Source organism: Rhodobacter capsulatus (assembly GCF_005144475.1).
Lineage (GTDB): Bacteria > Pseudomonadota > Alphaproteobacteria > Rhodobacterales > Rhodobacteraceae > Rhodobacter > Rhodobacter capsulatus_C.
In genome coordinates this window covers 1-87,498 of sequence record NZ_SWJZ01000041.1, presented here as the reverse complement: position 1 = coordinate 87,498, position 87,498 = coordinate 1, and the positions used below count along the sequence as shown (strand labels likewise).

Here is an 87,498-nt window from a genome sequence, read left to right as displayed (position 1 = left end):
CCAGAAGCGGGCCAAAGGCGCGCACGCTGAGCCGGTCCAGCAGATCGGAAAGCGCGATCCGCTCGCGGCCCTGATCCTCGGCCAGTTCCGTCAGCAGATCCGACAGCCGCTCGGGCCGCGGCTGACGCGCCAGACGCGCGCGCAGCTTCGCGGCGACGGCCCGGGCGCGGGCCCGGGCGGCGGGGCCGGACATCCGGCTCATGCGCGGCGCCCCGAGGGACCGCCGGACAGGAAAGCGGGGCACATGGCAAATCGGCACGTCATGAGCGGGAATCACAAGGGTCAGAGGAGTGTATCTCGCAGATAGGCCGCCCCTCCCCGGCGCGCAAGTCCGCGGCCGTCGAATGTTGCGCCCGGGCCGTTCAGGGGCTGACGGCGTAAAGGATGAAACCCGAGGCCGGGGCGTAGCTGTCGTAAAGCGCCCGCGCCGGGGTGTTCGTCTCCGCCGTCAGCCAGCGCACCGAGCTGTAGCCGCGCGCGCGTGCAAAATCCCGGACATGGTCGATCAGCGCCCGGCCGACGCCCTTGCCCCGCGCCTGCGGCAGGGTGAACAGGTCGCTGAGGTAAACCACCATCCCGCCCGAAAGCGAGCGGTGCATCAGCGAATACTGCACGAGACCCAGTGCGGCGCCGTCTGCGTCGCGGGCGATATCGGCCCAATAGGGCTCGGCTTCGGACTGGATCCAGTCCCAGACCTGCGCCTCGGCCGCGATGGCGTCGGTGCGGTAAAACGCGGCATAGGCCCGGAACAGCGCCTGCCAGTCGGCACGGTCGGCGGGGGTGACGGGGGCAATGGTCAGGGGCATCGGCGGTCTCCTTTGGCACAGGAAAGCGCAGGCAGGTGGCGGCGGCAAGCGGGCAAAACGGGCGATCACGGCCCGGATTGCACGAAACCCGGCCGCGTGCGATGCTGCGGCATGGCCGAGATCGTCAATCTGAACCGTTTCCGCAAGCAAGCCGCCCGCGCCGAGGCCAAGGCCGCGGCCGAGGCCAATGCGGCCAAATTCGGCCGCACCAAGGCGCAGAAAAAGCTGGAAGAGGCCGAGGCCGCCAAGGCCCGGGCCGCCCTTGAGGCGCATCGGCGCGATCCGGGGCCGGAAACGTGAGCGAGGCGCCGCGCAAGCATTCGCTGACGCTTGGCAGGCACCGCACCTCGGTTTCGCTCGAGGACGAGTTCTGGGCGGGCTTCAAGGAGCTGGCGGCGCAGCGCGGTCTGGGCATCAACGAAACCGCGCGCGAGATCGACGCCGCCCGCGATCCGGGCACCGGGCTGGCCACGGCGATCCGGCTCGCCGTGTTGCGCCACTACCGCGACCGCTGCACCAGCCCCGAGCGCACCGCGGCTTCGCAGGCCGCCGCCAGATCCTTGCGCGAGGGATAATCCGACACATCGAGCGGCGGATGAAACACCACCTCCGCGGCGCCCTGCCGGGCGACCGAGAGCACCTTGGCCAGATGCGCGGCAAAGGGCATGTCCCGCCACCAGCCGTAAAACCGCGGATCCTCGCCCTCGGGGGCGGTGTAATTCACCGTGACCGGCTGGATCTGCATCACCTTGTCCAGCCCATGGGTGTAAAAGGCGGCAAACAGCGTCGTCTTGAACGGCAGCACCTGCAGCCCGTCGGTCGAGGTGCCCTCGGGGAAGAACAGCAGATGGTGGCCGTCGCGGATGCGGTCCTCGAACAGCGCCTGCTGCGCCTTCGCCTCGCGCGGGTCGCGGCGGATGAAGACGGTGCCGGTGGCGCGGGCGAGCCAGCCGATGAAGGGCCAGCCCGCGACCTCGGCCTTGGAGACGAAATAAAGCCGCTGGCAAGCGTTCAGGGTGAAGATGTCGAGCCAGCCGGTGTGGTTGGCGACGACGGCGCCGATATGCTGCATGGGGCGGCCACGGACGGAATAGCGCAGCCCGAGGATCGCGACGCAGATCCGGCAGACGACGGTGGTGATCGCGGGGGTCCAGGGCCGGTGCCCGCCATGCAGCGGCCGCTCGATCAGCCGCACCGTCAGATGCAGGGCCAGCCCGAGCAGCAGCAAAGCCGCCATCGGCCCGCCGCGCAGGATCAGCCGCGCCCGCCCCGCCAGCGTCGGGGGCTTCTCGGGCGGCGGTTCGTCGCCCATCCAGATCGGTCGCGTCATCCTCGCCCCTCCACCCGTCGCGTGTAGAATTCCCGGTGCTTTTCCGACATCGCCCGGGTATCCATCAAAAGCATGACATCGGTGGTGTTGAAGGGCCGGTCGACAAAGGCGCCCTCGCCGACGAAACCGCCCAGCCGCAGATAGGCCTTGATCAGATTGGGCATCGCCTCCAGCGCCGCACGCCGGTCCAGCGCCTCTTTCGCCACCAGATCCATGCTTTGAAACTGCGTCGCGCGCGGGCGCAGCCCCTCGGGGGCAAGATGGTGGTGATGCAACCAGGAGAGCGGCTGTCGCAGCGCCTCGACATCGGTGCCGTGAAACGAGGCGACGCCGAACAGGATCTCGATCTCATGCGCCAGAACGTAATCGGCCAGCGCGTTCCACAGCATCAGCATCGCCGCGCCGCCGCGGTGATCGGGATGCACGCAGGACCGCCCCAGCTCCAGCAGCCGCCGCCCCGAGGCGCGCAGCGGCGTCAGATCATATTCCGCATCGCAGTAAAAGCGCCCGATCTCGGCCGCCCGGTCCGAGCGCAACAGCCGATACGCCGCCACCACCCGATCCAGATCGTCTTCGGGCCGCGCCGTGTCGATCAGCACGAGATGGTCGTAAAGCGGATCGAATTCATCGGCTTCGAGCCGGTTTTCGTGATCGATCAGCGGCCCGGCGCCGCCCAGTTCCTCGACGAAAACGGCATAGCGCAACCGTTGCGAGGCCCTGATCTCCTGTGCATCCCGCGCCAATCTGATTTCATAAGAAAGCGGTGCTGCCGCCATGCTCAAAGCCTTCCGTCTTCGTTCACGTGTAGGCGCCCGCGCGCAAGGCTGCAATGACGCGGACACATGCCCCGCACGGCGAAAGGGGTCAGGGCCGTGACGCGGGGCTGTTAACCATTCTTAAAGCTGTTAACCTTTTATCAACCTTGGTCGGGAATAACGAGGGCAAGCTGCACCCGTCGCCCGTCGATCACCTGTTTGCCGGCATGTTCGAAATTGACCGTCACCCTGTCGCCGACGCGCGACTGTACCTGTCCCAGCCCCCAATCGGGGGCCTGGGGGTTTTTCACCAGCATCCCCGGTTCCAGAAACGCGTTCATCCTGCCCTCGCTTCGGCGACCCCCGAAAGGGAAATCCACCATGACCCATGACGTTTTCGTCCCTGCCCCGCCGCCCGAGACCGCGCCTTCCGAGGCCGATCTTGTCGCTCTTGTCGGGTCGCGACTCTGCCACGACCTTATCAGCCCTTTGGGGGCGATCGGCAACGGGGTGGAATTGCTGGCCATGTCCGGGCTGGCCGACAGCCCCGAAGTGCAGCTGATTTCCGAAAGCGTCGCGGCGGCCAATGCGCGGATCAAGTTCTTCCGCATCGCCTTTGGCCAGGCCTCGGTCGATCAGCGCATCGGCACCCCGGAAATCCTTGGCGTTCTTGAGGAAATCTCGCGCGGGGGGCGGCTGAAATACCACTGGCTTGGCGCGGGCGACCAGTCGCGCCGGGTGGTGAAGCTGATCTTCCTCGGGCTTTTGTGCCTGGAGCCCGCGCTGCCCTGGGGTGGCGAAGTCGTGATCTCCGAGGAAGACGGCGAATGGCGTCTTGTCGCACAGGCCAGGCGCACGAAGCCCGATCCCGAGCTGTGGGCGCGGCTTTCGGGCAGCCTTGCCACGGTCAGCCCGGCGCAGGTGCAGTTCCTGCTTTTGCCGCGCGAAGCCGGGCATCAGGGGCGGCGCGTCGTCTGGGAGGTGACCGAGACGGGCGCCGAGATCCGGTTCTGAACCTCGGGCCCGGCTTTACGCTCGGCCCGGCTTTACGCCCTGATCGTCCCGTCGCCGCGCACGATATATTTGAACGAGGTCAGCTGCTCGGCCCCCACCGGGCCGCGCGCATGCAGCTTGCCGGTGGCGATGCCGATTTCCGCCCCCATGCCGAATTCGCCGCCATCGGCAAACTGCGTCGAGGCGTTGCGCATCAGAATGGCGCTGTCGAGCCGCTCGAAGAACCGCGCCGCGGTGGCGTCGTTTTCCGTCAGGATCGATTCGGTGTGGCTGGAGCCATAGCGGCGGATATGCGCGATGGCGCCGTCCACCCCGTCGACCAGCGTCGCCGCGCAGATCATGTCGAGGAATTCACGGCCGAAATCCTCCTCGGCCGCGGGTTTGGTGCCGGGGATATGCGCCAGATCGGCCGAGACCCGCATCTCGACCCCCGCCTTGAGCAGGTCTTCGATCAGCACCGCGCCGTGTCTGGCGTAAAACGCCCGGTCGATCAGCAGGCATTCCATCGCGCCGCAAATGCCCGTCCGCCGGGTCTTCGCGTTCACCACCACACGGCGGGCTTTCTCCAGATCGGCCTCGGCATCGGCGTAGATGTGGCAGATGCCTTCCAGATGCGCGAAGACCGGCACCCGCGCCTCGGCCTGCACAAGGCCGACCAGCCCCTTGCCGCCGCGCGGCACGATCACGTCGATATGGGCCACCGCCCGCAGCATCTCGGCCACCGCCGCCCGGTCGCGGGTCGGCACCAGCTGGATCGCCGCTTCGGGCAGGTTGGCGGCCTTCAGCCCCGCGACCATGCAGGCGTGGATCGCCCGGCTCGAATGGAAGCTTTCCGAGCCGCCGCGCAGGATCACCGCATTGCCCGCCTTGAGGCACAGCGCCCCGGCATCGGCCGTCACATTGGGCCGCGATTCGTAGATCACGCCGATGACGCCCAGCGGCGTGCGGACGCGCTGGATGTGCAGCCCCGTCGGCTGGTCCCATTCGGCGATGATTTCGCCCACCGGATCGCGCTGCTCGGCCACCGCGCGCAGCCCCGCGACGATGCCGCGGATACGGCCCTCGTCCAGCATCAGCCGGTCCATCATCGCGGGCGACAGGCCTTTTTCACGGCCAAAGACCATGTCTTCGGCATTGGCGGCCAGGATTTCGTCCTTGCGGGCGGCGACCGCCTCGGCGGCGGCGCGCAACGCGGCCCGCTTGCGTTCGGCCGGGGCAAAGGCCAGCTCGGCCGCCGCGGCACGGGCGGCCCGGCCCATGGTGTCGATCAGGGTTTTCGCTTCCAGCTCGTCGCGCATCAGACATCCTCCGTTGGGCGCGTGATACGCCACGAACGGGGAAGCGTCCAGAGGGAGGGGGAAAGTGGCGCGGTTGACGGGGCTCGAACCCGCGACCCCCGGCGTGACAGGCCGGTACTCTAACCAACTGAGCTACAACCGCGCGATGGGGGTTCACTACCGGCTGCGGCAGGGGGCGTCAAGCGGGAAAGCGCAGGTCTCTGACGAAGGGCGCAGGGGACAGATGTCCCCGCGGCCCCGGCAATGGCCTCGCCCTCGGGGGTGGGGGCGCGGGAAAGCGCGCGGCGGCGATCGAGGCCCAAACCAGACGACCAAAAGCAAAAGCCCCCGCAGAAGCGAGGGCTTTTTGAAAGTGGCGCGGTTGACGGGGCTCGAACCCGCGACCCCCGGCGTGACAGGCCGGTACTCTAACCAACTGAGCTACAACCGCGCATTTCTCCCGGGCCGTAACCGCGGGCGTGGGAGGCTTCTACGCATCCCCGCCCCCCCCGTCAAGCGGTCAAACGCGAAAATTTCATCACAGCAGCGCCGCGAACTCCGCCTGCTCCTCTTCGTCGAGCAAAGCCACCGCCGTGCGGCTGTCGGTCACCAGATCCTGCAGCAGACGGCCCGTCAGCGCCGCATGCAGCGCCACGACCTTGTCCGTCCCGCCCGCCAGACCGATCACCCGGCGGCGCAGGAAATCGGATGCCGCGGGCGCCAGCGTGCGGGCGGCCAGCGCACCGGGCAGCTCGCGGCCCTCCTCGTCGAAGAATCGGCCCAGAATCTCGCAGGCCGCGCCCTGACCGACGATTTCGGCCAGATCCTCGGCGCAGATCATGCCGAACTGATGCAGCTGGTTTTCCGGCGCGGCACGGCCGATGCCCACCACCCAGACCTCGGCCTGCAGCGCCATCTCGATGACCCGGCGCAGCATCGGCTGGCGCAGCAGATCGGCCGCCTCCTCGGGCGTGGCCGCATAAAGCGCCGTCGGAAACGGAAAGGCCTGCGCCCCCAGCCGCTGCGCGATCTGGCTCATCACCACATGCGGATAGGCGGCATGGGCAAAGGTCAGCTCGCCCAGAAGCGAGACGAAGCGCAGGTTGCCCCCCCGCAGCTCGGGCAGCTGCGCCACCATGGCGGCGATGGTGCGGCCATGCGACAACCCGACAAGGGCCGGGGCCGAACGCGCCTGCAAGACCCGCACCAGATGGCGGGCGGCGGCGGCGGCGATCATCGGCACCGGGTCGGTCTGATCGCGCGGCATCAGCGCAAGGCAGACGGTGCCCAGCCCGAACCGGTCGCGCAGACGGCGGGCGAGACGGCGGACCAGTCGCATCCCCTCGGCCGCGCCCGGCGGCGGCACCGCCTCGCTCGGGCGCTGATCCAGCAGCGCCCGCACCCGTTCGGGCGGCAGGCCAAGCCTCCAGCCGATCTCCTCGACCGACAGACCGCCGATGTCGTGCAACCAGCGCGCCCGCGATTCGGGCGTGTCGGGATGGGGGACCCTGTGCGGCGGTGCGGTCATGCGCCAGATCCTCCGAGACCGGCCAGGGCGATGGCGCGCGGCCGCGGCTCTTCGGCCAGATAACGCGCCTCGAAACTGCGCAAACACAGCGGCCGGCCCAACAGGAAGCCCTGCATCGCCGGACAGCCCTCTTCCTTCAGGATGCTGAACTGCGCCTCGGTTTCCACCCCCTCGGCGATCGCCCGCAGGCCCAGCGCCCCCGCCATCGCCAGGATCGCCCGCACCAGCGCCCGGGCGCGACCGGGTTCGGGCCCTTCAAGACCGCGCACGAAGGACCGGTCGATCTTGATTTCCGCCACCGGCAGGCTTTGCAGCACCCCCAGCGCCGATTGCCCGGTGCCGAAATCGTCGATCGCGATCTTGTAGCCCGCATCGCGCAGCCGTTCGAGATTGCGTCGCTGCCGCAGCCCCGGCGCGGCAAGGCCGGTCTCGGTCAGCTCCACCGTCACCTGTTCGGGGTCCAGCCCGACACGCAACAGCCGCTCGGCCAGATCGGCATGGCCCGGCGCGTCCAGCGTGGTCGCATTGATGTTCACCGCCAGCGGCAGCCGGATCCCCCGCGCCGCCCAGTCGGCCATCATCGTCCCGGCCAGCCGCATCACCTCCAGATCGATCGCCGAGACCAGACCGTCGATTTCCGCCACCGGAATGAATTCCGCAGGCGAAATCGGCCCGAGTTCGGCATCGGTCAGCCGCAAGAGCGCCTCGGCGCCGATCAGCCGGATCCCTTCGCGCACGTCGAATTTCGGCTGCAGATGCAGCTCGAAACTGCCCTCCTCCAGCGCCCGGTGCAGCGCCTGCGCCACCGCGGTGCGGCGTTCGAACTGCGCCCCGATCTCGGGCGAGAACAGCGTCACCGTGTTGCGGCCGCGCGCTTTCGACTGGTGCATCGCCATGTCGGCGGCGCGCAACAGCGCCTCGGCACAGCCGCCGGGTCCGGCCTGCAGCGCCACCCCGATCGAGACGGTCAGGAAACACTGCCGCCGCTGCAGCCGCATCGGCCGGGCAAAGGCGCGCACGATGTCCCAGCTGCGCGATTCGGCGGCCAGCGCATCCGCCCCGGGCAGCAGCACGACGAATTCATCCTCGTTGGTGCGCGCCAGCAGCGCCCCTTCGGGCAGGCCCTGCTCCAGCCGCTTCGCCGCCGATTTGATCAGCTGATCCGCGGTCTCGTGGCCCAGCGTGTCATTGATCAGCCGGTGATTGTCGAAATCGATGCACAGGACAGCGATCCCGCCGCCCTCGGCATCCAGACAGGTCAGCCTTTCGCCCAGACGCCGCATCATCAGATAGCGGTCGGGCAGGCCGGTCATCAGGTCATGGGTGGCGATGAAGCGGGCATTGTCGATCGATTGTTCCAGCTGCTGGCCAAGCTCGTGCAACGTGGTGATGTCCGACAGCGACAGCAGCAGCCGCCCGCCCCCGGGATCGCCCGGCAACACCACCAGATCGACCTGCAACAGCCGCAGCCGCCCGGCGCGACGCAGCCGGATCAGCACCGCCCCGCCGTGCTCGGGATCCTCCATCGCCGCGGAAAGATCCGCCCGCCCCTCCTCGATCGGCAGCAGGTCGGCCAAAGGACGCCCGCAGACCGCCCCCGCGCCGCAGCCCATCAGCGCACAGGCCTCGGGATTGGCGAAGACGACCCGGTCCTGCGCATCCAGCACGATCTTGCCGCTGGGCAGCGCATCAAGGATCGTGGTCAGCCGGTCGCGTTCGCGGGCCAGCTCGCCCTCCAGCGTCGAGACCGCGGTCATGTCGAGATCGCAGCCCATCAGAAAGCTCATCTCGCCCGAGGGTTTCCAGCGCACGGCGCGGCAAAAGGACAGGAAGGTGACCCAATGCCCCAGCCGATGCCGCGAGCGCGACAGATATTGCATCAGATCGCCCCGGATCAGGCGGGCGCGCATCTCGGGGGAATCGAAGCTCGCGACATCCTCGGGATGGCTCATCCGCGCCCAGTCGTCATGGCTGAAGGGCTCCAGATCGTCCGGGCCGTAGCCCAGCCGGTCCTTCCACGAGGGCGAAACATGCAGCGCCCCGCTGCGCAGATCGACATTCCAGGACGAAGTGGGGGTGATTCCGGCGCTTTCCAGCGTGTTGCGCGCCAGCTGCAGCGCGGCATCCAGGCGAAACAGCCGGCCCGAGGCCGCAACCTGCGGCGACGCCGCGGCCGCGGTCTCGGCCGGTTCAAGACAGGTCAGGATGAAATCCGCGCCGCCGGGGCCCCAGCGCAGGCGCAACAAGATCCCCCGCGCCGAGGAGGTCTCGGGCCGCTCCAGTCCAAGCCGCGCCGGATCGGGGACAAAGCTCAGGAACCGGTCCAGGTCGGCCCGGTCGTCGGGGTGGAAAAGCTGCGAGAATTCGGCCAGATCCAGGGCAAGAGCCCCCGCGCCGCGCCCCAGAACGATCCGCGGTCCGGCGGCGCCGGTCCGCAGGCGCCAGGACAACTCTCCGACACAAGCGGGCGCCAGAGCGCCGGATGCCGGATCGAAACGGGGGTTGCGAGCGGCCAATCTTGTCTCCGGGTTCTCCCTTTTGTGCAAGACCGTAGCATGGTTTCGTGCAACGGGCGAGTGCAATCACTCAACCCAGACATGTCCGCGGCGGGTCAGCAGGCCCGGGGCAGCGGGGCGCTGCGGTCGGCCTCGGTCAGGCAGATCAGCTCGGCGCCCAACCGCGCCGCCAGCGCCTTGCCCCGGCTCGCCCCCAGCACCATGCAGGCACTGGCCAGCGCATCGGCGCGGATGCAGCTGTCGGCCAGCACCGTGGCCGAGACCGGACCGCCGAGCAACGGCGCACCCCGCGCCGGGTCCATCGTATGCGCCAGATGGCGGTCGCCGACGCGGACCCAATGCCGGTAATCGCCCGAGGTGGCGATGGCGATGTCGGTCAGTTCGAACATCGCATGGATGGCGCGATGGCCGAAGTCGGGCCGTTCCAGCGCCACGGCCCAGCCGCGATCCCCCGGAGGTTTTCCGATCGCGCGCAGCTCGCCGTCGATCGCGGCCAGCGCGCAGTCGATCCCCGCCGCGCGGGCCGCCGCGATCAGCCGGTCAACGCCGTAACCCTTGGCGATGCCGCACAGATCAAGGCTCATCTCGGCGTGTTTGCGGGCGCGGCCCTGCGCCGGATCCAGTTCCAGCACCTCGAAGCTGGGGCGGCGTTCCCGGGCCATCGCGGCGCGGATCGCGGCCTCGTCGGCGGGCACCGGGCCGAAGCCCCAGGCGCGGACGGCATCGCCCATCGCGATCTCGAAGGCGCCGCCGCTTGCGCGACCGATGACCAGCGCTTCTTCCAGCACCGCCATCAGGTCGGGCGGCAGGTCGTGCCAGACCCCGAGCGGCGCCGCATTGAACCGCATCAGGTCGCTTTGCGGCTTCCAGGTCGACATCTGCGCGTCGATCCGGTCCACCTCGGCCTGACAGGCGGCGCGCAGGGGGGCGGTGTCGAGCCCCTCGGCCGCGTGCAGCGTCAGCGCCCAGCGCGTCCCCATCGTCGCCCCGTTCAGCGCGCGGCGCGTGGTCTCAGTAGACATCTTCGGCATAGCGTCCCTCGGCTTTCAAGGTGGCGGGCGTCTGCCCGATGGTGGAAAGGATCTCGGTCAGCGCCGCGCGCACCGCCCCGGCCATGTCGCGCCCGCCGCAGACCATGATCTGCGCCCCCGCGCCGATCAGCCGCGCCAGCTCGGGCGCGTCGGCGCGCAGCGCATCCTGCACATAGGTCTTCGGCCCGTGGCGGGAAAAGGCGGTCGTCAGGCGCGTCAGCTGCCCCGCAGCCTGCCAGTCGCGCAGTTCGGCATCATAAAGCAGGTCGCTTTGCGGCGCGCGGGCGCCGAAATAAAGATGCATCGGCCGGTGCCGCCGGTTGGCGCGCAGGAAGCCCGCCAGCGGCCCGACGCCGGTGCCCGCGCCGATCAGAATGACCGGCTTGCGGCCCTTTTGCGGCCGGAAGGCGGGGTTGCGGCGCACGAAACTCGCGATCGTCTGGCCGGGGGCCAGATCAGTCAGCTGGCCCGAACAGAGCCCGCCCGGATGCCGACGCACGCAGATTTCCAAAAACCCGTCCCGCGCCGCCGAAGCGAGCGAATAGAACCGCGGCAGGTCCGAGCCCCGGGGCAGGATGCCGATCAGATCGCCCGCTTCGAAGGTCGCAAGCCCCTGCCCGGTCAGCCGTTGCCAAAGCGTCGCTTGCGGCAGGGCAAAGCGCAGGATCGCGGTCGGAGCCTGCACCTCGGCGCCATAGTCGCGCCGCGAGATCAGGGTGAGGGGGCTGGTCTTCGGCCGCTCGGGCAGATGCGTCAGATCAAGCGGCAGCGCCAGGACGGCGCCCAGATCGCGGCTCCAGCGGGCGAAATCCTGCGCCGATTGCCGGTCGACGGTGGCCATCGGCAGCAGTTCCGCCCAGCCGATCCGCGCCGCCACGTCGCGCAGGCTTTCGGCAAAGGCGCAGAACTGCGGGAAGGAGCGGTCGCCAAAGCCAAGGATTGCCAGCGGCGCGGTCGGGGCGGATGTCAGCGCCGCGATGCGGTCCAGCACGCCCTTGGCGGCGGTCGGCGCCTCGCCCTCGCCATAGGTGGCGGCCAGGATCAGGAAGCGGCGGGCCTGGGGGTAGCGGGCGGGGTCGAAACCGGCGAGCGGCGCGGTGTGAACGCGCTGCCCCTCGGCCACCAGCCCCTGATGCAGGCTGCGGGCAAAGCCCCAGGTCGTGCCGCCCTCCGAGGCCACAAGCACCACGGTTTGCGCGGCATCGGCACGGGCATTGCGGTGGATGCGACGGCTCGAACGCAGACCGGCCAGCCAGTGTTGCGCCCCGGTCAGGGCCAGCGCGGGCACCGAAAGCGACATCAGCCCCAGAAGCAGACCCAGCACCGAGGCCCCCTGCCCCGTATGCAGCAGGATCATGATTTCCGTGGCTTTTTCGAAAAACCCGGGGGTGGCCGAGGACAGCATGACCCCGGTCCCCGGATCGATCAGCGCCACGCCGCCCTCGGTCGTCAGCTTGAACGTGTCGGTCGGATCGTCGGGTGAGGGCAGCGACAGTTCCTTGAGCGCCTCGGCAGGGGTATTCGCCAGCGCCGGGATCTGGTCATAGGCCAGCCGCGGCAGGTTCGCCGTCGCCAGAGCAGGCGCCGGTTCCGCCGCGGTATCGGGCAAAAGCGAGAACATCGAGGCGGTCATCCAGAGCGCGGTGACCGAGGACAGGATCAGCACGCCGACGGCGAAACGCGCCAGTTCCACATGCAGCCGCCCGGCAAAGGGGCCGCGGGTGCGGCCAAACCAGCGGCTCCAGCCGCCCATCCGCCGCGCCACGAGCCAGAGGCCAGAGATCGCCAGCACCAGCATCAGCGCCGCCCCCGCCGCCGCGACCAGCCGCCCGGTGTCATCGGCGAACAATTCACGGTGCAGGTCGGTCAGGAAGCGCGAACCCGGCAGCGGATCGGGGCTGCCAAGATCGGCGCCGGTCGCGGGGTCGATCACCGCCGCGCCGGGCCTGCCGCCCTCGAACCACCAGGCCACCACGCGCCCCGAAGGCGCGCGGCGGATCTGTTCCAGACCGGGATGGGCCGCGGCCACCCGTGCCGCCAGATCGGCGACCGTCAGCGTGCTTTCGGCCTGCGGAACCGCCAGCCGTTCCAACGCCGGGTAAAGCGAAAGCGCCGCGCCGGAAAGCGCCAGCACAAGAACGAGAAGCGCCGCCAGAAGGCCGGGCCAACGGTGCAGATGTCGCAGCACGGGAATGCCTCCTTTTCAGGGGTTTACTTGGAAACGGTCAGGCTCTGGACGAAGTATTTCCCCGCCACCGGCTTGCCCAGATTGTCCGAGGTCAGCGGGATGGTGACATCGTCGCGCATGTCCGACATCTTCTCGACCGAGCTGTCCACATGCAGGACATAGCCCTGATCAAACAGCGTGTCGGCCAGATCGAGGGTGATCGTCAGTTCGCGACCCGCCCCCACCGAGGCCCCGGTGATGCCATCGACCTGCGCGGTGTTGCCGCCGGTCGCGGCATACCAGCCGCCGAGGTGGCTGTAATATTTCGCCTTGCCGCCCGCCATCCAGAGCGAACCGACATAGCCGCCGGTCGCATCGGTGACGTAATAGGCGAGATAGGCGCCATCGCCGCCGTAACTGCTCATCTGCGTGGTGAAGGTGACCGGGGTGGCCAGGGCCATCCCCGGAACGAGCGCGGTCGAGAAGGCCAGCGCGGTGTGAAGCGGTTTCATCTCTGGCTCCTCAGTTCGTTTGCACTTGCGGTTTCGAGCCCGGCGCGAAAAGGCCGTTCGCGGGCGGGGCGACGGTGCCCGCCGCTGCCGGGGCGGCGCCGCAGCCGGTCGCGCCGGGCGGGCAGTTGCGGCCGCCATGATCGTCGTCGTCATCGTCATCGTCGTGATGACCGTGGTGGCCGTGACCGCCGAACCAGCCGAAGAAGCCGTCGTCGTCGTCATCGTGGTCATTGTCGGCCAGCTGCACCGGCTGCGCGGGGGCCTTCTGCGCCGCATCGGCCGGGACGGTGCCCGCGAAAAGCGGCGCGTCGATCGGCGCGGCCGAAAGCGCGCCGACCACGGTCGAAGACAGAAGCACCGCAAGGGCGATCAGGGGAAGAGAGGATTTCATCTGCGATTTCCTTTGGTTGCATCAGACATGAGGGCACCCGGCCCGGAGTTTGGGTCCGGGGAGGAGGCGCTTTCGGGAAGGGTGGGCGGCGGCTCCGACCAAGGAAAAACCGCCGCCCTGCCGGGCGAACCCGGATCAGTCGTCGTGATGGGAAGAACGATCCTCATCGTCGTGGTCGTCGCCGCGGCGGTGGTGATCGTCGCCGCCGCCGCGGCGCAGGATCACCAGCGACCCCGGATCCAGCCGCATCCGCACCCGGGCCCCGGCCGCGTCCAGCGCATCGACTTCGTAACAGCCGTCGTCGATCTTGATGCGCCGCACCGTCAGGCCCTGCTGTTCCACCAGCGCCTGCACGGCTTCGCGCGGTTGCCAGTCGGCCATCGGCACGGTGCAGTCATTGTCATGCGCGGCGGCGGCGGGGGCCTGCGCCAGCACCGCCAGAGCGGCAAGGACGGGCAGGAAGCTGGAAGCGGTCATGGGGTCCTCCAATCAGGATGAGGCCCTTCTGACCTCCGAAACTGACGACAAGCTGAAGCGTTCGAAAAACCTGCTTCAGGTTCCCGTCAGCTTCGCACAGGATAGAGCAAGGGTGAACAAGGAGCCCCCGCATGCGTATCCTGATCGTGGAAGACGACGCCGTTCTGGGGGCCGCGGTGCGCGATCAGGTGGCGGCCGACGGCCATTCGGTCGATTGGGTGATGCGGCTCGATCAGGCCGCGGACGCGCTGGCGGTGGCGGCTTTCGATCTGATCTTGCTTGATCTGATGCTGCCCGACGGCCGCGGCATCCCGTTTCTGAAAACCCTGCGCGCGCAGGGGGGTACGACGCCGGTGATCATTCTGACCGCGCTGGATCAGGTCTCGGACCGGATCGACGGGCTGAATGCCGGGGCCGATGATTATCTGGTCAAGCCCTTCGATCTGGCAGAGCTGACGGCGCGGATCGGATCGGTGGCGCGGCGCTATGCGGGCAATCCGAACCCGGTCCTCTGCCTTGGCGAGCTGACGATCGACCTTGCCGCGCGCGAGCTGCGCCGGGCGGGCAAGGCGGTCGCGCTGACGGCGCGGGAATGGGCGCTGTTCGAGCTGCTTCTGTCCCGCCCCGGGCAGATCTTTCCCAAACGCGATCTGGAAGACCGGCTGTATTCTTTCGATGACGAGATCGGCTCGAACACGCTTGAGGTGCATGTCTCGCGGCTGCGCAAGAAGCTGGGCGCCAGCGTGATCGAGACCGAACGCGGCCTTGGCTACCGGCTGGTGCGCGCATGAGGCGGGCCTCGCTGCAATCGCGTCTGGCCATCGCGGTGGGGCTGCTTGTGACCGTCCTTTGGATCGCGGCGGCCAGTGTCACCGCCTGGCGGCAGCGGCTGCAGATGGATGCGATGTTCGATGCCTCGCTCCAGGAAACCGCGCATCGGGTGTTGCCGCTGGTCGTCTCGGACATCCTGAGCCGCGGCGATCTGGTCACGGGCACGCAGACCGTGCCCGCGGTGCGGCCGCATGACGACAGCTTCAGCTACATCGTGCGCGACGACAAGGGCTCGATCCTGATGATCTCGCATGGGGCCGATCCGGGGCAGTTTCCGGCCTGGGACGGGATCGGCTTTCGCACCACGCAGGCGCTGCGGCTTTACAATGACGCGGCGTTGCAGGGCACGGTGCGGATCTCGGTGGCAGAGCCGATGGTGCACAGGAAACGCATGGCCTTCGAGGTGCGGATGGGGCTACTGGCGCCGATCGCGCTGGTGCTGCCCTTGACGCTGGCCGGGATTGCCGGGCTGATCCGCTACGGCTTTGCGCCGCTGCGGCAGTTCCGGCTGCGGCTGGCGCGGCGCGGGGCGGCCGATCTGACGCCGGTGGACGCGACCGACCTGCCCGCCGAGGTGCAGCCGCTGGCCCAGACGCTGAACGCGCTGCTGACCCGGCTTGACGCGGCCTTTCAGGCCGAGCGCAGTTTCGCCGCCAATGCCGCGCATGAGTTGCGCACGCCTCTGGCCGGGGCGATCGCGCAGGCGCAACGGCTGCGCGCCGAAACCACCGATCCGGCGGTGATCGCGCGCGCCACCGACATTGAAACCGTGCTGAAGCGGCTGACCCGGCTGTCCGAGGGGCTGATGAGCCTCGCCCGCGCCGAGGGCGGACGGCTGCGGCGCGAGGCGGTGCAGGATCTGCGCCCGGTGGTGCGGATCGTGGTCGAGGATGCGATGCGGCTGGCGGGCGGGGCCAAGGTCACGTTCGATCTGCCCGAAGCGCCGGTTCTGTCCGATCTCGACCCCGATCTGTTCGGCATTCTGGTGCGCAATCTGGTGTCGAACGCACTGCGGCACGGCGCCGAGGTGCGGCTTTGGCTGGAACCCGGTCGACTGCGGGTCGAGAACGACTGTGACCCGCTGGCGCCCGAGATTCTGGCGCGGATCGGGGCGCGGTTCGAACGGGCGCCGGGGGCGGTGCGCGGCGGCGCCGGGCTGGGGCTGGCGATCGTGCAGACGATCCTGGCCCGCGCCGGGGGCGAGCTGCGCCTGACCTCGCCCCTGCCCGGTCAGAGCCGCGGTTTCGCCGCCGAGGCCCGCTTTGAGCCCCGCCAGCAGGTGTGAAAAAGCCCCGGTGCTGCGCCCGGGGCTTTCGGGAATTTCCGTGCGGGATCAGCCCTTGAGATCCAGGAAGAACTGATAGGCTTCCTTGGCGGTGAAGTTCTCGTGCACGACCTTCGCCACCGCCTGAATCATCGCCACCGGCGCTTCCGACTGGAAGATGTTGCGGCCCATGTCGACGCCTGCCGCGCCCTGATCGATGGCCTTCCAAGCCATGTCGAGCGCTTCGAGTTCGGGCAGTTTCTTTCCGCCCGCGATCACCAGCGGCACCGGGCAGCCCGCCGCGACCTTCTCGAAGCCCTCTTCGACGAAGTAGGTCTTGACGTAATGCGCGCCCAGTTCCGCGGCGATCCGCGTCGCCAGACCGAAGTAGCGGGCGTCGCGCGCCATGTCCTTGCCGACCCCGGTCACGGCCAGCGTCGGGATGCCGTAGCGGGTGCCGGTGTCGATCAGCTTCAAGACGTTGGTGATCGATTTGTGCTCGTATTCCGAGCCGATATAGACCTGCGCCGCCATCGCGCAGACGCCCAGACGGATCGCATCCTCGATCTCGACCGCGACGGTTTCGTTCGACAGTTCCGTCAGGATCGAATTGCCACCCGAGCAACGCAGCGCAACGGGCTTGGTATTGGTCGGCGGCACGGTCGAGCGCAGCGCGCCGCGGGTGCACATCAGCACATCGGCATGATCGGCAAGCGGCAGGATGTTCAGATCCATCCGCTCAAGCCCCGTCGCCGGACCCTGGAAATAGCCGTGGTCGAAGGCCAGCATCACCGTGCGGCCGGTCTTCGGGTTGAAGATCCGCGACAGCCGGTTCTTCATCCCCCAGTCGTAATGGGCCGCGCCCTTGAGGAAGAAGCCCTGCAGATCGGCCGGTCGGTCGAGCCCGAAATCCTTGCCTTCCTTGATGTCGTCGAGATCGGCCATGGTCGTTCCTTTCATTTCAGGCCGGAGCCGGACCCCGGCCCCGGAGGGGGCAGACCGGGGCCGCCCCCCGCCTGCGATCGGCGGCAAGATACCGTCCCAAGGCCCGACTTCCCAGCGAAGCCGCTGTCGCAGGGCCGACATATTGCCGCACGCCCAAGAGCTTGGGCCCGATTTCGGAGCGACGTTTACGGTATGTTTCCGCTTCTGCCCTAGGGTCACGGCAAGTTGGAAGGGAACTGGAACCGATGAAACACCCGTTGAAATCCGTCTCGGGCAAGCTTGGCCTGGCGGCGGGCCTGGCGATTTCTCTGATCGTTATGGGCTATACGGCCTACAGCGGCTGGAAAACCTCGGCCCGGGTCGAGGCGCAGGTGATGGAGACGGCAACCGGCAAGGCCAGATTCGCCGCCGGCGAAGTGGCCCGGCAGATGACCGAGGCGGTCGCCACCGCCGAAGCCCTCAACGGCATGATCACCGGCTACATGCGCCATGGCAAAGCCGAGACGCCCGAGATCATCGCGATGCTGAAACAGGTCCCGATGCGCTACGACAACCTGTTTTCCTCCTGGATGTCGGCGATCCCCGGCGGGCCGACCGACCGCTTCCTGACCGGCACCGAGGGGCGCAACGCCGCTGGCGACTTCTCGCCCTACTGGACCAAGGACGGCAAGGGCGGGCTGACCTTCCAGACCTTCCCGATCGACCCGAAGGAAATGTGGTTCGACGTGCCGACGAAAACCGGCAAGAGCCTGACGACAGAGCCTTATCTGACCCAGCAGGGCTATGTTGTCACCTCGATCTCGGTGCCGATGCAGATCGACGGCCAGATGGTCGGGCTGATCGGCGTCGACATCACCCTGGCAGAAATGTCGAAGATGATGGGGGAGATGGAGACCTTCGAGGGCGGGCGCATGATGCTGGTCGATGCGGCGGGCAAATGGATCGCCAACCCCGACCCGGCGCTGTTCACCAAACCCTATGCGGGGATCGGGGCCGATCTGGTCAAGGCCGCGCTGGCCGATGGCAAGCCGCGGGTGATCGAGGGCTTTGCCGATGGCGCGCGGCGGCTGGTTTATCCTTTCACCGCCAAGGGGATGAACGTCACCTGGGCGACGATTCTGGACGTTCCGGGGGCGGTCTTCACCACCCCGGTTCACCACGAGGTGCTCTCCACCACGCTGGGCGGGCTGGCGATTTTGGTGATGACGCTGGGGGTGATCTATCTGGCGGCCTCGGCGCTGGTGCAGCGGCCGCTGGCGCGCATGCTGGCGGCGGTGAACGGGCTGGCGGCAGGGGTCTATGACACCCCGGTCGCGGGGGCCGAACGGCGCGACGAGATCGGCGCGATGGCTGCCTCGGTGGAAACGCTGCGCCATGTCCTGGCCGACCGCAAGCAACTCGAGGCCGAGCAGGACCGGCTGCGCACCGAAGCCGAGACGCAGCGCCTGCAGCGCGAGGCCGAAGCGGCGCGGATGCGCGACGAACGCGAGGCGAGCCGTCTGGCCGAGATCGAGCGCGACCGCCGCGAGGCCGCCGCGCTCGAAGAGGCCCGCCGCGCCGAGGAAGCGCAGCGCGAAGCCCATGCCCGCGAACAATCCCAGGTGGTGGACAGCCTGGCCTCGGGCCTGCGCGAACTGGCGCGGGGCGATCTGTCGGTGGCGATCTCGACCCGTTTCCCGCCCGCCTACGAACAGCTGCGCATCGATTTCAACGAGACCGTGGCGCGGCTGTCGGACGTGATGGGATCGATCGATGCCGCGACGCGCTCGATCACCGGCGGCGTCGCCGAGATCACCGGCGCGACCACCGATCTGTCGCGGCAGGCCGAGACCGCGGCGGCGACGCTGGAAGAAACCGCGGCGGCGCTGAACGAGCTGACCGCCTCGGTGCAATCGGCGGCGCAAAGCGCGCGGCAAGTCGACACCATCGTGCGCGGCGCCACGGAAAAGGCGCGGACCACGACCGAGGTGGTCGAGGAAACCGTGACCGCCATGGGCGCGATCCAGACCTCGTCGGAACAGATCTCGCGGATCATCACCGTGATCGACGACATCGCCTTCCAGACCAACCTCTTGGCGCTGAATGCCGGTGTCGAGGCCGCCCGGGCGGGCGAGGCGGGCCGCGGCTTCGCCGTCGTCGCCTCGGAGGTGCGGGCACTGGCGCAACGCGCCTCGGAAGCGGCGCGGGAAATCGGCGCGCTGATCTCCAGCTCGGGCGATCAGGTGACGACCGGGGTCGCCCTTGTCGGACGCGCCGGCGAGGCGTTGCGGGTCATCGTCGAGGCGATCGAGACGATTTCCAGCCATGTCGGCGAGATCGCGGCTTCGGCGCATGAACAGGCCTCGGGCATCGGCGAGATCAACTCCGCGATGAACCAGCTGGACCGGACGCAGCAACACAATGCCGCCGCCTACGAGGAAACTGCCGCCGCCTGCATGACGCTGAGCGGTCAGACCCGCGGCCTTGAAGAACTGGTCAGCCAGTTCCGCATCGGCAGCGCGCCGCCCGACGCGCAAGACAGCGCCGCCGCCTGATCCCGCGCCCGGCTGCACCCGCGCCCGGCTGAATCCGCGCCCGCCTGCGCCCGCAAAGCCGCGCCCTGACCGGACGGCCCCTCGCCCGCAGCGGCTGTGTCCGGTCGGACGCTCTGCCGCAGGTTTCACGTCGCCTCTGGCGTCCGCGGCGCGGGCGTGGTTGAACATCCCATGTCCATTGCATCCGAAATCGGCCTCTACCGCGAGGCGCTCGTGTTTCTCGGCACGGCCGGGGTCATCATTCCGCTGATGACCCGGTTCCGCGTCAGCCCGGTGGTCGGCTTTCTGGTCGCCGGCCTGTTGCTGGGTCCGAACGCCATCGGCCGGTTTGCCGAAGCCTTCCCGCCGCTGGGCTGGATCACCATCCGCTCGCAGGAGGCGGTCGATCAGCTGGCCGAACTGGGCGTGGCCTTCCTTTTGTTCACCATCGGGCTTGAACTCTCGCTCGACCGGCTCTGGACGATGCGCCGCTCGGTCTTCGGGCTGGGCATGGCGCAGGTGGCGCTGACCACGGCGGCGATCGCCGTGACGGCCTTTTCCTTCGGCAACCCGATCGACGCCAGCCTGGTGATCGGCGCCTGTCTGGCACTGTCCTCGACCGCGATCGTGGTGCAGCTCTTGGCCGAACAGCACCGGCTGACCTCGGTCGCGGGGCGCAACATCTTTGGCGTGCTGCTGGCGCAGGATCTGGCGGTGGTGCCGATCCTGTTCCTGATCGTCGTCTTCGGCGAGGCCGGAAAGGGCGGGACCGAGACGATCACCCTGCAGACGGTGCTTTCGGGCCTGGGCATCGCGGTTTTGCAGGCGATCGCGGCGGTCAGCCTGATCGTCGGCATCGGCCGGGTGATCCTGCGGCGGCTGTTCCGTTCGGTCGCACGCACGCACAACCGCGAATTGTTCATGGCGGCGATCCTTTTCGTCGTCGTCGGCACCTCGCTCTTCACCCGGTTCGCGGGCCTCTCGATGGCGCTGGGCGCCTTCCTTGCCGGGCTTTTGCTGGCCGAGACCGAATTCCGCCGTCAGGTCGAGGTCGATATCGAACCGTTCAAGGGCCTGCTGCTTGGCCTCTTCTTCATCTCGGTGGGGATGCGGATCGACCCTGCGGCGGTGGCGCAGCATCCGATCATGCTGGCGATGTCGGTGATCGGCATGACCGGGCTCAAGGCGGCGGTGATCGCGCTGCTGGCGCGGCTGTTCGGTCTGGCCTGGCCGGTCGCGCTCGAGGCCAGCCTGCTGCTGGCGGGGGGGGGCGAATTCGCCTTTCTCGTGCTCAGCCTGGCCAGTTCCTCGGGGCTGACGACGCCCGAGGTGGAACAGTTCATGTTGCTCGTGGCGTCGGGCACGATGCTGGCCACCCCGATCCTGGCGCGGATGGGCCGCAGCCTTGGCCAGCGCAGCACCCGGGCGACCGCGCTGACCGACCTGCCCGCCGAGACGGCCGAAACCGTCGCCAGCCGTCCGCTGGTGATCGGCGGCGGCCGGGTCGGCAAGCTTGTCTGCGACGTGCTGGCGGGCGAGGGCTACAACTGTCTGGTGATCGACCGCGATGCCGAGCTGGTGGCGCGCGGCCGGGCCGAGGGGCGCGACATCATCTTCGGCGATGCCCAGCGCCCCGGCATCCTGCGCAAATGCGGCATCGAGACCGCGCCGATCGTCGTTGTCACGCTGCATGACGCGGCGATCACCGAACAGGTGGTGACGATGCTGCACCGGCTGCGTCCCGATCTGCCGGTGATCGCCCGCGCCCGCGATGCGGAACATGCGGTGCGGCTGTTTTCGATGGGCGCGGTGCAGGTGATCCCCGAAGCCTTCGAGACCGGGCTGGATCTGGCGGGCGTCACGCTGCGCCGCCTTGGCGCCCCGGCCGAGCAGACCCATGCGCTGCTCGAATCCCGGCGCGAGGCGATGTTGCGGCTGTTGCGCAGCGAGCCGGGCCCGCTCTGAGCCGGGCAGGAAACGGGCCAGCCCGCGCCTGCGCGCAAACGCACCCTTCCCAGACCCGGGGCGAGGCCGCATCATCCCGGGATGGATGACACCCTTGCGCAGAACGGACACGGCAGCAGCCATTCGACCAATCTTGTCGGGCGGCCCTCGGCTTTCATGGCCAGCCCCGCCTTCAACGCGGCGCCGATCCCGCTGCACATCTGGGGGGTGCGGGAAATGAACCCGGCGCTCTTCGCCATGCTGGATCAGGCCGAGACCCTGGCCGAGGCGGGCGAGGCCTTTCTGGCCTATATGGTCGCGATGTTCGGCATCGACCCCGAGCAGCGCGAGGCCGCGCCGGGCAGCCGCAAGCGCTATCGCTCGTCCTTTCTGCGGCTGGTGCAGGGCTGGGGCTTCGACAGCAACGGCCCCGAGGGCGCGGTGCTGAAAGGCTGGGTCGAAAGCCGCTTCGGCATCCTGCCCAGTTTCCACAAGGAGATCATCGCCGACATCGACGGCCCGGTCTGGCAGACCTATGTCGCGGAACGGATGCAAAGCCGCTTTCATGACAATGCGATCCTGGTGCAGCTCGATCTGCTGTTCGAATTCTGCCAATGGGCGATTGCCCGCTTCGCCTATCCGGGGCAAAGCCATGTCACGCTTTACCGCGGCATCAATGCGGTGGACCGGCACGGCATCCTGGAACAGCCCGACAAGCGCGCGGCGGTGATCCGGCTCAACAACCTTGTCTCGTTTTCGTCCGACCGCGAGGTGGCGGATTGTTTTGGCGACCGGATCATCACGACGCGGGTGCCGCTGGCCAAGGTGCTGTTCTTTCCCGGCCTGCTGCCCTCGCATCTGTTGCGGGGCGAGCGTGAATTTCTGGTGCTTGGCGGCGCGTTTCGGGTCAGTATCGAGGATATCTAGGGGGATGCGCGATGGGCGATGTGCAGGATCGGGCGATGGCGGCCTTTCTCGGCTTTGCCTTGGGCGATGCGCTGGGGGCGACGGTCGAATTCCTGACCCCGCGCGAGATCGCCGCGCGGCACGGCCAGCACCGGGAAATCATCGGCGGCGGCTGGCTGAAGCTGAAGCCCGGCGCGGTGACCGATGACACGCAGATGGCGCTGGTGCTGGGGCGCTCGCTGATCGCGCGGCAGGGCTTTGACGCCCGGGATCTGTGCTGCGGCTTTGCGGCCTGGCTGAAATCGGGTCCGGCCGATGTCGGCAACACCTGTCGCCGCGGCATCCGGCGGTTTCTGGAGCAAGGCACGGTCGAGGGCCCCTATGCCGAGGATGACGCGGGCAATGGCGCGGCGATGCGGGTGCTGCCGGTGGCGCTGGCGACGCTGGGCCATCCCGAACGCGCCGCCGCCTGGACCGTGGCGCAGGCGCATGCGACGCACAATCACCCGCTGTCCGATGCCGCCTGTGTCGCGCTGGTGCGGATGGTGCAGGGGCTGATCCTGGGCGGGGGCGGCGCCGTCCTCGCGCAGGAGGCCGAGGCGCTGATCGGGGCGCATCGCGATTTCCGCTTCGTGCCCTATCGCGGCCGGTCCTCGGCCTTCGTGGTCGAGACGCTGCAGACGGTGCTGCATTACACGCTCTCATCGGAGAGTTTCGAGGAGGTGCTGACCGGCACCGTCAATCAGGGCGGCGATGCCGATACGACGGGGGCGCTGGCGGGGATGCTGGCGGGGGCGCGCGGCGGGATGGCGGCGCTGCCGCCGCGCTGGCTGGCGGCGCTTGACCCCGCGGTGACGGCCGAGATCCGCCTTCAGGTACCGCAGCTGCTGGCGCTTGCGGGGATCAGCAACAGCTGACGCGCCAGATCGGCCTTGCGGGCGACAAGCGTGTCGGCCAGCGCATCGCGGCCGTGGTGGCGGGCCACGACCTTGCGGATCGCCGCCTCGGGCAGATCGATCACCACGGTCAATGCGGCGCGCAGGGCCGCGGGCTGCATCGGCCCGAAAAGCTGCAGGGCAAAGGGGTTGTCCGGGTCTTCGCGCAGGCGCGTGACCTCGGGGACTTCGGGGCCGAAGGCGCGGCCCTTGGGGTCGCCCTGCGCCCGGAATTCGAGCGCGCCGCCGACATCGAGCGTCGTCACCACGCCGCCGATCACGCCCTGATTGTCGCCCTGAAACCCGGCGGCATCCCAGTTCGCCAGCCAGCAATGCACGCCGAACCAGTGCCAGGCCTGCGCCCGCTCGGCCTCGTTCAGCTGCGACAGGCGGGATTTTTCCAGATCGACGAAGACCGTCGCCACCTGATCGGGGGCCGCGCAAGGCAGGTAGGACAGCACCGGCGCCCCGGCCAGACGATAAAGCGCCGCCGCCAGATATTCGTTCTGCGCCTGCGCCGGGCTTTCCAGCTCCTTGACGTAGATGCGCCCGCCCGCCGCATCGGCCCAGATCCCGCCGGGGGTCGAGCCGAGCCGCCCGCCGATGCGCGTTATCTGCGCCGGATCGACCCGTGCCGGTTCCTGGATCGGGACCGTCGCGCGCACAAGCGCCAGTTGCGCGGGCGTCTCGATCGCGCCGGGCCGGGCGCTGCGCACGGCTTTCACCGCCGTTTTCGGATCGGCACCCAGTTCCACCAGCAGCCGCGCCGCGATCATCCCCGCCCGGCCCAGACCGCCCTTGCAATGCACGACGACATCGGCGCCATGGCGCAGGGCGGAGCGGATCACCCGCCCCTCGGCCTGCCAGCGCGCCTCGAAGGCCGGGGTGGGCACGGAATAATCGGCAATCGGCAGGGGATGCCAGTCCATCCCCCGCGCCCGGACCTGCCTGCCCAGATCGGGGACCTTGAGCATGCCCAGTTCCTGCGGCTCGACCAGCGTCAGCACATGGGCCGCGCCCCAATCCGCGATGGCATCAAGATCAAGACCCAGATCGCGCGCCCAGGCGCCCGACATCGCGGCGCGGTCGTGCTTGCCGGGGCAAAAGGTGATGCCGATCCGGCCCAGGCCGGGCCCGGCCGGAACTTCGGCGATCTGCAACGGATGGGTAAGGCTGGTGCGGGCGGTGACCATGATCCCCTCTCGGACGGACAGGGATCAGGATAGGGGCGGCGCGCGGGGCGCCCAAGGCCCGGAACGTCGCAGGGCCGGGAAATCCCCGGCCCTGCGCGAAACTTACATGCCAAGCAGATTTGGCAAGGCGAGACTTATCGCCGGGACATAGGTCACCAGCACCAGGAAGGCGAGCATCGTCAGAAGCCAGGGCCAAACCGCCACCGTCAGCTCGGTGATGCCCATCTTGGTGATGCCCGAGGCGACGTAAAGGTTCAGCCCCACCGGCGGGTGACACATGCCGACTTCCATGTTGACGACGATCATGATGCCGAAATGCACCGGGTCGATGCCCAGCCGCACCGCGACCGGAAACAGGATCGGCGCCATGATCAGCACGATCGACGAGGGTTCCATGAAGTTGCCCGCCATCAGCAGCAGCACGTTGACGATGATCAGGAACATCCACCACGAGAGGCCCGCGTCGACCATCCATTCGCCCAGCGCCTGCGGGATGCCTTCGTGTGCCATCAGGAAGCTGAACAGCACCGCGTTGGTGATGATGTAAAGCAGCATCGCCGACATGTTGGCGGACGACAAAAGCACGCGCGGCACGTCGCGCAGCGTCAGGTCTTTATAGACGAAGACCGAGATGACAAAGGCATAGACGGCGCTCATCGCGGCGGCTTCGGTCGGCGTGAAGACGCCCGCATAGATCCCGCCGATCACGACGACGATCAGCATCAGCCCCCAGGCGGCCTCGCGGAAGGCGGTCCAGCGTTCGCGCAAGCTGGCCTTGGCCAGACGCGGATAGCCGAATTTGCGCGCCCGGTTCCAGGTGGTGAAGGCAAGGAACCCGGCCAGCATCAGACCGGGCACGACGCCCGCCATGAACAGCTCGCCCACCGAGGCCGAGGAGACGGCTTCGCCATTCGGCCCCGTCACCACCATCCCAGAGGTGGCGACGGCATACATCACCATCACGATCGAGGGCGGAATGAGAATGCCCAAGGCGCCCGAGGTGGTGATGACGCCCGCGCCGAATTGTTTCGGAAAGCCCTGATTGACCATCGCGGGCAGGATCACCGAGCCGATGGCGACGACGGTGGCGGGCGACGAGCCCGAGACGGCAGCAAACAGCGCGCAGGCGATCACGCCCGCAAGGCCAAGGCCGCCGTGCCAGTGCCCGACCATCGCGGTGGCGAAGTTGATCATCCGCTTCGCCACCCCGCCATGGGTCAGGAAGTTCCCCGCCAGGATGAAGAACGGGATCGCCATGATCTCGAATTTCTCGATGCCGGTGAACAGCTTGAGCGCCACCGTGTCGATCGGCACCTCGGTCATGGTGAACAGGAACGTCAGCACCGTCAGGCCAAGCGAGATCGAGATCGGCATGCCGGTCAGCATCAGCGCGATGAGCAGACCAAAGATGATAAGGGCGCTCATGTCAGTTGTCCTTCGGTTTTTCGACAAGGTCGCGCGGCGTCAGCGGCGAATGCAGCAGGCCATCGCCCTCGGCATCGATGCCCTCGTTCTCGGTGTCGACGCCATCGACATGGCCGTGGTCGTGATGCGGCAGCTCGCCGGTGCGGGCGAAGGAAAAGGCCACCTGCAGGAAGCGGAAGCACATCAGCGACGACCCCGCCGGGATCGCCAGATAAACCAGCCACATCGGCAGTTCGAGATCGGGCGAGGTCGAGGAGGCGCTGTACATGTGATGCACGAAATTCGCGCCCAGCGTCGCGATGATGCCGGTGAACAAGGCCCCGGCGCCCAGCCCCAGCAGGATGAAGAAGCGGCGTTTCGGCGCGTCGAGCCGGTTGATCAGCACGTCGATGCCGACGTGAATCCCGGTACGCACGCCGTAAGCCGCGCCGAATTTCGCCATCCAGACGAACAGGATGATGCACAGCTCCTGCGCCCAGACGAGGTTGATCGAGCGCAGCGTCATATAAAGACTTTTCGTCGCCGCGGCGGCCCCGGCCATGCCGTGACTGCGAAAGAAGCCGACGCCATCGGCCACGAAGCCAAGGGTGAAACGATGGGTGACCGACACGAAGATCAACACCGTCGCCGTCGCGATGAGCGCGGCAATCAGCACCTCTTCGGCCCGGTCGAGGATGCGCAGCATGGCGGCCCCCGCTTAGGTCTTGAAAGGAAAGGGAAAGGGCGGCCCCGTTTGGAGCCGCCCGAAGGTCTTATTGCGCCGTCGCGGCCTTCACGGCGGCGATGGTCTCGGCGCCGATCCGCTCGGCCATTTCGTCATGCACCGGGGTCAGAACCTCTTCCCAGGCGGCGCGTTCTTCCGCGGTCAGCTCGTGGAACTCGGTCGTGCCGGCGTCTTTCATCGCCTGCAGGGCCTTTTCGTTCTCTTCCTTGGCGATGCCGTTCGCGTATTCGGTCGATTCCGCCATCGCCTTTTCCAGACCGGTGCGGACATCGGCGGGCAGGCCGTCCCAGAACTGCTTGTTCACGATCACCGCATAACCCAGATAGCCGTGGTTCGAGACGGTGGCGTGCTTTTGCACCTCGTTCATCTTTTGCGTGAACATGTTCGAGGGCGGGTTTTCGGTGCCATCGACAACGCCCGTCTGCAGCGCCTGATAGACTTCGCTGAAGGCCATCACCTGCGGCACGGCGCCCAGCGCGTTCATTTCGGCCTCAAGCACCTTCGAGGACTGGATCCGCATCTTCAGACCGAGGAAATCATCGGGCGAGACCATCGGCGTGTTCGCCGACATGATCTTGAAGCCGTTGTCCCAGAAGGCCAGCCCGGTGATGCCCTTGGCTTCGAGCTTGCCCAGAAGCATCTTGCCCACGTCGCCTTGCGTGACGGTGTGCAGCGCCTCGTAGTCCTTGAAGATGTAGGGCAGGTCGAAGACCTCGAAATCCTGCACGCCAAGCGGGCCGAATTTGGCGAACGAGGGCGCCAGCATCTGCACGGCGCCCAGTTGCAGCGCCTCGAGTTCTTCCTTGTCCTTGTAAAGCTGGCTGTTCGGATAGACTTCCACGTCCACCGCGCCGTTGGTGTATGTCTCGGCCAGTTCCTCGAACTTCGCGGCGCCCTTGCCCTTGGGCGTGTCGGGGGCGACGACGTGGCTGAACTTGATCACGATCGGTTCGGCGAAAGCCGGGACCGACAGCGCAAGGCTGAGGGCGGTGGCGCCGACAAGGGCGCCCAGAATGCGACGGGTCAACATGTGATTCTCCTCCGGTTCCCGCTCTCCACGGCGGGACGCGGCTTTCATGCGCAAGAATCTTGCGCAACGCTATTGCGGCTTTCCGCAATCGGAAGACATGTTATGACCAAACCAAAGGGAGGGATGTGCCATTTCAAAGCCGCGCGACACCATGGGCGGCCCCGCGGGGGCCGAGGTCTGGACCGTTCCGGGCCTTCTTGGGGCGCGCAAGCTGGACCTTCTGGCGCTGATCCCGCTGGTGGCGATCGTCGCGCTGATGACGCTGGTCGGCGCGCTGCTGTTCGCCGTCGGACAGGCCGATGCCACCCGCGCCCGGGCGAAACTGGCCACCGATGCGCTTTGGGTCGAACAGACGCTGCGGTTTCAGATGGCGGTGGACGAGGATGTGCTGGTGCGTCTGGCGCTGGATGCCAGCGCCGGGGCGACGCAACAGGCCTTGTCGGCCCGGGCCCGGCTGCATCTGGCGGCGAACCCGGAAACGCTGGGCCTGCGCTGGTATGATGCGACCGGCCGTCTGGTCGCCGCCGTGCCCGAGGGCCCGGGGGCGGCCGAGGCGGCGCTGGCGCAACAGCTGCTCGCCTCGGGGGCGCTGCCGCCGCGGCCGGTCTATGGGCCGGTGCGCGATGGCCGGGTGGTGCTGGCGGAACGGGTCTCGGCCTCGGGGGGCGTGGTGGTGGCGACGGTGTCGCTGCCGATGATGCTCGAACGCCATCTGCCCTGGTGGATCGCGGAACAATACGGGGTGCGGATTTCCGACACCTCGGGGGTGCTGGCCGAACGCGCCCGCCGCCCGATCGCCGCCGAGGCGCCGCGGCACGGCATCAGCTTCGATCCGCCGCTGGCCGGCACGACGCTGGAGATCATGGCCTATGACGCCCCCGATGCCTTTGGCAATGCCGCGCTTCTGGCGGCGATCGGGGCGCTTTCGGTCTTTGCGGTGCTGGCGATGGTGGTGCTGCACAGAAACGCCCTGCGCCGCCGCATGGCCGAGGACCGGCTGCGCGCCGAAATGGCCTTTCGCCGCGCGATGGAGGAAAGCCTGACCGTGGGGATGCGCGCCAAGGATCTGTCCGGCCGCATCCTTTACGTGAACGGCGCCTTTTGCAAGCTGGTGGGCCTGAGCGCCGAGGATCTGGTCGGCCGTGCCCAGCCGATGCCCTATTGGGCGCCCGACATCCTGGAAGAAACCCTTGCCCGGCAACGGCAATTGATCGAGGGCCAGCCGGTGCCGCAGGCCTTTGAAACCCGGTTCCGCCGCTCGGACGGCTCGGAAATCGAGGTGCAGGTCTTTGAAGCGCCGCTGATCGACGCGGGCGGCAAGCATCGCGGCTGGATGGGCTCGGTGATCGACATCACCCAGGCGAAACAGGCGGCACGGCTGGCCCGCGCGCAGGATGAAAGCCTCGCCCGCACCGGGCGGCTGGTGACCTTGGGCGAGATGGCCTCGACCCTTGCGCATGAGCTGAACCAGCCGCTGGCCGCCATCGCCTCTTATGCCGCCGGGGGGCTCAATCTGTTCGACCAGCCCGAGCCGAACCTGACGATGCTGCGGCAGGCCTTTGAAAAGATGGGGGCGCAGGCGCGGCGTGCCGGGCTGATCATCCGCCGGGTGCAGGATTTCGTGAAAAAGCGCACGCCGCAGCTGGCGCCGCTTGACCTGTCCGAAGTGCTGGCCGAGGCGCTTGGCATCACCGCCCCCGTCGCGCGCGAGCATCGGGTGAAACTCGCCTCGCTGATCGAGGGGCGCATCCCCGAGGTGCAGGCCGACCGCATCCTGATCGAGCAGGTTCTGGTCAATCTGATCCGCAACGGCGTCGAGGCGATGGCCGAGGGCCCCCGCACCGGCGATGACCTGACCGTGCGCCTGGCCCGCGCGGGCGCCGTGGTCACGCTTGAGGTGATGGACCGCGGCCCCGGCATTTCGCGAACCGTCGCCGCCAGCTTGTTCGACCCCTTCACCTCGACCAAATCCGAAGGCATGGGGATGGGGCTGAACATCTGCCGCTCGATCATCGAGATGCATCACGGCAGCCTGTCGCATGCGCCCCGCGCGGGCGGCGGCACGGTCTTCACCGTCACCCTGCCCGTCCCGCAGGAGGGGGCCCCGGCATGAATTTCACCGTCCATATCGTCGATGACGAGGAAAGCCTGCGCGACAGTCTGGGGTTTCTGTTCGCCTCGCGCGCGATCGCGACCCGGACCTGGGCCTCGGGCGAGGATCTGCTGGCCGCCTGGCCGCTCTCTGATTGCGGCTGTCTGATCCTGGACGTGCGGATGGAAGGGATGTCGGGGCCGCAGCTTCTGGATGCGCTGCAGGCGCGGCCCGAGGGGCTGATGCCGCCGGTGATCTTTCTGACCGGTCATGCCGATGTGCCGCTGGCGGTGCAGTCGCTGAAGGCGGGGGCCTTTGACTTCGTCGAAAAACCCTTCAACGACAACCACATCGTCGATATCGCGCTGGCCGCGATCGCGGCCCACGCGGGCCGTCTGGCCGAGGTGCAGGCGCGCGAGGCGGTGGCGGCGCGGCAGGCCAGCCTGTCCGCGCGCGAGGCCGAGGTGATGGGGCTGATGCTCGAAGGGCTGATGAACAAGCAGATTGCCGAACGGCTGGGCATCGCGATGCGGACGGTCGAGGTGCATCGCTCGCGCGTGCTGGCGAAGATGGGGGCGCGCAACATCGCAGACCTTGCGCGGATGACTTGATTTCGGCAAGGCGTGAACATAATGTGAACATATGGTTCAACGCACCCTGCCCGAGAAACTGTCGATTCTGGCCGACGCCGCGAAATATGACGCCTCCTGCGCGTCTTCGGGCGGCGAGCGGCGCGGCTCGCGCGATGGCAAGGGGATCGGCTCCACCACTGGCGCGGGGATCTGCCACGCCTGGGCGCCCGATGGCCGCTGCATCTCGCTGCTGAAAGTGCTGCTGACGAATTTCTGCATCTACGACTGCGCTTATTGCATCAACCGGGTGTCCAGCCGGGTCGAACGGGCGCGGTTCAGCGTCGAAGAGGTCGTCAGCCTGACGCTCGAATTCTATCGTCGCAATTATATCGAGGGGCTGTTCCTGTCCTCGGGCATCATCCGCTCGCCCGACGAGACGATGTCGGACATGGTCCGCGTCGCCCGCACCCTGCGCGAACGCGAGCATTTCCGCGGCTACATCCATCTGAAAACCATCCCCGATGCCGCGCCCGAGCTGATCGCCGAGGCGGGGAAATGGGCCGACCGGCTGTCGATCAATGTCGAACTGCCGACGGAAACCGCGCTGACGCAGCTGGCCCCCGAGAAATCGGTGCAGACGATCCACGGCGCGATGGCCGAGGTGAAGGCCCGCGGCGAGGCCGCCAAGGATCGCACAGCACGCGGCACAAGGGCGCCGCGCTTTGCCCCGGCCGGGCAGTCGACGCAGATGATCGTCGGCGCCGATCCCGCGACCGATGGCGAGATCTTGCGAAAATCCTCAAGCCTTTACAATACTTTCGCGCTGCGCCGTGTCTATTACTCGGCGTTCTCGCCGATCCCCGATGCGTCAAGGATGCTGCCCCTGATCAGCCCGCCGCTGGTGCGCGAACACCGGCTGTATCAGGCCGATTGGCTGATGCGGAATTACGGCTTCGACGCCACCGAGATCGCCCCGCCGACCGGCATGCTCGATCTGCAGATCGACCCGAAACTGGCCTGGGCGCTGGCGCATCGGGCGCTGTTTCCGGTCGATGTGAACCGCGCGCCCCGAGAGATGCTGTTGCGCATCCCGGGCATCGGGCCGCGCAGCGTCGAGCGGATCCTGAAAGCCCGCCGCCACCGCAGCCTGCGCTACGAAGACCTGCTCGCCATCGGCTGCGTGCTGAAACATGCCGAGCCCTTCATCACCCTGCCCGGCTGGTCCCCCCGCGCCCTGCCCGACGACGCCAATCTGCGCGCCCGCTTCGCCCCCGCCCCGGAACAGCTGAGCCTGTTCTGATGCAGATCACCCTGCCCCGCATCGGCACCGTGGCCGCCTGGCGACAGGAGGTGCGCCGTCTGGCCGCCGCGGGCACCGATCCGGCGGCGGTGATCTGGTCGGTGGGCGAAACGGCGCCCGATCTTTTTGCCGCCGCGGCCCCTGCCGCGGGGCCCCCTTCCGCGGGGCCGTCAACGCGGCTCATGCTCTCGCGCGAAGCGGTCGAGGGGATCGAGATGGCCTTGGTGCATTCCGACCCCGAGCGGTTCGCCCGCGCCCATGCGCTGGTGCTGCGGCTCTCGCGCCGGGAACTGCGCTGGGGGGATCGATCCGACCCGGCCTTGCGGCGGCTTCTGGATCAGCAAAAGGCGGTCGGGCGGGACATCCACAAGATGCATGGTTTCGTGCGCTTTCGCGAGGTGACGCCGCCCGGGGCGAACCGCCGCGCCTTTGCCGCCTGGTTCGAGCCCGACCATCACATTCTGGAAGCCGCCGCGCCGTTCTTTGCCCGCCGCTTTGGCGACATGGACTGGCTGATTGCCACGCCGACGCTGACCGCGCGCTGCGAGGCGGGCGCGCTGCAGATCGCGGAAACCACGGCCCGCCAGCCGCCGCCCAAGGACGCGACCGAAGAGCTGTGGCGGGTCTATTTCGCCGCGATCTTCAACCCGGCGCGGCTGATGGTGCGCGCGATGAAATCGCACATGCCGCAGAAATACTGGAAGAATCTGCCCGAGGCCGATCTGATCCCCGGGCTGATCCGCGCCGCCGAAACCCGGGTCCGGGCGATGCATGATCCGGGCGCCGCCGTGCCCGAAGGCCCGCCCGGCGGTCGGCTGCGCCGGAAAGCGCCTGCGACCAGGGGCTAACGCCCCCGGATCAGGTCGGAAAAGGGTGTCGTGGCATCGTCACGTTGCCCGAGCGGGGTGATCAGCGCCGCCGCATCGCGCACCGCGGCCGGGGCGGCGGCGATCACCCCCAGATCGGTCAGGTAATCGGGCAGGCGGCCGGACAGGACCAGACGCCGGTCGAGCGGCAGATCGGGTTTCAGCCTGCGCGCCAGCTGCCAGACCGCGGTGGTGCAATTCGAGGTCAACGTGTTGTAAAATCTGGGTTCCTTCTCCAGTTCCTGCGCCAGCTCAAGATAGGACAGGAACATTCCCCGGATCTGCGCGGGCGTCAGATCGACCGGGTAAAGCCGCACCTGTTCCTTGCGGTAATTGGTGCGCAGCTTGACGATGTCCGCTTCGGTCGCGGCGATCAGCACCTGTTCGAACTGCCGGAAGAAGCCGCCGATCTCGTTGAATTTTTCGCCCTTCTCGCGGCGGATCTCGACCGAGAACACGACATGCTGGCCGCTTGAGAACCCGAAGCTGACCAGCAGATGCGCGATATCCGGGCGCGACCAGACCGAGGTGATCATGTCAAGGCTGTCAAGCTGGCGCAGGTCATAGTCCTGCGCGATCCAGCGCGGTGTCGCCTCGGTCTCCGAGGTCCAGTCGAAATCGCGGATGTCGTTCAGCGTGACCCGGTCGCCGTCGATCCGCGCGGTCACCCCGCGGGCGACGTCGATTTCCCAGTCGCGGTCCTGGCGCGGCGTGATCGTCTGATACCAGCCGCCGACCGTGACCGCCGCCAGCGCCACCAAAGCCAGCGCCAGCCCGCGATGATCGCCGAACCAGAGCCCCAGCGCGGCCAGCGCCGTCAGAGCCAGCAGCGCCAGCGCGATCAGGCGCACAGGGCCGGACAGCTGCAGCCAGACCGCGGTGACGGCCCAGGCCGCGCCCGCGAAGATCAGCGCCACAACAAGGACATGGCCCAGAACATGCAGCAGACGGATCATCACGTTTCTCCCAGGCGGCGGCGGTGACAAGCCTCCACGCAGACATCGCATGATCGCCCGCGGCGGAAAAGCCCGGTTTCAGCGATGGCATGCCCCCGGCCGTCATCCCCGCGGCGATGGCGGCCTGACAAGGGCGAAGATCTTCCAGAGGTTCGAAACATTCGGCGCATCGGCGGGCATGATGTCGGAACCCGGTTGAGATTCGGTGTCTCGGAGCCGGGGAAAAGGGTTTTTCCCGCCGCCCTGACAGGTTCGCGCCTAGGCGCGGACGGGACGGATCTTCGGCGCGGCCGCGATCACCAGCGGATCAAGCCCGGGGCTGTTTTCCGCGACATGCGCCAGCAGCGCCGCCCGCATCGGCGCCGACCAGTTTTCCGAAATATGCGCGGCGACGGGTCCGGCCCCGTCCCCCGGCTGCACCGCGAAAAAGGCGGCGATCTGGTTCGCCATCCGGATGATCTTGTCGTCGCTCATTCTGCCTCCGTGTCCGTGTAGACGGTCAGCCCCCCGGGGCCGCGTGCAATCACCGCGATGCCCGCCGCCTGCGCTTCGGCCACCGCCAGCGCGGTCGGCGCCGAAGGCGCGATCAGCACCCGCGCGCCGATCATCGCCGCCTTCTGCACCAGATCGACCGACAGCCGCGAGGTCAGCACGATGGCCCCCGCCCCCGCATCGGTCCCGGCGCGCGCCAAGGCCCCCGCCAGCTTGTCCAACGCATTGTGCCGCCCGACATCCTCGCGCAGCGCCAGCATTTTCGCGCCGTCCCAGAACCCCGCCGCATGCACGGACCGGACCGCATCCTGCAAGACCTGCCCCGCCCCGGGGCGCCCGCGGCAGCGGGCGCAACACAGCCGCAAGGCTGTCGAGGCCACAAAGCCCACAGCCGACCGGACCGGCCATCGCCCGCCGCCGCGCGGCAAAGCGTTGCCCGGCCGGGGCCGCCAGCCAGCCCCGCACCTCGATCCCCTGAGGTTGCCGCACCACCTCATGGCGCAGAAGGTCCGAGCGTTCGGCGATCATCCCCTCGGTCAGCGCGAAACCCAAAAGAAAATCCTCAAGATCGGTGGGCGTGGCCATCATCACCGCCTGCGTCACGCCCTCAAAGACCAGCGCCACCGGCACTTCCTCGGCCAGAACCGCCCGGCCCCCGCCGGGCAGGCGGACCGTGACCGCGCCGGCGGGCAGGCTCATTCGGCGGCCTCGATCCGCCGCGCGGCCGCCGCCTGCGCCGCATAATCGCGCTGCCAGTCCGAGGGCCCGTTCGACGCCGCCACCTGCACCGCCGTCACCTTGTATTCCGGGCAGTTCGTCGCCCAGTCGGAATTGTCGGTGGTCACCACATTCGCCTGCGTGTCGGGGTGGTGGAAGGTGGTGTAGACGACCCCGGGGCTGACCCGATCCGTCACCGTCGCCCGCAAGGTCGTTTCCCCCGCGCGGGACGCCAGCCGCACCCAGTCGCCGTCATGGATGCCGCGGGTTTCGGCGTCGGTCGGGTGGATCTCCAGCCGGTCCTCGCCATGCCAGACCACATTCTCGGTCCGACGCGTCTGCGCACCGACGTTGTATTGGCTCAAAATCCGCCCCGTCGTCAGCAACAGCGGATAGCGCGGCCCGGTCTTTTCATCGGTCGGCAGATAGGCGGTGCGGATGAACCGCCCCTTGCCGCGCACGAACCCATCGACATGCATGATCGGCGAGCCCTCGGGCGCGCTGTCGTTGCAGGGCCATTGCACCGAGCCGCGGGCCTCGAGCATCTCATAGGTGACGGAGGCAAAGCCCGGCGTCGTCGCGGCGATTTCCGCCATGATTTCCGCGGGATGGGTGTAATGCCAGCCCGCCCCCAGCGCATTCGCCAGCATCTGCGTCACCTCCCAATCGGCAAAGCCCGCCTTCGGCGCCATCACCCGGCGCACCCGGTTGATGCGGCGTTCCGCATTGGTGAAGGTGCCGTCCTTTTCCAGAAAGGTCGAGCCGGGCAGGAAGACATGGGCGTAATTCGCGGTCTCGTTCAGGAAAAGATCATGCACGATCACCAGATCCATCGCCGCAAGCCCCGCCGAGACATGCCGCGTATCGGGGTCCGATTGCAGGATGTCCTCGCCCTGAACGTAAAGCGCCTTGAACCGCCCCGCGACCGCGGCATCAAGCATGTTCGGGATCCGCAATCCGGGTTCGGACGACAGCGTGACGCCCCAGGTGCGCTCGAAAAGCCCCCGCGTGGCGTCGTCGGACACATGCCGATATCCCGGGAATTCATGCGGGAAGCTGCCCATGTCGCAGCTGCCCTGCACGTTGTTCTGCCCCCGCAGCGGGTTCACGCCGACACCGGGCCGCCCGATATTGCCGGTCATCATCGCGAGGTTCGCGATCGCGATCACGGTGGTCGAGCCCTGGGAATGTTCGGTCACGCCCAGCCCGTAATAGATCGCGGCGTTGGGCGCCGCCGCATAGGCCCGGGCGGCCGCGCGCAGCAGTCCCGCCGGAACGCCGGTCAGGCTTTCCACCGCCTCGGGCGCATAGTCGGGGTTGGCGACGAAGTCCGCGTAATCGGCCCATTCGTCCCAGTCGCACCGATCCTTGATGAAGCGGCTGTCGAAAAGCTGCTCGGTCACGATCACATGCGCCATCGCGGTCATGACGGCAACGTTCGTCCCGGGCTTGAGCTGCAGATGCCAGGCCTCGCCCCGGTGCGGCGTCTCCAGAAGATCGATCCGGCGCGGATCGACGACGATCAGCTTCGCCCCCGCCCGCAGCCGCTTGCGCAGGCGCGAGGCGAAGACCGGGTGGCCATCGGTCGGATTCGCCCCGATCACCAGCGCCAGATCGGTCTGTTCCACAGAGTCGAAATCCTGCGTGCCCGCAGAGGTGCCGAAGGTCTGTTTCAGCCCGTAGCCGGTGGGCGAATGGCAGACCCGCGCGCAGGTGTCGGTGTTGTTGGTGCCAAAGACCGCGCGCGCAAGCTTTTGCACCAGATAGGTTTCCTCGTTCGTGCAGCGCGAGGAGGTGATGACGCCCAGGGCATCGGCGCCATGGCTTTCGCGGATCGCCCGCAGCCGGGTGGCGGTGAAGTCGAGCGCCTCGGTCCAGTTCACCTCGCGCCAGGGGTCGGTGATCTTGTCGCGGATCATCGGCTTCAGAATCCGGTCCTTGTGCGTCGCATAGCCGTAAGCGAACCGCCCCTTGACGCAGCTGTGGCCCCGGTTCGCCGCGCCGCCCTTCCAGGGCACCATGCGGACAAGCTGATCGCCCAGCATATGCGCCTCGAAGCTGCAGCCGACACCGCAATAGGCGCAGGTGGTGACGACCTTGCGTTCCGGCGTGCCGATCTGTTCGACCGATTTTTCCACCAAGGTCGCGGTCGGGCAGGCCTGCACGCAGGCCCCACAAGAGACGCACTCCGAGGACAGGAAATCGGGCGCCGCGGGCGAGATCCGGGCGTCAAAGCCGCGCCCCATCACCGTCAGCGCGAAAGTGCCCTGCACTTCCTCGCAGGCGCGCACGCAGCGCATGCAGACGATGCATTTCGCCGGATCATAGCTGAAATAGGGGTTCGAAACGTCTTTCGGAATGTAGCGCGGGTTCGGCCCCGTCGCGTCGCGGCGGGCAAAATGGGTGTCCTTCGCCTGATAGCGGACCTCGCGCAGGCCCACCGCCCCGGCCATGTCCTGCAATTCGCAATCGCCATTCGCCGCGCAGGTCAGGCAGTCGAGCGGATGGTCCGAGATGTAAAGCTCCATCACGCCGCGGCGCAGTTTCTGCAGCTGCGGCGTCTGCGTATGCACCCGCATCCCGGGCGCAACCGGGGTGGTGCACGACGTCGGCGTGCCCCGCATCCCCTCGATCTCGACCATGCAGAGCCTGCAGGAGCCCACCGGCTCCACACTGTCGGTGGCGCAAAGTTTCGGGATCGAGATCCCGGCTTCCGCCGCCGCGCGCAGCACCGAGGTGCCCGCGGGCACGGTGATCTCGACGCCGTCGATGGTCAGATGCACCGGCGCGCCCTCGCGTTTCGGCGTGCCCATGTCCTGCGTCCAGTCCAGCGGGGGAATGATCAGGTCCTTCATTCGGCGGCCTCGCGTGAGCAGGGGAAGTCGGCGGGGAAATGGCGGATCGCGCTTTGCACCGGATAGGGGGTGAAGCCCCCCAGCGCGCAGAGCGAGCCCAGTTTCATCGTCTGGCACAGGTCATCGAGCAGCGGCATCGCCGCGGCATCGCCCGCCGCGATGCGGTCGATCACCTCGACCCCGCGCACGGCGCCGATGCGGCAAGGCGTGCAGGTGCCGCAGCTTTCGATGGCGCAGAACGCCATCGCGAAGCGCGCCAGTTTCAGCATGTCGGCGGTGTCGTCATGCACGACAAGCCCGGCGTGACCGACCAACCCGCCCTGCCCCGCGAATTGTTCGTAGCAGAACGGCAGATGGTAATCAGAAACGGGGTGATAGGCGCCCAAGGGCCCGCCGACCTGCACCGCCTTGACCGGGCGGCCGGTGGCGGTGCCGCCGCAGATGTCCTCGACGAGGTCCCCCAGCGTGATGCCAAAGGCGGTCTCGAAGAGCCCGCCGCGCTTGACATTGCCGCCGATCTGCAAGGGGATCGTGCCGCGGGAACGGTCCATGCCGAAGCTTTCGTAAGCCTTCGCGCCATGGGCCAAAATCCACGGCACGGCGGCCAAGGACAGCAGGTTGTTCACCACGGTCGGCTTGCCGAACAGCCCCTTCAGCGCGGGCAGCGGCGGTTTTGTCCGCACCGTGCCGCGCTTGCCCTCCAGCGAATTCAGAAGCGAGGTTTCCTCGCCGCAAACATAGGCGCCCGCGCCGACGCGGACCTCCATCTCGAAGCCGGCTTCCGCAAGGAAGGGTTTCGCCATCGCGATCGCTTCGCGCATCACCGCGATCGCGTCCGGATATTCCGAGCGGATATAGACATAGCCGCGCGTGGCGCCGACCGCGTGACCGGCAATCGCCATGCCCTCGACCAGGCAAAAGGGGTCGCCCTCGATCAGCATCCGGTCGGCAAACGACCCGCTGTCGCCCTCGTCGACATTGCAGACGATGTATTTCTGATCGGCCTGCGCCGCGGCGACGGTGCGCCATTTGATGCCCGTGGGAAAGCCCGCGCCGCCGCGGCCGCGCAGGCCCGAGGCGAAGACCTCCTCGACCACCTCGGCGGGGGTCATCTTCAGCGCCTTGCGCAGACCGGCCCAGCCTTCGGAGGCGGCGAATTGCGCCAGCGACAAAGGTTCGATCCGGCCGCAACGGGCGAAGGTCAGCCTTGTCTGGCGCTTGAAGAAGGGGATGTCTTCCACCAGCCCCAGGGCTTTCGGATGGCGCTCGGGCGCCTCGAACAGCGCGGGCACATCGGCGGGCGTCATCGGGCCGAAGCCGATCCGGCCTGCGGGGGTTTCAAGTTCCAGCAAAGGTTCGAGCCAGATCATCCCGCGCGAGCCGTTGCGGGCCAGATCCAGCGCAACCCCGCGCTTGTCCGCCTCAAGCCGCAGCGCGGCCAGAACCGCCTCGGCGCCACAGGCTTTCGCGGCGGCATCACAGGGCAGCCAGATCTTCATGCGCCCAGCTCCGCCACGATGCCCGCGACCGCCGCCGCATCGAGCCGCCCGACCAGCCGGTCATTCACCATCGCCGCCGGGGCACAGGCACACAGGCCCAGACAATAAACCGCCTCCAGCGTCACCTCGCCCGTGCTTTGCCCAAGCCGCAGCCCCAGCGCCGATTCGAGCCGCGCCTGCACCGCATCAGAGCCCATCGCCTGACAGGCCTCGGCCCGGCAGAGCTTGATCACATGCCGCCCCGCGGGCGCCTTGCGGAAATCGTGGTAGAAGCCGACCACCCCCGCCACCTCGGCCCGCGTCAGCCCCAGATCGGCGGCGATGGGCGCATGGGTGTCGTCAGGGATGAAGCCAAAGGCCGCCTGCACATCATGCAGGATCGGCAAAAGCGCCCCCTCCCGGCCACGATGGGCCGCAAGGATGGCGCGCAGGCGCGCGGTATCGGTCATGTCGTCCTCCCGCCTTCAGCCTGCGACGAAGGGGCGCACAAGGCAATGCGGTTTCCGACAGGTGATGGCGGTTTTGCGAAGGATCAGCCCTGCCAGCGGCTCAGCGCGTCTTCGTCGGCGTCCTTGGCGGCGACCCAGGCGGTGCCGTCGCGGCTGATTTCCTTCTTCCAGAACGGCGCGCGGGATTTCAGATAATCCATCAGGAATTCCGCCGCCTCGAAGGCCGCCACCCGGTGCCGCGCGGCGGTGGCCACCATCATGATCTGCGCCCCGACCGCCAGCCGCCCGTGTCGGTGGATCACCAGCGCATCGGCCAGATCCCAGCGCGCCCGCGCCTGATCGACCATCGCCGCAATCGCGCTTTCGCACATGCCGGGGTAATGCTCGATCTCCAGCGCCTCAAGATTGCCGGTATCGTCGCGCACAAGGCCAAGGAAGCCCACGACCGCCCCGACGTTTTCGCGGTTTTCGGAAAAGGCCGACATCTCGGCGCCAAAGTCGAAACCGGCGTCCTGCACCCGAACCTGCATCTCAGCCCCCTGTCATCGGCGGAAAAAAGGCAACCTCGCGCACGCCTGCCAAAGGCGCGTCGAACCCGGCCAGTTGCTGATCGAGCGCCACCCGCAGCGCCGAGGTATCGGCAAAGGCGGCCTCATAGCGCGGTTCGCGGGCGCGCAGTTCGGCCACAAGGTCAAGGACGGTGGCGGCCGAGGTCTCGACCCGCTCGCGCGGCAGGCCGATGCGCTCGCGCACCCAGGCGAAATAGACGATGTCGAGCATGTGCCCCCCGGTGGTGGTTCGGGGCTAGGGTAGCGAGGCCGGGAGGCAGAGGCAACCGGGGGGACGGCGGGTCAGAGGGAGTACGGCTCAGAGGGAGTAAAGGTTTCCCGCGATGTAATGCTATCGTGCGGAACAGAGCACACTCAGCCAATCACGGATAGTTGCGCCGAATCGGCGGAATTAGGACCTCATATCCACCATCACCAAAAGTCGCCCACCTTGACGCAACGCGTTCAAACCCAGCGATCATCAAACTCTCTGAGAGCTTAGCGTCAATCATCTCATCTGGCCAACGAGAGAAGTTATCCGGCGGCCAGCATCTCTTGTATTGGCGTGGCATAGCCCCGATACTTCCGACCAGATTGGAATTCGAAAAATAGACAATTGAAAGCCCATTCACGACATAGTTTGCGCAATAGCACTCAAAAGTCCCGATAGCATCGCGCATAAATCCGGTTACCAAATTGGCAGAAACATGCATACTAGTTGTATCCCACAGGCGAGCGCAATACATTGCAGATTCTACGGGTAGATTTTTCTCACGAAAGTATCTCTCATTCTCCCTCGCACGTTGCATGTGCATGCGTCTCGAAAGCCAACCACCTTCGTCACTTGATGAGCCAACCAAAGGATGCTGATAAGTATTTAAATGCAACAAGAACCGCGTATAAATCCATCGCGCCAAGGCAATAAAATTTAAGCCATCGCCCCCACCACGATCGCCTTTTGAATAATTTAGAATACACTTGATAGCAGGGGACTGGAGATCATTCAACCAACCGCTATTGCAACCAACACAGACCGAATCTTGTATTGTCAGGAAAAGACGATGTCCTTTTTGAACAAAAGCAGGGTTAGCCTTCAGGTCAAGACGACCATTGCTTGAGACATGATTTTCGTAATGTTTCTTGATCCCCTTCACGTTCGGAGGTGCCTTTAGCGCCCTCGCAAGTTCTTTACTCCAAAAATGCTCGGCCGAACTTTTACTGCGGGCACCATTCGAGCCGAATTCAACTCCGCAAAAGATGCAGTTTCCAGCCATCCGTAACACCTATTTCAAACTGGCGTCCGTCCTCGCTTGCGCTCGGCCGTTCGGCGCTGGAAACGCTCCACGGGAGCGTTTCCACCCCGGACATGCGTCCGGGGCCGCGCCTCATCCCCACTCCTCCACAAATTCCCGCCACTCGCCCTTGCTCATGCCAGAGGTCTCGGCCGTCACCACCTCGCCCGCAAGGCGGCGTTTCAACACCTCTTTCGACTTCGCGGACACACTCACCGCGCCCAGACGGTAATCCTCGAAGGCCTCGTAGGCCTGCGGCACCCAGTCCTTCACGATGTCGCACATGATCTGCGCATAGACCCGAATTTCATATTGCGCATGCACATCCGCCCGCAGCCGCAAGAAGTGGAACAGATTGTGCAGGTCGATCTTCCAGTACCACTGCGTATAGACATTCGCGGGCAGGTTCATCCGCGCCAGTTCCCGCGCCAGACCCAGCTTGCCCGCCTCGGCATCGGGGGTCAGCATGTCCTCGTAATGGTCATAGGCGCGCATCGCATCTTCGCGCAGAAGATCCAGCACCCGGGCCGCCTCGGCGCCTTGCAGAACCTGACCGCGGCCCTGATTGTTCACCACCGATTGCGCCGCCAGCTGCTCGGGCGCGGGGATGTAGAATTCGCGGTCCATCACCGAATAGCGCGCGGAATATTCGTTCACATTCGCGGTGCGGTGGCGGATCCACTGCCGGGCGACGAAGATCGGCAGCTTGACGTGGAATTTCACCTCGCACATCTCGAACGGGGTCGAGTGCCAGTGCCGCATCAGATAGCGGATCAGGCCGCGGTCATCCGAGACCGCCTTGGTGCCGCGGCCATAGCTGACACGCGCGGCCTGACAGATCGCGGCATCGTCGCCCATGTAGTCGATGACCCGGATCAGCCCGTGGTCCAGCACCGGATGGGGCTGGTAAAGCCGCGCCTCCATCCCCGCCGAGGTGGCGCGCAGCGTGGTCTGGTGCGTGGAACGCTGGGCGTCGATCTCGGCGAGCTGGTCAGGGGTAAGCGACATGGGGGCCTCCGGGCATAGAATCGCCGCGACTATATCTGGCAAAGACAGCCGCCGAAACCGCGAGATACGGTGGCGCGGCGGACAGCACTGTCGCAGCCGGGGCACGCTTGCCCGGGGCACCGGCTGCGGGGCCGTTGCAAATTGACTTTTTTGCGATTTTTCGTCAACTTTGGGCCAACGAGCAGTCAACGAAAGACGAACATAATGATCAGACGGGTTTGGCCGCTTGCGGCACTCCTTGCGGTTGCCGCGTGCAGTGGCGCTGCGATCGTCACCCCCAAGGATGACGATGATGATGGCGGCGGGGGCGGCGAGACGACGGCGATCCCGGCGGCGCTGAGCAACAACCTGAAGGCGGTCCGCTATGACGGCACGACGATGAAGGTGACCATCGACCTGCTCGATTCCACCCCGGCCGAGGTGACCTATGACCGCGATGCCCGGCTCGATGTGCCGGGCTATACCGCCTACCGCATGCAGGAGGATTCGCTGGACCGGCTCTTTGTCGCGCTGGGGGCGATTTCGGACGACGGATCGGTGCAGGCGGTGACGGTGGGCGACGGCGGGCAGTTCAACCGCTATTTCGCCGGCGGCAGCTATGACCGCGCGGGCGGTTTCGACCGGCCCGAGATCGGCACCGGCCCGGGGCGGGGGCAGGTCTCCTATGCGGGCACCTATGCCGCGGTGACGAACGTCGATGCGCCGCGCGACGGCGGGCCGGATGATGTGGCGCTGCCGATCAGCGGCACGGTCGATCCGGTCAACGTTCCGGCGCAACCGGGCCGGATCACCGGGGATATCTTCCTCAACGCGAACTTCAGCGACAACACGGTGAACGGCGCGATCTCGAACCGGGTGCTGGTCGATACGAATTATGCGCTGGCCGATGTGATCCTTGTTCCGGGCACGATCGCCGCCGACGGCACCTTTACCGGCAGCGCCGAATACCCGGACCTGAGCACGATCGGCAGCTATGGCGGCATCTTCGGCGGCACCGATGCGAATTCGGTGGCGGGGCTCGTGCATCTGACCGAGTTCAACAAGGATTGGGACGGCGAACAGGAACACGGCGTCTTCGTGCTGACGCAATGCGGTCCGAACAACACGCTGCCGATCTGTGACAATGTGGCCCCCTGAAACGGGACGCCGCGCCGCCGCGGGGCTGGTGCTGGCGCTTGGCCTTGCGCTTCCGGCCGCGGCCGAACCGCCGCACCGCCTGCCGCTTTCCGCGGCAAGCGCGGCGCAGATCGGCGCGGCGGCGGTGCAGGCGCTGGCCACGCGGCAAGGCCCCGAGGCGGCGGCGCTGGCCAGCGAGCTTTTGCGCCGCGATCCGAAGGATCCGCTTGGCCACTATATCTTCGCCCGGCTCTCGCTGGCCGAAGGCAATATCGCCACCGCCCGCAAGGCGGCGCGGCGCAGCTTTTTCGCCGCGCAATCGCCGCGCCAGCATTACGAGGCCGCCCGGGTCGCCGGTCAGGCCGCCATCGCCGAACAGCGCTTCGGCGCAGCCGCCTTCTGGGCGCGGCAGACGGTGCAATATGCCCCCGACGCGCGGGCCCGCGCGGTCGGCGTGCAGGATCACCGCCGCCTTGCCGCGCTCAACCCGCTGGCCTTCAGCCTGAAACTGGGTCTGCGGCCCTCGAACAACGTCAACGGCGGCGCCGACGACCGCACCAACGTGATCGACGGCTTCGACGCGGTGGGGGTGCTCAGCGACGAGGCGATGGCGCTGGGCGGGGTGGTCGGCACCGCCGATGCCTCGGCCAGCCTGCGGATCGCCGAAGGGGCGCGATCGCACACCCGGATCGGGCTGAAGGGCTACGCCCGGCTGGTCGATTTCTACGGCCGCCCGAGCACGACGCCGCCTTACTGGTGGGGCACCACCCGCCCTGCCCCGGTCGAGATCCGCAATTCCGACTATTCGACCGCCTCGCTGGCGACCCATCTGCAGCACAGCCGCAGCTTCGGCGCGGGGCTTTTCGGCGCGGCGCAGATCGAGGCCGGGCGGCTGTGGCAGGGCGGTCAGCCCGCCTATGACTGGCAGGGGCTCGACCTGTCGGGCAGCAAGGCGCTGAACGACCGGCTGCAACTGACCTTCGGCGCCGCCTATGAGCGGCGCGACTGGGTCGCGCGCGCCCGGATCGACCGGCGGCAAGAGCTGGAATTCGGCCTGCGCGGGGCGGTGGCCAAGGGGACATGGGGCCTTGGCCTCTCGGCCAGCACCCTGCTCAGCCCGGCGTCGCAGGCGCGGCTCTGGTCGCTGGCGGGCAGTGCCAGCTTTCAGCCCAAGGCGCAGCTGGGCCCGGTGGCGCTCAGCCTGGCCGCGGGCGCCTCGACCACGGTCTACCCCGATTACATGGTGGCAACGATGCATCCCGAGGGCGGGCGGCAGGATGACGCGATCTTCGCCGAGCTGGGCATGACGGTGCCGAAGCTGGGCATCGCCGCCTTTGCGCCGGAACTGAAGCTGCAGGCGGTGAAGGTGGAGAGCAATGTCTCGCGCTTCAGCCGGACCGAGCTGTCGGTGGCGGTGGGCTGGCGCTCGACCTTCTGAGGCGCTTGCCCCCGCCGGTGGTTGCGCTATCGTGGCGCCGGAAACGGAGACCTCCCATGCAGATACGCTACCTTCACACCATGCTGCGCGTGCTTGATTTGCAGCGCACGATGGATTTCTTTGCGCTTCTGGGCCTGCGCGAAACCCACCGGATCGAGAATGAACAGGGCCGCTTCACCCTGGTGTTCATGGCCGCGCCGGGGCAGGACGACACCCCGGTCGAGCTGACGTATAACTGGGATGGCGACCCGGCCCTGCCGTCGGACAGCCGCCATTTCGGCCATCTCGCCTATGGGGTCGAGAATATCTACGACATCTGCGCCCATCTGCAGGCGAACGGCGTGACGATCAACCGCCCGCCGCGCGATGGCCGCATGGCCTTCATCCGCAGCCCCGACAATGCCTCGGTGGAGCTGTTGCAGATCGGCGCGGCCCTGCCCCCCGCCGAGCCCTGGGCCTCGATGCCCAACATCGGGCATTGGTAAGCCTGCGCGATTATCACCCAGCCGCGGGGCGTTTCGCTCTGCGGCAACTTCGGCTAGATCGGGGCGGCGGGGCCAAGCCCGCCCAAGACCGAGGATGCCATGCCTGCCGAAGACCCTGCCACCGCCGATCTGATCCGCCGTCTGGACGCGCCCGATGCGCCGCTGCCGCTTGTGCAGGCGCTGGCGCAGGATTTCGCCACCGGGCGGTTTCCCGACCCGGAACTGGCGTTGAACGGGCTGCGCGCGGCCTTGGCGGCGGCGGCGGAAACCGCCGCTCTGGCGAGGGAAAACGAGACCCTGCGCGCGGTGGCGGCGCGGAATGCCGCCGGCGATCGCGCCGAGGCCGCCGCGCTGCTGGAGGGCGCTTCCGAGGAGCCCCTGCTGTCGGCCGCGCTTCGGCAGGACCGGATCTGCGCCGCCCCCGAACAGGCCGCCGCGCGGCACATTGCGCGGCTCAAGGCCGCCGCCCCCGCGGGCGGGGTGTTCCGGGCCACGGTCGATCTGCTTTATGAAAAGCTGGAAGCCGGGGAAAAGGCGGGCGATCCCTTTGACATGCTTTTGGCGCTGGAACTGGCCAAGGCGCTTTACAAGCGTGCCAAGGGCGGCGAGCTGGGGCAGGCACAGACGAGCCTTGGCAATTGCCATCAGATCATCGGCCAGTTCCGCCCCGGTCGCAAGCATCTGGACCTTGCGGCCGAGCTGTTCACCGCCGCCGCCAAGGCCGTCGCGCGGACGAAACAGCCGGAAAACTGGGCCTTTTCGCAGCACAATCTGGGCGGCATCCATGAGCTGATCGGCCTGCGCCACCGCGACGGCGCGATGCTGAAAAAGGCGATCAAGGCCTATGCGGCGGTGCTCGAAGTGTTCAATTCGCAAGCCGCGCCGGTGGAATGGGCGAACAGCACGGCGGCGCGGGCGAATGTGCGCGCGGCTTTGGGTCGGATGACCGGGGACAGCACGCTGATCGACACCGCGCTGGCCGATCTTGATGCGGTGCTCGAGGTGCTGAAACAGGCGGATCACCCGGCCGAATGGGCCTCGGCGCTGGCGACGCGGGCACTGGCGCGGCGGCATCTGGCCGAGGTGACGGGCGATGCCGCCCCCCTGCCCGCCGCGATCGCGGAATTCGAGGCGGCGGATGCGGTTCTGGCCGGGCTGGATGCGCCCGCCGAACGGGCGCGGCTGCAGCACAATCTGGGCCTGACGGCGCTGGCCCTGCCCGAGGGCGCGGGGCTTGACCGGGCAGAGCAGGCCTTCGCGGCGGCGCTGGCGCTGGGCCGTCGCGATCACGCCGATTACCGCTGGGCGGAAAGCCTGACCGGGCTGGGCGAAGTGGCGCTTTTGCGCGGCGATACGGCCACGGCAAAGGCGCATCTAACCGAGGCGCAGGCGGTTTTGGCGCTTGATCCGGCCAGCGCCGCGCTGCAACATTGCGCGGCGCTGCTGAAACAGATCGGGGCCTGAAGGGTCAGGCGTTGAACAGGAAGTGCAGCACGTCGCCGTCCTGCACTTCGTAAGTCTTGCCCTCGACGCGGAACTTGCCCGCCTCTTTCGCGCCGCTCTCGCCGCGGTATTGCACGTAATCGTCATAGGCGACGGTTTCGGCGCGGATGAAGCCACGCTCAAAGTCGCCGTGGATGACGCCCGCGGCGGCAGGGGCCAGCGTGCCCTTGCGGATCGTCCAGGCGCGCGCCTCTTTCGGGCCGACGGTGAAATAGGTCTGCAGGCCCAGAAGGTCGTGACCGGCGCGGATCAGCCGATCCAGCCCCGCTTCATGCAGGCCCAGTTCCTCAAGGAACATCGTCGCTTCGTCGGCGGCGAGCTGGCTGATCTCTTCCTCGATCTTCGCCGAAATCACCACCGTCGCCGCGCCGCTTTCCCGCGCCATCTCGGCCACGCGCGCGGATTGCGCATTGCCCGAGGCCGCGTTTTCTTCCTCGACGTTGCAGACGTAAAGCACCGGTTTCGCGGTCAGAAGCTGCAGCATCCCCCAGGCCTTGCGGTCATCTTCGACGATCTTGACCGTGCGCGCCGGGCGGCCCGCTTCCAGCGCCTCTTTCGCGGCGAGCATCAGCCGCGCGTCTTCCTTGGCCTGCTTGTCGCCCGCATTGATCTTGCGCGCGATGTTGTTCAGCCGCTTTTCCAGGCTTTCCAGATCGGCAATCATCAGCTCGGTCTCGATCGTCTCGGCATCGGCCAAGGGATCGACGCGGCCTTCGACATGGGTGACGTCGCCGTCTTCGAAACAGCGCAGCACATGGGCGATGGCGTCGGTCTCGCGGATGTTGGCGAGGAACTGGTTCCCCAGCCCTTCGCCCTTCGAGGCGCCCTTCACGAGGCCCGCGATATCGACAAAGGTCATCCGCGTCGGGATGATCTGCTTTGAGCCTGCAATCTCGGCCAGGGTGTCCAGGCGCGGATCGGGCACGGCCACCTCGCCGACATTCGGCTCGATGGTGCAAAAGGGGAAGTTCGCCGCCTGCGCCGCGGCGGTTTTCGTCAGCGCGTTGAACAGCGTCGATTTGCCGACGTTGGGAAGACCCACGATCCCCATGCGAAAGCCCATGGCACACTCCTGAATTGTTTCGCGCCTCATACGCGGCCCGCGCTGTGCGCGCAAGCTTGCAGGCCGCCAAAGCAGGCCGCGGCCCTTTCGCCATTGATTTTCCGCGCCGCTTCCCGCAAACCCGCACGGACATCCGAAGGGGACCGCCATGACTCGCATCGACGCCAAATTCGCCGCCCTGAAGGCCGAGGGCAAGAAAGCCTTCGTCGCCTATATCATGGCGGGCGACCCGGATCAGGCGACCTCGGCCGAGATCCTGAAAGGCCTGCCCGCGGCGGGGGTGGATGTGATCGAACTGGGCCTGCCCTTCACCGATCCGATGGCCGATGGCACGACGATCCAGCTGGCGGGGCAACGCGCGCTGGAGGGCGGGCAGACGCTGCAGCGGACGCTCGAGATGGTGGCGGCGTTTCGCAAGACCGATGACACGACGCCGATCGTGCTGATGGGCTATTACAACCCGATCTACAATCGCGGCGTTCAGACGTTTCTGAAAGACGCGAAAGAGGCGGGGATCGACGGGCTGATCGTCGTCGATCTGCCGCCCGAAGAGGATGGCGAGCTGTGCATCCCGGCGGCCGAGGCCGGGATCAACTTCATCCGGCTGGCGACGCCGACGACCGATGACAAGCGCCTGCCGAAGGTGCTGCAGAACACCTCGGGATTTGTCTATTACGTGTCGGTCACCGGCATCACCGGCTCGCAAGCCGCGCAGGTGAATGATGTCGCGCCGGAAGTGGCGCGGATCAAGGCGGCGACCGATCTGCCGCTGATCGTCGGTTTCGGCATCGCGACCCCCGAGGCGGCGCGGACGATTGCCGCGGTGGCCGATGGCTGCGTCGTCGGCTCGGCCATCGTCAAGGAGATCGGCGCGGGGAAAAGCCCGGCCGAAGTGCTGACCACCGTCGCGGCGCTGGCCGCGGGCGCGCATTCGGCCTGAGCGCCCCTTCTGCCAAGGCGCGGGGGGCGCTGCCCCCCGTCCTGCGGACTCCCCCCGGGATATTTGCCCCAAGGTGAAAGCAGGCCGCTTTTCGCCCGGCTTTCGCTTGACCAGTTGCTTGCAATCTTCCTGAAAATTGGTAAGTTCACTTGACCACTTGGAGGAGGGACCCCGTGACCGTCATCACCTGCATTGACGATCTGAAGGCATTGCACCGCAAGCGCACGCCGAAGATGTTCTATGATTACTGCGAAAGCGGCTCTTATACCGAGCAGACTTTCCGCGAGAACACGACGGATTTCGCGCAGATCCGGTTGCGGCAGAAGGTGGCGGTGGACATGTCCGGCCGCTCGGTCGCGACCACGATGGCGGGGCAGAAGGTGGCGATGCCGGTCGCCTTGGCGCCGGTCGGACTTCTGGGGATGCAGCGCGCCGATGGCGAGATCAAGGCGGCGCGGGCGGCGGCGAAATTCGGCGTGCCGTTCACGCTTTCGACCATGTCGATCTGTTCGATCGAGGATGTGGCGGCGCAATCCCCCGATCCGTTCTGGTTCCAGCTTTACGTGATGCGCGACGAGGATTTCGTCGATGCGATCCTCGAGCGGGCGAAGACGGCGCGCTGTTCGGCGCTGGTGCTGACGCTGGATCTGCAGATTCTGGGCCAGCGCCACAAGGATCTGAAGAATGGCCTGACCGCGCCGCCGAAGCTGACGCCGGCGAACCTGCTCGACATGGCGACGAAGCTGACCTGGGGCCGCGAGATGCTGGCCACGCCGCGCCGGTTCTTTGGCAATATCGTCGGCCATGCCAAGGGGGTGGGCGATGCGGCCTCGCTGATGAGCTGGACCTCGGAGCAGTTCGACCCCTGTCTGGATTGGAAAAAGATCGCGCGCATCCGCGACCAATGGGGCGGCAAGTTCATCCTGAAAGGCATTCTGGATGCCGAGGACGCCCGCGCCGCCGCCGATTTCGGCGCCGATGCGATCATCGTCTCGAACCATGGCGGGCGGCAGCTCGATGGCGCGCTATCCTCCATCCGCATGCTGCCCGAGATCGTCGCGGCGGTGGGCGACAAGACGGAAGTCTGGCTCGACAGCGGCATCCGCTCGGGTCAGGACATCCTGAAGGCCTTGGCGCTGGGCGCCACGGGCACGATGATCGGCCGCGCCTATGTGCACGGGCTGGGCGCGATGGGCGAGGCGGGGGTGACCCGGGCGCTTGAGGTGATGCGCAAGGAGCTCGACATCTCGATGGCGCTGTGCGGCGAGAAGCGGGTGCAGGATCTGCGCCGCGACAATCTTCTGGTGCCCGAGGGGTTCTTTACCACCTATCGCTGACAGACTGCGGCCCGGGGTGCGCCCGGGCCCTCAGGACCGCCGGATCCGCCTCAGCGCCCAAAGCCCGGGCAGGATCGCCGCAAGGATCAGCGCCACCGCGACAAAGGCCGCGCGCAGACCGAAGCCCTGCGCGAGCGCCCCCATCACCACCGGACCGATGAAGAAGCCGGTGAAGCCGATCATCCAGGCGCGCGAAATCGCCAAGGCGCGCTCTGAAGGCGCAACCCGTTGCCCCAGAAGCGAATTGGCCGAGGGCACGACGACCGCGACGCCCATGCCGATCATGCCGATGCCCAGAACGGCAAGCGCCTGCACCGGGGCCGCAGCGGTGACGAGCGCGCCAAGGCAGCCCAGCACCGCGGACAGCGCCACCAGACGCGCCTCGCCCAGCCGCGCGGCCAGCAGTTGCCCGCCAAAGCGCCCCGCCGCCATCGTCAGGCCGAGCATCGCCGGGCCAAAGGCGCCCTCGCCCGGGGCACCGCCCAGATTGCGCTCGATATGCAGCGCCGACCAGGTCTCGGTGGCGTTCTCGGCGACGAAAGCCGCGAACAGGATCGCCGCCGCCGCCAGCGCCGCGGCCCAGGGCGTGCGGGCGGCGGCCTTGGCCTCGGCGTCCTCGGCACTGGCGGGCGCCCGCCGCGCCTCGAGCATCGCCGCGGCCATCGCGACAAGGACAAGCGCCAGCACCGGCTGCACCGCCTCGGGCGCAAGGCCCGCCCGCCGCGCCATCCCGGCCAGAAGCGCCGAGACCGCAAAGCCCGCCGAAAACAGCGCATGGTTCCAGTTCATCAGCGGCAGGCCGGTGTCGTGCTCCAGCTCGGAAATCCGCACATTCGCCGCCAGATCAAGGCTCGACATCGCCACGCCCATGACGACCAGCGCCAGCGCAAGCGTCGGACCCGACTGGATGAGAAGCGGCATCAGCGCCGCGAGCGCCAGAAACGCCCCGGCCAGCGGCAGGATGCGCAGGCCAAGCCAGCGGCCGATCTGCGGCGCCAGCGCCATCGCCGCCATGCCCCCCACCGCCGAGCCCAGCAAGAGCACGCCGAAAAGCCCGTCCTCGACCCCCGCGCGCATCTTGAATTCGGGCATCTGCGCCGCGAAAGCGCCCCAGAACACCCCCAGCGCACAAAGCCCGATCCCCGTCGCCCGGCTGACCCGGGCCACCTGCCGCAATGCCATTCCCGTCCCCTCAAACCGCTTTGAAACCGGGTAACACAGCCTGCGGCCCGCGCCCACTCCCCGGGGGGCAGGCATCGGCACGGTTTCGCCGGGGCTGTTACCAAAGCGTGATGAAACCCCTGCAAAACAAGGCGCGAATCTTCTGGACAAGCGCGGGCTTCCGCTTTACTTCCACGCGCTCATGGGCCCCACCCTTGGAGGGGGCCCCATTTTGCATTGGAGATACGCAAATGGCGAAAGAGATCGAAACTCTCGTAGCCGAGGTGCGCACGGGGACGGGCAAGGGGGCCGCTCGCGCAGCACGTCGTGAGGGCAAGGTTCCCGGGATCGTTTATGGCGACGGCAAGGAGCCGCTGGCCATCAACCTCGACTACAACAAGCTGCTGACCCGCCTGCGCAAGGGTCGGTTCCTGTCGACGCTGTTCAACCTGCACATCGACGGGCAGGACGACGTCCGCGTGATCTGCCGCGGCGTGCAGAAAGACGTGGTGAAGGATCTTCCGACCCACATCGACTTCATGCGCACCCACCGCGCCTCGCGCATCAACCTGTTCATCCACGTGAACTTCGACAACGCCGAAGCCTCGCCGGGGCTGAAGCGTGGCGGCACCCTGACCATCGTGCGTCCGGAAGTCGAACTCGAAGTGCTCGCCGGGGACATTCCGGATCACATCACCGTCGACCTGACCGGCCGCAACATCGGCGACGTGATCCACATCCAGGACATCCCGCTGCCGGAAGGCTGCAAGCCCACGATCGACCGCAACTTCGTCGTTGCCAATATCGCTGCGCCCTCGGGCCTCGTTTCGGCCGATCACGCCGAAGAGTGATCCTTTCCGCAAGGAAACGGGAAACGCCGGGCCTTTGCCCGGCGTTTCACTTTGAGCCTCCGGCGGGGATATTTATGGCAAGATAAATCGGCCCCCCTTTATCTTGCCATAAATATCCCGGGGGTGCGGGGGCTGGCCCCCGCCCGCTCGGGCCGGGACGCGCGACAGGAGCGATGCGATGCAACTTTGGGTCGGCCTTGGCAATCCGGGGGCGAAATATGCCGCGAACCGGCACAACATCGGCTTCATGGCGGTCGACCGCATCGCCGCCGATCACGGCTTCGCGCCTTGGAAAAAGGCGTTTCAAGGCCATGTGAGCGAGGGCCGCTTCGGCGCGACCCGGGTGATCCTCCTCAAGCCCGAGACCTTCATGAACCTCTCGGGCCAGTCGGTGCGGGCGGCGGCGGATTTCTACAAGATCCCGGTCGAGGCGATCACCGTCTTTCACGACGAGCTTGACCTTGCCCCCGGAAAGCTGCGGCTGAAGCAGGGCGGCGGCCATGCGGGCCACAACGGGCTGCGCTCGATCCATCAGCACATGGGCGAGGCCTATGCGCGGGTCCGGCTTGGCATCGGCCATCCCGGCGACAAGGACCGGGTGGCGGGCTATGTGCTGAGCGATTTTGCCAAGGCCGAGGCGGTCTGGCTGGACGATCTGATGCGGGGGATCTCGGACGGCGCGGCGGTGCTGGCTGCGGGCGACGGGGCGAAATTCCTCAATGCGGTGGCGCTGCGCACGGCGCCGCCGCGGCCCTCGACCGGAACCAGACCGGGGGGCACTCCGGCCCCGGCCGCAAAGCCGACCCCCGCCGCCGAGCCCGACACGCGAAGCCCGATCGAGAAGCTGGCAGATCGCTTCAAGCGCTGATCGCGGCGGCCCGCGCCCGGCTCAGGCAGAGATCCGTGCCGCCATGCCCTTGCGGCGGCCCTTGAGCACCGACAAACTGGCGGTCATCACCTCGATATGCCGGGCGTCGGGGCCGGGCCGGTTCGTCGCCTGCATGTCCTGCGCGCCCATCGTCTTGCGGATCGCCTCCATCCGCGCGAGATGCTTGGCGAAATGTGCCTCCACCCCGCCATCAAGGGCGATTTCGCGGCGGATCAGATCGACCGCCGCATCAAAGGGCAGCGCCGCGACCTCGGGCAGATGGGCGAGGGTGTCATGCGGGTCCAGATCGGCCCAATCGTCGAACATCGAGCCGATATCGCACAGCATCACCGCGCCGCGGTCGGTCACCACCAGTTCGGGACGTTCGAACAGGAAGCGATACAGAACCGCCTTCGGCCCCGGGTTCACCGTGGTCACCTGCGGCAGCAGTCCCATCACCTTGGCGGGCACCAGCAGCAGGCTTTTGCCCAGTTCGCGCGCCGCCAGATCGCTTTGCAACAGCAGGCATTGCTCGGGCGCGACGAAGCGATTGCGCAGATTGCCAAACAGACCCGCAGGCAGGTTGAGCGGCCAGAACCGATGCGGCATCGGATGGCGCAACCGCGCCAGCGGGAACCGCTCGACCGTCACCACCGGGGCCAGACCGCCGGTGAAGGTCCGCATCTTCTCGCCTTCAAGGATCGACGACACCCGGCGCAACCCGCGCGAGGTCTGCAGCACGGTTTCGCCATAGAACCCCTGCGCCAGATCGAGAAACTCGTCCGTGCGCCGCATGTTCTGCCCCGTCGTCGCCATGCGGTCATCGAAATGAAACACATCGGCGAACGTATCCCGAAACATAGTCATCTTGCGCCCTCCATCTCCCACCGAGTCCAGTCTGGGACAAGAATGTTAAGGCGCCGTTGACGAAATCCGAAAAGCAGGTGTGAAATGTATCTAATCAACCGGGGCTTGCAAAAAAGAAGATGCGCCCGAAAGGGCGCATCGGCAGACAGGCGGGACGGACCGCTCACTGATCCAGGAAGCTGCGCAACTTCCGCGACCGGCTCGGATGTTTCAGCTTGCGCAGCGCCTTCGCCTCGATCTGCCGGATCCGTTCGCGGGTCACGCTGAACTGCTGGCCGACCTCTTCCAGCGTGTGATCGGTATTCATGCCGATGCCGAAGCGCATCCGCAGCACCCGTTCCTCGCGCGGCGTGAGCGAGGCCAGAACCCGCGTCGTGGTTTCCTTGAGGTTTTCCTGAATCGCGGAATCCAGCGGCAGGATCGCGTTCTTGTCCTCGATGAAATCGCCCAGCTGGCTGTCTTCCTCGTCGCCGATCGGCGTTTCAAGGCTGATCGGCTCCTTGGCGATCTTCATCACCTTGCGGACCTTTTCCAGCGGCATCTGCAGCTTTTCGGCCAGCTCTTCCGGCGTCGGCTCGCGGCCGATTTCATGCAGCATCTGCCGCCCGGTCCGCACCAGCTTGTTGATCGTCTCGATCATGTGCACCGGAATCCGGATCGTCCGGGCCTGATCGGCGATCGAGCGGGTGATCGCCTGCCGGATCCACCAGGTCGCATAGGTCGAGAACTTGTAGCCGCGGCGGTATTCGAACTTGTCCACCGCCTTCATCAGACCGATATTGCCTTCCTGAATGAGGTCAAGGAATTGCAGCCCGCGGTTGGTGTATTTCTTGGCGATCGAGATCACGAGACGCAGGTTCGCCTCGACCATTTCCTTCTTCGCCTGCCGGGCCTCTTTCTCGCCCTTCTGCACCTGGTTCACGATGCGGCGGAATTCCGAGATGTCGACGCCGACATATTGGCCGACCTGCGCCATTTCCGAGCGCAGATCCTCCAGCTTGTCGCGGCTTTTCTCGAACAGCGTCGTCCAGGCGCGGGCGGGTTTCGCCGCCATCCGGTCCATCCAGGTCGGATCAAGTTCATAGCCGCGATATTCGTCGATGAACTCGCGCCGGTTGATCCGCGCGGCATCGGCCAGCTTCACCATGCCAGAGTCGATCGACATGATCTTGCGGTTGATGCCGTAAAGCTGGTCGATCAGCGCCTCGATCCGGTTGTTGTGCAGATGCAGCTCGTTGACCAGCAGCACGATTTCCGAACGCAGCTTCTGATAGGCGGCCTCTTCGGCGACGGTGAAGGTGCCGTCCTCGTTCAGCGTCGCCGACATCCGCAGATCCTGCATCTCGGCGAGCTTGGCATAGTCGCGCGCGATCAGTTCCAGCGTCTCGAGCACCTTCGGCTTGAGCGCGGCCTCCATCGCGGCAAGGCTCATGTTCGAGCTGTCGTCGTCGTCCTCTTCCTCGTCGATGCGCGAGATCGGGTTGCCGTCGGCGTCATATTCGGGCTCGTCCGAGGCCGGACGGCGCGGCGCGGCGGCGGCCCCTTCGGCGCCCTCCAGATCCAGCCCCTCGACGACCGGGCCTTCGATCCCCTCCATGCCTTCCAGACCCTCGTCGCCATCGAGCGAGCGGCCGAAAGTGGCTTCAAGGTCGATCACGTCGCGCAGCAGGATTTCTTCGGACAGAAGTTCGTCGCGCCAGATCGTGATCGCCTGGAAGGTCAGCGGGCTTTCGCACAGCCCGGCGATCATCGTGTTGCGGCCGGCCTCGATGCGCTTGGCGATGGCGATCTCGCCCTCGCGCGAGAGCAGCTCGACCGAGCCCATCTCGCGCAGATACATCCGCACCGGGTCGTCGGTGCGGTCGAGCGTCTCGCCCGCCGCGCCCGCCACCGCGATCTCGCGCGAGCCGGAGCCGGTCTCGACGACCTCGCCGCCTTCGCTTTCCTCGACTTCCTCGCCCTCGACGACGTTGATGCCCATTTCGGACAGCATCGACATCACATCCTCGATCTGCTCGCCCGAGACCGTTTCGGGCGGCATCACCGCGTTGAGCTGGTCGATGGTGATGTAGCCGCGTTCCTTCGCCTCGCCGATCATCCGCTTGACGGCGGCCTGGCTCATGTCAAAGGAAGCGTCCTCGTCGGCGGCGGTGTCGGGCTTGGTGTCGTCGATGTCCTTGGCGGCCATGGGCGCTCCTCGTCGGGCTGCATCGGGGCTGCGCACGGGGTGGCGCGCAGCGGGTCGAATCGTTTCTCGCCGTTTTATCGAATCACGGCGACGAATCACAGGGGCGAATCAAAGGCGGAAATTCTCACCCGCCGCCGTGCTTGTCGAGCAGGGACTGCAGGAAATGTGACATCGCGGCCCGGTCCTCGCCAAGGTCGCTGCTGTCTTCAAGTTTCGACTTTCCGGCACGGTGAAAGGCTTTCGTCGCTTGGCTGATCCGCCAGGTCACGCCCTCGTCGGCCAGGCCTTCAAGAGCTTCCACGGCTTCTTCGGTTTCCGCCCGCACCGCCCGCGTCGCCTGCAACTTGGCCAGTTCCTCGGCCAGACACATGCGGGCAAAGTCACCGTCGTCGCGGCGCAGCACCGGAGGGGCGGAGCGCACATGGGGATGCGACATCAGGGTTTCAAGCACCCCCGGGTTTTCGCGCGCCAAAGCTTCGGCCAAAGCCGCGGGCGGCCGGTCGGCCTGCATCAGCATCGTGTCGCGCAGCGTGGCAACGCCGGGATCGGACAGGCGCAGCCGCTCGATCTGGCTTTCGAATTCGGCGACCAGCGCGGGATGGGCGCAGAGGATCGCCATGATCATCGTCTCGCGCAGCTGTTCGGCCACCGCCTCGCTGCCCGCCGAGGCCAGAAGCGAGGCCCGGGTGGCCGAAAGCGGCAGGGCGGGCGGCTTCGCGCCGCGGGGGCCCGCGCCCGGGTTGCGCGGCATGGTCCAGCGCGGCGCCTGCCCGCCGCGGGCCAGACCGAACAGATCTTCGCGCAGCCGCTTGATATCCTCGCCGTAATGGGCGCGGATCGAGGGATCGGCGATCTTCTTGAGCGCCGCGCGCAGGGTCTTGTCGAGCGCCGCCTTGCGTTCGGGGCTGTCGAAGACCTTGCCCTCGGTTTCGCGCTGCCAGAGCAGATCGACCATCGGCCTGGCGCTGGCCAGAACCTTTTCCATCGCCTCGCGGCCCTCGGCCTTGATCAGCTCGTCCGGATCCTGCCCGCCGGGCAGGATGGCAAAGCGCAAGGCCTTGCCCGCTTCCAGCAGCGGCAGGGCCAGATCGACCAGCCGCAGCCCGGCGCGCAGCCCGGCCGCATCGCCATCAAGCGCGATCAGCGGCTCGTCGGCGATGCGCCACATCAGTTTCAGCTGGTCTTCGGTGATCGCCGTACCAAGCGGCGCGACGGCGCCGGTGAAGCCCGCCTCGACCAGCGCGATCACATCGACATAGCCCTCGGCGACGATCAGCGGCTTGCCCTTGCCGCAGGCCTCGCGCGCGGGGCCAAGGTTGTAAAGATTGCGGCCCTTGTCGAAGAGCTCGGTTTCCGGGCCGTTGAGGTATTTCGCCCGCGCATTCGGGTCCATCGCCCGACCACCGAGCGAAATCGCCCGCCCCCGCGCGTCGCGAATCGGAAAGATGATCCGGCCGCGGAAGCGGTCATAGGGGGCGCCGCCGTCGTCGGGGCGGATGCACAGCCCCGCATCGACGATCAGATCCGGGGCGATGCCCTTGCCGGTCAGGGCCTGAAACAGGCCGTTGCGGCTGTCGGGGGCAAAGCCGATCTCGAAACGTTCGAGCGCCGAGGCCCCGAGCCGCCTGCGCGCCAGATAATCCCGCGCGCCCGCCCCCGCCTGGGTGTTCAGCTGCAGCCGGAACCACTTCACCGCCTCTTCCATCACCCGCACCAGTTCGGTGCGCCGGTCGGCCTTTTGCGCCGCCTGCGGATCGCGGGCGGGCATCACCATGCCTGCTTCGCGCGCCAGGATCTCCACCGCCTCGATGAAGCCGACGTTTTCGGTTTCCTTCACGAAGCCGACGGCGTCGCCCTTGGCGTGGCAGCCGAAGCAGTAATAGAAGCCCTTGCGGTCATCGACGTGGAACGAGGCCGACTTTTCGGTGTGGAACGGACAGGGCGCCCAGAAATCGCCCTTGGCGCGGTTCGACTTGCGCGGATCCCAGATCACCTTGCGGCCGACCACCTGCGACAGCGGCAGGCGGTTGCGCAATTCGTCAAGGAAACCGGGAGGCAGGGACATGGCACCTATATCGGGATTTGAAACGCCGGTGTCGAGAGGCCCAAGGCCGAATCATTACGCCTGACAGATTAACATCTCCCTAACGGCGGCGAGAAAATCGCTGTTCCCCGGAAACATTGTCCCGATCGGGGCGACACCGCCACCGCCGCCGCGCAGAGTGTCTCAAATCCCTGCACAATCAACGCCCTGCGCCACCGATGCGCCACATTTCCGCCCGGTTCCGGCGCAAGAAGAAAGATGGAACAGTCCCCCCTGCGCGAGTCGGGGGCGGGACGGGCACCGGATCGGAGACACGCGATGAAACTGGGCAGTCGGGACGGGAAGGCTCGGGGCGGGAAGGCCTGGGGCGGCGGAATGCTGCGTCGGCTGGTGCGCAACGAGGAGGGCGCCCTGATCATCCTGTCGCTGCAGATCTTCCTGTTCATGCTGATCACCACCGGGATCGCGATCGATCTGGTCCGGGTCGAGGAACGCCGCACGCTGATCCAGAACACCATCGACCGGGCGGTGCTGGCCGCCGCCTCGCTGACGCAAAAACGCGACCCGAAGCTGGTGGTGAAGGATTACCTGACCAAGGCCGGGCTGGACTACATCGCCAATGATTCGTCCTTCAACCCGAAGGTCGAAGGCAGCATCGCGCTGGGATGGCGGCGCGTCACCGTCGAGGTGGACGATGACATGCCGACGATCTTCGGGCCGCTGCTCGGGGTGAACAGCCTTGCCGCCACCGGCGACACCCAGGCGATGCAGGCGGTCGGCAACGTCGAGATCTCGCTCGTGCTCGACCTGTCGGGCTCGATGACGGAATACGTCAAGGACGACCCTTCCTGCACCCGAAGCTGCACGAAGTCGAAGACCCGGTTCCAGCACCTGCAGGTCGCGGCGAAAACCTTCATCAACACGGTCTTCGCCTCGTCGAATGACGGCGTGGCCGCCGGACGCACCAGTGTCAGCGTCGTGCCCTATTCCACGAATGTCTATCTGGGCTCGGAAATGCAGGCAGGCTACACCCTGTCGAGTGATTTCAGCGTCACCGGAAGCGGCTTCGCGATGCCGCAATGCGCCGATTTCGTGGCTGGCGACTACAACACGATGCAGATCGACGGCGCCGGGCCGCTGACCCGGACGATGTACGGCAGTTCCTATAGATACGCCGACAGCCTCTCGACCGTCGTCAGCAACGGTTCGACCTCGAACAATCCCTCGCAGGATTGGCACAATTGCATGAACAGCCCGCAGAACCGCGTGATTCCGCTGTCCAGCGACCCGAAATTTCTGGCCGCCGACACCACGGGCCTCATCGACAAGCTGACCGCGGGCGGCTGGACCTCGATCGACGTCGGCACCAAATGGGGCCTGGCGCTGCTCGACCCTTCGGCACGGGATGAAGTCGCCAAGATGACCTCGGTCAGCAGCGCTTTCCGGGAAACCAAGCCGCGCCCGATCGACTATGACGGCGACACGATGAAGGTGCTGGTGCTGATGACCGACGGCGCGAACACCGCCAACTTCTCGACCCTGCCGGGCTATCGCACCGGCGCTTCGGGGATCATGTCGACCCTCGGGGTCAACAGCCTCGGCAGCTTCGGCCCCTCGGCCACGACGGCAAGCGGGATCTATTATTACGACGCCTCGAAAACCAGCGCGCCCTATTACAAATACGAGACCGGCACCTGGGTCGCGCGCAGTGCGATCACCAAGACCACCTCGGAACAGCAGGTCCAGACCGCGACCTGCACGCAATACAAGAACGCCTACGGCCAATGGAAATGGAACAGCTGCTCGGTGGGTACCAGCGACTGCACGATGACCAGCTCCACCTCGTCCCAGCGCACCTACACCTGCAGGAAGACCGTCACCGTCAGTGTCACCACCGAAGCGCCGATCTATGACGTGAGCTATGATTATCTCTACCAGACGAAAAACTGGAACCTGAACACCGTGGCGGGGCTTGTCGGCAAGGCCTATGCCCGCAGCGCCGGGGCGCAATATGACCTGATGGCGAATGCCGTCTACGATACCGGCGTCAAGGACGCGCGGACGAAGAAGCTTTGCGACATGGCGAAGGGCAAGGGGGTCTACATTTTCTCCGTCGCCGCCGATGCCCCGAGCGAGGGCAAGGCGCTGCTGGAATACTGCTCCAGCGGGCCGAGCTACTATTACGCGGTTCAGGGCAGCAACCTGTCGACGGCCTTCGCCTCGATCGCCGCCTCGATCTCCTCCTTGCGGCTGACGAACTGAGGCCCGCGATGACACACCTGCGCCTCAGCTTGCGGCCATTCCGGGGGATCGGTGCCCGGCTGCGCTCCGAAGAGGGGGCGGCCTCGATCCCGGCCGTGTTCTGGATGCCGTTCTTCGTGATGATGATGGTGGCCTCGGTCGAGCTGTGCGTGCTGGGCGTCCGGCAGACCCTGCTGGATCGCGGCGTCGATCTGACCACGCGGATCCTGCGGCTGGGCGTGGCCGAGATGCCGAGCCACGACCAGCTCAAGCGCTCGATCTGCGGCAACATCGCCTTCCTGCCCGATTGCATGGAGGATCTGACCGTCGAGGTGTTTCAGGTCGACAGGACCACGTGGTCCTCGGATATCAACGGCCGGGGCGTGCTCTGTTCCGATGCGATCACCGAAACCGAAACGCCGGTCATTCAACCCGGCGTCTCGGGCCAGCTGATGATCCTGCGCGCCTGTCTGCGCGTCGCGCCGATGGAGACGCTCAACCCGCTGTCGCGGGCCTTGGCCCATGATATCGGCGACAAATACGCCCTGATCGCGACCACCGCCTTTGTCAACGAACCGCAGTAGGGCCCGCCATGACCGCAGCTTCCGCAGTTCAGAACGATTGGTGCCGAACCGGCGAGGCCCGGCCATGCTGATGCGGCGTCTGCGCAAGCTCCTGCGCGAGGAGCGCGGCTCGATCCCGATCGAAGGGGTGATGGGCGCCCTGCTCATCCTGGGCTGGTATGCGATCGCGTTTCAGTTCCTCGACGCCTTCCGCACCAAGTCCGAGGCGCTGAAGGCCAGCTACACGATCGCCGACATGATCTCGCGCGAGGAGGCGCCGATCGGGCCCACCTACATGGCGGGGGCCAAGCGGATGCTGGATTTCATGCTGAACAGCGATGCCAGCCGCAGCTGGCTTCGGGTCACCATCATCTATTGCCCCAGCGACAACAACGCCAATACCGTGATCGATTGCGACGGGAACGGCAACAAGTTCGCGCTGGAAAAATCCTGGGCCACGGCGCTGACCCCGGTGCACACGGTCACCACGATCAATGCGGAAAAAGACCGGATCCCGCTGATGTCCGAGGGGGATTACGCGGTGATTCTGGAAACCTCGCTCAGCTACAACCCGATCTTCGACATCGGCCAGAAATCCCTGACGCTGGACGGCGGGAACACCTGGACACGTCAGGGCCTGTCCTCGCAGCTCCGGTTTTCGAATTTCATCATCACCCGCTCGCGCGGGGTGCGCAACACCTGGAGCGACGCCAGCTGATCCGGCCCCCGGCGCTCAGGCGCCGACCGCCTTGCGCACCATGTCCCAATAGATCGTCTCGATCCTCTCGCGGCTCAGCCGCCCGCCCTCGCGATACCAGGTATTGACCCCGGTCAGCATCGCGATGATCGCCAGGCTCGCCAGTTTCGTGTCGGGCAGGGCAAAGACCCCCTCGGCCTGACCGGCCTGCAAGATCGTCTCCAGCTCGGTCTCATAGGCCCGGCGCAGCGCCTCGATGACGGCGAAATTCCCCTCCGAGAGATTGCGCAGCTCCATGTAGCTGAGGAACACCGCCTCGGCCCGGGGCAGGTTGTGACGGATGTGAAAGCGCACGAAGGTTTCCAGCCGCGCCAGCGCCCCCGGCCCGCGCGGCGCCGCGGCCCAGGCGGCCAAAAGCTCGTCCATATGCGTCTTCAGCAGCTCGAAGAGCAGCGCTTCCTTGTCGGGGGTATACAGATAAAGCGCCCCCGCCTGCACCCCCACCGCCGCCGCGATCTGCCGCATCGAGACCGCGGCAAAGCCGTGCCGGGCAAACAGCCGGCTGGCCTCGGCGCGGATGCGCGGCCCGGTGATTTCGGAATGAGACCCTGTCTTGCGTGCCATGCGCCCAGATTATCTGAACACATGTTCAATATCAAACCGGCTCTGGCGGCGGACGGCCGGGCTCCTTATGCTGGCGCGACATCACCCGGAGCCCCCATGCTGCGCCCTGCCCTGATCCTGCCGCTTGCCCTTGCCGCCTGTTCGGCCGCGCCCGGGGTGGATTTCCCGAACCTGGTGCCCGCCGAGACGCTTCTGGTCGAGGAACCGCTCTCGCCCTCGCCCGCGCCGGGGCTCGAGGCCCGGGCCGAAGCCCTGCGCGCCCGCGCCGAGGCCCTGCGCGCCGAGACCCCGTGACGCAAGCCGCGCGTTGCTTTGCGCGCCGCGAAAGGCTAACAGGGCGCATCTGATCGCCAACTGCATGAGGTTCCCATGACCGCCGCCGCCGCTCAACCGCTTCGCCTTGGCATCGCGGGGCTTGGCACCGTCGGCATTGGCGTGGTGAAGATCGTGCAGCGTCACGCCGATCTGCTGGCTGCGCGCAGCGGGCGCCCGGTGGAGATCACCGCCGTTTCCGCCCGCGACCGCAGCAAGAACCGCGATGCCGATCTGTCGGGCTACGCCTGGGAAACCGACCCGGTGGCGCTGGCTTTGCGCGACGATGTCGATGTGCTGGTCGAGGTGATGGGCGGCCACGAAGGCGCGGCCCGCGACGCGACCGAGGCCGCGCTGAAGGCGGGCAAGGATGTCGTCACCGCGAACAAGGCGCTTTTGGCGCATCACGGTCAGGCTTTGGCCGAACTCGCCGAGGGTCTGGGCCGGGTGATCCGCTTTGAAGCCGCCGTCGCGGGCGGCATTCCGGTGATCAAGGCGCTGACCGAGGGGCTGGCGGGCAACCAGATCCGCCGCGTCATGGGCGTGATGAACGGCACCTGCAACTACATCCTGACGCGGATGGAAACCGCGGGCCTGCCCTATGAGACGGTCTTCGAAGAAGCCCGGCAACTGGGCTATCTGGAAGCCGACCCGCAACTGGATGTGGGCGGCATCGACGCGGGCCACAAGCTCTCGATCCTCGCCGCGATCGCCTTTGGCACCAGGGTCAGCTTTGCCAATGTCGTGCTGGAAGGCATCGGCTGCATCTCGATCGACGACATCCGCCGCGCCGGTGACATGGGCTACAAGATCAAGCTTTTGGGCGTGGCGCAGATGACCGGCCGGGGCCTCGAACAACGGATGATGCCCTGCCTTGTGCCCGCGGCCTCGCCGCTGGGCCAGCTGCAGGGCGGCACCAACATGGTGGTGATCGAGGGCGACTCGGTCGGCCAGATCGTCTTGCGCGGCGCGGGGGCGGGCGAAGGCCCGACGGCTTCGGCGGTGATGGGCGACGTGCTCGACATCGCGCGCGGGCTGCGCCTGCCGACCTTCGGGCAACCGGCGGCAAGCCTGGCCGATCCGATCCCGGCCGCGGTTTCGGCCCCCGCGCCCTATTACCTGCGCCTTGAGCTGATGGACAAACCCGGCGCGCTGGCCAAGGTCGCCGCCGTGCTGGGCGAGGCGGGCGTCTCGATTTCCCGCATGCGCCAATACGGCCACGAGGACACCTCGGCCCCGGTGCTGATCGTGACGCACAAGACCACCCGCGATGCGATCGACGTGGCGATCGCGGCCCTGCCCGCCACCGGCGTCGTGCTGGGCGATCCGGTGGCGCTTCGGATCGAAGAAGTCTGACCGGACCCGCCCCGGCGCGGTGCATCTGCGCACCGACCCGGGCGGGGATCCGCCACCGCTCTCGACAGATTGAACGTGGTTTCAGATCGTTAGCGCTGTCAGACTTGTCAAGGCGGCGCGTCTCTGGCCTAGCTGTGCCAACCCAAACGCACAGGAACTGCCATGACCACCCCCACCGATTTCAATGATCGCCTGCTGTCGCTCGGCCTTGCGCGCGTCTCCGAAGCCGCGGCCCATGCCTCGGCCCGGCTGATCGGCCACGGCGACGAAAAGGCCGCCGACCAGGCCGCCGTGAACGCGATGCGCGAGCAGCTCAACATCCTCGACATCCGCGGCGTCGTGGTGATCGGCGAGGGCGAGCGCGACGAGGCGCCGATGCTGTTTATCGGCGAGGAAGTCGGCACCGGCGAAGGCCCGGCGGTGGATATCGCGCTTGACCCGCTCGAAGGCACGACGCTGACGGCGAAAGACATGCCGAACGCGCTGACGGTGATCGCGATGGCGCCGCGCGGCACGCTGCTGCACGCGCCCGACGTCTACATGGAAAAGCTGGCGATCGGGCCGGGGTTCGAAACGGACGTCGTCAGCCTCGACATGTCGCCGTCCGAGCGCATCCATGCGCTGGCCAAGGCCAAGGGCTGCGCGGCGCATGACATCACCTGCTGCATCCTGGAACGTCCGCGCCACGAAGAGCTGATCGCCGAGGTCCGCGCCACCGGCGCCTCGATCCGGCTGATCACCGATGGCGACGTCGCGGGCATCATCCACTGCGCCGAACCCGACGTGACCGGCATCGACATCTACATGGGCTCGGGCGGCGCGCCGGAAGGCGTTCTGGCGGCCTCGGCGCTCAAATGCATGGGCGGGCAGATGTGGGGCAAGCTCTTGTTCCGCAACGACGACGAACGCGGCCGGGCGAAAAAGGCCGGGATCACCGATCTCGACAAGATCTATGCCCGCGACGACATGGTCCGCGCCGACGTGATCTTCGCCGCGACCGGGGTGACGAACGGCTCGATCCTGCATGGCGTCAAGCGCAACCCGAAATTCATCGAGACCGAAACGATCCTGATGCGCTCGAAAACCGGCTCGGTGCGCCGGGTGATCTATCGCAACCCGATCCGCTGACCCCGGCCGTGGGGGGCTGTCTGCCCCCCACACCCCCCGAGGATATTTCGGCCAAGGTGAAAGCAGATCCGTTTCACCTTGGCCGAAATATCCCGGGGGTGAATTTGCCGTCAGGCAAAGAGGGGGCGGCGCCCCCGTCCGCCCGCCACTGGCGGGCGTTGCGGTTTTTCGCTAGAGCTGCGCCATGAGCAGTTTTCTCGATGTCGATACGTCGCTGACCGGACGGCGCTGGGTCGGCCCCAGCCTGGAAGCCGACCGTCTGGCCGAGGCGATGGCGCAAGCGACCCGTCTGCCCTTGCCGCTCGCCCGGGTTCTGGTCGCCCGCGGCGTGACGCCCGAGGAGGCGGCGGGGTTTCTGGAACCGACCCTGCGCGATCTGCTGCCCGATCCGCAGCGGCTGAAGGACATGGAAAAGGCCGCGGCGCGGTTTTTGCGGGCGGTGAAGAGCCGCGAGAAGATTGCGATCTTTGCCGATTACGATGTCGATGGCGGCGCCTCGGCGGCGCTGCTGATCTGCTGGCTGCGCGCCTTCAACCAGACCGCCACGCTTTATATTCCCGACCGCATCGACGAGGGCTACGGCCCGAACGTCCCCGCGATGCAGGCGCTTGGCCGCGATCACGGGCTGATCGTCTGCGTCGATTGCGGCACGCTCAGCCATGAGCCCGTCGCGGCCGCCGCCCCTGCCGATGTGGTCATCCTTGATCACCATCTGGGCGGCGAGACCCTGCCGCCCGCGGCAGCCTGCGTGAACCCGAACCGGCAGGACGAGACCGGCGATCTGGGCCATCTTTGTGCCGCTTCGGTGGTGTTCCTGATGCTGGTGGAAGCGAACCGGCAGCTGCGCGCCGAGGGCGTCAAGGGCCCCGATCTGATGGCGATGCTCGATCTGGTGGCGCTGGCGACGGTGGCCGATGTGGCGCCGCTGCTGGGCGTCAACCGGGCGCTGGTGCGGCAGGGCCTCAAGGTCATGGCCCGGCGCGAGCGGCCGGGGCTGGTGGCGCTGTCCGACGTTGCCCGGCTCGACAAGGCGCCGACCGCCTATCACCTTGGCTTTCTGTTCGGGCCGCGCGTCAATGCGGGTGGACGCATCGGCGCGGCCGATCTGGGCGCGCGCCTGCTTGCGACCGACACCGCGACCGAGGCGACCGCGCTGGCCGAGCGGCTCGATCGGCTGAACACCGAGCGGCGCGAGATCGAGAACCGCGTCCGCGACGCCGCGCTGGCGCAGGCGGAGGCCCGGGGGCTGGACGGCCCGCTCGTCTGGGCCGCGGGCGCGGGCTGGCATCCGGGCGTCGTCGGCATCGTCGCCGCCCGGCTCAAGGAGGCGACGAACCGCCCCGCCGTGGTGATCGGGCTTGATGGCGGCATCGGCAAGGGCTCGGCGCGCTCGGTGGCGGGCGTCGATCTTGGCGCCGCGGTGCAGCGCGTCGCGGCCGAGGGGCTGCTGATCAAGGGCGGCGGGCACCGCATGGCCGCGGGTCTGACGGTGGCCGAGGCGCAGCTGGAGCCCGCGATGGCGCGGCTCTCCGAGCTTCTGGCGCGGCAGGGCGCGGGGGCGGGCGGCCCGGCGGATCTGCGGCTGGACGGGCTCTTGATGCCCGGGGCGGCGACACCCGCGCTGATCGAGGATCTCGACCGCGCCGGTCCCTATGGTCAGGCGGCGCCCTCGCCGCGCTTCGCCTTTGCCTCGATGGCGATCCTGAACGCCCGGCGGATCGGCGAAAGCCACCTGCGGCTCAGTTTCGGCGACGGGCTTGGCGCGAAGCTCGACGCGATCGCCTTTGGCGCTTTCGATGGTCCGCTGGGCCCGGCCCTGTCCGCAGGAGGGGCGGGCCGGTTTCATCTGGCGGGCAAGCTGGAACTGGACAGCTGGGGCGGCCGGTCCAAGGTGCAACTGCGCCTTGATGATGCGGCGCGGGCCTGACCCTGCCGCTTCAACCCCCTGTTTTCCTGTTCTTTTTGAAGTTTTTTCCGGGATCGCGCAGAAAGTTTGGAAAAACTGCAAAATCCCTCTTGCGAGTCACCGGCGCCTGGCCTAAACACCCCTCACGCCGCGCAGCACAGCGCTGAAGCGGCAACGGTGGTCCGTTCGTCTATCGGTTAGGACACCAGGTTTTCAACCTGGGAAGAGGGGTTCGACTCCCCTACGGACTGCCAAATCTACCCCCCAAACATCGCCGCGATGACTTGCTTCCCCGAAGCAAGTCTTGTCGTTTTGTATCCGGATTTCGATGATCTCGGACCCGGCCGCGCCGCAAGCGTGCCTGCGCCGCAAAACTCCCCCATCCGGCCCGGCGACAGGATTCCCCCCCGCCCTCCCTCCGATGGGCGCAAAAGATGTATCTTGACTATTTTTATCGCCCCGCATATCCGACAAAATAAATAAGGATATGAGAGACCATGCTTGCCCCGCTTCTGATCATGTTGCGCGAAGGGCTCGAAGCTGCCCTTGTCGTCGTCATCATCGCCGCCTATCTGCGTCGCACCGGCCGCGGTGCCTGGATCGGGGCGATCTGGGTGGGCGTGCTCTTTGCCGTCGCGCTGTCGTTGTTCGTCGGCGCGGGGCTGCAATTCCTGCACGCGGGCTTCCCGCAAAAGACGCAAGAAGGCTTCGAGGCCGCGGTGGCGCTGATCGCCGTGGCCGTGCTGGTCTGGATGGTGTTCTGGATGCGCGCCGCCGCCCGCTCGATCCGCGCGACGCTCGAAAGCGGCATCGACGCCGCTTTCGACACCGCCCCCGGTCAGGGCACGGTCTGGGCGCTGATCGCGATGTCCTTCTTTGCCGTCGCCCGCGAGGGCCTCGAATCGGTCTTCTTCCTGCTGGCGATCTTCCAGCAAAGTCCCGGCCCGGCCGCCCCCCTCTCGGCGCTGGCGGGCATCGCGATCTCGGTGGCGCTCGGCTTCGGGATCTATTCCGGCGGCATGCGGCTGGATCTGCGCCGGTTCTTCCGTTTTTCCGGGCTGTTCATCCTGTTCGTCGCCGCGGGGCTGCTGTCGGGGGCGCTGCGCAGCCTGCATGAAGCCGGGCTCTGGAATGCGTTGCAGACCCCCGCCTGGGATCTGAGCCAGACCCTGCCGAATGCCTCGATCCCGGGCACGGTGCTGTCGGCGCTGCTGGGCTATCACGACAGCCCGACCCTGGGCGAAGTGGGCCTCTGGGCCGGTTTCCTCGCCGTGACGCTGCCGCTGTTCCTGCGCCCTGCCCCCGCCCTTCTTCCGCAAAAGGCCTGATCCGATGACCATCCCCGCGCAAGCGCCCTCCGGGCGCCTCCTTCCGCTGCTTCTGGGCACCGGCGGCCTGCTCGTCCTTGGCGGCGTCGCGCTGTTCTGGCTCGCCTCGGCACAGAACCAGCCGCAGACCGAGGGCGCCGTGCCGGTGACCGTCACCGCCACCGCCTGCGAGCCGATGGCGATCGAGGTGCCCGCGGGTCCGACCCGCTTCCTGATCCGCAACGCCTCGGACCGGCCGGTGGAATGGGAAATCCTGAACGGCGTCATGGTGGTGGCCGAGCGCGAAAACATCGCCCCCGGGTTTTCCTCGGTGCTGAGCGAGCGGCTGAAACCCGGCGTCTATGACATCACCTGCGGGCTGCTGTCGAACCCGCGCGGCACGCTGACCGTGCTGGCGACGGCCGAAAGCGCCGCGGAAACCGCCGCGCCGCCGCTGCGCGAGCTGATCGGGCCGCTCTCCGAACGCAAGGTGCAGCTGATGAAGGCGGCGGGGAAATTCGCCCGCGCCACGCAGGCGCTGGAACAGGCGATCACGGCGGGCGATCTGGCGGCGGCGAAGACCGCCTGGATGCGGGCCGCGGCGGAATGGGCCGGCCTTGGCACCGTGGCGCCACAGGCGGCCGATCTGCAAAACCGCATCGCACCGCAGGCGGCCTGGCTGGCCGGACGCGAGACCGACCCGGCCTTCACCGGCCTGCATCGGCTTGAATACGGGCTGTTCGCGCGCTCCTCGCTGGCGGGCCTTGCCCCGGTGGCCGCGGCCCTGACCAAGGATGCGACGGCGTTTCAAAGCCGCGTCAAGGCCTTCGACGGCACGCCCGCGGGCATCGCCGCCGATGCCGCCCGCTATGCCCGCAGCCTTTCCGATGCCATCGCGGCGGGAAACCTGGCCCCCTATGCGGGCGAGGATCATCTGCTGCTCGCCGCCGCCCTCGACACGCTGGACCGCGCCCGCGCCGTGCTCGACCCGCTGCTGAGCGCCGCCGATCCGGCGCAGGCGGTCCGCGTCACCGCCCGCCTCGCGGCCGCCCATGCTGCCGCCGCGGCCGTTCCCCTCGACCGGCAGGCCAATGCCGCAGCCCTTGCCGCCGCGGCCGAGGCCCTGGCCGGGATCAATGCCACGCTTGGACTGGAGCCCTGAGATGACCCATTCCCCCTCGCGCCGTGCCGTTCTGGGCGGTCTTGGCCTCGGCCTTGCCGCCTGCCCCTTCAGCCTTGGTCTGGCCCGGGCCGAGACCGCCCCGCAGGCCTCGGCGCTGACCGCCGCGCCGCAGGCGGGCGCCAGCTCGGCCGCCGACCGCATCGCGCCCTTCGGCCGGTTTCAGGCCGGGATCGTCACGGCCCGGCCGGCCTGGGGTCTGGTCGCCGCCTTCGACGTGATCGTCGACACCCCCGCCGATCTGGAGCGGCTCTTTCGCCGCTTGACCGAACGCATCGCCTTTCTGACCAGCGGCGGCAAGGTGCCCGAGCTGGACCCCGCCCTGCCGCCCGCCGACAGCGGCATCCTTGGCCCCGAGCTGCGCCCCGATGCGCTGACGGTGACGGTGGCGCTGGGGGCGTCGCTTTTTGACGCGCATCCCTGGCTGGCCCCGCTGCGCCCGGCGCAGCTGACCCGGATGACCGGCTTTCCGAATGACGCGCTCAACCCCGATCTGTGCCACGGCGATCTTGCGATCCAGATCTGCGCCAACACGCAGGAAACCATCATCCATGCGCTGCGCGATCTGATCAAGAACCTGCCCGATCAGCTGGTGCTGCGCTGGAAACAGGAGGGCAATGTGCCGGTGATTGCGCCGCAAGCCCCGGGCGTCGTGGAAAGTGCGCGCAATTTCCTGGGCTTCCGCGATGGCTCGGCGAACCCTGACAGCACCGATGCGGCGCTGATGGAGCGCGTGCTTTGGGTGCATGACACCACCGAGCCCGCCTGGGCGAAGGACGGCAGCTACATGGCGGTGCGGCTGATCCGCAATTTCGTCGAACGCTGGGACCGCACGCCGCTTGCGGAACAGGAGCGCATCTTCGGGCGCACCCGCATCACCGGCGCACCGCTCGACAAGCGCGACGGCACCGAGGCGGACGTGCCCGATTACGCCGCCGACGCCGAGGGCGCGGCGACGCCGCTGGACAGCCACATTCGCCTTGCCAATCCGCGCGACGCGGGCGAGCGGCATCTGATGCTGCGCCGTCCCTTCAACTATTCGAACGGGGTGACGAAATCGGGCCAGCTTGATCAGGGGCTTCTGTTCATCGCCTGGCAGGCCAGCCTGACCGATGGTTTCATCGCCGCCCAGACCCGGCTGAATGGAGAACCCCTTGAAGAATATATCAAACCCGTGGGCGGGGGCTATTTCTTCGCCCTGCCGGGCTTCGGCCCCGGGCCCGACGATCACCTCGGCCGTCAGCTGATCGACGCCATCGGCCACGCCCCGCAGAAGACGTAAGAAAGGACGAACCCGATGAAAATGCTGTCCCTGGCCGCCACGCTGGCCGTGCTGGCCACGCCCCTTGCCGCCGCCGATGCGACGCTGGATCTTGTGGCGCCGATCGCCGAGTACAAGCTTTACGTGTCGGAAAACACCGAAGCTCTGGTGACCGACACCCAGGCCTTCGTCGCCGCGGTGAAGGCGGGCGAGATCGACAAGGCCAAGGCGCTGTTCGCGCCGACGCGGCTGTCCTACGAAAAGATCGAGCCGGTGGCCGAGCTGTTCGCCGATCTGGATGCGCCGATCGACGCCCGCGCCGACGATTACGAAAAAGCCGAGGCCGATCCGGCCTTTACCGGCTTTCACCGGCTCGAATACGCGCTGTGGGTCGAGGGCAAGACCGATCACGTCACCGCCATTGCCGACAAGCTGGAAGCCGATGTGACGGAACTGGCCAAGCGCATCGACGGGCTGACCTTCCCGCCCGCGGTGGTGGTCGGCGGCGCCTCGGTGCTGATGGACGAGGTCGCGGCGACGAAGATCTCGGGCGAGGAAGACCGCTATTCCCGCACCGACCTGTGGGATTTTCAGGGCAATTTCGACGGCGCGAAGAAGATCGTCGATCTCTTCGGCCCGATGGTCGAGGACCGCGCTTTCGTCGCCTCGGTCGAGGGCAATTTCGCCAAGGTCTACGAAACGCTTGGAAAATACCGCGAGGGCGAGGGCTTCGTGAGCTATGAGAAACTGACCGACGCCGACCGCAAGCGGCTTTCCGCGCTGGTCAACACGCTGGCCGAAGACCTGTCCACCCTGCGCGCCCGGCTTGGCCTGAGCTGACCGACCGGCCCGATGCGAAGCGCCCCCCGACCGGCTCGGGGGGCGCTTTTCCTTTTTGCGGCCATTTTCCGACGCGGCGGACGGCTGTTCAGGGAATCGGAAACAGATCGGACTATAACGGGACGAATCGACCGAACCGGGACACCCGTGATGGCCCAGATGACAGCAGAAAAGCCGGGCCCGCCCCCCCCGGCCACAGGCGCGGTGCCGCTCAAGGCCTGGCTCTGGCGATCCTATGTCAAGGCCGCGCTGATCCCGCTTTTGCTGATCGAATTCGGCTTTGTCGCGATCTACTGGGGCACCAGCCAGGTGGTCTATGACCGCTCCGCCGCCGCGATCACCCGGATCTCGACCGATACCGTCCGCGACGCCGCCCTGCGCGAGGCGAATATCATCGCGCATCGGCTCGCCTCGATCTCGGCGATGACCCGGATCTTTGCCGAGGAAACCGGCCGCGCGCTGCAGACCCCGGCCACGGTCTCGCAGGCGGAAAAGGACAATCACGCGCTCAGCCCCGATGGCGCCTTTCACAGCCTGCGCGACACCGGCGGCGCGGCGGTCTTTTATTCCGGCATCGTCCCGGTGGGCGCGGCGGAACGGGACAAGGTCTGGCGCACGGCGCGGCTCGACCCGCTGATGCGCGCGATCAGGGACAGCGACCCCTTGATCGCGCAGCTTTATCTGAACACCCGGGACAGCCTGAACCGGATCTATCCCTGGCTCGACGTGCGCGCGATCTATCCGCCGAAAATGGATATCCCGAGCTACAATTTCTATTACGAGGCCGATGCCGCCCATAACCCGGACCGCAAGCCGGTCTGGACCGACGCCTATGTCGATCCGGCGGGCGGCGGCTGGATGGTCTCCGCAATCGCGCCGGTCTACGGCGCGGACCGGCTCGAAACCGTCGTGGGCATCGATGTCACCATCGGGACCATCGTGCAGCGCGTGCTGGATATCCGCATCCCGGGCGAGGGCTATGCCGTGCTTGTCGGCCGCGACGGCACGATTCTGGCGCTGCCGCCAAAGGGCGAAGCCGATCTGGGCCTGAGCGAGCTTCTGGCGCACAGCTACAAGGACGCGATCCTCAAGGACACGTTCAAACCCGCGGAATTCAACATCTTGCAAAAGCCGATGCTGACCGAACTGGCCGCGGCGATGCGCGCCACGCCCGAGGGCGTGCGGCGCGTCGACCTTGGACGGCCGATGATCGCCTCCTGGGCGCAGGTGGCGGGGCCGAACTGGTCGCTTCTCGTGCTGGCGAGCGAAGACAGCGTGCTGGCCGCCTCCAGCGATCTGCGCAGCCAATTGGCCTTCGTCTCCAAGGGGATGGTCGGGATCCTGCTGGTCTTCTATGCCGGGTTCTTCGCCTTTCTGTGGCGCCGGTCCGCGACGATGAGCGACCGGGTGGCGCAGCCCCTTGGCGATCTTGAACGCCGGATGGCGGTGATTTCGGATGGCGGCACCCTGCCCCCGACCCCGCCCTCGGCGATCGAGGAATTGCAGAAGGTGGGCGAGCATCTGGTGCGGATGGGCGACAAGATCGATGCCGCGAATCGGGCCAAGGCGAATTTCCTCTCGGCGATGAGCCACGAGCTGCGCACGCCGCTCAATGCGATCATCGGCTATGCCGATCTGCTCGAAGGCTGCGAGGGCGAGCGGCTGGAGGGGGCGCGGCTCGATCAGCTGCGGGCGATCACCGCGGCGGGCTGGGATCTGGTGCGGCTGGTCGATGTGGTGCTGGATCTGAGCCGGATCGAGCGTCAGGATCTGGCGTTGAGCAATGAACCGCTGGCGCTGCGGCCGCTGCTGGAGGCCGCGCTGGAAAGCCACCGCGCCGAGGCGGAGAAACGGGCGATCACGCTGGATCTGGCTTGGCCCGAGGGCCCGCTGCCGCCGTTGCGGGGCGATGCGAAGATCCTGCGCCGCATCCTCGACGAGCTTGTGTCGAATGCGGTGAAATACAACCTGCCCGGCGGCAAGGTGACACTGCGGATCGACCCGCAGGACGACGGTTTCCTGCCGCTGCGGATCATCGACACCGGCGTCGGCATCGGCGCCGAGCATCGCGACAGCGTGTTCAAGGCCTTCCACCGGCTGGGCCATGAAAACAGCACGATCAGCGGCGCGGGCATCGGCCTTGCCATTGCGAAGCGCTTCGCCGAGGTCTCGGGCTGCGGCCTTGATTTCGACAGCGCGGCGGGCGCGGGCAGCACCTTCACCCTGCGCATCCCGTGCCGCCCGCAGTGACGCGCGGCGCGACGCCCCGGAAGACATCGGCAAAAGAAAACCGCAGATCCTGCGGCGATCGTGTCATTCTCTTTTCGGGGAGTGGTACCGCCTCCCCGGCTCGAACGGGGGACCTCTGGATCCACAATCCAGCGCTCTAACCAACTGAGCTAAGGCGGCACTGAGGGGGCATTTAGCGGGCGGCGCGGCGGAATGCAAGGGGGGAAACGACCTCTTTCCACCTCCGCCGCTTGCCCCGCCGTCGCAGTTTGGCTAGGCACGGGCAAAATGGAGGCTCCGATGGGCATCAACGACGAAAATGACATGGCCGGCGATCTGCAGATCGGCCCCACCGATCAGGGAATGGTGCGAATCTTCGTCTCGGGCGAGGGGTTCGAGCTGCCCTTCGACTTCGACCCCGAAGAGGCCGAGGAAATCGCCCGCGAATTGATGGACGCGGCCGAGATGGCGCGGTCGATCACCGAGGGCGCCGCGAAGGGCGGCAAACCCAGGGGCAAGCGCTAGGCCTGAAACGACAGCCCGGGATCCGTCTGCCCCGCCAGCCGCAGCGCGGCGGTGCGGGCGAATCCCTGCAGCACGAGCTTGCGCCGCGGCGCGGCCAGCTTCGTCTCGGGCGCCATGCGCAGGATCTCGGCGCCGAAGCGGTCGGCCAGAATCAGCCCCGTCTCCCCGGGCAGGATCTCGACCGGGAAATCGGTGTCGACCGCCCAGAAAAACCGGTCGGCATAATCCAGATAGCCCTGCCATTTCCGGTCCGAGGTGAAATCCGCGCGCGAGGATTTGCACTCGACCACCCAGATTTCGCCCTTGCGGCCCAGCGCCATCACGTCTACCCGCAGACCCGGACGGGGCACGACCTCGGGCAGACAGGCGAAGCCGTGATCCATCAGGCAGCGGCACACGCCGCGCGCCAGAAGGTGACCGGGAGAAAGATCGTTTGCCATGCGCAAGCTATGAACGAAGCATGAACACCTGTCGAGAGGGTTGACGCGCCCGTTCCGCACGGCAAACATGAACCGCAAAACCATCAAAGGTTGCACCATGGAAGACTACCAACGCCGCCTGGCCGCCGCTCGGGCCGAACTCGAAGCGCTCGGATTGCGGGGCTTGCCGCATCCGATCCAGGACCGGGTGATGCGGCTTTTCGGCGGTGAGGCGCGGCCCTGGCCCTATCTGCCGCTCGGCGTGCGGATGAGCGCCTATGCGATCCCCTATGCCTTCATCTGGACCACGGCGAATTTCTTCCTGCGCTGGAAAGACCGGCCGATCGAGCCGGGCGAGGCCGTCGTTTCGACGGTGATGACGGTGGCGCTGTTTTCGATGCTGATGCTCGGCTATGAACTGCGGCGCTGGCAATCGGTGAAGCTGAGCCGCTGGGAAGATCTGTAACCGCCCTTGCCGCCGCGGCCCCCTGCCCCTATCTTGGCCTTGGCGGTTACTGCTCTTCGCGTGAACGGGGCCTTTTTCCAGTGGCCGATAACTATTTCCGAGGGAGCTGGCTCTGCTTTGGCCCTGGCCTCTGTATCTGGCACCCACCTGACTTGTCAGGCTCTCGGGAAATCTCGCCCCCACGGTTGCTGCGGTTTCCGCCACCTCATGACAGCCGGAAATGGAAAACCCCCCGCCTTGCGGCAGGGGGATTTTCGTCGTCCGGAGGTCTTCGAGAAACTGTCGCCAGGAAACCTCAGCGCGGGTTGCGACCCAGCTGGCGGCGGGCGCGGCTTTCGGCGCGCACGGGCACCGGAATCGCGATCAGCTCGGCCGCCATGTCAGCGCGCAGGAGCGCATCGCGCTTGCCGCCCCCGGGGGGCAGATCGTCTTCGGCCATGTTCATCACGGAGATGCCGAACTGCACCCCCGAGAAGACCACGGTGTTGAAGACGAACAGCAGCCCCGCGGCGATATAGCCGATGTCGGAGCCAAGGATCAGATGCCGCAGATGCGCGACATCGAAGCCCAGCAGCAAGGCGACAAACAGCGCCGACAGCCCGGCCCCGACGATCACGTTGCGAATGTAAAGACGAACGAGTTCCGGCATGACGATTCCTCCGTCGTTGGAATCATTCTAGCGCAGTCTGGCGGAATTCAAACCGCAAATTTGCCGTTTTGCCGCAGTTCCGTCACAAAATATTGGCGAAAGCGGCGCTCACGGCGCCGCGACTCGGTCAGAACGCCTCGGGGCGGACGTCGCGCGCCATGTGATCAAGCACGGCATTGACGAATTTCGTCTCTTTGCCCTCGGGGAAGAAGGCGCGGGCGACCTCGACGAATTCGTTGATCACCACCTTGATCGGCGTCGCCGGGTTGACCATTTCGGCCCCCGCAGCGCGGAACAGCGCGCGCAGCACCGGGTCGATGCGCTCGATCGGCCAGGCGGCGACCAGCGCGCGGTCGGTGGTCTGGTCGATCTTCGCCTGCCACATCACCGCATCATCCAGAAGACGGCGGAACAGGTCGTAATCGCCCTCGGCCAGTTCCTCGCCCTCGTCGGTGGTCATGCCGAACCGGAAGCTTTCGAATTCGCGGGCGACGCGATCCACCCCCTGCCCCGCCGCTTCCATCTGGAAGAGCGCCTGCACGGCATAAAGCCGGGCGGCCGAACGCATCCGGCGTTTTTCTTCCGGGCTCGGCTTGCGGGGCGTCTCGGGGGTGGTCTCGGTCATGATATGCGATCCTTCGGTGGCCCGGTCAGACGGTTTCGCCCGCGGGGCGGAAGCCGATTCCCTGCGTCCGGGTGGCCCATTTGCGCGAGAGCGCGATCAGATGCAAGGCCGCAGCAGCCGCCCCGCCGCCCTTGTCCTGATCTTCGGGCTTCGCCCGGGCCTCGGCCTGCGCCCGGTTTTCCACCGTCAGGATGCCGTTGCCGATGCACAGCCCCTGCAGGCCCAGCATCATCAGCCCGCGCGAGCTGTCATTGCAGACCGTGTCGTAATGCGTGGTTTCGCCGCGGATCACGCAGCCCAGCGCCACATAGCCATCGTAGTCGCCCAGCCGCTCGGCCATGCCGATGGCGGTGGGCACCTCAAGCGCGCCGGGCACTTCGACGATCTCGACCTCGGCCCCGGCCTTGGCCGCCACCGCCTGCGCCCCCGCGATCATCCAATCGGCGATATCGCGATAATAGGGCGCGACGACGATCAAAAGCTTCACCGGCTTGTCAAAGACCGGCAGCGGCAGGGTGTAGTGGTTCTCGTTCGCCGCCATCTCAATACCCCCGGGTTTCGTCGATCGAAAGCCCGTAGCCCTCGATGCCGATCACCTTGGGTTTCGGCGAATTCGTCAGAAGTTTCAGATGGCTGATGCCCAGCGCCAGCAGAATCTGCGCACCCAGACCATATTGGCGCAACGTCTGCGGCGAGGCCTCGCCCGGCATCGGCATCTTGGCCGAGGTTTCGCGCAACAGCACGACGACGCCGCGGCCCTCGGCGGCGATCGCCTCCATCGCGCGGCCCAGATCGTTCATCTTGCCCGGACGCAGCCCCAGCACATCCGACAGCGGATCCAGCGCATGCATCCGCACCAGCACCGGCTCGGGGCCGGAAATGTCGCCCTTGGTCAGAACGATATGCTCGGCGCCCTCGGTCTGGTCGGCAAAGATCCGCATCGACCAGTCGCCGCCGAAGTCCGATTGCACCGCCCGCTGCGCGGTTTCCCGCACCAGATGGTCGTAGCGGCGACGATAGGCGATCAGATCGGAAATCGTGCCGATCTTCAGCCCGTGTTTCTGCGCAAAGGCGATCAGATCGGGCAGACGCGCCATCGTGCCGTCTTCGTTCATCACCTCGCAGATCACGCCCGAGGGGTTCAGCCCGGCCAGACGCGAGATGTCGACCGCGGCTTCGGTATGCCCGGCGCGGACCAGCACGCCGCCATCGCGGGCGCGCAGCGGGAACAGATGGCCCGGCGTCGCGATGTCCTGACGGCCCTTGCCCGGATCGATCGCCACGGCGACGGTGCGGGCGCGGTCATGCGCCGAAATCCCGGTCGAGATCCCCTCGCGCGCCTCGATCGAGACGGTGAAGGCGGTTTCGTGGCGGCTGGAGTTCGAGGACGCCATCAAGGGCAGGCCCAAAGCCTCGATCCGCTCGGCGGTCAGCGCAAGGCACACCAGCCCGCGGCCATGCATCGCCATGAAGTTGATCGCATTGGGCGTGGCCATCTGCGCCGGAATGATCAGATCGCCCTCGTTCTCGCGGTCTTCGTGGTCCACCAGAATGAACATCTTGCCGTTGCGGGCATCCTCGATGATCTCCTCGATCGAGGACATCGCATCGCGGTAGCTTTGCTCCACCGGACCCGGGGTTTCGTGATTGCCAGCTTTGTCCACCGGGTTCGTCATGCCTTCCACTCCGTCAGCCGGGCCACATACCGGGCCAGCGTGTCTATTTCCAGATTGACCTTGTCGCCCACCCGGGCGGTGCCAAAGGTGGTCACCGCCTTGGTGTGCGGGATGATATTGATGCCGAAGCTGCAGCCGTCCACCTCGTTCACCGTCAGCGACGCCCCGTCGAGCGCGACCGAGCCCTTGGGCGCGATGTATTTCGCCAAAGCCTCGGGGGCGCGAAAGCTGAAGCGGGTGCTTTCGCCCTCGTCGCGCAGCGCGGTGATTTCCGCCACGCCATCGACATGGCCCGAGACGATATGGCCGCCCAGCTCGTCGCCCACCTTCAGCGCGCGTTCGAGGTTGATGCGCTTGCCGATCGTCCAGCCGCCCAGATTGGTCTTGCTGACCGTCTCGCCCGAGATCTGCACGTCATACCAGTCCGCCCCCGTCGCGATGACGGTCAGGCAGACCCCCGCATGGGCGATCGAGGCGCCGATCTCGACCGAGCCCATGTCATAGCCGCAACGGATCCGCGCGCGCAGATCGCCGGTGTTTTCAAGGGCGACGATCTCGCCCAGATCGGTGACGATTCCGGTGAACATGGCTTTCCCTACCGTGATTTCTTCCTGCCTAGCTTGCACGGGCCCGGCACGCAAGGCTTGCTCCCGACGCTTGGGTGCACAGCCGCGGCGCGAAAATGCGGCCCGCCGTCGCGGTGCCGCGGTTTTGCCGCCAAAACGCCGGGGCGGCACGCAATTTGTCGTGACACCCTGCAAGCGAGGGGCCAAAAGGAGGCGTCTTCACCGTGAGCCCGATGACCAGCCTTCGCCCCCGCACCTTCCTTCTGCTGCAAGGTCCGCACGGGCCGTTCTTTCGCCAGCTGGGTGCGATGCTGCGCGCCGCCGGGGCCGAGGTCTGGCGGGTGGGCTTCAACCGCGGCGACGAGGTATTCTGGGCCGATCCGGCCAGCTACATCCGCTTTGACGCCCCCCCGGACCTCTGGCCCGCGCGGATCGCACGGCTGATCGGGGAAAAATCCGTCACCGATCTGGTGCTTTACGGCGACACGCGGCCCGTCCATGCGCAGGCGATCGCCGCCGCGCGGGCCGCGGGCGTCACCGTGCATGTCTTCGAGGAAGGCTACCTGCGCCCCTACTGGATCACCTATGAACGCGGCGGCGCCAATGGCCATTCGCGGCTGATGACGCTCTCGGTCGCGCAGATGCGCGCCGCGCTGCGTGAAAGCGAGATCGACTTCCCCGAGGCCCCGCCGCGCTGGGGCGACATGCGCCAGCATGTGTTCTATGGCGCGCTCTATCATTTCCTCGTCATGGTGCAGAACCGGCGCTATCGCAATTTCACCCCGCACCGGGGCGTCACGGTCTTTGACGAATTCCGGCTTTACCTGCGCCGTCTTGTGCTGATGCCGGTGCAGGCGCTGGAACGGATGCGCGCCACGCGGCGGGTGCGGGGCTCGGGCCATCCGATCCATCTGGTGCTGTTGCAGCTCGAACATGACGCCTCGTTCCGCATGCATTCGCCCTTCGCCAGCCAGACCGAGTTCATCGATCTGGTGATGACCGGCTTTGCCACCGGCGCGCCGCGCCACCATCACCTTGTCTTCAAGGCGCATCCGCTGGAAGACGGCCGCGCGCCGATCGCGCAGACGATCAAGGCCGCCACCACCCGGCACGGGCTGCAGGGCCGGGTGCATTTCATCCGCGGCGGCAAGCTGGCGGAACTTCTGGCGCAGGCGCGCTCCGCCGTGACGGTGAATTCGACCGCGGCGCAACAGGTGCTCTGGCGCGGGCTGCCGCTCAAGGCCTTTGGCCGGGCCGTCTTCGACAAGCCGGAATTCGTCTCGACCCAGCCGCTGCCCGAATTCTTTGCCAGCCCGCAAAGACCAGATACGCGGGGCTATCGCGATTATCGCCACTACCTGTTGGAGACGTCGCAACTTCCGGGCGGCTTCTATTCCGCGCGCGGGCGGCGCATCCTGTTGCGGCAGGTGGTCGACATGATGCTGTCGCCCGAAGATCCCTATGACAGCCTCAGCGCGGGCAAAGCGGCACCAAGGCAACAGTTGCGCGTGGTGACGTGATCGCGCTGGAAATTTTGCCGCCACACCGCTATCGTGGCGGAAAAACAAGGCAATCCCCAGAGGAGCCCGAGCAGTGAGCGTGACTTTTCCCCGCAGGACCCTGTTGCTGGGTCTTTCGGCGGTGCTTCTTGGCACTGCCTCCTGTGGCCTGCCCCGGCCCGGCCCGAACAAGCGTGAAATCTTCGCCGGTTCGGTGATGCGGCGGGGCGATGCCTTCGTCGTCACCGTCGATGACCATGTGGCGCGGGCGACCGCGGTTCAACCGGCGCTCGGCTTTTCCTCCAGCTTCCAGACTGCGGGCGTCGTCGGGTCGGACACGATCAACCCGGGCGACACGCTGCAGCTGACGATCTGGGAAAACGTCGATGACGGACTTCTGGCGCAGCAGGGCACCACCGCAACGCAATTGACCGAGGTGCAGGTCGATGGCGCGGGCTACATTTTCGTGCCCTATGCCGGCAAGATCAAGGCGGCGGGCAATTCCCCCGATGCGCTGCGCAAGATCATCACGGAAAAGCTTGACGCGCAGACCCCCGATCCGCAGGTGCTGATTGCCCGCACGGCGGGGGATGGCTCCACCGTCTCGGTGATGGGCTCGGTCGGCGGGCAGGGCGTCTATGCGATCGAACGGCCGACGCGGACGCTCTCGTCGATGATCGCCCGGGCGGGCGGCGTGACGATCAAGCCCGAGATCACCAAGATCACCGTCAAGCGCGGCGGCAAACAGGGCACGGTCTGGCTGACCGACCTTTACAAGAACCCGAAGATGGACATCGCGCTGCGCGCGGGCGACGTGATCCTGGTCGAGGAAGACACCCGCGCCTTCACCTCGCTGGGCGCCACCGGGGCGCAGGCCCGGGTGCCCTTCGAGACGCAAACGCTGTCGGCGCTCGAGGCCATCGCCACGGTGGGCGGCCTGTCCTCGAACACCGCCGATCCGAAGGGCGTCTTCGTCTTCCGCAACGAACCCGCGGAAATCGCCCGGGTCGTGCTGGGCCGCAACGATCTCGTCGGCGATCAGCGCATGGTCTATGTGCTCAACCTGACCGAGCCGAACGGCATGTTCCTGGCGCGTGATTTCGTGATCCGCGACGGCGACACCGTCTATGTCACCGAAGCGCCCTTCGTGCAGTGGCAAAAATCGCTTTCGGCGCTGACCGGCTCGGCCACGGCCGCAAGTTCGCTGGACAACGTCGCCTCCGGGAACTGATGCCCGCGGAAGATCCCTCCCGGCGGCTCTTCCCCTATACGGCCGGGTTTCTGTGGCAACCGCGGCTGCGCGCGATCCTGCGCGCGGCGGGTTACAGCCTGCATCTCGGCCTGCCGGGGCCCCGCGATCGCGTCGTGGTCTGGGGCCGCTCGCCCCATTCCACCCGCGGCGAGGCGGTGGCGGCGCGGCGTCGGCCTCGTGCGGCTTGAAGATGCCTTCCTGCGTTCGGTCCGTCCGGGGCGGGCGCGGGGCGCGGGCGGGCCGCTTGGCCTGTTCATCGATCCCTTCGGCGTGCATTTCGACGCCGCGACGCCCTCGCTTCTGGAGCGTCTGCTGGCGCGGGATCCGCTGGACGACACCGCGCTTCTGGATCGCGCCCGCGACGGCATCGCCCGGCTGAAGGCGCTGAACCTGTCGAAATACAATGACTTCGACGAAGCCCTGCCGCCCCCCGCGCCGGGCTATGTGCTGGTGATCGACCAGACCCGGGGCGATGCCGCGATCGCGCATGGCGGCGCAACCGCCGCCACCTTCCGCGAGATGCTGGCCGTGGCGCAGATCGAAAACCCCGGCGCGCGGATCGTGATCAAGACCCATCCCGAGACCCGCGCGGGCCTGCGCCCGGGCCATTACGGGCCCGCGCATCAGGACGCCCGGACCCGGCTTCTGACCGATCCGGTCTCGCCCTGGGCGTTGCTTGAAGGCGCCATCGCGGTCTACACCGTGTCGTCGGCCCTGGGCTACGAGGCGATCCTGGCCGGTCACAGGCCGCGCGTCTTCGGCCAGCCCTTTTATGCGGGCTGGGGGCTGAGCCTTGATGAAACTCCGGTTCCGCGGCGCAACCGTCGCCTGACCCGGGCGCAGATCTTTGCCGTCAGCCACATTCTGGCGCCGACCTGGGTCGACCCCTGCCGCGGCCGGCTCTGCCGCTTCGAGGAGGCCGTCGATCAGCTGGAGGCCGAGGTCCGCGCCTTCCGCGCCGATCGTGCGGGCCATGTCGCCACCGGCATGCGGCTGTGGAAACGCCGCCCGTTGCAGCAGTTTTTCGGCACCGAAAAGCCCTTGCGCTTCGTCGATCCGCCTGACCGCGCCGCCGCCGTGGCGCAGGCCAGCGGCCGCAACCTGCTGATCTGGGCGGGCAAGGAACCACCCGGGTTCACCGCCCCCGCGCTGCGGGTCGAGGATGGGTTCTTGCGCTCCAAGGGGCTTGGCGCCGATCTGGTGCCGCCCTTGTCGCTGGTCACCGATGCGCAGGGCATTTATTTCGATCCGACCCGGCCTTCGGATCTGGAAGATCTGATTTCGCGCCCCCCGCCCCCCGGCGGCCTTGCCCGCGCCGAGCGTCTGATCGCGGCTTTGCGCAGGGGCAAACTGTCAAAATACAACCTTGACGGAGATAGTCCCGATCTGCCGCCGGGCCACCGTATTCTGGTTCCGGGGCAAGTCGAGGACGATGCCTCGATCCGCCTTGGCGCGGGCGAAACTTGCACAAATCTGACCTTGCTGGCCTTGGCACGCCACCACAACCCTGACGCGATCATTCTTTTCAAACCTCACCCTGATGTGGAGGCCGGGTTGCGGCCGGGCGCCGTTCCCGAAGCCGAGGCCCTGCGCTTTGCCAACAAGGTCTTGCACAAATCGAACCCGGTGACGTTGATCGAGGCCGTGGACGAGGTCTGGACAATGACCTCGCTTCTGGGCTTCGAGGCCCTGCTTCGCGGCAAGAAGGTCACGGTGACCGGAGCGCCCTTTTATGCGGGCTGGGGGCTCACCCGCGACCTCGGCCCGGTGCCCGACCGGCGCAAGGCGCGGCCCACGCTGGCGCAGCTGGTGCACGCCGCGCTGATCGCCTATCCGCGCTATTTTGACCCGGTGACCCGCCGCCCCTGCCCGCCCGAGGTGGTGCTGGAGCGTCTCGCCCATGGCCCCCTGCCCCGCCCGGGCCCGCTGAACCGGAGCCTTGCAAAACTGCAGGGGCTGTTTTCGGGGTTTGCGTTCCTCTGGCGTTAGGCGCGCAGCCAGCGCGCCAGCACATCGCCGCCGATCGGTTGCAGGCTGTCCAGCCGATAGCGTGGCGCCGCGGCCAGCCGCGTCAGACCGAGATCGCCGATGCCGGGCGTCGCATCGCTCCCCAGCACCACGCCCGCGGTGAAGCCGATCAGTTCATCGACCAGACCTGCCGCCATCAGACTTGCCGCAAACTGCCCGCCGCCTTCGCAAAAGACCCGGGTCAGACCGCGGACCCCCAGCGCCGCCAGCAGTGCCGCCGGATCCAGACCCGGAGCGCCCATCGGCACCTCGATCAGCTCCGCCCCGATCCCGGCCCAGAACGCCCGCGCCTCCGCCGGGGCCTCGGCCCCATGCAAGAGCCATACCGGCGCCTGCCCGAGCGATCCCGCCAGCCGCCCGCGCGGCAGATCCAGACGGTGCGACGCCACCACCCGCACCGGCGCGCGCAAGGGCGTGAAATGGCGCACCGTCAGCAGCGGATCATCCGCCCGCGCCGTGCCGCCGCCGACCAGAACCGCATCGAACCGCGCCCGCAAGGCCTGCACCTGCGCGCGCGCCTGCGGCCCGGTGATCCACTGGCTTTCGCCACTCGCCAAAGCGATCCGGCCATCGAAACTGGCGCCCAGCTTCAGCGCCAGCCAAGGCCGCCCCCGCTCGATCCGGCTTAAAAACCCCGCCTGCGCCGCCCGCGCCTCGGCCGTCAGCACCCCGGTCGTCACCGCGATCCCGGCCGCGCGCAGCATCGCATGGCCGCGCCCCGAGACCCGCGGATCGGGATCTTCCAGCGCCGAGACCACCCGCACCACCCCGGCCGCGATCAGCGCCTCGGCACAGGGCGGGGTCTTGCCATGATGGGCGCAGGGCTCCAGCGTCACATAGGCGGTGGCCCCGCGCGCGGCGTCGCCCGCCTGATCCAGCGCCCGGCGTTCCGCATGCGGCCGCCCGCCCGGCTGGGTCCAGCCCCGCCCGACGATGCGCCCCCCTTGAACGATCACGCAGCCGACGGCGGGATTGGGCCAGACATTGCCCAACCCCCGCCCGGCCAGCGTCAGCGCCAGCCGCATGAAGCGGCTGTCGGCCTCGGTCACTCGGTATCTCCGGGATGCGGACGCAGCTCCGACACGAATTTGTCGAAATCGTCGGCCGCCTGGAAGTTCTTGTAAACGCTGGCGAAACGCACATAGGCCACGGTGTCGATCCGGGCCAGCGTCTCCATCACGATCTCGCCGATCGCGCGCGAGGGAATGTCGGTCTCGCCCAGACTTTCCAGCCGCCGCACGATCCCCGAGATCATCTGATCGATCCGCTCGGGGTCGATCGGGCGTTTCTGCATCGCGATGCGGATCGAGCGTTCCAGCTTGTCGCGGTCGAAATCCTCGCGCCGCCCCGAGGTCTTGATCACCACCAGATCGCGCAGCTGCACGCGTTCATAGGTGGTGAAGCGACCGCCGCAGGCCGGGCAGAACCGACGCCGCCGGATCGCCACATGATCCTCGGCCGGACGGCTGTCCTTCACTTGCGTATCGACATTGCCGCAAAACGGGCAGCGCATGGCGTCCCCCCTCTCATGTTACCGCCTCATTTGGGGTCTGTCGCCCCGGTTATCCACAGGACTATAGGGGGAGGCCGAGGGATCGGGTAGCGCAAATCTGCCACTACCAGATCCGGGGCCGGAACTGTGGCGGCGCGGACTCAGCCCCCGCCGCGGCGGCTCAGGCCTTCGGCGCCGCCGGAACCGGGGCGGTCGTCAGCGCGGCCGGTTGCGCGGCGGACCGATCCCGGGCGTAGACGGCCAGACATTCGGGCATGATGCCCAGAACCTGCACCTCTTTCGCGAAGGCCGCATCGACCGCCGCAGCCGCCATCGGCTTCGACTTCTGCCCCACCGGCGCCAGCGTGCCATCGCCCTTGCCGCTCACCAGCGCGAAAAGCCCCCCGGGCTCGGCCGTGACATAGGCGAAACAGGTGCCCTTTTGCGACATCCGCGGCGCCTTCGGATCGGCGGGCAGGCCTTCGACACAGGCACTCAGAACAAGCGGCAGCAACAGCAGACAGGCAGGGCGGAGGGAAGCAAACGGCATGGCAACCTCGTGAAAATCCTGGCCCACGGTAGCAGCCTGCACGACGGGGGCAAGGGGCAATGCGGTGCGGTTGCCCCGGCCCGCGCGATGCGGCATCCTGTGCCGACTCGTCCTTGCGCAGGCCCCATGCACCGCCCCGATCCCAGCGACAGCGAAACCCGCGCCCTGCGCGAGACCGGGCGGCTGCTGGTGCAGATCCGCTGGCTTGCGATTGCCGGTCAGATCGCCGCCACGGTCTTTGCCGCGCGGGTGCTGGGACTTGATCTGCCGCTGGCACGGATGGCGCTGGTGATCGCGGGGCTTGGGGGCTTCAACCTGATCATCGCGCTGGCGGTGCGCCGCGACGCCCGGCTGCCCGATGCGGTGCTGGCGCTGCAGCTGGGCATCGACACGCTGACGCTGGCGGCGCTGATCGCGCTGGCGGGGGCGGCGGCCAGCCCGCTCTCGATGCTGCTGCTGGTGCCGCTCTTGCTGGCGCTGTCGCTTTGCACGCCACGCTCGGCGCTGCCGATCCATGCGCTGGCCAATCTTTGCGTCGCGGCGCTGGTCGTCCTTGGCCCGGTGACGGGGGCGGCGCTGGTGCCGGCCTTCGGGCTGGCCTCGACGCTGATGGCCTGGTTCGTGCTGCGGCTGCGCCTGACCGTCGCCGCGCGCGACCGCGCCATCGAGGAGCTGCGCCGCGCCAAGGTCGAGGCGGATCAGCTGGCGGGGCTCGGCCTTCTCGCCTCGGGCATGGCGCATGAGCTGGGCACGCCGCTGACGACGCTCGCGGTGACGCTCGACGACTGGGCCGAGGTCGGCCTGCCCGAGGGGGCGGCGCGGCAAAAGGATCTGGAAACGATGGTCGCGCAGACGCGCCGCTGCCGCGCCATCGTCACCCGCACCCTGCAGGCGGCCGGGCGCGAGCGGCTGGAAACCGCCGCCGCCGTCCCCGCCGAAGCCGAGATCCGCCGCATCCTCGCGCTCTGGTCGGGCGCACGCGGCCGCGCCCGGGTGCCGGTGCAGAGCGATCCCGGCCTGCGCGGCGGGCAGATGCTCTCGGCCTCGATCCTGGAAGCGGCGCTGATCAACCTGCTCGACAATGCCGAAAGCGCCGCCCCCGGCACCGTCACCGCCATGCTGGCGCGGGCGGGAAACCGGCTGATCCTGCGCCTTGCCGATCGCGGCCCGGGCTTTCCGGACCGCGTCCTGTCGCAGCCCGGCACCCCTTTCGCCTCGGGCACGGGGGCGCCCGGCCGCGGTCTTGGCCTGTTTCTCGCCCGCAATGCCATCCACCGCCTCGGCGGCCGGATGCGCCTGCGCAACACCGCCACCGGCGCCGAGGTGGAGATCGCCTTTCCCCTGCTCGACCGCCCGCAGACCGAGGAGCCCGCCGATGCCCGCCCCTGACCGCTGCCTGCTGATCGTCGAAGACGACCCGCATCTGGCCGAAACCTTGGCCAGCGCCTTCACCCGGCGCGGCTATGGCGTGCACATCGCGCTGCGCGAAGACAGCGCCATCGCGCTGGCCGCGCGGATCAAACCGACCCATGCGCTCGTCGATCTGAAACTGGCCGAGGGCTCGGGGCTGGGCGTCGTCAAGGCGCTGGCGGCGCTGGATCCGCCGCCCGCCATCGTCGTGCTGACCGGCTTTGCCGCCGTGGCGACGGCGGTCGAGGCGATCAAGCTTGGCGCCACGCAATATCTGGCAAAACCCGCGACGGCGCGGGAAATCGAGGCCGCCTTCGCGCACAAGGCCGGCATGGCGATGCCGGAAATCGAGGCGCCGCAGATCGGCGTGAAGGCGCAGGAATGGGAGCTGATCCAGCGCACGCTGGCCGAGACCGGCTTCAACGTCTCGGAAACCGCGCGACGGCTCGGCATGCACCGCCGCACCCTGGCGCGCAAGCTCGCCGCCCGCAAGGCCGCGGGCGAAGACCTCGGCGGCATGGTCGATTTCGAGGACTGATCCGCTTCGAACCCCGTTTCTTCTTGGCCAAAATACGCTGGGGGTCCGGGGGCGAAGCCCCCGGCGGGTCGGCGGCGGGGGGCCCCCCCGGGGCAAACCCCCCCCCGCCCCCCCAACCGGCGGGGGGGGGACACCCCC

At 67.4% G+C, this 87,498-nt stretch carries 81 protein-coding genes, 4 tRNA genes and 3 pseudogenes; 41 read left to right on the top strand and 47 right to left on the bottom strand.

From position 1 onward, the window contains the following. Both FBT96_RS10685 and FBT96_RS10680 read right to left on the bottom strand, forming a co-directional pair. A pseudogene (locus FBT96_RS10685) lies at positions 1-202 on the bottom strand (exopolysaccharide biosynthesis protein); the annotation flags it as partial. Between the two features lie 160 nt (positions 203-362). Beyond that, entirely contained in the window at positions 363-806 is a 444-nt protein-coding gene (locus FBT96_RS10680; RefSeq protein WP_136906469.1) for a GNAT family N-acetyltransferase, read from the bottom strand. Between the two features lie 111 nt (positions 807-917). On the opposite strand from FBT96_RS10680, the gene FBT96_RS10675 reads away from it, so the two are divergent. Together FBT96_RS10675 and FBT96_RS10670 are read left to right on the top strand one after the other, a co-directional pair. After that, complete coding sequence (locus FBT96_RS10675) at positions 918-1,106, top strand: DUF4169 family protein (RefSeq protein WP_136906467.1); 189 nt, start codon at positions 918-920, stop codon at positions 1,104-1,106. After that, positions 1,103-1,381: a ribbon-helix-helix domain-containing protein gene (locus tag FBT96_RS10670; RefSeq protein WP_136906465.1), complete on the top strand. Its 279-nt coding sequence runs from the start codon at positions 1,103-1,105 to the stop codon at positions 1,379-1,381. Before FBT96_RS10675 ends, FBT96_RS10670 begins: the two co-directional genes overlap by 4 nt. Here the strand turns inward: FBT96_RS10670 and FBT96_RS10665 are convergent. From FBT96_RS10665 to FBT96_RS10655, 3 genes are all read right to left on the bottom strand, one after another. Continuing rightward, on the bottom strand, positions 1,306-2,136 hold the full coding sequence (locus FBT96_RS10665) for a lysophospholipid acyltransferase family protein (protein ID WP_136906463.1): 831 nt from the start codon (positions 2,134-2,136) through the stop codon (positions 1,306-1,308). The genes FBT96_RS10670 and FBT96_RS10665 overlap by 76 nt on opposite strands. Beyond that, positions 2,133-2,912, bottom strand: coding sequence for a GNAT family N-acetyltransferase (locus tag FBT96_RS10660; RefSeq protein ID WP_136906461.1), 780 nt, complete (start codon positions 2,910-2,912; stop codon positions 2,133-2,135). Before FBT96_RS10660 ends, FBT96_RS10665 begins: the two co-directional genes overlap by 4 nt. Before the next feature lie 140 nt (positions 2,913-3,052). Continuing rightward, positions 3,053-3,232 (bottom strand): DUF3553 domain-containing protein, encoded by a 180-nt coding sequence (locus tag FBT96_RS10655; protein ID WP_055212319.1) that lies wholly within the window; start codon positions 3,230-3,232, stop codon positions 3,053-3,055. A gap of 40 nt (positions 3,233-3,272) precedes the next feature. On the opposite strand from FBT96_RS10655, the gene FBT96_RS10650 reads away from it, so the two are divergent. After that, on the top strand, positions 3,273-3,905 hold the full coding sequence (locus tag FBT96_RS10650; protein ID WP_136906459.1) for a histidine phosphotransferase family protein: 633 nt from the start codon (positions 3,273-3,275) through the stop codon (positions 3,903-3,905). Positions 3,906-3,937: 32 nt separating this feature from the next. Here FBT96_RS10650 and FBT96_RS10645 read toward each other — a convergent pair whose 3' ends face one another. The 10 genes from FBT96_RS10645 to FBT96_RS10600 all read right to left on the bottom strand — a co-directional run bounded on the left by FBT96_RS10645 (position 3,938) and on the right by FBT96_RS10600 (position 13,804). Next, the gene (locus FBT96_RS10645) at positions 3,938-5,203 is read right to left on the bottom strand and encodes a glutamate-5-semialdehyde dehydrogenase (RefSeq protein WP_136906457.1); all 1,266 of its coding nucleotides are present in this window, start codon (positions 5,201-5,203) and stop codon (positions 3,938-3,940) included. A gap of 65 nt (positions 5,204-5,268) precedes the next feature. Beyond that, positions 5,269-5,345: transfer RNA gene (locus FBT96_RS10640), tRNA-Asp, on the bottom strand. A gap of 211 nt (positions 5,346-5,556) precedes the next feature. Then, a tRNA-Asp gene (locus FBT96_RS10635) sits at positions 5,557-5,633 on the bottom strand. 87 nt (positions 5,634-5,720) lie between these two features. Further along, the gene (locus FBT96_RS10630) at positions 5,721-6,710 is read right to left on the bottom strand and encodes a sugar-binding transcriptional regulator (protein ID WP_136906455.1); all 990 of its coding nucleotides are present in this window, start codon (positions 6,708-6,710) and stop codon (positions 5,721-5,723) included. Continuing rightward, complete coding sequence (locus tag FBT96_RS10625; protein ID WP_169583379.1) at positions 6,707-9,160, bottom strand: putative bifunctional diguanylate cyclase/phosphodiesterase; 2,454 nt, start codon at positions 9,158-9,160, stop codon at positions 6,707-6,709. The genes FBT96_RS10630 and FBT96_RS10625 overlap by 4 nt, the downstream gene beginning before the upstream one ends. A gap of 161 nt (positions 9,161-9,321) precedes the next feature. Further along, positions 9,322-10,248 (bottom strand): FAD:protein FMN transferase, encoded by a 927-nt coding sequence (locus FBT96_RS10620; protein ID WP_249306434.1) that lies wholly within the window; start codon positions 10,246-10,248, stop codon positions 9,322-9,324. Further along, positions 10,238-12,445 carry a PepSY domain-containing protein gene (locus FBT96_RS10615; protein WP_136906449.1) on the bottom strand — a complete coding sequence of 736 codons (2,208 nt, stop codon included), beginning with the start codon at positions 12,443-12,445 and terminating at the stop codon, positions 10,238-10,240. Before FBT96_RS10615 ends, FBT96_RS10620 begins: the two co-directional genes overlap by 11 nt. A 23-nt stretch (positions 12,446-12,468) precedes the next feature. Continuing rightward, complete coding sequence (locus FBT96_RS10610; protein WP_136906447.1) at positions 12,469-12,936, bottom strand: DUF2271 domain-containing protein; 468 nt, start codon at positions 12,934-12,936, stop codon at positions 12,469-12,471. A 10-nt stretch (positions 12,937-12,946) separates the two neighbouring features. After that, entirely contained in the window at positions 12,947-13,327 is a 381-nt protein-coding gene (locus FBT96_RS10605; RefSeq protein ID WP_136906445.1) for a hypothetical protein, read from the bottom strand. A 135-nt stretch (positions 13,328-13,462) separates the two neighbouring features. Then, the gene (locus FBT96_RS10600; RefSeq protein WP_136906442.1) at positions 13,463-13,804 is read right to left on the bottom strand and encodes a PepSY domain-containing protein; all 342 of its coding nucleotides are present in this window, start codon (positions 13,802-13,804) and stop codon (positions 13,463-13,465) included. A gap of 131 nt (positions 13,805-13,935) precedes the next feature. Between FBT96_RS10600 and FBT96_RS10595 the strand changes: the two genes are divergently transcribed. Beyond that, entirely contained in the window at positions 13,936-14,595 is a 660-nt protein-coding gene (locus FBT96_RS10595; protein ID WP_136906440.1) for a response regulator transcription factor, read from the top strand. Then, complete coding sequence (locus FBT96_RS10590; protein WP_136906438.1) at positions 14,592-15,920, top strand: ATP-binding protein; 1,329 nt, start codon at positions 14,592-14,594, stop codon at positions 15,918-15,920. Before FBT96_RS10595 ends, FBT96_RS10590 begins: the two co-directional genes overlap by 4 nt. A gap of 48 nt (positions 15,921-15,968) precedes the next feature. Here FBT96_RS10590 and lsrF read toward each other — a convergent pair whose 3' ends face one another. Next, positions 15,969-16,844, bottom strand: a complete 876-nt coding sequence (lsrF, locus tag FBT96_RS10585) for a 3-hydroxy-5-phosphonooxypentane-2,4-dione thiolase (protein WP_136906436.1) — start codon at positions 16,842-16,844, stop codon at positions 15,969-15,971. Positions 16,845-17,089: 245 nt separating this feature from the next. Between lsrF and FBT96_RS10580 the strand changes: the two genes are divergently transcribed. The 4 genes from FBT96_RS10580 (at position 17,090) to draG (ending at position 23,124) form a co-directional block, all read left to right on the top strand. Beyond that, positions 17,090-19,378 (top strand): methyl-accepting chemotaxis protein, encoded by a 2,289-nt coding sequence (locus FBT96_RS10580; RefSeq protein ID WP_136906434.1) that lies wholly within the window; start codon positions 17,090-17,092, stop codon positions 19,376-19,378. Positions 19,379-19,549: 171 nt separating this feature from the next. Beyond that, positions 19,550-21,322, top strand: coding sequence for a cation:proton antiporter domain-containing protein (locus FBT96_RS10575; protein ID WP_136906432.1), 1,773 nt, complete (start codon positions 19,550-19,552; stop codon positions 21,320-21,322). Positions 21,323-21,403: 81 nt separating this feature from the next. Beyond that, positions 21,404-22,228: an NAD(+)--dinitrogen-reductase ADP-D-ribosyltransferase gene (locus FBT96_RS10570; RefSeq protein ID WP_136906430.1), complete on the top strand. Its 825-nt coding sequence runs from the start codon at positions 21,404-21,406 to the stop codon at positions 22,226-22,228. An 11-nt stretch (positions 22,229-22,239) separates the two neighbouring features. Further along, positions 22,240-23,124, top strand: coding sequence for an ADP-ribosyl-[dinitrogen reductase] hydrolase (gene draG / locus FBT96_RS10565; protein ID WP_136906428.1), 885 nt, complete (start codon positions 22,240-22,242; stop codon positions 23,122-23,124). On the opposite strand, the gene FBT96_RS21275 is transcribed toward draG, so the two are convergent. The 4 genes from FBT96_RS21275 to FBT96_RS10545 all read right to left on the bottom strand — a co-directional run bounded on the left by FBT96_RS21275 (position 23,079) and on the right by FBT96_RS10545 (position 27,514). Further along, entirely contained in the window at positions 23,079-24,335 is a 1,257-nt protein-coding gene (locus tag FBT96_RS21275) for a cyclin-dependent kinase inhibitor 3 family protein (RefSeq protein ID WP_249306433.1), read from the bottom strand. The genes draG and FBT96_RS21275 overlap by 46 nt on opposite strands. A 102-nt stretch (positions 24,336-24,437) precedes the next feature. After that, entirely contained in the window at positions 24,438-25,760 is a 1,323-nt protein-coding gene (locus FBT96_RS10555; RefSeq protein WP_136906426.1) for a TRAP transporter large permease, read from the bottom strand. 1 nt (position 25,761) lies between these two features. Next, the gene (locus FBT96_RS10550) at positions 25,762-26,445 is read right to left on the bottom strand and encodes a TRAP transporter small permease (RefSeq protein ID WP_136906424.1); all 684 of its coding nucleotides are present in this window, start codon (positions 26,443-26,445) and stop codon (positions 25,762-25,764) included. Between the two features lie 67 nt (positions 26,446-26,512). Next, positions 26,513-27,514 carry a TRAP transporter substrate-binding protein gene (locus FBT96_RS10545; protein ID WP_136906422.1) on the bottom strand — a complete coding sequence of 334 codons (1,002 nt, stop codon included), beginning with the start codon at positions 27,512-27,514 and terminating at the stop codon, positions 26,513-26,515. A gap of 151 nt (positions 27,515-27,665) precedes the next feature. Here FBT96_RS10545 and FBT96_RS10540 point away from each other — a divergent pair, with 151 nt between their 5' ends. Genes FBT96_RS10540 through FBT96_RS10525 form a run of 4 tightly spaced genes read left to right on the top strand, consistent with a single transcriptional unit; the run spans position 27,666 to position 32,326 of the window. Then, a complete protein-coding gene (locus tag FBT96_RS10540; protein ID WP_136906420.1) occupies positions 27,666-29,627 on the top strand; it encodes a sensor histidine kinase in 1,962 nt (653 codons plus the stop codon). Then, on the top strand, positions 29,624-30,217 hold the full coding sequence (locus tag FBT96_RS10535) for a response regulator transcription factor (RefSeq protein ID WP_136906418.1): 594 nt from the start codon (positions 29,624-29,626) through the stop codon (positions 30,215-30,217). Before FBT96_RS10540 ends, FBT96_RS10535 begins: the two co-directional genes overlap by 4 nt. A gap of 31 nt (positions 30,218-30,248) precedes the next feature. Continuing rightward, entirely contained in the window at positions 30,249-31,478 is a 1,230-nt protein-coding gene (locus tag FBT96_RS10530) for a putative DNA modification/repair radical SAM protein (RefSeq protein ID WP_136906416.1), read from the top strand. After that, a complete protein-coding gene (locus FBT96_RS10525) occupies positions 31,478-32,326 on the top strand; it encodes a TIGR03915 family putative DNA repair protein (RefSeq protein WP_249306431.1) in 849 nt (282 codons plus the stop codon). Before FBT96_RS10530 ends, FBT96_RS10525 begins: the two co-directional genes overlap by 1 nt. Here FBT96_RS10525 and FBT96_RS10520 read toward each other — a convergent pair. From FBT96_RS10520 to thyX, 11 genes and pseudogenes are all read right to left on the bottom strand, one after another. Then, the gene (locus tag FBT96_RS10520; RefSeq protein WP_136906414.1) at positions 32,323-33,300 is read right to left on the bottom strand and encodes an Lnb N-terminal periplasmic domain-containing protein; all 978 of its coding nucleotides are present in this window, start codon (positions 33,298-33,300) and stop codon (positions 32,323-32,325) included. The genes FBT96_RS10525 and FBT96_RS10520 overlap by 4 nt on opposite strands. Positions 33,301-33,558: 258 nt before the next feature. After that, positions 33,559-33,774 carry a formate dehydrogenase subunit delta gene (locus FBT96_RS10515; protein WP_136906412.1) on the bottom strand — a complete coding sequence of 72 codons (216 nt, stop codon included), beginning with the start codon at positions 33,772-33,774 and terminating at the stop codon, positions 33,559-33,561. After that, positions 33,771-34,106 carry a formate dehydrogenase accessory sulfurtransferase FdhD gene (locus FBT96_RS21645; RefSeq protein WP_394347670.1) on the bottom strand — a complete coding sequence of 112 codons (336 nt, stop codon included), beginning with the start codon at positions 34,104-34,106 and terminating at the stop codon, positions 33,771-33,773. Before FBT96_RS21645 ends, FBT96_RS10515 begins: the two co-directional genes overlap by 4 nt. A gap of 97 nt (positions 34,107-34,203) precedes the next feature. Continuing rightward, positions 34,204-34,377: pseudogene (locus FBT96_RS21640) on the bottom strand (formate dehydrogenase accessory sulfurtransferase FdhD); the annotation flags it as partial. 110 nt (positions 34,378-34,487) lie between these two features. Next, complete coding sequence (fdhF, locus tag FBT96_RS10505; RefSeq protein WP_136906410.1) at positions 34,488-37,364, bottom strand: formate dehydrogenase subunit alpha; 2,877 nt, start codon at positions 37,362-37,364, stop codon at positions 34,488-34,490. Continuing rightward, entirely contained in the window at positions 37,361-38,863 is a 1,503-nt protein-coding gene (locus FBT96_RS10500) for a formate dehydrogenase beta subunit (RefSeq protein ID WP_136906408.1), read from the bottom strand. The genes fdhF and FBT96_RS10500 overlap by 4 nt, the downstream gene beginning before the upstream one ends. After that, positions 38,860-39,312, bottom strand: coding sequence for a formate dehydrogenase subunit gamma (locus tag FBT96_RS10495; protein WP_136906406.1), 453 nt, complete (start codon positions 39,310-39,312; stop codon positions 38,860-38,862). Before FBT96_RS10495 ends, FBT96_RS10500 begins: the two co-directional genes overlap by 4 nt. 83 nt (positions 39,313-39,395) lie before the next feature. After that, positions 39,396-39,842, bottom strand: coding sequence for a molybdenum cofactor biosynthesis protein MoaE (locus tag FBT96_RS10490; RefSeq protein ID WP_136906404.1), 447 nt, complete (start codon positions 39,840-39,842; stop codon positions 39,396-39,398). 1 nt (position 39,843) lies between these two features. Beyond that, complete coding sequence (moaD, locus tag FBT96_RS10485) at positions 39,844-40,092, bottom strand: molybdopterin converting factor subunit 1 (RefSeq protein ID WP_013068736.1); 249 nt, start codon at positions 40,090-40,092, stop codon at positions 39,844-39,846. A 151-nt stretch (positions 40,093-40,243) separates the two neighbouring features. Then, complete coding sequence (locus tag FBT96_RS10480) at positions 40,244-41,134, bottom strand: hypothetical protein (RefSeq protein WP_136906402.1); 891 nt, start codon at positions 41,132-41,134, stop codon at positions 40,244-40,246. Positions 41,135-41,245: 111 nt separating this feature from the next. Then, a complete protein-coding gene (gene thyX, locus FBT96_RS10475; RefSeq protein ID WP_136906400.1) occupies positions 41,246-42,160 on the bottom strand; it encodes an FAD-dependent thymidylate synthase in 915 nt (304 codons plus the stop codon). Between the two features lie 204 nt (positions 42,161-42,364). On the opposite strand from thyX, the gene FBT96_RS10470 reads away from it, so the two are divergent. The 4 genes from FBT96_RS10470 to FBT96_RS10455 all read left to right on the top strand — a co-directional run bounded on the left by FBT96_RS10470 (position 42,365) and on the right by FBT96_RS10455 (position 46,663). Then, positions 42,365-43,297 (top strand): thymidylate synthase, encoded by a 933-nt coding sequence (locus tag FBT96_RS10470; RefSeq protein ID WP_136906398.1) that lies wholly within the window; start codon positions 42,365-42,367, stop codon positions 43,295-43,297. Further along, positions 43,284-44,714: a hypothetical protein gene (locus tag FBT96_RS10465; RefSeq protein ID WP_136906396.1), complete on the top strand. Its 1,431-nt coding sequence runs from the start codon at positions 43,284-43,286 to the stop codon at positions 44,712-44,714. The genes FBT96_RS10470 and FBT96_RS10465 overlap by 14 nt, the downstream gene beginning before the upstream one ends. 56 nt (positions 44,715-44,770) lie before the next feature. Next, positions 44,771-45,199 carry a VOC family protein gene (locus FBT96_RS10460; protein ID WP_136906394.1) on the top strand — a complete coding sequence of 143 codons (429 nt, stop codon included), beginning with the start codon at positions 44,771-44,773 and terminating at the stop codon, positions 45,197-45,199. A gap of 99 nt (positions 45,200-45,298) precedes the next feature. Then, positions 45,299-46,663: a hypothetical protein gene (locus FBT96_RS10455; protein WP_136906392.1), complete on the top strand. Its 1,365-nt coding sequence runs from the start codon at positions 45,299-45,301 to the stop codon at positions 46,661-46,663. Positions 46,664-46,667: 4 nt separating this feature from the next. Here FBT96_RS10455 and ychF read toward each other — a convergent pair whose 3' ends face one another. Further along, positions 46,668-47,765 (bottom strand): redox-regulated ATPase YchF, encoded by a 1,098-nt coding sequence (gene ychF / locus FBT96_RS10450; RefSeq protein WP_136906390.1) that lies wholly within the window; start codon positions 47,763-47,765, stop codon positions 46,668-46,670. 148 nt (positions 47,766-47,913) lie between these two features. Between ychF and trpA the strand changes: the two genes are divergently transcribed. Together trpA and FBT96_RS10440 are read left to right on the top strand one after the other, a co-directional pair. Further along, positions 47,914-48,705 carry a tryptophan synthase subunit alpha gene (trpA, locus tag FBT96_RS10445; protein WP_136906388.1) on the top strand — a complete coding sequence of 264 codons (792 nt, stop codon included), beginning with the start codon at positions 47,914-47,916 and terminating at the stop codon, positions 48,703-48,705. Between the two features lie 173 nt (positions 48,706-48,878). After that, entirely contained in the window at positions 48,879-50,042 is a 1,164-nt protein-coding gene (locus tag FBT96_RS10440) for an alpha-hydroxy acid oxidase (RefSeq protein ID WP_136906386.1), read from the top strand. Between the two features lie 30 nt (positions 50,043-50,072). On the opposite strand, the gene FBT96_RS10435 is transcribed toward FBT96_RS10440, so the two are convergent. Continuing rightward, entirely contained in the window at positions 50,073-51,224 is a 1,152-nt protein-coding gene (locus FBT96_RS10435) for an MFS transporter (protein WP_169583377.1), read from the bottom strand. A gap of 230 nt (positions 51,225-51,454) precedes the next feature. Between FBT96_RS10435 and FBT96_RS10430 the strand changes: the two genes are divergently transcribed. Both FBT96_RS10430 and pth read left to right on the top strand, forming a co-directional pair. Next, positions 51,455-52,054, top strand: a complete 600-nt coding sequence (locus FBT96_RS10430) for a 50S ribosomal protein L25/general stress protein Ctc (protein ID WP_136906382.1) — start codon at positions 51,455-51,457, stop codon at positions 52,052-52,054. A 178-nt stretch (positions 52,055-52,232) separates the two neighbouring features. Next, positions 52,233-52,922: an aminoacyl-tRNA hydrolase gene (pth, locus tag FBT96_RS10425; protein ID WP_136906380.1), complete on the top strand. Its 690-nt coding sequence runs from the start codon at positions 52,233-52,235 to the stop codon at positions 52,920-52,922. Between the two features lie 21 nt (positions 52,923-52,943). On the opposite strand, the gene FBT96_RS10420 is transcribed toward pth, so the two are convergent. The 3 genes from FBT96_RS10420 to dnaG form a co-directional block, all read right to left on the bottom strand. Beyond that, positions 52,944-53,789, bottom strand: a complete 846-nt coding sequence (locus FBT96_RS10420) for a Hint domain-containing protein (RefSeq protein ID WP_136906378.1) — start codon at positions 53,787-53,789, stop codon at positions 52,944-52,946. Between the two features lie 163 nt (positions 53,790-53,952). Then, entirely contained in the window at positions 53,953-55,977 is a 2,025-nt protein-coding gene (gene rpoD, locus FBT96_RS10415) for an RNA polymerase sigma factor RpoD (protein WP_136906376.1), read from the bottom strand. 124 nt (positions 55,978-56,101) lie between these two features. Next, a complete protein-coding gene (gene dnaG / locus FBT96_RS10410; protein ID WP_136906374.1) occupies positions 56,102-58,042 on the bottom strand; it encodes a DNA primase in 1,941 nt (646 codons plus the stop codon). A gap of 354 nt (positions 58,043-58,396) precedes the next feature. Here dnaG and FBT96_RS10405 point away from each other — a divergent pair, with 354 nt between their 5' ends. The 3 genes from FBT96_RS10405 (at position 58,397) to FBT96_RS10395 (ending at position 61,543) form a co-directional block, all read left to right on the top strand. Continuing rightward, positions 58,397-60,283, top strand: a complete 1,887-nt coding sequence (locus FBT96_RS10405; protein ID WP_136906372.1) for a TadE/TadG family type IV pilus assembly protein — start codon at positions 58,397-58,399, stop codon at positions 60,281-60,283. Between the two features lie 8 nt (positions 60,284-60,291). Continuing rightward, positions 60,292-60,846: a TadE/TadG family type IV pilus assembly protein gene (locus tag FBT96_RS10400; RefSeq protein ID WP_136906370.1), complete on the top strand. Its 555-nt coding sequence runs from the start codon at positions 60,292-60,294 to the stop codon at positions 60,844-60,846. 64 nt (positions 60,847-60,910) lie between these two features. Further along, positions 60,911-61,543, top strand: a complete 633-nt coding sequence (locus FBT96_RS10395; RefSeq protein ID WP_136906368.1) for a hypothetical protein — start codon at positions 60,911-60,913, stop codon at positions 61,541-61,543. 15 nt (positions 61,544-61,558) lie between these two features. Here the strand turns inward: FBT96_RS10395 and FBT96_RS10390 are convergent, their stop codons facing one another. Continuing rightward, a complete protein-coding gene (locus tag FBT96_RS10390) occupies positions 61,559-62,146 on the bottom strand; it encodes a TetR/AcrR family transcriptional regulator (protein ID WP_136906366.1) in 588 nt (195 codons plus the stop codon). Positions 62,147-62,242: 96 nt separating this feature from the next. Between FBT96_RS10390 and FBT96_RS10385 the strand changes: the two genes are divergently transcribed. The 10 genes from FBT96_RS10385 to FBT96_RS10340 all read left to right on the top strand — a co-directional run bounded on the left by FBT96_RS10385 (position 62,243) and on the right by FBT96_RS10340 (position 73,686). Beyond that, positions 62,243-62,440: a hypothetical protein gene (locus FBT96_RS10385; RefSeq protein ID WP_136906364.1), complete on the top strand. Its 198-nt coding sequence runs from the start codon at positions 62,243-62,245 to the stop codon at positions 62,438-62,440. A gap of 75 nt (positions 62,441-62,515) precedes the next feature. After that, complete coding sequence (locus FBT96_RS10380) at positions 62,516-63,814, top strand: homoserine dehydrogenase (protein WP_136906362.1); 1,299 nt, start codon at positions 62,516-62,518, stop codon at positions 63,812-63,814. 162 nt (positions 63,815-63,976) lie between these two features. Continuing rightward, positions 63,977-64,942 carry a class II fructose-bisphosphatase gene (gene glpX / locus FBT96_RS10375; RefSeq protein ID WP_136906360.1) on the top strand — a complete coding sequence of 322 codons (966 nt, stop codon included), beginning with the start codon at positions 63,977-63,979 and terminating at the stop codon, positions 64,940-64,942. A gap of 184 nt (positions 64,943-65,126) precedes the next feature. Continuing rightward, complete coding sequence (gene recJ / locus FBT96_RS10370) at positions 65,127-66,869, top strand: single-stranded-DNA-specific exonuclease RecJ (protein WP_136906358.1); 1,743 nt, start codon at positions 65,127-65,129, stop codon at positions 66,867-66,869. Between the two features lie 158 nt (positions 66,870-67,027). After that, positions 67,028-67,102: transfer RNA gene (locus FBT96_RS10365), tRNA-Glu, on the top strand. Between the two features lie 243 nt (positions 67,103-67,345). Then, positions 67,346-68,176 (top strand): iron uptake transporter permease EfeU, encoded by an 831-nt coding sequence (gene efeU, locus FBT96_RS10360; RefSeq protein ID WP_136906356.1) that lies wholly within the window; start codon positions 67,346-67,348, stop codon positions 68,174-68,176. Positions 68,177-68,180: 4 nt separating this feature from the next. Further along, positions 68,181-69,317 carry a cupredoxin domain-containing protein gene (locus tag FBT96_RS10355; RefSeq protein ID WP_136906354.1) on the top strand — a complete coding sequence of 379 codons (1,137 nt, stop codon included), beginning with the start codon at positions 68,181-68,183 and terminating at the stop codon, positions 69,315-69,317. A 1-nt stretch (position 69,318) separates the two neighbouring features. After that, on the top strand, positions 69,319-70,617 hold the full coding sequence (gene efeB / locus FBT96_RS10350; RefSeq protein ID WP_136906352.1) for an iron uptake transporter deferrochelatase/peroxidase subunit: 1,299 nt from the start codon (positions 69,319-69,321) through the stop codon (positions 70,615-70,617). A 15-nt stretch (positions 70,618-70,632) separates the two neighbouring features. Then, on the top strand, positions 70,633-71,436 hold the full coding sequence (gene efeO, locus FBT96_RS10345; RefSeq protein ID WP_136906350.1) for an iron uptake system protein EfeO: 804 nt from the start codon (positions 70,633-70,635) through the stop codon (positions 71,434-71,436). A gap of 150 nt (positions 71,437-71,586) precedes the next feature. Next, positions 71,587-73,686 carry a sensor histidine kinase gene (locus FBT96_RS10340; protein ID WP_249306429.1) on the top strand — a complete coding sequence of 700 codons (2,100 nt, stop codon included), beginning with the start codon at positions 71,587-71,589 and terminating at the stop codon, positions 73,684-73,686. 82 nt (positions 73,687-73,768) lie between these two features. Here FBT96_RS10340 and FBT96_RS10335 read toward each other — a convergent pair. Further along, positions 73,769-73,845 (bottom strand) — tRNA-His (locus FBT96_RS10335). A 120-nt stretch (positions 73,846-73,965) separates the two neighbouring features. Here FBT96_RS10335 and FBT96_RS10330 point away from each other — a divergent pair. Next, on the top strand, positions 73,966-74,190 hold the full coding sequence (locus tag FBT96_RS10330) for a DUF6324 family protein (RefSeq protein WP_136906348.1): 225 nt from the start codon (positions 73,966-73,968) through the stop codon (positions 74,188-74,190). Here the strand turns inward: FBT96_RS10330 and FBT96_RS10325 are convergent. Beyond that, complete coding sequence (locus FBT96_RS10325) at positions 74,187-74,630, bottom strand: MmcB family DNA repair protein (RefSeq protein WP_136906346.1); 444 nt, start codon at positions 74,628-74,630, stop codon at positions 74,187-74,189. The two genes, FBT96_RS10330 and FBT96_RS10325, sit on opposite strands and share 4 nt — an antisense overlap. A gap of 97 nt (positions 74,631-74,727) precedes the next feature. Here FBT96_RS10325 and FBT96_RS10320 point away from each other — a divergent pair, with 97 nt between their 5' ends. Beyond that, positions 74,728-75,075, top strand: a complete 348-nt coding sequence (locus tag FBT96_RS10320; protein WP_013068768.1) for a DUF6404 family protein — start codon at positions 74,728-74,730, stop codon at positions 75,073-75,075. A gap of 295 nt (positions 75,076-75,370) precedes the next feature. Here the strand turns inward: FBT96_RS10320 and FBT96_RS10315 are convergent, their stop codons facing one another. From FBT96_RS10315 to FBT96_RS10295, 5 genes are all read right to left on the bottom strand, one after another. After that, positions 75,371-75,724, bottom strand: coding sequence for a hypothetical protein (locus FBT96_RS10315; RefSeq protein WP_136906344.1), 354 nt, complete (start codon positions 75,722-75,724; stop codon positions 75,371-75,373). A gap of 127 nt (positions 75,725-75,851) precedes the next feature. Beyond that, positions 75,852-76,349 carry a transcription antitermination factor NusB gene (nusB, locus tag FBT96_RS10310; RefSeq protein WP_136906342.1) on the bottom strand — a complete coding sequence of 166 codons (498 nt, stop codon included), beginning with the start codon at positions 76,347-76,349 and terminating at the stop codon, positions 75,852-75,854. 25 nt (positions 76,350-76,374) lie between these two features. Continuing rightward, positions 76,375-76,890, bottom strand: coding sequence for a 6,7-dimethyl-8-ribityllumazine synthase (locus FBT96_RS10305; protein ID WP_136906340.1), 516 nt, complete (start codon positions 76,888-76,890; stop codon positions 76,375-76,377). 1 nt (position 76,891) lies between these two features. Next, positions 76,892-78,025, bottom strand: a complete 1,134-nt coding sequence (gene ribB / locus FBT96_RS10300; protein WP_136906338.1) for a 3,4-dihydroxy-2-butanone-4-phosphate synthase — start codon at positions 78,023-78,025, stop codon at positions 76,892-76,894. Then, complete coding sequence (locus tag FBT96_RS10295) at positions 78,022-78,612, bottom strand: riboflavin synthase (RefSeq protein ID WP_136906336.1); 591 nt, start codon at positions 78,610-78,612, stop codon at positions 78,022-78,024. The genes ribB and FBT96_RS10295 overlap by 4 nt, the downstream gene beginning before the upstream one ends. A gap of 212 nt (positions 78,613-78,824) precedes the next feature. Here FBT96_RS10295 and FBT96_RS10290 point away from each other — a divergent pair, with 212 nt between their 5' ends. From FBT96_RS10290 to FBT96_RS10280, 3 genes and pseudogenes are all read left to right on the top strand, one after another. Next, entirely contained in the window at positions 78,825-80,111 is a 1,287-nt protein-coding gene (locus tag FBT96_RS10290) for a capsule biosynthesis protein (RefSeq protein WP_136906334.1), read from the top strand. Between the two features lie 73 nt (positions 80,112-80,184). Then, positions 80,185-81,321, top strand: coding sequence for a polysaccharide biosynthesis/export family protein (locus tag FBT96_RS10285; protein ID WP_455769541.1), 1,137 nt, complete (start codon positions 80,185-80,187; stop codon positions 81,319-81,321). Beyond that, positions 81,321-83,331 (top strand): annotated as a pseudogene (locus FBT96_RS10280) (capsular polysaccharide biosynthesis protein). Before FBT96_RS10285 ends, FBT96_RS10280 begins: the two are co-directional and overlap by 1 nt. On the opposite strand, the gene ribD reads toward FBT96_RS10280, so the two are convergent. From ribD to FBT96_RS10265, 3 genes are all read right to left on the bottom strand, one after another. Then, the gene (gene ribD, locus FBT96_RS10275; protein ID WP_136906332.1) at positions 83,328-84,419 is read right to left on the bottom strand and encodes a bifunctional diaminohydroxyphosphoribosylaminopyrimidine deaminase/5-amino-6-(5-phosphoribosylamino)uracil reductase RibD; all 1,092 of its coding nucleotides are present in this window, start codon (positions 84,417-84,419) and stop codon (positions 83,328-83,330) included. The pseudogene FBT96_RS10280 and the gene ribD overlap by 4 nt on opposite strands. After that, positions 84,416-84,883 (bottom strand): transcriptional regulator NrdR, encoded by a 468-nt coding sequence (gene nrdR / locus FBT96_RS10270; RefSeq protein ID WP_136906330.1) that lies wholly within the window; start codon positions 84,881-84,883, stop codon positions 84,416-84,418. Before nrdR ends, ribD begins: the two co-directional genes overlap by 4 nt. 160 nt (positions 84,884-85,043) lie before the next feature. After that, entirely contained in the window at positions 85,044-85,412 is a 369-nt protein-coding gene (locus tag FBT96_RS10265; RefSeq protein ID WP_136906328.1) for a hypothetical protein, read from the bottom strand. Positions 85,413-85,538: 126 nt separating this feature from the next. Between FBT96_RS10265 and FBT96_RS10260 the strand changes: the two genes are divergently transcribed. Further along, positions 85,539-86,801 carry a sensor histidine kinase gene (locus tag FBT96_RS10260; protein WP_136906326.1) on the top strand — a complete coding sequence of 421 codons (1,263 nt, stop codon included), beginning with the start codon at positions 85,539-85,541 and terminating at the stop codon, positions 86,799-86,801. Beyond that, positions 86,788-87,360 (top strand): response regulator transcription factor, encoded by a 573-nt coding sequence (locus tag FBT96_RS10255; RefSeq protein WP_136906324.1) that lies wholly within the window; start codon positions 86,788-86,790, stop codon positions 87,358-87,360. The genes FBT96_RS10260 and FBT96_RS10255 overlap by 14 nt, the downstream gene beginning before the upstream one ends. The last annotated feature ends 138 nt before the right edge of the window (positions 87,361-87,498 follow it).

Excerpts from the sequence above, each read along its gene's own strand:
- FBT96_RS10570 (WP_136906430.1), top strand. The coding sequence starts at position 21,404 with ATGGATGACACCCTTGCGCAGAACGGACACGGCAGCAGCCATTCGACC.
- recJ (WP_136906358.1), top strand. The coding sequence starts at position 65,127 with ATGAGCAGTTTTCTCGATGTCGATACGTCGCTGACCGGACGGCGCTGG.
- FBT96_RS10455 (WP_136906392.1), top strand. The coding sequence starts at position 45,299 with ATGCCTGCCGAAGACCCTGCCACCGCCGATCTGATCCGCCGTCTGGAC.
- FBT96_RS10430 (WP_136906382.1), top strand. The coding sequence starts at position 51,455 with ATGGCGAAAGAGATCGAAACTCTCGTAGCCGAGGTGCGCACGGGGACG.
- FBT96_RS10655 (WP_055212319.1), bottom strand. The coding sequence starts at position 3,232 with ATGAACGCGTTTCTGGAACCGGGGATGCTGGTGAAAAACCCCCAGGCC.
- thyX (WP_136906400.1), bottom strand. The coding sequence starts at position 42,160 with ATGTCGCTTACCCCTGACCAGCTCGCCGAGATCGACGCCCAGCGTTCC.
- FBT96_RS10380 (WP_136906362.1), top strand. The coding sequence starts at position 62,516 with ATGACCGCCGCCGCCGCTCAACCGCTTCGCCTTGGCATCGCGGGGCTT.
- FBT96_RS21275 (WP_249306433.1), bottom strand. The coding sequence starts at position 24,335 with ATGGTCACCGCCCGCACCAGCCTTACCCATCCGTTGCAGATCGCCGAA.
- FBT96_RS10580 (WP_136906434.1), top strand. The coding sequence starts at position 17,090 with ATGAAACACCCGTTGAAATCCGTCTCGGGCAAGCTTGGCCTGGCGGCG.
- FBT96_RS10500 (WP_136906408.1), bottom strand. The coding sequence starts at position 38,863 with ATGAAGATCTGGCTGCCCTGTGATGCCGCCGCGAAAGCCTGTGGCGCC.
- FBT96_RS10305 (WP_136906340.1), bottom strand. The coding sequence starts at position 76,890 with ATGGCGGCGAACGAGAACCACTACACCCTGCCGCTGCCGGTCTTTGAC.
- glpX (WP_136906360.1), top strand. The coding sequence starts at position 63,977 with ATGACCACCCCCACCGATTTCAATGATCGCCTGCTGTCGCTCGGCCTT.
- FBT96_RS10535 (WP_136906418.1), top strand. The coding sequence starts at position 29,624 with ATGAATTTCACCGTCCATATCGTCGATGACGAGGAAAGCCTGCGCGAC.
- FBT96_RS10555 (WP_136906426.1), bottom strand. The coding sequence starts at position 25,760 with ATGAGCGCCCTTATCATCTTTGGTCTGCTCATCGCGCTGATGCTGACC.
- FBT96_RS10660 (WP_136906461.1), bottom strand. The coding sequence starts at position 2,912 with ATGGCGGCAGCACCGCTTTCTTATGAAATCAGATTGGCGCGGGATGCA.
- FBT96_RS10645 (WP_136906457.1), bottom strand. The coding sequence starts at position 5,203 with ATGCGCGACGAGCTGGAAGCGAAAACCCTGATCGACACCATGGGCCGG.
- moaD (WP_013068736.1), bottom strand. The coding sequence starts at position 40,092 with ATGCTCGACATCGTCTATTTCGCCTGGGTGCGCGAGCGCATCGGCCTG.
- dnaG (WP_136906374.1), bottom strand. The coding sequence starts at position 58,042 with ATGTCCCTGCCTCCCGGTTTCCTTGACGAATTGCGCAACCGCCTGCCG.
- FBT96_RS10545 (WP_136906422.1), bottom strand. The coding sequence starts at position 27,514 with ATGTTGACCCGTCGCATTCTGGGCGCCCTTGTCGGCGCCACCGCCCTC.
- pth (WP_136906380.1), top strand. The coding sequence starts at position 52,233 with ATGCAACTTTGGGTCGGCCTTGGCAATCCGGGGGCGAAATATGCCGCG.
- FBT96_RS10260 (WP_136906326.1), top strand. The coding sequence starts at position 85,539 with ATGCACCGCCCCGATCCCAGCGACAGCGAAACCCGCGCCCTGCGCGAG.
- FBT96_RS10315 (WP_136906344.1), bottom strand. The coding sequence starts at position 75,724 with ATGCCGGAACTCGTTCGTCTTTACATTCGCAACGTGATCGTCGGGGCC.
- ychF (WP_136906390.1), bottom strand. The coding sequence starts at position 47,765 with ATGGGCTTTCGCATGGGGATCGTGGGTCTTCCCAACGTCGGCAAATCG.
- FBT96_RS10590 (WP_136906438.1), top strand. The coding sequence starts at position 14,592 with ATGAGGCGGGCCTCGCTGCAATCGCGTCTGGCCATCGCGGTGGGGCTG.
- FBT96_RS10395 (WP_136906368.1), top strand. The coding sequence starts at position 60,911 with ATGCTGATGCGGCGTCTGCGCAAGCTCCTGCGCGAGGAGCGCGGCTCG.
- trpA (WP_136906388.1), top strand. The coding sequence starts at position 47,914 with ATGACTCGCATCGACGCCAAATTCGCCGCCCTGAAGGCCGAGGGCAAG.
- FBT96_RS10465 (WP_136906396.1), top strand. The coding sequence starts at position 43,284 with ATGTGGCCCCCTGAAACGGGACGCCGCGCCGCCGCGGGGCTGGTGCTG.
- FBT96_RS10385 (WP_136906364.1), top strand. The coding sequence starts at position 62,243 with ATGCTGCGCCCTGCCCTGATCCTGCCGCTTGCCCTTGCCGCCTGTTCG.
- FBT96_RS10675 (WP_136906467.1), top strand. The coding sequence starts at position 918 with ATGGCCGAGATCGTCAATCTGAACCGTTTCCGCAAGCAAGCCGCCCGC.
- FBT96_RS10340 (WP_249306429.1), top strand. The coding sequence starts at position 71,587 with ATGGCCCAGATGACAGCAGAAAAGCCGGGCCCGCCCCCCCCGGCCACA.
- FBT96_RS10400 (WP_136906370.1), top strand. The coding sequence starts at position 60,292 with ATGACACACCTGCGCCTCAGCTTGCGGCCATTCCGGGGGATCGGTGCC.
- FBT96_RS10390 (WP_136906366.1), bottom strand. The coding sequence starts at position 62,146 with ATGGCACGCAAGACAGGGTCTCATTCCGAAATCACCGGGCCGCGCATC.
- FBT96_RS10435 (WP_169583377.1), bottom strand. The coding sequence starts at position 51,224 with ATGGCATTGCGGCAGGTGGCCCGGGTCAGCCGGGCGACGGGGATCGGG.
- FBT96_RS10480 (WP_136906402.1), bottom strand. The coding sequence starts at position 41,134 with ATGGCTGGAAACTGCATCTTTTGCGGAGTTGAATTCGGCTCGAATGGT.
- FBT96_RS10550 (WP_136906424.1), bottom strand. The coding sequence starts at position 26,445 with ATGCTGCGCATCCTCGACCGGGCCGAAGAGGTGCTGATTGCCGCGCTC.
- FBT96_RS10665 (WP_136906463.1), bottom strand. The coding sequence starts at position 2,136 with ATGACGCGACCGATCTGGATGGGCGACGAACCGCCGCCCGAGAAGCCC.
- FBT96_RS10460 (WP_136906394.1), top strand. The coding sequence starts at position 44,771 with ATGCAGATACGCTACCTTCACACCATGCTGCGCGTGCTTGATTTGCAG.
- FBT96_RS10630 (WP_136906455.1), bottom strand. The coding sequence starts at position 6,710 with ATGACCGCACCGCCGCACAGGGTCCCCCATCCCGACACGCCCGAATCG.
- FBT96_RS10620 (WP_249306434.1), bottom strand. The coding sequence starts at position 10,248 with ATGTCTACTGAGACCACGCGCCGCGCGCTGAACGGGGCGACGATGGGG.
- lsrF (WP_136906436.1), bottom strand. The coding sequence starts at position 16,844 with ATGGCCGATCTCGACGACATCAAGGAAGGCAAGGATTTCGGGCTCGAC.
- draG (WP_136906428.1), top strand. The coding sequence starts at position 22,240 with ATGGGCGATGTGCAGGATCGGGCGATGGCGGCCTTTCTCGGCTTTGCC.
- FBT96_RS10595 (WP_136906440.1), top strand. The coding sequence starts at position 13,936 with ATGCGTATCCTGATCGTGGAAGACGACGCCGTTCTGGGGGCCGCGGTG.
- nrdR (WP_136906330.1), bottom strand. The coding sequence starts at position 84,883 with ATGCGCTGCCCGTTTTGCGGCAATGTCGATACGCAAGTGAAGGACAGC.
- FBT96_RS10650 (WP_136906459.1), top strand. The coding sequence starts at position 3,273 with ATGACCCATGACGTTTTCGTCCCTGCCCCGCCGCCCGAGACCGCGCCT.
- FBT96_RS10530 (WP_136906416.1), top strand. The coding sequence starts at position 30,249 with ATGGTTCAACGCACCCTGCCCGAGAAACTGTCGATTCTGGCCGACGCC.
- FBT96_RS10600 (WP_136906442.1), bottom strand. The coding sequence starts at position 13,804 with ATGACCGCTTCCAGCTTCCTGCCCGTCCTTGCCGCTCTGGCGGTGCTG.
- ribB (WP_136906338.1), bottom strand. The coding sequence starts at position 78,025 with ATGACGAACCCGGTGGACAAAGCTGGCAATCACGAAACCCCGGGTCCG.
- FBT96_RS10610 (WP_136906447.1), bottom strand. The coding sequence starts at position 12,936 with ATGAAACCGCTTCACACCGCGCTGGCCTTCTCGACCGCGCTCGTTCCG.
- FBT96_RS10575 (WP_136906432.1), top strand. The coding sequence starts at position 19,550 with ATGTCCATTGCATCCGAAATCGGCCTCTACCGCGAGGCGCTCGTGTTT.
- FBT96_RS10525 (WP_249306431.1), top strand. The coding sequence starts at position 31,478 with ATGCAGATCACCCTGCCCCGCATCGGCACCGTGGCCGCCTGGCGACAG.
- FBT96_RS10515 (WP_136906412.1), bottom strand. The coding sequence starts at position 33,774 with ATGAGCGACGACAAGATCATCCGGATGGCGAACCAGATCGCCGCCTTT.
- FBT96_RS10325 (WP_136906346.1), bottom strand. The coding sequence starts at position 74,630 with ATGGCAAACGATCTTTCTCCCGGTCACCTTCTGGCGCGCGGCGTGTGC.
- FBT96_RS10355 (WP_136906354.1), top strand. The coding sequence starts at position 68,181 with ATGACCATCCCCGCGCAAGCGCCCTCCGGGCGCCTCCTTCCGCTGCTT.
- FBT96_RS10405 (WP_136906372.1), top strand. The coding sequence starts at position 58,397 with ATGCTGCGTCGGCTGGTGCGCAACGAGGAGGGCGCCCTGATCATCCTG.
- FBT96_RS10320 (WP_013068768.1), top strand. The coding sequence starts at position 74,728 with ATGGAAGACTACCAACGCCGCCTGGCCGCCGCTCGGGCCGAACTCGAA.
- FBT96_RS10330 (WP_136906348.1), top strand. The coding sequence starts at position 73,966 with ATGGGCATCAACGACGAAAATGACATGGCCGGCGATCTGCAGATCGGC.
- FBT96_RS10470 (WP_136906398.1), top strand. The coding sequence starts at position 42,365 with ATGATCAGACGGGTTTGGCCGCTTGCGGCACTCCTTGCGGTTGCCGCG.
- FBT96_RS10490 (WP_136906404.1), bottom strand. The coding sequence starts at position 39,842 with ATGCAGGTTCGGGTGCAGGACGCCGGTTTCGACTTTGGCGCCGAGATG.
- efeB (WP_136906352.1), top strand. The coding sequence starts at position 69,319 with ATGACCCATTCCCCCTCGCGCCGTGCCGTTCTGGGCGGTCTTGGCCTC.
- FBT96_RS10520 (WP_136906414.1), bottom strand. The coding sequence starts at position 33,300 with ATGATCCGTCTGCTGCATGTTCTGGGCCATGTCCTTGTTGTGGCGCTG.
- efeO (WP_136906350.1), top strand. The coding sequence starts at position 70,633 with ATGAAAATGCTGTCCCTGGCCGCCACGCTGGCCGTGCTGGCCACGCCC.
- FBT96_RS10265 (WP_136906328.1), bottom strand. The coding sequence starts at position 85,412 with ATGCCGTTTGCTTCCCTCCGCCCTGCCTGTCTGCTGTTGCTGCCGCTT.
- FBT96_RS10290 (WP_136906334.1), top strand. The coding sequence starts at position 78,825 with ATGACCAGCCTTCGCCCCCGCACCTTCCTTCTGCTGCAAGGTCCGCAC.
- FBT96_RS10420 (WP_136906378.1), bottom strand. The coding sequence starts at position 53,789 with ATGACTATGTTTCGGGATACGTTCGCCGATGTGTTTCATTTCGATGAC.
- nusB (WP_136906342.1), bottom strand. The coding sequence starts at position 76,349 with ATGACCGAGACCACCCCCGAGACGCCCCGCAAGCCGAGCCCGGAAGAA.
- FBT96_RS10295 (WP_136906336.1), bottom strand. The coding sequence starts at position 78,612 with ATGTTCACCGGAATCGTCACCGATCTGGGCGAGATCGTCGCCCTTGAA.
- FBT96_RS10255 (WP_136906324.1), top strand. The coding sequence starts at position 86,788 with ATGCCCGCCCCTGACCGCTGCCTGCTGATCGTCGAAGACGACCCGCAT.
- efeU (WP_136906356.1), top strand. The coding sequence starts at position 67,346 with ATGCTTGCCCCGCTTCTGATCATGTTGCGCGAAGGGCTCGAAGCTGCC.
- fdhF (WP_136906410.1), bottom strand. The coding sequence starts at position 37,364 with ATGAAGGACCTGATCATTCCCCCGCTGGACTGGACGCAGGACATGGGC.
- FBT96_RS10495 (WP_136906406.1), bottom strand. The coding sequence starts at position 39,312 with ATGACCGATACCGCGCGCCTGCGCGCCATCCTTGCGGCCCATCGTGGC.
- rpoD (WP_136906376.1), bottom strand. The coding sequence starts at position 55,977 with ATGGCCGCCAAGGACATCGACGACACCAAGCCCGACACCGCCGCCGAC.
- FBT96_RS10540 (WP_136906420.1), top strand. The coding sequence starts at position 27,666 with ATGGGCGGCCCCGCGGGGGCCGAGGTCTGGACCGTTCCGGGCCTTCTT.
- FBT96_RS10680 (WP_136906469.1), bottom strand. The coding sequence starts at position 806 with ATGCCCCTGACCATTGCCCCCGTCACCCCCGCCGACCGTGCCGACTGG.
- FBT96_RS10605 (WP_136906445.1), bottom strand. The coding sequence starts at position 13,327 with ATGAAATCCTCTCTTCCCCTGATCGCCCTTGCGGTGCTTCTGTCTTCG.